Genomic DNA, 112,000 nt, shown 5'->3' with positions numbered 1-112,000 from the left:
GCCCGGTCGCGCGCGGCCCAGCGCAGCGAATCCGCGGCCTCTGTGATCTTGGCCGGGCCCACGCTGCCCGGCAAGATCCGAAAGACACGCCCTGGGGCTGGAGGTCCGTTTGAAACGCACCGGTCAGCTCGCCGCGAGGCGGAAGCTCACCTTCCCGAAGCTGATCTGGTCACCGTCCCGGACCACGGCCGAGCCGGTCACCCGGCGCCCGTTGACCGTGGTCCCGTTGGTGGACCCGAGGTCCTTCAGCACCCACACGCCGTCCCGCATGCGCAGCTCCGCATGCGCGCGGGAGACGGTCTCGTGGCTGAGCCGCAGCCCGTTGCCGGGGTCGCGGCCGATCCGCAGGGCCGCCGCGCTCGGGTGCGGGAGCAGCAGCTTCGGGAGTCTCTCGGCGGTCCAGGCCCGCCGGACGCCCACGGTCACGGCGGAGGCCCGGCCGACCCAGGCGAAGAGCCTGCGGATCCAGGGGGCCTCGGTGCCGGCCCGGCCTTCGAGGTCGGCGGTGAGGACGGCGAGATCCTCGGGGCGGCGGGCGACCAGGGCCAGTTGCATCCGGCGGATAAACGTGTCCTGGGAGAGCTTGCCGACCGCCACGCCCTCCCTGAGCCGGCCGAGCGCATCGTCCCGCTCGGCGTCGGAAAGCCGCGGGGCGGGGAAGGCGGGGAACTCGAAACTCGACGTCACAGGGTGATTGTCGGCCCGTCGGGGCCGGAGTGTCCAGAACTCCCGCCCTCCGCCCGGAATGATGGGCAGGATACGCATGCTGGCACACCGCCGGAGACGAGGGGACCGTCCGTGCAGTTCGAGGTCTGGGCACCGCTGACAGGTCATGTCGCCATGCGACTCGACGACGCGACATACGACATGGCTCGCGATCCCGGCCGGGACGGCTGGTGGGTCGTGGCCGTCCCCGCTGAAGACGGGGCGCGGTACGGGTTCCTGCTGGACGGCGCCGAGGCGGACGCCGTCGTACGGCCCGACCCGCGCGGGCGGCGGCTGCCCGACGGGCCCGACGGACTGTCGGCCGTGGTCGATTTCGACGCACTGACACCTCAGGGGCCGTCACCGCGCGTTCCGCTTCAGGACGCGGTCCTGTACGAGCTGCACATCGGCACCTTCACCGCCGAGGGCACCTTCGACGCCGCGGCCGCCCGCCTCGGGCATCTCGTCGCGCTGGGTGTCACCCACGTGGAGCTGATGCCCGTCTGCTCCTTCCCCGGCCGTCACGGCTGGGGGTACGACGGGGTCGCCCCGTGGGCGGTGCACGAGCCGTACGGCGGCCCGGCCGGCCTCGCCCGGTTCGTGGAGGCGGCCCACGCCGCCGGCCTGGGCGTCGTCCTGGACGTGGTCCACAACCACCTCGGTCCCTCCGGCAACCACCTGCCCGCCTTCGGCCCGTACTTCACCGACACCCACCACACCCCCTGGGGTTCGGCGGTGAACCTGGACGCGCCGGGCTCCGACGAAGTGCGCGCGTACTTCCTCGGCAGCGCGCTGGCCTGGCTGCGCGACTACCGGATCGACGGGCTGCGCCTGGACGCCGTACACGCGCTGGCCGACGACCGGGCGCTGACCTTCCTGGAGGAGCTGGCGGCGGCCGTGGACGAGCTGGCGGCCGAGACCGGCCGGCCGCTGTTCCTGATCGCCGAGTCCGACCGGTGCGACCCGCGCACCACCACCCCGCGCGCCGACAACGGCCTGGGCCTGCACGCCCAGTGGAACGACGACTTCCACCACGCCCTGCACTGCGCGCTGACCGGCGAGTCCCAGGGGTACTACGGTGATTTCGCCGCGGCTCCGATCGCCGCCCTCGCCAAGACGATGACCCGGGTCTTCTTCCACGACGGGACGTGGTCCTCCTTCCGCGGCCGCAGCCACGGCCGGCCGGTGGACCACCGGCGCACCCCGGCCCACCGCTTCCTCGGCTACACCCAGACCCACGACCAGATCGGCAACCGAGCGCTGGGCGACCGGCTCGCCGCCTCCCTCTCCCCGGGGCTGCTGGCGTGCGCGGCGACCGTGGCGCTGACCGGGCCGTTCGTCCCGATGCTGTTCATGGGCGAGGAGTGGGGCGCGAGGACGCCGTGGCAGTACTTCACCGACCACGGCGATCCGCAGCTCGCCGAGGCGGTCCGCACCGGCCGGCGCCGGGAGTTCGCCGCGCACGGCTGGAAGGCCGAGGAGATCCCGGACCCGCAGGACCCGGCCACCCGGGACCGGTCCTGCCTGGACTGGGACGAGCCCGGGCAGGACGCGCACGCGCGGCTGCTGGCCTGGTACCGCACGCTGGTCTCGCTGCGCCGCACCCAGCCGGACCTGCGCGACCCGGACCTGGCGTCGGTCCGGGTCGCCCACGACGAGGAGCGGCGCTGGCTCACCTTCCGCCGCGGTGACGTACGGGTGATCGTGAACCTCTCCCCCGATCCGGCGACGATCGCGCTGGGCTCCAACGGTGTACGGGTGCTGGCCGCCTGGGAGCCCCTCGAACCCCCGCACCCGGACGGGCGGATCCACGTACCGGCCGAGTCGGCGGTGATCCTCGGCCCGTAGGGCGAGGGTCGCTCGTCACTCGACGACGGCGAGCTCGCGCGGGGCGTTGTTGAGGCGGCGCACGCCGTCTTCGGTGACGGTCACGATGTCCTCGATGCGGACGCCGAACCGGCCGGGCAGGTAGACGCCCGGCTCCACCGAGAAGCACATGCCGGGCACGAGGGGCTGTTCCTCGCCCTCCACCATGTACGGGGGCTCGTGGGTGGTGACGCCGATGCCGTGGCCGGTGCGGTGGATGAAGCGGTCCCCGTAGCCGAACCCGGTGATCACCGCCCGGGCGGCCCGGTCGACCTCCTGGCAGGCGATGCCGGGCCGCACCGCGGCGGTGGCCGCCTGCTGGGCCTCGCGGACGATGTCGTGGACGCGCTGTTCCTCGGCGCTGGGCTCGCCGACGTGCACGGTGCGGGAGATGTCGGAGCCGTAGCCGTAGCGCAGGCCGCCGAAGTCGAGCACCACCATGTCGCCGTGCCGGATCACCCGGTCGCCGGCCTCGTGGTGCGGGTTCGCGCCGTTGGGGCCGGAGCCGACGACGGTGAAGTCGACCTGGGAATGGCCGTGTACACGGAGCAGGGCGGCGAGGTCGGCCGCCACGTCGGTCTCCCGGCGGCCGGCGAAGGGGACGTGGAGGATCTGCGCGTAGGCGGCGTCGGCGGCCGCTCCGGCCGCCGCGAGGCGTTCCAGTTCCCGTTCGTCCTTGACCGCGCGCAGCATGGGCAGGGCGTCGGTGAGCGGCACGTACGAGGTCGTCGGCAACTGCCGCTGGAAATTGAGGAGGTGCAGGGCCCAGGTGTTGTCGCTCACCCCGAACCGCCCGCCGGCGTCCAGCAGCGGGGCGGCGGCCGTGTACGGGTTCTTCCCGTCGGCCCAATCCCGCAGGGTGAGCGCCGGCGCCCCCGGGGCCTTGGCGGCGTCGGGAGCCTCCAGGGTGGGGACGACGAGCACCGGTTCCTGCCCGGCGGCGAGCACGAGGACGGTCAGCCGCTCGGTCTCGGCGGTGGGCCGGTAGCCGGTGAGGTGGGCGAGGTCGGGGCCGGGGGCGATCAGCAGCCCCGCCAGTCCCGCGTCGGCGGCGCTCTGCGCGGCGGCCTCCATGCGCGCGGCGTAGTCGGCGGCGGTGAAGGGCGCGGGCTCGGAGACGGAGCCGGAAGCGGGTCCGCAAGCGGGTCCGGTGTGCAGGAGGTCAAAGTCGGAGGTCATGACGGGATCCTCCCGTGAGCCGTGCCGCGAGGGCAACGGCCGCGCCGACCGGGGCGCCGGGCGGGAGCAGTTCGTACGGTGCAGCAGGCGCGGCGCGGACAGCGGTACGGCGACCCCCGCCCCGGCTGCCTCGGCGACGCCGCGCGGGAGCAGCACAAGGCCGTGCCCGGCTGCGGCCGGGGCGCAGAGGGCGCGCAGGTCGGTGCCGTCGTAGCGCACGGCCGTGCGGGCGGCGGTGAGCGGCAGGCCCACTTCGGGGGCGTCGAGCCAGCGGGCGTCGGCGAGGTCCTCCAGCCGGAGCGCGTCCCGGCCGGCGAAGGGATGCCCGGCGGGCAGCAGTACGGCCAGCTCCTCCTCCCCCACGGCCGTCACGGTGAGCGGTGCCAGGTCGGGCAGGCGCAGCGGATCGCTGGGCGCGGCCAGTCCGTCGACGAGGCCGAGGTCGCAGTCCCCGGTGGCGACGGCCGCGGGCACCTCGGCCGGGGGCAGCACCCGCAGGGTGACGCCGGTGGCGGGCAGGGCCGCCAGCAGCCGGGGCCCGACGGCCAGCGGGGACGCGGCGAGCGTGACCCGCCCGGGCGGGGCGGCGGCCAGCCGCAGCACGTCGGCCCGGGCCGCGTCCAGCCGCAGCAGCAGCGGCCCGGCGTGTTCCAGCAGCCGTACTCCGGCCGGGGTCGGGGCCACGGGCCGCCGGGTGAGCAGGCCGGTCCGGAGATCGCCTTCGAGCGCGGCGATGTGCTGCGAGACGGCGGACTCCTGGACGCCTACTGGATTCCCACCGCCGCCGCCTCGGCCGAGGCGGCCTCCGGGGCGCTGGCCCGCTTCGATGCCGTCTGGGTGCCGCCCGGAAGCCCGTACGCCAGTGAGGCGGGCGCCCTGGAAGCGATCCGCGTGGCCCGGGAGGAGGGGATTGCGTTCCTCGGCACCTGCGGCGGCTTCCAGCACGCCCTGCTGGAGTACGGCCGCAACGTCTGCGGGCTCGCGGGCGCCGCACACGCCGAGAACGACCCGGCGGCCGAGGACCCGATGATCACGCCGCTCACCTGCCCGCTCGTCGGGCACGAGGGCCTCGTACGGGCCGAGCCGGGATCGCTCGCCGAGTCCGCGCTCGGCGCGGAGCGGACGATGGAGCGCTACCACTGCGACTACGGGCCCTCCCCGCGCCACCTGCCGGCGCTGGCCGCGCACGGGCTGCGGCTGTCGGGGCACGACGACGACGGTCAGGTGCGGATCGCGGAGCTGCCCGGGCACCCCTTCTTCCTCGCCACGCTGTTCCAGCCGGAACTCCACGGGGACGGGACGAGGCCGCACCCCGTGGTGCGGGCCCTGGCCGCCGCCGCGGTCGCGCACGCCACGGCCGCCGCGGCCCGGGCCACGGCCGCGGTCGCCCCGGCGCGATAACGCGTCGCTGGACCACCCCGCTGATCGGCTATGCTGTGCGTGCACGTCGAACGGTGGTCCGCCGCCCTTCGTGGTGGGTGTAGCTCAGTTGGTAGAGCACCTGGTTGTGGTCCAGGTGGCCGCGGGTTCAAGTCCCGTCACTCACCCTTTCGGTCCCGTGGGGTACGAGGTCTTCCTCGTACCCCACGGGCTTTTCCGCGTTCCCGGTGCCGGGGCGCGTTCCCGGTTCCGGGGGAGGATCCGCGTCAGACCGTCCGGATCGCCGGGTCCGAAACGCCCGGGGCGCCCGTCTCGACGTGGCCCGCGAAGCGGCGCAGGAAGGTCCGGTCGGCGTCGGAGACCACCTGGACGTCGTACCAGCGGGAGCTGGCGCGGAGGTCGACCGTGTGGGAGACCGTCCCGCCGGCCAGGACCTTGAAGGTCTGGGCCGCGCCGCCGTAGGCGTTGGTCACCGTGAGGGTGACCGCTGTCGCGCCGGAGTTGCTCAGGGTCAGCGCCAGGTTGCCGGTGGCGGGGACGTGGCGGGCCCTGACCTCGGGGCCGGCCTTCTTCGCCGGGCCCTTCCAGGTGCGCAGGAAGCCGTTGGGCCCCCAGGCCGTGAGGTTGATCTGGTTGCCGGTGGAGCCGCTGGTGCTCCAGGTGTCCGACAGGGTCTTGCCCGCCTCCACGGTGTACGGCCAGGGGCCGTCCGTACGGTTGCCCGAGGTGGTGTGGAAGTGGGCGCCGAGGGCCGGTCCGGCGGCGAACGTGAGGGTGAACTGGCCGGTGGAGGGCGTCGCCTTGCCGTCCACGTACGGGTGGTAGCCCAGGGCCCGCGTCGGCTTGGAGCCCGCCTCCTGCTTCGGGAGGGTGCCGGTGGCCGGCACGGTGGGAACGTAGTCCGGGTGGCGGTTCTTGTCCGGTGGGACGTACCCGGCGGTGGAGGGCAGCACGGCGGGGGCGGCGTCCGCCCGGCTGAAGTCGAAGGCCGAGGTCAGGTCGCCGCACACCGCGCGGCGCCACGGGGAGATGTTGAGCTCGCGCACGCCGAACCGCTTCTCCATGAAACGGATCAGGGAGGTGTGGTCGAAGGTCTCGGAGCAGACGTAGCCGCCCTTGCTCCACGGGGAGACGACGATCATCGGGACGCGCGGGCCGAGCCCGTAGGGGCCGGCCGCGTAGCCGCCGCCTCCCTGGTACAGGTCGCCGGAGACGGGCGCCGTGGACAGGCCCCAGGCTGAGGAGGCCGGCGGGTACGGGGGCACCACGTGGTCGAAGAAGCCGTCGTTCTCGTCGTAGGTGATGAACAGGGCCGTCTTCGCCCACACGGCCGGGTTCGCGGTCAGGGAGTCGAGGACCTGCGAGATGTACCAGGCGCCGAAGTTGGACGGCCAGTTCGAGTGCTCGCTGAACGCCTCGGGGGCGGTGATCCAGGACACCTGCGGGAGGGTGCCGTTCACGACGTCCGCGCGCAGGCGGTCGAAGTAGCCGTCACCGGCCTTGGCGTTGGTGCCCGTACGGGCCTTCTCGTAGAGGGCGCTGCCGGGCTGGGCGTTGCGGTAGGTGTTGAAGTACAGCAGCGAGTTGTCACCGTAGTTGCCGCGGAAGGCGTCGTTGATCCAGCCCCAGTGGCCGGCCGCGTTCAGGCCGTCGCCTATGTCCTGGTAGATCTTCCAGGAGACCCCGGCCGCCTCCAGGCGCTCGGGGTACGTCTTCCAGCCGTAGCCGAGCTCCTGGTTGCCGAGGACCGGGCCGCCGCCCACACCGTCGTTGCCCGTATAACCCGACCACATGTAGTAGCGGTTGGGGTCGGTGGCGCCGATGAAGGAGCAGTGGTAGGCGTCGCAGATTGTGAAGGCGTCGGCGAGCGCGTAGTGGAAGGGGATGTCCTCGCGCTTCAGGTAGGTCATGGTCTTGGCCGTCTTGGCCGGGACCCACTTGTCGTACTTGCCCTTGTTGTACGCCTGCTGGCCGCCGGCCCAGTCGTGGTTGAGCCCCTCCAGGAACTGCATGCCCAAGTCCTCGACGTCCGGGTTGAAGGGGAGGATGTCCTTCGTCCCGTTGGACTGGTGGAAGACCGACTTGCCGTTGTCCTGGAGGACCGGCCTCGGATCACCGAAGCCCCGGACGCCCTTCATCGCGCCGAAGTAGTGGTCGAAGGAACGGTTCTCCTGCATGAGGACGACGATGTGCTCGATGTCCTGGATGGTTCCCGTGCTGCCCTGCGCCGTGATGGCGGCCGCCCGCGCGATGCTCTCGTTCAGCATCGCGACGGCGGCGGTGCCGCCGGCGATCTGCAGGAACCTGCGGCGATTGAGTTCAGTCATGGAGTGACGACCTCTGGGGGGTGAGGGAGGAGTCGAGGGGCGCCCCAAGGACAGCGGTCCCGGGGTACCGGACGGAGAGCGGTTCGTGACGACGCGCCGTACAACCGGAGAACGAAGAGCGCGCCGCCGGCGGCCGGGTCGGCCCGGAGCCTGCCGGGCCTGCCGTGGGTCATGACTGCGGGCCTGTCCCACGGCATACCGGCCGGGGCTTGAAGCGCGCTCTGCGGCCGCTCCTGCGGCCGCCGGAGAAACGGTACGGGCAACCCCTCACCGCGCAACAGACCGCGGAACTAAGCTCGTTGCCGGGCGGGGCGGCGCGAGAGGGTCGGGCGGCCGTCGTTGACGTACGCGGCGCGCTTGCCCGCGGCGACCCAGGCCAACGCCAGCGTCGTCGACACGACCCGCGGCCGGAACCGCTCGGCGAACCCGTGGTGGGCCAGCAGGTCCACGGCCCGGAAACCGGGCGCGCTCGGGAAGGGCGGGTCCAGGTTGACATCCACCAGCCGGGTGGCCGAGGTGGGTCGCAGCCGCGCATCGGCCCCGCCCTGCCGGACCCGGGCGCTCACACCGTCGGTGAAGAAGACCTCGCCGCTGAACGGGTCGGCCACGGCTGCCGCCCCGTCGCGCAGCGCCACGTTGACGGCCACCAGCATGGCGCCGACGGCGTAGTTCAGCGTGCCGCACAGCGGGTCCACCAGCCACTGGCGCACGGCCCCGGCGGCACCCTGCTGCCCGCCCTCCTCACCGAGCACCGCATCATGGGGTCGAGCGGCACGGATGACGCCGAGGATCGCCTTCTCGGCTTCGACATCGGCGGCGGTGGCGAAGTCCCCGGCGCCCTTGTCGGTGCGGGCGAGCCGCCGGCCGTACACGGCGTGCACGACGTCCGCGCCGGCGCGTGCCGCGGCCATCGCGACGCCGGCATCGTCCAGTCCCGCAGACGAGTTGATCACGTCGTGCAGAATATCGGCGCCCGAAGCACAGGAGCACAGCAGCACATGAGTACAGGTGCACAGGACAGCGCCCCGGCCGTCACCGTCGGCGCGGGACACGACCTCCTACTCACCACCCCGGGCGACGATCTGAGCATCCGTACTCAGGCCCGGCAGCCCGCGCCTTGCCATGGTGTGGACATGTTCATTCAGCCGTGTGATCCGCTGCCGCGCGCCGGGATAACCGCCGTCGGCAGCCTGTTGCCCGAGGAGGTGCTGTCCTCGGACCGCCTCCAGCGGGAGGTGGCGCTCCGCAGTGGACTGACGCTGCCCCCGCGGTTGCTGACGCAGGCCACCGGCATCGTCTCCCGTCGCGTCGCGGGGGACGGCGTATACGCCTCCACCCTCGCCGTGGGCGCCGGACGGCGGGCGCTGGCGGCCGCCGGGCTCAGCCCGCTCGACGTAGACCTGCTGCTCTTCGCCTCCGCCTCCCGCGACATGGCCGAGCCGGCCACGGCCCACATCGTGCAGGCGGAGCTCGGCTCGCGGGCCCACGCCCTCGACGTCACCAACGCCTGCAACAGCTTCATCAACGGAATCGACCTCGCCCGGTCCATGATCCTCGCCGGGCGGGCGCGCCGGGCCCTGGTGGTCACCGGCGAGACCCCGAGCCGGGCCGTGCGGACCTCCCCGGCCGACTTCGCGGAGCTCCGCGACGGCTTCGCCGGCTACACCTTCGGCGACGCGGGGGCCGCCGTCGTCGTGGAGGCGGTGGAGCGGGGCGGGATCCTCGACGTGGACACCGAGACCCACTCCGAGCACTGGGAGGTCGGAGGCATTCCGGGTGGCGGCTCACGACACCCGCGCGGGGACGCGTACACCTACTTCCGCGGCGACGGGCACGAACTGCGCGGCGTCTTCGAGAAGATGGGCACCGCGGTCATCGACCGGACGCTGCACCGGACCGGGATGGACTGGGACGGCTTCGCCAAGGTGCTCGTGCACCAGGTGACGGTGCCGTACCTGGAGCGGTTCGCGGAGCTGACCGGGGTGCCGGCCGAGAAGCTGGTGGTGACCGTGCCCGAGCTCGGCAACATCGCGAGCGCCAGCATCGGCGTGCAGCTGGACCGGATCTTCGGCGGGCTGGAGCCGGGGGAACGCGTGCTGTTCGTGGGCCTCGGCGGCGGCATCAGCATCATGACGATGGTCTGGGAGAAGGCGTGAGCCGGCCGATGTGGGTGATCGTGCCCGCCCACCGGGAAGAGGCCCGCCTCGCCGGCACGCTGCGGGCCCTCGCCGCCCAGCGGGACCGGGACTTCACGCTGCTGGTCGTCGACAACGCGTCAGGGGACGCCACCGGGGACATCGCCCGTGAGTTCGCCGCCGCCGCGCCCTTCCCGGTGGAGGTGATCGAGGAGCCGGAGAAGGGCGTCGGTTCCGCCGTGGACACCGGCTTCCGGTACGCGATCGACCGGGGCGCCGCCCTGCTCGCCCGCACCGACGCCGACTGCCTGCCCCGGCCCGGCTGGACGGGCGCCGCGCGGGCCGCCCTCACCAAGAACCCCGGCCTGGTGTGCGGGCGGATCACCGCCCGCCGCGACGAGCACGGGCCCCTCGGCCGGGCCGTTTTCGCCGTCCTCGTGGCCCTCGCCGCGCTCTTCGGCCGCCTGCGGCCCCGGCACGCCCGCCGCAACGGCTACCGGGCCGCCTACCGCATGCACGCGGGGAACAACATGGCCATCACCGCCGAGCTGTACCTCGCCGTCGGCGGCATGCCCCGGCGCCCCTCCCCGACCGACCGGCTCTTCCTCAACGCCGTACGCCGCCACACCGACCGCATCACGCACTGCCGGGACATGGTCGTGGAGAACTCGACGCGACGGCTGCGGGCGTACGGGATCACGGGCACCGCCCGCTGGTACCTCGACCAGGGCAGCGGTGCGCGGGGGGCTGATCCGCGCTGATGCTCGACCGACTCGACCACGCGCTGCGCGGCCGCCCCGAGCTGCCCGCCGTCCTCACCTCGACCCGTACGGGCGCCACCCGGGTCCGCGCCACCCGCGGCGAACTCGCCGAACTTTCCGACGCCTTCGCCGCCGCGCTGCACGCGCGCGGGCTGCGTGCCGGTGACACGGTCGGTGTCGCCGTACGGCCGGGGCCGCGGGCGCTCGCCGTCCTGCTCGCGCTGTGGCGGCTCGGGCTGTGCGGAGCGGTGCTCGACCCCGGCGCGGGTCCCGACGTGCTGCGCGCCCGGCTCGCCCTGGCCCGCCCCTCGCTCGTGCTCGCCGACGCGGCCGCGCAGGCGGTGGCGGGCTGGGCCCGGCCGCTGGCGCGCCGGGCGGGGCTCGCGCTGCCGGACCTGGCGGGGCTGGGGCCGGTGGCGACCGTCGGGCCCCGGCTGCCGGGCTGCGCGCCCTCCCTGGACCGGGCCGCGCCGCGGCAGGGCGTCCCCGTGCACGGGGACGCGGACGGCGACGCGGTGATCGTCTTCACCTCCGGGACCACCTCCCGGCCGCGTGCCGTGGTCCACACCCGGGCCGGCCTGGCCGCCGGGATGACCACGGTCGCCTCCCTCTTCGACCCGCGGCCCGGTCAGCCGGTCGTGGGCGGCACCTTCTTCGTCCTCGTCCCGTCGCTCACGGGCGGCGCCCCGGTGGCCCTCCCGGCCCGCGACCCGCGGGTCCTGGCCCGCCAGTTGCACCGGCTGCGCCCCCAGGGCACCTATCTGACCCCGCCCCAGCTGCGGGACGCCCTGGGCGCGGGAGCCCGCTTCCACGGGCGGGTGTGGACGGGCTCGGCGCCCGCCGGCGCCGGGCTGCTGGAACGCGTGCGCGCCGCGGGCGCCGAGGAGGCGTGGGGGGTGTACGCGCTGACCGAGCTGTTCCCCGCCGCCGCGGTGGAGGCCCGGGAGAAGGCCGCCTTCGAAGGCACCGGGGACCTGGTCGGGGCCCCGCTGCCGGGCGTCCTCGCCAAGCCCGACGCCGACGGGGAGCTGCTGCTCGCCGGAGCCGCGGCCCGCGACCGCTACCTCGGCGAGGAGCCGGACCCGTGGGTGCGTACGGGAGACCGGGCGCGGCTGGACGGAGCCGGCCGGATCGTCCTCGAAGGCCGGTGCAAGGACATGGTGCTGCGGCGGGCGGAGAACATCTACCCAGGTCTGTACGAGCCGTCGCTGCAGGTTCCGGGCGTGGAACTGGCCCTGCTCGTCGGGGTTCCGGCGGGCGACGGGGACGAACGGCTCGTGGCCGTCGTACAGCCGCGGCGCGGCGCCGCCGAACCGGTCCTGCGCGCCGCCCTGTCGGGGCCGATCGGGCGGATGGGCACGGCGCGGCCCGACGCGGTGCTGTTCGCGCGGATCCCGCTGTCCGGCCGGTCCCGCAAACCGGACCGGGCGGCGGCAGCAGCCCTGGCGGCGCGACGCCTCGGCGTACGGGTATGACGCGCCCTGGCCGCCGCGCCGCGGCCCGCCCCCTCTGCCCGACCACCGCGCGGGCCCTTCGAAGGACCCCGCCACCGGGCCGGCGCCGCCGGTCCGCCGATCGCACGGAGGTGCACGCGTGACGCGTTCGGATCCCGCCCGGCGACGGGCCCGCCGCCGGGACCGCCTGGTGTACCTGTACGGTCATCCCCTGCTGTTCGGGCTGCTAGCCGCCACGCGGGGCCGACCCGTCCGCAGACTCGGCCGCAGCCTGCTCGTCCATGACGCGGACGCCTACCGGGAGGCGCTGACCCGGCTGCCGCTGGACCGGACGGCGGCCGGTACCACGGGCGCCGCGGCGCGCACCGCGCTGTCCGGTGGCACGCATACGCCGGGCGGCGGGGTGCTGTTCGACCAGGACGGCGGCGGCCACCGGGCCGACCGGCGCGGCCTGGCGGACCGGCTCGGCGCGGCGGGGGTGGAGCAACTGCGGGCGGTGTGGCAGCCGTTGCTTGTACGCCGGCTCGCGCCGCTCGCCCGGGGCGCCGAGGTGGACCTCGTGGAGCTCGCGCGGGAGCTGGCCGGGTCGGTGGTGTGCGCGCTGCTGGACTGCGCCGCCGATCCCGCGGCCGTCGCGGAGGCCGCCGCCGAGGCCGCGGCCGCCTCCGTCCGCAGCCATCTGCCCGGCCCGCGCCGCCCGCGCGCCGAGGCCGCCGCCGCCCGGGCCGCCGACCGGCTCCGGCTGCTGCTGGGCAGCCCCGGCCAGGCCGGCGACGCCCTGGCCGCCATGGTGGCGGTGGCCGCCGTCAACACCACCGTGGCCGCGCTGCCCCGGGCCGTGGCGTGGTGCGCCGACGCCGGCCTGTGGGACCAGGCCGCCGACCCGGAGCTGCGCCCGGTGCTGGCCGACGAACTGCTGCGGGTGACCGCGGCCTCGCCGCTGCTGCCGCGGGTGGCCGCCGCGGACGGTGCCATCGGCGGCTGCCCGGTGCGCGGCGGCGACCGGCTGCTGCTGGTGGCGCGCCACGCGGCCGAGGCGCACCGGCGTGACCCGGACGCCCGCCAACCGGCCGGCCCTGCCACCGCCCACCTGGTCTTCGGCGCCGGCCCGCACGTCTGTCCGGGGGCGCGGCTGGCCCGCGTACAGCTCACCGACGTGCTGGGGGCGCTGGCCCCGCACCGACCGGTGGTGGCGCGGGCGCGCGTGGACCGCGGGGCCGCCCTGCCGGGCTGGCGCCGCCTGACCGTGCGGGCCGGCGCGTGAGGGCCCGTACGGACCGGCCGCGGATCGTCGTCACCGGGGCGAGCGGCTTCTGCGGCGGGCACGTGGCCCGGGCGGCCGCCGCCGGCGGGGCGGACGTGGTGTCCGTGGGCCGCAGGCCCGGCCCGACCGGGGAGCACCGCTCCTGGGACGCGGCCGCCGGCGCGCCGGACCTGTCCGGGGCCGACCTCGTGGTGCACTGCGCGGCGGCGGTCGGCGATCCGCCGCCCGGCTCGGCGGCCGAGGCCCGGATGCGGGCCGTGAACGTGGACGGCGCCGCCCGGCTGCTGGACGCCGCGGGCGGCCGGCCCGTGGTGTGGATCAGCAGCGCCAGCGTCTACGATCCGCGCCGGGGCCGCGGGCTGATCGGCGAGGACCATCCGCGCACCGGCCAGCTGAACGCCTACGGCCGTACCAAGGCGGCGGGCGAGGCCCTCGCCCTGGCCGCAGGCGCGGTGGTGCTGCGGCCGCGGGCCGTCTACGGCCCCGGCGACACCCAGTTGCTGCCCCGGCTGCTCTCCCGGGTGCGGGCCGGGACCCTGGCGCTCCCGGGACCGGACGTGCGGCTGAGCCTGACGGCGGTGGAGAACCTCGCCGACGCGGCTCTGTCGGCGGCCGGCTGGGCCCCGGGCGCCTACAACGTGGCCGACGCGGAGCCGTACGCCCGGGACGCCGCCGTACGGGAGGTCCTGCGGGCCCACGGTGTCACGGCCCGCATCCGCCACCTGCCCCTGCCGGTGGCCCGTACGGCCGCCCGGGCGGCCGAGGCCCTCGCCCGCCTCACCGGCGCGGAACCGGCCCTCAGCCGCTACGCGGTCGACCAGCTGGCCCACTCGGTGGTGCTGGACCTGAGCCGGGCGCGGGCCCAGGGCTGGTCCCCGCGCCGGACCCTGGCCGACTACACGGCCTCGGTGGCCGCCACGGACCGGGGTACCTGACCGCGCGCGGACTGGGCGGGCTTGGCGGGCTTGGCGGGCTTGGCGGGCTTGGCGGGCGGTCAGCGTCCTCGGGCGCGGTACAGATCGCGGATCAGGGCGATCTCGGCTCCGTGGTGCAGGACTTCCTGGTTGACCCACCACACGATGTCGATGAACGGCTCCTCGGCGTCGCTGCCGTGGGGATAGGTGCAGTATCCGACGGTGTCGAGCGCGGCGTCGTCGACGCTCAGCAGCGCCTTGCGCCAGGCCGTGGCGGCGGCGTCGAAGGCGGCGACCGCCCCTGCCGCGTCCCCGCTGACGGGGTGGTCGGCCCGGGTGAGCCGGTGGCCGCCGGCCGTGTGATCGGCGCGGAGGGACAGCATCTCGCTCAGGTGGCTCAGGCGCCAGGCGATGGTGGTGAAGGGCGGCGGCCAGGGGTGCGGGTAGGAGGCGGCGTCGCGTCCCCAGTGCCCGGCGCCCGCCAGGAGGGTCGCGCGCGGACCCGGCCCGTCCGCACGCCGCCGCACCGACCAGCAGTCGGCCACCGGCTCCCAGAAGTACTCCTCGTCGCCCATGGGGCCGACCGCCGTTTGCGAACCGTCACCGCTGTCCATCACCGGCCCGGACATACGGCCGGTCAGACGCTCACGGGCGAAGTCGAACTGCTGCAACAACGGAGTCAGGCGAGGCGGTGTCACTGACGCTCCCATGGTGTGCGGAAGGGGACTTGGCGAAGGACGGACCCGACGGGCGGTGCCCGGGGCACCGCCCGCGACGCGCCCGCCAGCCTCGCACCGCCCGCGACGCGCCCGCCAGCCTCGCACGGCGCGCGGCGCCGGGCCCCGCATTTTCCGCCGGCCGGTCCCGCCGCCGCGACGACCGCGGCGGCGCCGGTGGCGGGGATCAGCCGTACGCGGGGCTGGCCGGGGCCTGCGTCCTGGTGATGAGCAGGTCGAGCAGGGCCAGCAGGGAGCCGCGGACGTCCTCGCGCGAGCGGGCGTCGAGCATGAGGACGGGCGTGCCCGGGTCCCGCAGGTGCAGCGCCGCTCCGATCTCCTGCGCCGTGTACAGCTGTTCGCCGTTGAAGCAGTTCGCGCCGACCACGAAGGGCAGGCCGCGGCTCTCGAAGAAGTCGACGGCCGGGAAACTCCGGTCGAGTCGTCGCGTGTCGACCAGCACGATCGCCCCCAGCGCCCCGTTCAGCAGGTCGTCCCACATGAACCAGAAGCGCTCCTGGCCGGGCGTGCCGAACAGGTAGAGGACGACTCCGGCGTCGGTGAGGGTGACCCGGCCGAAGTCCATCGCGACGGTGGTGAGCGTCTTGGACTCGATGCCGTCGAGGTCGTCGACGCCGACACCCGCGGCCGTCAGCCGCTCCTCCGTACGCAGGGGCTCGATCTCGGAGATCGTCTCCACCAGGGTCGTCTTGCCGACTCCGAACCCCCCGGCGATGAGGATCTTGACGGGGGCCGCTTCCTGCGGGGCAGGAGTGTCATATCCGGGCAAGGTTGTCCCTGATTCTCATGAGCAGGTGGACATTGGTGGTCTCGGCCCCTTCCAGGGGCGGCCGGTGGTGGATCAGCCCGCGGTCGGCGAGTTCGCCGAGCAGGAGCGTCATCGGGGTGAGGCGGATGTGCATCCGCGCCGCTATCTCGGCGACCGCCCGGCCGCCCGGCTCCCCGCTCATGGCGAGGATGGCCTGCCACTCGCTGGGCAGGCCGCCCCGGGCGTCCTCGGCGACCGCCGCCGTGATGGTCGTGTCCATGGTAAGGACGGTGTGGGGTGCGGCCGTACGCCCGTCGGTGAGGGCGTACAGCCGCGTCCGGCGGCGGCGTACCGGCTGTGCCTCGTCGTCCGGCATTACGAGTTCGGCGGCTGGGCGCGCTCAGGGGTGCTCAGCCACTCACCGAGCGCCTGGGCGGTCCGCACGGCCTCGCCGCCGAGCTCACCGAGGCGCGCCTTGCGGGACGTCACCACGATGAGCGTGCTCCCCTCTCCGCAGCCGACGATGCAGAGGTAGCGGTCGTCCATCTCGACCAGCTGGCGGATGACCCGGCCGCCGTCGACCTCCCGCGATATCGCCTTCATCGTGGCGGCGATGCCGGAAGCCGCGGCGGCCATGCGTTCCGCCTGGGGCTGGTCGAGGAGGTAGGCACTGAGCTTGATGCCGTCGTTGGACAGCAGCACCGCGCCCTGGATGCCGGCGATCCTGCTCAGGTTGTTGTCCAGGACGCTGTAGATCACGCTGGACGTCGCGGAGTTGGACGTAGTAGTCATGGCTGATCCTGTCGGAGCTCTTCTTCCACTGTCTGGGTCCCCTGCTCGTAGTCCGCCCAGGCGTCGGCCACCTCTTCGGGAGTCGACTGGTCCTGGCCGACGGCTGTTTCCGGTACGCGTGGCGCGCGGAGCTGCTCAGCGATGTGGGTCTGCGGGACGCGCTCGGGCAGCGCCGGGCGCCCGCCGCCCGCCGGGGGCGCGGGCCGGGCCGCCGGGGCGGTGGCCACCGGGGGCGCGGGCGTCCGTTCGTGCAGCCGGTCGGGGACGCGCTCGAGCGTCCGGCGGCTCGGCAGCCCGGCACCCGTATGCAGCACCAGCTCGGGCTTGCGCTCCTGCGAGTCGCGCTCTTCGGGCCGGTTCTCCGCGGGCCTGTGCTCTTCGCGTCTGTGCTCTGCGGGCCCGTGCTCTTCGGGCCGGTTCTCCGCGGGCCCGTGCTCTTCGGCGAGGCGCGGCGCGGGAAGGCCCGGCGCGGGGACGGGCGTCGCCGACGGGCGCGGCGCCTCCCCCTCGGGCCGTACCAGCAGTTCCCCGGGCAGGATCACCACGGCCGATGTCCCCCCGTAGACGGAGCGGCGCAGGGTGACGGTGGCCTGGAGCTGGTCGGCGAGGTGGCCGACCACGAAGAGGCCCAGCCGGTGCGCGTTCTGCGCGAGGACGGAGAACGGCGGGGCGGAGTGCAGTCGCCCGTTCATCTCCTCGTAGCTCGCGGGGGTCACCCGCGGTCCGCGGTCCTCGATCTCGACCGACAGCCCGTCCGCCACCATCTCGGCGCGAATGACCACCTTCGACCTCGGCGGGGAGAACCGGGTGGCGTTGTCCAGCAGTTCGGCCAGCAGGTGGCTGATCTGGCTGACGACGCGCGGTTCCACGCTCGCCTCGTCCAGGGCCTGCCGCTCGATGCGCCGGAAGTCCTCGACCTCCGCGGCGGCTTCGCGCAGCAGGTCGGCGACGCGCATGGGTTCGGTGTGCGGGTCGGGGACCTCACCGCCCGACAGGATGAGCAGGTTCTCGATCTGCCGCCGCATGCCCACCGTCAGCTGGTCGGACCGCATCAACTGGGCGAGCAGCGCCTCGTCATGGCCGAAGGTGTCCTGGAGGTCTTCGGTGAGGCTCAGCTGCCGGCTGACGAGGTTCCCGGTGCGCGAGGCGATGCCCGCGGCGAACATGCCGAAGCCGTGGCGCTCGTCCGCGAGCTGGCGGTGTCCGTCCACGGACACGGCGACGACCCGCGCGAACGCGTCGCTGATGCGTCCGATCTCGTCCTGGTCGCCGCTCACCACCGGCAGCAGCCCGGCGTCGAGGGGCTGTCCGCGCTGGAGCCGGGTTACGACGGCGGGCAGCGTGTCCTCGGCCACGCTCACCGTGCGTTCGTGCAGCGCGCGCAGACGGCGCAGCACCGAGCGGGTGGTGAGCACGACGACGACCACGACGGTCAGCAGCGCGCCGCCGCTTCCCGCGATCAGCCAGGCGACCTCGGTCTCCAGATCCTCGGCCTTGGCGTCGCCGCGTTCGAGCACGCCCCGGGACCGCTCGGCATTGAGCGTGGTGAGCCGCGCCGCGAACTTCTCGTACGCTGCCCGCCAACCGCCGACCTCGGCGGGCAGCTTGACGCCGGAGTCGATGTCCTTGTGGTCGGAGACGATCGCGTTCTCGATGCGGGTCTTCGTCTGCCACTCGGGCGAGGCGGCGATCCGCTCGTAGGACTCCCGTTCGTCCGCGGGCAGGTAGGGCACGATCCATGCGTCGTACAGGTACCGGTGGGCGCCGACGGCGCTGATGAACTCGTCGAATCCCGAGGGGCTCAGTTCCCTGGACGGCCCGGCCAGCGCGAGGACCGTGTCCTCGCGCGCCACCATCTCGGAGGCCGACAGCATGGCGACGACCGGCCGGCTCTCCTGGGTGAGCTCGGCGTCCTCGGCGTGGCTGAACGCCTCCTGGTAGACGCGGATCACCTGGTCGATCACGCCGCTGTAGTAGCCGGTCGTGCTCTCGGCGCCCGCGCTGCGGGCGTCCGCGCGTTCGCGCTGGGCGGCCAGGTCGCCGAGGCGGCGGTTGACCTCCGCGAGGTGGGGGTCCACCTGCTCGGCTCCGGCCGGACCGGTGGCCAGCCGGCGGAACTCGGCCACGGCCCGGTCGGTGGCCGCACGCCGGTCGTGCAGGTCGTCGTCGGACACCGAAGCGCCCGACCAGCGTGCGGCGGTCGCCGCCCGCTCGGCCTGCATGCCGGTCATGAGCCCGTGCAGCGGTGGGCCGAGCCGCTCGCCGGCGGCCACGTCCGCCCGCAGGTGCCGCGACTGCGCCAGCAACCGCTCCGCGGTCAGTACGACTTGGGCGCCCATCGCCACGGTGGGGACCACCGCCAGCCAGATGAGCAGCGTACGCAGGCGCACGGTTCGCCGTCGACGGGGTGTCGACTGCCCTGGTGCACCTGCTGGTTCTATGGGAGACATCGATCCTCGGGAGCGGGAGGAAGGCGGGGACGGGCAGCCAACGGCCGGGACGGGTACGGCCCTGGGGACGGGCCGGGGGACAACCGCTCCGGCTTCGGCGGGATGTGAGGGTGCCGATCATAACCAGCCACACCGCAGAAGCGGATAACTGTATTCCGCCTGCCGCACGTGGTATCGGCGGCACAGTCTCGCAGGCCGGTGACCGGATCGGAACCCAACGGCTACATCCCCGACACCGGTCCGCGACACCCGCCCCGTGCGGACGCTCGCGCGCGGACGCTCCCGCCCGCGCGCCCCGTCCGGCCTGGGGCCACTCCCGGCCCCGCGCCGCCCTCGCCCGTCCGCGCCTCGCCTACCCGCCTTCGGCGGGGGTCAGGCGCAGGGAGATCGAGTTGATGCAGTAGCGCTGGTCCGTGGGGGTCGGGTAGCCCTCGCCCTCGAAGACGTGACCCAGGTGCGAGCCGCACTTCGCGCACCGCACCTCGGTACGGACCATGCCGTGCGAGGTGTCCGCGATCAGCTCCACGGCCTCGCTGTCCTTCGGGTCGAAGAAGGAGGGCCAGCCGCAGTGCGACTCGAACTTCTCCGACGAGCGGAACAGCTCCGCCCCGCAGCCGCGGCAGGAGTAGACGCCCTCCGTCTTGGTGTCGGTGTACTCACCCCGGAAGGCCGGCTCGGTCCCCGCGAGGCGCAGCACCTGGTACTCGGACGGCGTCAGCTCCGCCTGCCACTGCTCGTCCGTCTTCTCGACCTCGTACGGCATCGCTTCCCGCTCCCTCTCAGTTGGCCAGGCGGGCGAGGATGGCCGGACCGAGGTCCGTGACGTCGCCCGCACCCATGGTGAGAACGAGATCACCGGGCTTGGCCATTCCCGCGATGACCTCCGCGACGGCTTCCTGGTCGTGCTCGGCGGCGACGTCGGCGCCCGCGGCGCGGGCCGCCGCGATGATCATCTCACTGGTGACGCCCGGGATCGGGTCCTCACGGGCCGGGTAGACGTCCAGGACCACGGAGGCGTCGGCGAGGGCCAGCGACTGGCCCATCTCCTTGCCCAGCTCCTGCGTACGGGAGAAGAGGTGCGGCTGGAAGACGACCAGGATGCGGGAGTCCCCGGCGGCCCCGCGGATGGCCTCCAGGTCGGCGGTCATCTCCGTGGGGTGGTGCGCGTAGGAGTCGATGACCTGGACGCCGGCGGCCTCGCCCTTGAGCTGCAGGCGGCGCTTGACGCCGGTGTACTTGCCGAGCGCGGAGGCCAGGTTGTGCGCCGGGATACCGAGCGCGACACCGGCGGCGAGGGCCGCGACGGCGTTGTGCGCGTAGTGGCGGCCGGGGACGGAGACGGTGAAGGTGAGCATCCGGCCGCCGATGAGGACGGTGACCTCGCTGGTCAGGCCACGCGGGGTGATCTTGGTGATCCGTACGTCGGCCCCGTCCTCCTCGCCGTACGTGACGACCGTGAGGCCGTCCCTGCCCGCGACCCGGGCGGCGATCTCGGCGGCCCCCGCCTGGCTGTGGGCGACGACGAGGGTACCGCCGGGCACGATCTTGGAGACGAAGGTCTCGAAGGACTCGTAGATCTCCTCCATCGACGCGTAGTTCGCGTGGTGGTCGAGCTCCGCGTTCAGGATGATCGCGACCTGCGGGCTGTACTTGTGGAAGCTGCGGTCGCTCTCGTCCGCCTCGGCGACGAAGATGTCGCCCTCGCCGTGGTGGGCGTTGGAGCCGGGGGCGTCCAGGTCGCCGCCGATGGCGTAGGAGGGGTCCAGGCCCAGGGCCGACAGGGAGACCGCCAGCATCGAGGTGGTGGTGGTCTTGCCGTGCGTACCGGCGACGGCGATGGGCCGCAGGCCCTCCATCAGGCCGGCGAGGGCGTCGGAGCGGTGCACGACGGGGATCCCCAGCTCGGCGGCGCGGGCCAGCTCCGGGTTGTCGGCGCGAATGGCGCTGGAGACCACCACGCAGGTGGCGTCGGCGGCGAGGTGGCCGGCCGCGTGCCCGATGTGGACCGTGGCGCCGTGGGCGCGCAGCGCCTGGGCGGTCTCGGAGTCACGGGCGTCGCTGCCGGCCACCCGCGCGCCGCGCTGGGCGAGGATCTTCGCGATGCCGGACATGCCGGCGCCGCCGATGCCGATGAAGTGGGGCCGTTCCATGGCGGTCGGCAGGCCGGGCTTCATTCAGGTCGCTCCAGAGTCGATGCTGTGGGGTGAGCTTGCGCTCGGACCGCCCCAGCCTATTCGTTGTGGGCGAAGAGCTTGAGCACCGGAACGCCGACCTTGTGCCGCGCCCGCGAGGCCCAGTCGCGGTGGAAGAACTCCTCCACGAAGTGCGGGGCGGTCAGGACGATCACCTCGTCGGCGCCGGTCTCGTCCACGACGGCCTTGAGATGGTCGAGTGGGTGCTTCTCCACGATGTGCCCGACCGCCTTGGCGCCCCTCTTGCGCAGAGCCTCCAACGAGTGCGCCAGGGCCTGCTCGGCGGGGCCGCGGGCGGCGGGTCCCTCCGGTTCGTCGGCCTCGCGAATGGCCTCGGGAAGCTCTCCGAGCGCTACGTCGTCGATGGCGCGCAGCAGTCGGTCCTGGTCGCCCCTGGGCTGCATGAGGACGATGAAGGAGACCTGGTCGTCTCCGTGCAGGGTGGTGACGAAGTCCACGTCCACCGTGGTCAGCGGCTGCTCGATCATCAATACGCTCGTGAACACGGACGCCCTCTCCTTCATGGGCCGAGGCCGGCTGCCCGACCCCTGCGGAAACCATCCTGCCCCGCTGTCGCACGGGGCTAGCGCAGGTATATGTGCCCAGCGGAAGCTAAGCGGAACGAGAAATTCCGCCCGTTGTCAGATCCGACGGTAACTGGTGAAGAGGAACCCGGCCTCCTCCAGTACGCAAGCGGGCGCCAGCCGTTGCGGAACGGCGACCGAGGGGCCGCCGGAGATCCGCTGGGCATCGCCCGCCGTCAGCATGGGCGAGATCGTCAGGCAGAGCTCGTCCAGCACGTCGGCGGCCACGAACTGGCCCAGCAGCCGGGGGCCGCCCTCGGTGAGCTGGCGGCGCAGCCCCCGCCCGGCCAGCTCGCGTACGACGCGGGCCGGGTCCACGGCCGCTCCCTCGCCCGCCACCACGACCGTGGCCCCGGCCCCGGCGGCCTCGGCCACCCGGTCGGCCGGCGCGGCGGCCCCGGTGACCACCAGGGTGGGCACCAGGGGCGAGGTGAACAGGGGCAGCGAGAAGTCCAGGTCGAGGCCGGCGGTGACCACCGCGATGGCGGGGGCGGGGCCCTGCCCGGCGGCCGCGCGGCGGGCCGCGAAGTCCTCCCGGGCCCGGGCCGGGCGGTAGCCCTCCTGGCGAACCGTTTCCGCGCCCACGACCACCACATCGGCCAGCGCCCGCAGCGTGCCGAAGATCCGCATGTCCGTCGCGCCCGAGATGGGCTGCGAGCGCCCGTCGTGCTGGGCGGCGCCGTCCAGGGTGGAGACCATGTTCGCCCGCAGCCAGTGGGCGCCGCCGGGGAGCGGAGGGTACGCGTACGCCTCCGCGAGCTCGTCCAGCGACCACTCGCGGTCGTCCTGGTCCTGGTGCGGGGCTGGTGTCTGATCGGTCACAGGGAACAGGCGTCGCATCGGTGCAGTGTGCCACGCCGCGTAAAGTTAAGAGCTGTGTCGACATCCCTCTCCACCTCCGGTCCCGCCGCTGGCTCCGCCCCTGACCGGCACTGGCCGGCCGACGCGGGCCCGCAGGCGCTGTGCGCCCGTGAGCCGCGGGTGCCCGCCGAACGGCTGGTGGCGGAGATGGTGCCGCCGCCGCGTTTCGACTCGGTGCGCTTCGACACGTACGAGCCGGACCCGGCCCAGCCCAGCCAGGCCGAGGCCGTCACCGTGCTGAGCCGGTTCGCCGCCGGGCTCGGCGGCGCGCACGCGAGCGGCGCGGGCAAGCGGCGCTGGTTCGCCAAGAAGCCGGCGGCCCCCACGGGCCCCCGCGGGGTCTACCTCGACGGCGGCTACGGCGTCGGCAAGACCCACCTGCTCGCCTCCCTGTGGCACGCCGCCCCGGCCGAGCCCGCGCTCAAGGCCTTCGGCACCTTCGTGGAGCTGACCAACCTGGTCGGCGCGCTCGGCTTCCAGCAGACCGTACGGACCCTGGGCGGGCACCGGCTGCTGTGCATCGACGAATTCGAGCTCGACGACCCGGGCGACACCGTCCTGGTCTCCAGCCTGCTCAGCCGCCTCGTGGAGCAGGGCGTGGCGCTGGCCGCCACCTCCAACACCCTGCCCGGCAAGCTCGGCGAGGGCCGCTTCGCCGCCGCCGACTTCCTGCGGGAGATCCAGGGCCTGTCGGCGCACTTCCGGCCGCTGCGGATCGACGGGCAGGACTACCGGCACCGGGGCCTGCCGGAGGCGCCGGCGCCGTTCTCCGACGAGCAGGTCACCAAGGCCGCGTACGCGACCCCGGGCGCGAGCCTGGACGACTTCCCGGGCCTGCTGGACCACCTGGCCCGGGTGCACCCGAGCCGCTACGGCGCCCTGACCGACGGGATATCGGCGGTCTGCCTGACCGATGTGGGCCCGGTGCCGGACCAGTCGACGGCGCTCCGGCTCGTGGTGCTGGCCGACCGGCTGTACGACCGCGAGATCCCGGTCCTGGCTTCGGGGGGCTCCTTCGACCGGCTCTTCAGTGACGACATGCTCAACGGCGGGTATCGGAAGAAGTACTTCCGCGCCATATCGCGGCTCACCGCGCTGACACGCGACGCGAAGCCCCTGGTCTCGCAGTAGGTTTGGCAGCGCCGGGCCCCTTGCAGGCGCCCGGCCGTGTCCACTTCTGCGAAGGGATCCACCATGGCCGCCACACGCAACGCACACGCCGTCTGGGAAGGCGATCTGCTCCAGGGCAAGGGGGTCGTCACCCTCGACTCCTCCGGCCTCGGCAGCTACCCGGTCTCCTGGCCCGCGCGGACCGACGAGGTGGCGAACGGGCGGACCAGCCCGGAGGAGCTCATCGCCGCCGCGCACTCCAGCTGCTTCAACATGGCGCTGTCGAACGTCCTGGCGAAGGCGGGCAGCCCGCCGGCCAAGCTGACCACTTCCGCCGCCGCCACCTTCGTGCCCGGCCAGGGCATCACCGGCATCCACCTCACCGTCGAGGGCGACGTACCGGGCATGGACGACGACGGCTTCACCGCCGCGGCCGAGGACGCCAAGAAGAACTGCCCGGTCAGCCAGGCCCTGACGGGTACGACGATCACGCTGAGCGCCAAACTCGTCTGACGGTTCCCTCGTCCGGTCCGGCGGGGCTGCGGCCCGGGACGGCGCCGGGCCGGCGGGGGTGCGCGGTTCCGCCGCCGCTGCCGGGCCCCAGCGTCGCCCCTCTGAGCCACCGCCCCGCGCGCGACCGGCCGCCCGCCCCCGGCAGAGCGGCCGACCGGACCGCGCCGGGGCCCCGGTGGTGTGACGGCGGGGCGGGCGCGCCCGCGCCGATACGGCCGGGTCGGACGCCCGTGGTACGACGAGCCGGTCATACTCCAGTCGCGCCCCCGGGAGCCGCCGATGTCCCTCACCCGACGCAGCCTGCTCGCCGCCGGAGGGATCGCCTTCAGCGGGGCGCTGGGCGCGCTCTTCACCGGTCCGGCCAGCGCCGTTCGCGTGGCGACGACCCGGGGGTACGGTCCGCTCGTCCCCGATCCGCGCGGACTGCTCGACCTGCCGGCCGGGTTCTCGTACCGGGTCCTCTCGCGCGCCGGTGACCCCCTGCGCTCCGGGGAGGGAATCGTTCCGGCGAACTGCGACGGCATGGCCGCCTTCGACGCCGGGGGCGGTGGCCGCGTACGGCTCGTCCGCAACCACGAGAACCGCGCCGCCGCGGCCCTGCGCGTCCCCGCCGTCACGGGACTGACGTACGACCCCCAGGCCCTCGGCGGCTGCACGGTCCTCGATCTCGATCCGGCCGGCCGCCTCACCGGCGAGCGCGTCGCCCTCGCGGGCACCGCCGTCAACTGCGCCGGCGGCCCGACTCCCTGGGGCACCTGGCTGAGCTGCGAGGAGACCGAGGACCGGGCGGGCAGCCACGGCTACACGCTGGACCACGGCTATGTCTTCGAGGTGCACCCCGCCGATCCGCACCGCTGCGGCGCGGTCCCGCTCACCGCGATGGGGCGCTTCGCCCACGAGGCCGTCGCCGTGGACCCGTACCAGGGGGTCGTCTACGAGACCGAGGACGCCTTCGACGCGCCCTTCGGGCTCTTCTACCGGTTCCTGCCCGCCCGGCCGCTGGCCGGACCCGGCTCACTGCGGGCCGGAGGCGCCCTGGAGGCCCTGCGCGTACGGGGCGTGGCGGACCTCGCGGTGGTGGACGCGCACGGGGCGGAGTTCCCGGTGGAGTGGGTGCCCGTACCGGATCCCTCGGCGGCCCGGACCCCCATCCGCCTCCAGGACTTCGGTCCCGGCGGGATCACCCACGCGCAGAAGCTGGAGGGCTGCTACTGGGGCGGCCCGCGCGTCCACTTCGTCTCCAGCTACGCGCGCAGCCGCGAGGGCGCGGCCGGCGACCACTACGGGCAGGTGTGGTCCTACGATCCGCGCCGGGCGCGGCTGCGGCTGGATGTGGTCTTCGGCCCGGCCACGGACATCCGGCTGCCGGGCGAGTCCCCCGACAACATCTGCCTGGCCCCGGACGGCGGGCTGATGGTCTGCGAGGACGGCGGCGGCGCGCAGTACGTCCTCGGGGTGACCGTGGGCGGCGAGGTCTACCCGCTGGCGCGCAACGCCCAGGACACCGGACGGCCGGGGACGCCGCAGTGGGGGGAGTTCGCGGGCGTCACCTTCTCGCCTGACGGCCGGACGATGTACGTCAACGCCTATGCCCCCGGGACGACGTTCGCGGTGACCGGGCCGTGGCACTGAGCTTCGGACAGCTCCGACAGCTCGGACACCGGCCGGGGGTGCGTGCGGTCCGCCGGAGTGCCGTAGCCGCCCACTGGTCAGATAGTCATATATTTTCCCTACGTGACCACTTCTGTGCGCAACGTGACGGCCGCGGCCGTCCTCAGTGCCGCCCTCACGGCCGCCCTCGCAGGATGCGGAGGCGGCTCCGGCAGCTCGAACACCGGCCGCGAAGCCCGCCTGAGCACCCCTGCGGCCTCCTCCTCCGCCGCCCCGCAGCCCGGCGCGCCCGCCAAGGCCCCGACCCTGGCACCCGGACCCAACGGCCTGACGGCGGTCTTCGCGCGGGCGCGGCAGCAGAACGACAAGACCGTCGCGCTGACCTTCGACGCCGATATGACCTCCGATCAGGGTGCGCGCGCCGCGAGCGGCGAACGTTTCGACAACCCCGAGTTGATCGCGACTCTGCGCGCCCTCCGGGTGCCCTCGACGATCTTCATGACGGGCCGCTGGGCCGAGGAGTATCCGGACCAGGCGAAGTCCATCGGCACCGACCCGAATTTCGAGATCGCGAACCACTCCTACAGCCACCACGCCTTCACCTCACCCTGCTACGGGCTTCCCGCGCTCGACCCCGCCGGGGCCCGGGCCGATGTGGACCGGGCCTTCGAGGCCTTCCGCAAGGCGGGCGCCGTCAACACGGTCCCGTACTTCCGCTTCCCCGGCGGCTGCTACGACGACCAGGCGCTGCGGGCCCTGTCCACGGCCGAGGTCACGGCCGTCCAGTGGGACGTCGTCAGCGGGGACGCCTTCGCGACGGACGCGGACGCGGTGGCCGAGCAGGTGCTCGCCGGGGTGAAGCCCGGCTCGGTGGTGGTCATGCACTGCACGCGCAGCGCCGCCCCGGTCACCGAGGCGGCCATCCGCAAGATCGTGCCGGAACTCCGCGAGCGCGGCTACCGGTTCGTGAAGGTCTCCGACCTGATGGGCACGTAAGAGCCGGCCGCCCGGGTCCTGTCCGGGCGGTCTTCGTGGATCGGGCCGCGTCGTCTGGTGCTGTGCATCGCAAGGCGGAGGTGCGCAGCTCGTACGTGGCCGTACCCGCGCGCTCCGACAACCCGGGGGCCCCTCCCAGCGGTAGCTGGGGGAGATCGCCCGGACAGGCCTAGCCGGAGCAGGCCGTGCGCTCGGCGTCCTGCCATTCGCACACGGGGCAGAGCACCACGCCCGGGGTCGCGACCCCGTACTCGGTCGGCTTGCCGCACTCCACGCAGTCGGCGTACGGAGGCCCCTGCGCGGGCCGGGCCGGAGCCGCCGGGGCGGGGCAGTACGAGGTGGTTTCGTCCAGCGGGTCCATACGTACGAGCGTACTCACCCCCGCTAAGCCCTGACCAGGCCCGCCGCCCCCGCCCACCCCGCCGGAAACCCTCCGGCGCGAAGGCGGCCCAGGGCCACGTGGTGGAGGGTCAGGTCGCCACCGCCGTCTCGGTGACCTGGCATCCTTGGCAGGATGAGCAGCCAGCACACCCACCAGGCCCGCGACGCCGCCGAGGCGCCGGGCGATGCCGTCGCCCCCGACGGAGCCCCCGAGTTCGTCCTGCCGCTGGTGGTGCGGATCGAGAAGGCCGAGCCGCCCGCCCGTACGGACGCGCTGGAGACGGCCGCCCGCGCGGTGCTGGTCCTGCTGACGGACGAGCGGGCGCGGGGCGAGGGCGAGTGGGCTGAGGCCGTGCGGGGGTGGCAGGACGCCCGGATCCGGAAGGTGGTCCGGCGGGCGCGCGGGGCGGAGTGGCGCAAGGCGGGGACGCTGCCCGGCGTCACCGTGCACGGCGACGGCTGCGAGGTACGGGTCTTCCCGCCGGTGCCCCTCGACGGCTGGCCCAGGGAACTCGCCAAGCTCCAGGTCTCGGGCACCGAACTGGACGATCCCGCGCCGGTCGCGCCGCCCGAGCCGGGCATCCCCGTCCTGTGGCTCAGCCCCGACCTCGACATGTCGGCCGGCAAGGCGATGGCCCAGGCCGGGCACGGGGCGCAGCTGGCATGGTGGGAACTGACCGGCGCCGAGCGGGCCGCATGGCAGGATTCCGGTTTCCGCCTGGCCGTACGGACGGCGGCGCGCGAGCGGTGGGCGGAGCTGAGCGGGAGCGGGCTGCCGGTCGTGCGGGACGCGGGCTTCACGGAGATCGCGCCGAATTCCGCGACCGTGATCGCGGATCACCCCGCGCTGCGTGCCCGCCTCGGGCGGCCCCTCCCGGAACCTCAAATGTTGCTCTGAAGGTCCCTTCCGGCGGTTGGCCCGACTCCGCCGGGGCCATGACATCGGCACACGGTCCGATGAGAGGGGGCGGGGGGACATGAAGCCCATGGCACGCCTGGGGGTGGGCATCGGCTGGCGGCCGGAGATCGCGGAGGCCGTCGAGCGGCTGCCCGGCCTGGACTGGGTCGAGGTCGTGGCCGAGAACATCTGCCCCGGCCACCTGCCCGAGGCGCTGGTGCGCCTGCGCGAGCGCGGTACGCGCGTCGTGCCGCACGGCGTCTCGCTGGGCCTCGGTGGCGCCGACCGCCCGGCTCCGGCGAAGCTGGCGGAGCTCGGCGAGCGGGCGGTGGCGCTGGGGGCGCCGCTCGTCACTGAGCACATCGCCTTCGTCCGGACCTCCTCGCCCGCCCTGGAGGCCGGGCACCTGCTGCCCGTACCGCGCACGCGCGACGCGCTGGACGTGCTGTGCGAGAACGTCCGGATCGCGCAGGACGCGCTGCCCGTACCGCTGGCGCTGGAGAACATCGCCGCGCTGATCTGCTGGCCCGGCGAGGAACTGACGGAAGCCCAGTTCCTGACCGAGCTGGTCGAGCGGACCGGCGTACGGCTCCTCATCGATGTGGCCAACCTGCACACCAACCGGGTCAACCGGGGCGAGGACCCGATGGCCGTGCTGGACGCGATCCCGCTGGAGGCGCTGGCGTACGTCCACGTGGCGGGCGGCGTCGAGCGTGGCGGCGTCTGGCACGACACCCACGCGCACCCGGTCCCGCCGGTGGTGCTCGACCTGCTGGCCGAGCTCCGCTCCCGGGTGGACCCGCCGGGTGTACTGCTGGAGCGGGACGACGACTTCCCGGCGGAGCCGGAGCTCGCGGGCGAGCTGGCGGCGATCCGGGCGGTGGTGACGGACGGCGCGGCGGCCGTCCACGGCGCCGCCGGCCGGACGTGGACGCCGGCTTCCGGAGCCCCCGCCCCGCACGCCACCGGCCCGGGGGCTCCCGCCCCGCACGCCACCGGCCCGGGAGCCCCGACCCCGCAGGCCGCCCCGGCCCGGGCCACCGAGGCCGCCCGGACCCGGGTCGGGCTCGGGCAGGCCGCGCTGTTGTCGGCGCTGGTGGCCGGTACGCCCGTGCCCGAGGGTTTCGACCGGCAGCGGATCCGGGTGCAGGCCCGGGCGCTGGCCGCCAAGCGGGCCGGGGTGGTGGCACGGCTGGCGCCCGAACTGCCCGCGATCCTGGGCGGCGACGGCCCGTACCGGGAGGCGTTCCTCGCGTACGCCCGCCGCCGCGCCCTGACGGCCGGATACCGCCGCGACGCCCTCGACTTCGCCGAGCACCTGCTGATCCAGGACCTGCCGGCCGACCCGGCCGCCCGGCGCCGGCTCACCCGGTGGTGGCGGGACCGCGCCGGAGCCCGCCCGCCCGGCCGGATCGTGCGCTGGACCCGGGCGCTCGTGGGGAGGGCGGTGTGAACCTCCTCGCTGTGGGCCTGTGGGGAGCCGTCCTCACCTCCAGCGTGCTGCTGGTCCGGGGCCTGCGCCGGGCCCGGCCCGCACCGGCCGGACCGGCGCCGGCCCTCCAGGACCTGTCCGAGGCCGCCTTCCTGGCGGGCGGCCCCGGCGCCGTCGTGGACGCCGCGCTCGTCTCGCTGCTCTGGGACGGCCGGCTCTTGGTCGGCGGTCCGGGCATCGTCCACGTCCGCCCCGGGGCGCGGGCCGCGGACCCGGCCGAGCACGCGGTGCTGCGGGCGCACGCGGGCGCCCCCTCGGGCTGGCTGTACCAGGTGCGGTACGCCGCGATGCTCGATCCGGCCGTCCAGGGGACCGGAGACGCACTGGCCGCCCGGGGGCTGCTCTCGCCGCCCGGTTGGGGGCGGACCTGGCGGCGATGGGCGATCGTCCAGGCCGTGGTCTGCGCCGTCCTGGTCCCGCTGTCGCTGCCGCTCACCTTCATCGAGTTCCTCCTGGAGCCCGGCTCCCGGGTGCCGTTCGTCGTGACGGTGCTGCCCGCTCTGCTGGCCGGGGCCCTCGTGGGCGGCCTCTGCGCCGCTCGGGCCGCGACCCGGCTCACCCCGGCGGGGACGCGGGCCCTGTGCGCGATCCGCGCCGCGTACATCAACGACCCGGCCCCGCACGTGCAGACCGCGCTGCTCGGGTTGCGCGGTCTGCGGGACCCCTACCTGCGCGAGCAGCTGGTACCGGCCGTGCGCGGCACCCGGCTGGCGGCGGCGCGGCCGCGGTCGTCCGCGTCCTCGGCCGGGGTCGCGCCGGCCGTCTGGTGCGCCGGGAGCGACGCCGGCAGCGGCTCGGGCTGCGGTTCGTCGGGCAGCAGTTGCTCCGGCGGGTCCTCCGGCGGCGGCTGCGGGAGCAGCGGATCGAGTGGTTCGAGTTGCGGCAGTTCGTCGTCCGGGTCCAGCTGTTCCAGTAGCTCCTGACGGGCTGCCCCCTCCTGACGGTCCCTCACCGTCCCGCGGCAACCGGGGGACCGCGCCCGACACCTCGTCGGCTACGCCCCGCGCGGCGTCGGCCCGCTCCGCGCCGCTGTCCTGCCAGGACCCCGCCGCCCGGGCGAAGGCCCCCCACACAGCTCCCGGTCCGGCCCTCGGCCGCGTACAAGCGGCAGCGTGCCGCCGCGGTGGCCCGTACCCCGGCGGGCGGGACCGTCGGAACGGGCGAGCTCCAGGCGGCCTTCCTGCAGAGCGCGTACTACGACGACGTCTGGCCGGACCGGGCGGCGGCACTGAACGCCTTCCTGCGCGGCGGCCCGGGGCCCCTGATCGAGCAGGCCGCTCCCGATCCGGCGGCGGCGCCCGGCGCCGAGAACGCGACGGCGCTCTACACGGCGGTGCTGTGCAACGACGCCCCCTGGCCCGGCGACTGGGAGACCTGGGACCGCGACCACACCGAACTGGCCCGCACGGCGCCCTTCGAGACCTGGGCCAACGCCTTCCTGAACCTGCCGTGCGCCTACTGGCCGGTGCGCGAGCGCCCGCGGGCAGTGGCAGTCGGCTCACAGCCCCTGCGGCTTCCCCCGACGCTCGTCGTCGCGGCGGAGCGGGACGGGGCCACCCCGTACCGGGGCGCGCTGGAGCTCCAGCGCCGGCTGGGCGGCGGGGCCGCGCTCATCACGGAGAAGGGGGCCGGCAGCCACGGAGTGGTCGGCGGACGCAATGACTGCGTGGACCGTCACGTGGAGCGGTATCTGCTGACGGGTGACACCCCGGGGCTGCACGTCACCTGTGCGCCGCATCCGGAGCCCGCACCGGTGTCGCTGGACGACCGGGCAGCGCGTGCCCACAGGGCACTGCTGCCGCCAGTCGTCTGAACTTCCGGGCGGGATCTCCGGCTGCGTCGTTTCGGGGGCACTGCCTCCCGATCCACCGGAGGAAGCCACCTGACGGTAGCGCCTCCGGTTCCTTCCCCCCAAGGGAGGTATCAGGCGAGTCCGGCCACCAGGTCGGCGACGGACTTGCGGCGCCCGGTGTAGAAGGGCACCTCTTCACGGACGTGCATACGGGCTTCGGAGGCACGCAGGTGACGCATGAGGTCGACGATGCGGTACAGCTCGTCGGCCTCGAAGGCCAGCATCCACTCGTAGTCGCCCAGCGAGAAGGAGGCGACGGTGTTGGCACGCACGTCCGGGAAGCCGCGTGCCATCTTGCCGTGGTCGGCGAGCATGCGGCGGCGGTCCTCGTCGGGCAGCAGGTACCAGTCGTAACTGCGCACGAAGGGGTAGACGCTGACGTAGTCGCGGGCGACCTCATCGGCCAGGAAGGCCGGGATGTGCGACTTGTTGAACTCGGCCGGGCGGTGCAGGGCCATGTTCGACCAGACCGGCTCCAGGGCGCGGCCGAGCTTGGTACGGCGGAACAGGTTGTAGGCGCTCTGCAGCTCGTCGGCCGTCTCGGCGTGCCACCAGATCATGACGTCCGCGTCGGCGCGCAGGCCGGAGACGTCATAGGTGCCGCGGACGGTGATGTCCTTGGCGGCCAGCTGGTCGAACAGCTCCTGGACCTCGTCGGCGTAGCCGGCGCGGTCCTCGGGCAGGACGTCCTTCAGCTTGAAGACGGACCACAGGGTGTAGCGGATGACCTCGTTGAGGTCCTTCGCCTTCTTCCCCGCGTTGGGAATCTTCTCTGGTGCAGTCATGTGTCCATTGTCCCGTGTGCTGATCAGTGGTCTGTGCCAGGGGTGCGGAACGCGGCGGCGACCGCGTCCGCGGCCGTGCCGGCGCTGGCGACGCACGCCGCAATGCCCACGCCTTCGTACAGGGCGCCGCAGACCGCGAGGCCGGGCAGGGCCGCGACGGCGGCGCGGATCCGGGCGACGCGGTCCAGGTGGCCCACCGGGTACTGGGGCAGCCCGCCGTCCCAGCGGGTGACGGTGGAGGCCACCGGCCGGGCGGCGAGGCCCACGGCTTCCCCGAGATCGGTGAGGGAGACGTCGACGAGTTCGCCGTCCGTCCGCTTCAGATCGGCCTCCTCGCCGTGGCGGCCGACGGAGGTCCGCAGCAGGAAGAGTTCCGGGTCCGCCCCCGCCCAGGCCCACTTGTTGCTGGAGAAGGTGGAGGCCTTGACGGTCCGCCCGTCGACGGCCGGTACGAGGAATCCGCTGGGGCCGCCCTCGGTGACCGAGGCGGGCAGGTCGGCGCGGCGGAAGGCCATGGTGACGAGGGCCATCGAGGCGTATTCGACCCCGCGCAGCTCCGCGGCGGCAGCGGGCGCGAGCCCGTCCAGCAGCCGGGCGGCGGGACCGGCCGGGACGGCCAGGATCACGCCGTCGGCCTCGACGGCCTCGTCGCCCGCGAGGACCCGCCAGCCTTCGGCCGTACGCACGACCTCGCGCGCGGGGGTACCGGTGAGGATCCGCGCCCCGGCCGACCGGCAGGCCTCGGCCACGGCGAGCGGGAGCCGCCCGATACCGCCCTCGATGCCGGCGAAGACGGGAGCGGAGGCCTGCGGCTGCCGCGCCGCGCGGAGCTGCAGTTCCCCTACGCCTTCGCCCAGCGAGCGGTGCGTACGGGCGGCCTCGAAGAGCTGGGGCACGGCCGCCCGCATCGAGATGCGGTAGGCGTTGCCCGCGTAGACCCCGCCGAGCAGGGGTTCCACCAGCCGGTCGACGACCTCGTGGCCCAGCCGGGCCGCGACGTACTCGCCGACGGCGACGTCCTCGCCGACCTCGGCCGGCGGCAGGTCGCGCTCCGCCTGGATCCGGGCCAGGCCCTCCGGGGAGAGCACGCCGGAGGCGGCGAGCGGTCCCAGGTCGCCGGGGACCCCCATGACGTGCCCGCGCGGCATCGGCCGGAGCGCGCCGCGGGTCCACAGGTGGGCGGTGGCGGCGGCCGGCGGCTGCAGCGCTTCGCCGAGGCCCACGGCCCGGGCGAGGTCCAGGGCTTCGGGGCGGCGGGCGAGCACGGACTCGGCGCCGAGGTCCACGGGGACTCCGGCGAGCTCACCGGCATACAGCTTTCCGCCGAGCCGGGGCCCGGCCTCCAGCAGCGTGACGCGGACGCCCCGGGTGAGCAGCCGGTGGGCCGCCGCGAGGCCCGCGATGCCGCCGCCGATGACGACGACATGGCCGGGGGGGCCGGTGTGTCCCGGCCGGTCCGTACGCGTGTCCGCTTCGTGCATGGACACATCGTCTCAGACCGATCACCGGGCCGGACCGGGACCTCGGCGGGATCGGCCGGGACCGCGGAAGGCATGTCCGCGCCGGAACCGGCCTTCGCTACGGCGGTCGAACCCGGCGCCGGTGCCGCGGCGCGCCGGATCACCCGCGGGCGGGGCCCGCGGACCGGGAGGACTGACAGAACACCTGCTCGCCCTTCGGTCTTTCGATCACCGGCCCGTAGCGTGTTCCCCGAGCGACGGTGACGGCGACGGTGGCGAAGGACGGTGCGGGCGATGGCGACGGAACGACTGGTGGTGGTCGGCGGTGACGCGGCGGGGATGTCCGCCGCCTCGCAGGCCCGGCGGCTCAAGGGCCCGGCGGAGCTGGAGATCACCGCCTTCGAGCGGGGGCACTTCACCTCCTACTCCGCGTGCGGAATCCCGTACTGGGTCGGCGGCCTGGTCGCCGAGCGGGACGACCTGATCGCCCGCACCCCCGAGGAACACCGGGCCCGCGGCATCGACCTGCGCACCCGTACGGAGGTGGTGGAGCTGGACCTACCGGGCTGCCGGGTCCGCGCCCGCGATCTGGACAGCGGAGCCGAATCCTGGACGGGCTACGACAAGCTCGTCCTGGCGACGGGCGCCCGCCCCGTCCGCCCCCGGCTGCCCGGCATCGGCGCGCACGGGGTGCACGGCATCCAGACCCTGGACGACGGCCAGCGCCTGATGACCACCCTGGAGCGTACGGAGGGCCGCCGCGCGGTCGTCGTCGGCGCCGGGTACATCGGGGTGGAAATGGCGGAGGCCCTGGTCGGGCGGGGGTTCGAGGTCACCGTCCTGCACCGGGGCGAGCAGCCCATGGCCACGCTGGACCCGGACATGGGCGGCCTGGTGCACAGCGCCATGAACGGCATGGGCATCCGTACGGTCGCCCGCGCCGACGTCGCGAAGATCCTGACGGACGAGGAGGGCCGGGCCCGGGCGGTGGCCACCACGGCGGGCGACGAGTACCCGGCGGACGTGGTCGTGCTGGGCCTCGGCGTGGAACCCCGCACGGCGCTCGCGCGCGCCGCGGGCCTGCCGCTCGGGGAGTCGGGCGGCCTGCTCACCGACCTGTCGATGCGCGTGCGGGGCCACGAGAACATCTGGTCGGGCGGCGACTGCGTGGAGGTCCTGGACCTGGTCGCGGGCCGCAACCGGCACATCGCGCTGGGCACCCACGCCAATAAGCACGGCCAGGTGATCGGCACCGGCGTGGGCGGCGGCTACGCGACCTTCCCGGGCGTCGTCGGTACGGCGGTGAGCAAGGTGTGCGACCTGGAGATCGCCCGTACGGGCCTGCGCGAGCGGGACGCGCTGGAGGCGGGCCTGCGCTTCGTGACGGCCACCATCCGCTCCACGAACACGGCGGGCTACTACCCGGGGGCGCGGGAGATGACGGTGAAGATGCTGGCGGAACGCCGCACGGGCCGCCTCCTCGGCGTCCAGATCGTGGGCGGCGAGGGCTCGGCGAAGCGCGTGGACATCGCGGCGGTGGCCCTCACCGCGGGCATGACCGTGGACCAGATGGTCTCGCTGGACCTCGGCTACGCCCCGCCGTTCTCACCCGTGTGGGACCCGATCCTGGTGGCGGCCCGCAAGGCGGTCTCCGCGGTCCGCTCGGCGGGGGTCTGAGACCCCCGCCGGCCGGACGAGTCTGCCGCGCCGGAACGGGCCCACCGCGCCGGAACGGTCCCTGGCGGCCTATCGGGCCGTGCGCGTGTGGACGTAGTCCACCAGGCGGGTCAGGGCGTCCGGGTCCGTGGTCGGCAGGACGCCGTGGCCGAGGTTGAAGACGTGGCCCTCCAGGCCGGCCGCGGCGGCGAGCACCTCATCCGTCTTGGCCTCGACCGCCTCCGTGGTGGAGAAGAGCACGGCCGGGTCCAGGTTGCCCTGGAGCGCCTTGCCCGGTCCGACGCGGCGCACGGCCTCGTCCAGCGGGATCCGCCAGTCGACGCCCATGACGTCCGCGCCGGCCTCGCCCATCAGGCCGAGGAGCTCGCCCGTGCCGACACCGAAGTGGATGCGCGGGACTCCGTACGACGCGACGGACTCGAAGACCTTCGCCGAGGCGGGCATCACCGAGCGGCGGTAGTCGGCGGGGGCCAGCGCGCCGACCCAGGAGTCGAAGAGCTGGACGGCGGAGACGCCCGCCTCGATCTGGACCTTCAGGAACGCCGAGGTGATCTCCGCGAGGCGGTCCAGCAGGTCCGCCCAGAGCTGCGGGTCGCCGTACATGAGCGCCTTGGTGTGCTCGTGGTTGCGGGACGGCCCGCCCTCCACGAGGTAGCTCGCGAGAGTGAAGGGCGCGCCCGCGAAACCGATCAACGGCGTGGAGCCCAGTTCACCCGTGAGCATGCCGATCGCCTCGGTGACGTAGGAGACGTCCTCCGGGGTGAGGTCGCGCAGCTGTGCGAGGTCCTCGCGGCGCCGGATCGGCTGGGCGACGACGGGGCCGATGCCCGGCTTGATGTCCAGGTCGATGCCGATGGCCTTCAGCGGCACCACGATGTCGGAGAAGAAGATCGCCGCGTCCACCTTGTGGCGGCGCACGGGCTGCAGCGTGATCTCGGTGACCAGGTCCGGCCGCATGCAGGACTCCAGCATCTGGGTCCCCTCGCGCAGCTTGCGGTACTCGGGCAGTGAGCGCCCGGCCTGCCGCATGAACCACACCGGGGTGTGCGGTACGGGCTCGCGGCGGCACGCCTTCAGGAAGGCGGAGTCGTACGTCTGGCTCGGCTGGCCCGCGGAGGGGGTCTCCCCGGCTCGGGCGAAGCCTCGGGCGGGGGGAAGGTCGTTGGCGCTCACGACCCAAATCTTCGCACGTATGAAGAAGTGCCCGGCCCGGTGCGGGTGTCCCTGCGCCGTACGGGCGCCCGTTCCGCCTAGTCTTCCCCGCATGGCTGCGGCTCAGGGACGATTTTCAGATGGCGCTGACGGTGCGGACAGCGCGAAGGAGAGCTCCGTCCCGCTCCCGTTCCGGCGGGCGGTCGACGGCTTGAAGAAGGCGCGGCTGCGGCAGGGGATCGAGATCGACCCCACGAAGCCGCCCCAGAGACTGGCGCCGTACGCCTACGCGCTGGAGGCGGCGGTCGTCGACGGGGAGGACGATCTGGCCGACGGCCGGCTCATCCTGCTCCACGATCCGGCCGGGCACGACGCCTGGCAGGGAACCTTCCGGCTGGTGACGCTCGTACGGGCGGAACTGGAGCCGGAGATGGCGGTGGACCCGCTCCTGCCCGAGGTGTGCTGGTCCTGGCTGACGGGGGCGCTGGACGCGCGCGGGCTGACGTACGGGGAGGCGAGCGGGACCGTGACCATGGCGAGCTCGCACTACTTCGGCGGGCTCGCGGAGCGGCGGCCGGCGACGCAGATCGAGATCAGGGCCTCGTGGACGCCCCGCGAGGGGACGGGCGGCGTGCCGGACACCTCGGCGCACCTGGCGGCCTGGTGCGAGCTGCTGTGCCAGATCGCCGGGCTGCCGCCGGTGGGGCCGACGGATTCGGGCACGGGTGTGGTCTCACTGCCCCAGCGGCGCGGTCCGCACCAGCCGTAGGACACGGCGTCCCGGGCGGATACGGCCCCGCCGGCGAGGCGGCGACCGGGCCCGCCGGGCGGCCGGGAGGCGGCGGCCGGGGAGGCGAAGCGGTCGCCGAGCCCCTAAACGGGGTGTCAGAACGGGGCGTCCATTGCGGCCTTCTGATCACCCTTTGATCGATCGTGCGTCCGAATTGCCCGAATTGTTACTCACCAAATCGTGATCATTCCCTAAAGCCGGGCGGGTGACGTGCCGAAGGAGTCAGTGACCATCCGCACGGTTCGCACCGGCTTCCTTCCCCGAGCCGGCCGTCCCGCCACTCCCTCCCAGGAGGCCTAGGTGTCCGTTCTCCTTGAGCAGCCCGCAAGCCTGGTCGCCTACCGCCCGAACAAGCCGACGGCCATGGTCGTCGTGGCCGATCCGCGCGTACGCTCCACCGTGACCCGCCATCTGTGGGCGCTCGGAGTACGTGACGTGATCGAGGCTTCGTCCATCGCGGAGGCCCGCCCCCGCGTCGGCAGCCCGCGCGACATCTGCGTGGCCGACGTCCACCTGCCCGACGGTTCCGGTCTCACCCTGCTCTCCGAGACCCGCGCCGCCGGCTGGCCCAACGGCCTGGCCCTGTCCGCCGCCGACGACATCGGCGCCGTGCGCAACGCCCTCGCGGGCGGCGTGAAGGGCTACGTCGTCACCGGCACGCGGACCAACATCGGGCTCCCCACCCGGCCCGGCGCCGCCCCCATCGGCGCCGCCGCCGCCCGCATGCACCGCCGCCCCCCGGGTTCCCCGAGCCACCCGGGCGGCTACCGAGAGCTCTCCGGCCGCGAGGTGGAGGTCCTGCGCCTCGTCGCGGAGGGCCAGTCCAACAAGGCCATCGGCGTCTCGATGGGCCTGTCCGCCCTGACCGTCAAGTCGCACCTCGCCAGGATCGCCCGCAAGCTGGGCACCGGCGACCGGGCCGGGATGGTCGCCGTCGCACTGCGGACCGGGATCATCCACTGACCCCGCCCGGCGGCTCGCGGGCGCACCGCCCAGGCCGCCTCCCCCCGGCCGCACGGGGGGCGGCCCCCTCGGGGTGCCCCCCGGGGAACCCGGGCCACGACCCCCGCCTCCGCCCCAACCCCCGCCTCCACCCCGCGCCCGTCGACGGAACGTTCCGGCGACGGGCGCGTCGCATCCACGGATACCCTTGACCGGTGACCGACGCCCAAGAGACCGCAGCAGACCTGCGCACCACCACCGGGGGCGGCCCCCCGGACGACGAATCTCCGTCCGATGGGCTGCCGATCCCGCTGCTGGAACCCCGTGAGGGAATCCCCCCGGTGGTCGCCGACGCGACCGCCCTCGCCCGTGTGGTCGCGGCCTTCGCCGCGGGCACCGGCCCCGTCGCCGTCGACGCCGAACGTGCCTCCGGATACCGCTACGGCCAGCGCGCCTACCTCGTGCAGCTGCGCCGCGAGGGTGCGGGGTCCGCACTGATCGACCCGGTGGGCTGCCCCGACCTGTCCACGCTCGGCGAGGCGCTCTCCGGCACCGAGTGGATCCTGCACGCCGCCACGCAGGACCTGCCGTGCCTGCGGGACATAGGCATGATGCCCACCTCCCTGTTCGACACCGAGCTGGCCGGCCGCCTCGCCGGCTTCCCGCGGGTCGGGCTCGGCGCGATGGTCGAGAGCGTGCTCGGCTACGCGCTGGAGAAGGGCCACTCCGCCGTCGACTGGTCCACACGCCCGCTTCCGGAGCCGTGGCTGCGTTACGCCGCGCTGGACGTGGAGCTGCTGGTGGACCTGCGGGACGCGCTGGAGAAGGAGCTGGACCGGCAGGGCAAGCTGGAATGGGCGCACCAGGAGTTCGACGCCATCGCCGCCGCGCCGCCGGCCCCGCCGCGCAAGGACCCGTGGCGCCGTACGTCCGGGATGCACAAGGTGCGCCGCCGCCGCCAGATGGCGGTCGTACGCGAACTGTGGGAGTCGCGGGACCGGATCGCGCAGCGACGTGACGTTTCCCCCGGCAAGGTGCTCGGCGACGCCGCGATCGTGGAGGCCGCGCTCGCCCTCCCGGCGAACGCGCAGGCCCTCGCCGCCCTGCCCGGTTACGGACAGCGCATGGGACGGCGCCAGCTGGAGCAGTGGATGGCGGCCGTGGACCGCGCGAAGGCCCTGCCCGAGCACGAGCTGCCGCAGCCGGGGGCGACCCCGGCCGGCCCGCCGCCGCCGCGCTCCTGGGCGGACAAGGACCCGGTGGCCGCGGCCCGGCTGTCGGCGGCGCGCGCCGCCGTCTCGGCCCTGGCGGAGGCGCTGAACCTGCCCCAGGAGAACCTGATCACACCGGACACGGTCCGGCGGCTGTGCTGGGAGCCGCCGCAGCGGCTCGAAGCCGATGCGGTCGCCGAGGTCCTCGCGGCCTACGGAGCCCGCCCCTGGCAGATCGAACAGGTGACCCCGGTGCTGGTCACGGCGCTCGCCGCGACCGCCTGAGCCCACCGCGACCGCGCGAGCGCGACCGGCGGAGCCCGGCTCCGACCGCGTGACCGCGGCTGCCCGGGCCCCGACCGCACCCGCCCGCGCGTCCTCGCGGACCCGAAGCCCCCGGCCACCCGCCGGGGGCTTCCGCGATCACGGCGCCGCATGCCGACGCCGTATGCCGTAGGCGCGGCCGGTGCGGCCTCGCGCATCCCGGAGGAGGGCCGTCGTACCGTCGTACGGAAGTCCGGCGCCCCGACGCCCGGACGCCCGGCCCAGGCCACGGTCTCGCGAGGCCCCACGGCCACGCTCCCCGCCCGGCCGCCGCAGCCACGGCAGTGTGACCTTCGCCGCTCCTCGGGGAGGGGGTGTGCACATTGGTTACTCGCAAGTAGCATGGGCCGGGTGAGCGCGCGCTCAGCACCACACGCCGAGCGCACCGCCGCGCAGCAGTGCACACCCGCACCTGGAGGAGAGCCAACGTGCCTCGTACCGTCAGGGACGTCGTCTTCGTCGACGGCGTCCGCACCCCGTTCGGCAAGGCGGGCCCGAAGGGCATTTACCACGAGACCCGCGCCGACGATCTCGTCGTCAAGGCGATCCGGGAGCTGCTGCGCCGCAACCCGGACCTGGACCCCAAGAAGATCGACGAGGTCGCCATCGCCGCGACCACGCAGATCGGCGACCAGGGCCTGACGCTGGGCCGTACGGCCGGCATCCTCGCGGGCCTCCCGCAGTCCGTCCCGGGCTACTCCATCGACCGCATGTGCGCCGGCGCGCTGACCGCCGTGACCGCCGTCGCGGGCGGTGTGGCCTTCGGTGCGTACGACGTCGCCCTCGCCGGCGGTGTCGAGCACATGGGCCGCCACCCCATGGGCGAGGGAGTCGACCCGAACCCGCGCTTCGTCTCGGAGAAGCTGGTCGACGAGTCCGCCCTCTTCATGGGCATGACCGCCGAGAACCTGCACGACCGCTACCCGGCGATCACCAAGCTCCGCGCCGACGAGTACGCCGTGCGCTCGCAGGAGAAGGCCGCCAAGGCGTACGCCGACGGCAAGATCCAGCAGGACCTGGTGCCGGTCTCGGTGCGCAACACCAACCCGGAGGTCGGCGAGACGGGCTGGGGCCTGGTCACCACCGACGAGCCGATGCGCCCGGGCACCACGCTGGAGAACCTGGCCGGCCTGAAGACCCCCTTCCGTACCCACGGCCGGGTCACCGCGGGCAACGCCGCCGGTCTCAACGACGGTGCCACGGCCGCGATCATCGCCTCCGAGGACTTCGCCCGCGAGAACAACCTCCCGGTCAAGATGCGCCTGGTCTCGTACTCCTTCGCGGGTGTCGAGCCGGAGGTCATGGGCTACGGCCCGATCCCCGCCACCGAGAAGGCCCTCGCCCAGGCGGGCCTGTCGATCTCCGACATCGGCCTGTTCGAGATCAACGAGGCCTTCGCCGTGCAGGTGCTCGCCTTCCTGGAGCACTACGGCATCGCCGACGACGACGCCCGCGTGAACCAGTACGGCGGCGCCATCGCCTTCGGCCACCCGCTCGCCTCCTCCGGCGTCCGCCTGATGACGCAGCTGGCCCGCCAGTTCGAGGAGCAGCCGCACGTCCGCTACGGCCTGACCACCATGTGCGTCGGCTTCGGCATGGGCGCGACGGTCATCTGGGAGAACCCGCACTTCGATGGAGGCACCAAGTGAGCACCACCACTGAGCTCCTGAAGGGCGCGGCCGAGCTGTTCCCGGACGAGGTCGTCACCTCGGCGCACGTGCGCCACCTGGACCTGCCCTTCGGCGCCGGGCGCTTCGCGCTCGTCACGCTGGACAACGGCTTCGACCACACCAAGCCGACCACCTTCGGCCCGCAGTCCCTCGCCAACCTGAACGCGGCCATCGACCAGGTCGAGCAGGAGGCCCTCGCCGGCTCCATCGTCGGCGCGGGCATCACCGGCAAGCCCTTCATCTTCGCGGTCGGCGCCGACCTCAAGGGTGTCGAGCTGCTGAAGAAGCACGACGAGGCGCTCGCCATCGGCAAGGGCGGCCACGAGGTCTTCAAGCGCCTCGCGGCGCTGGCCGTCCCGACCTTCGCCTACTACAACGGCGCGGCGATGGGCGGCGGTGTCGAGGTCGGCCTGCACTGCACCTACCGCACCGTCTCCAAGGCCCTCCCGGCCTTCTCCCTGCCGGAGGTCTTCCTCGGCCTGGTCCCCGGCTGGGGCGGTTGCACCATCCTGCCGAACCTGATCGGCGCGGACCGCGCGGTCTCGGTCATCATCGAGAACTCGCTGAACCAGAATCGCCAGCTGGGGGGCAAGCAGGTCTTCGAGCTCGGCATCGCCGACGCGCTGTTCGAGGGCGCCGACTTCCTGGAGCAGTCGCTCATCTGGACCGCGAAGGTCCTCAACGGCGAGACCGAGGTCGTACGGGCCGACGTGGACCGCGGCGAGGGCTGGGACGCGGCGGTCGCCCGCGGCCGCGCCATCGCGGACTCCAAGGTGCACGGCGCGGCCCCGGCCGCCTACCGGGCCCTCGACATCATCGAGGCGTCCAAGGACGGCGACCTGCAGAAGGGCTTCGACGCCGAGGACGCGGCGCTCGCCGACCTCATCATGGGCGGCGAACTGCGCTCCGGCATCTACGCCTTCAACCTGGTCCAGAAGCGCGCCAAGCGCCCGGCCGGCGCCCCGGACAAGTCCCTGGCCCGCCCGGTCACCAAGGTCGGCGTCGTCGGCGCGGGCCTGATGGCCTCGCAGCTGGCGCTGCTCTTCCTGCGCCGCCTGGAGGTGCCGGTGGTCCTCACCGACATCGACCAGGAGCGCGTGGACAAGGGTGTGGGCTACGTCCACGCCGAGATCCAGAAGCTGCTCGGCAAGGGCCGCATCAACCAGGACAAGGCCAACCGCCTGACGGCCCTGGTGTCCGGTGTGCTGGACAAGGCCGAGGGCTTCGCGGACGCGGACTTCATCATCGAGGCCGTGTTCGAGGAGATGTCGGTCAAGCAGAAGGTGTTCGCGGAGGTCGAGGCGGTCGCCCCGGCGCACGCGGTCCTCGCCACCAACACCTCCTCGCTGTCGGTCTCCGAGATGGCCTCCAAGCTCCAGCACCCGGAGCGCGTGGTCGGCTTCCACTTCTTCAACCCGGTCGCGATCCTGCCGCTGCTGGAGATCGTCCGCGGTGAGCAGACCGACGACGCCTCGCTGGCCACGGCCTTCGGTGTCGCCAAGAAGCTGAAGAAGACCGCGGTCCTCACCAAGGACGCCCCGGCGTTCGTGGTGAACCGCATCCTGACCCGCTTCATGGGTGAGATCCAGAACGTCATCGACGAGGGCACCCCGGTGGCCACCGCCGAGAAGGCCATCGAGCCGCTCGGCCTGCCGATGTCCCCGCTGGTGCTCCTGGAGCTCGTCGGTCCGGCCATCGGCCTGCACGTCTCCGAGACCCTGAACCGCGCCTTCCCGGAGCGGTTCACCGTCTCCCCGAACCTGAAGCGGGTCGTCGAGGCCGGCAAGCGCGGCTTCTACGTCTACTCCGCCGAAAACGGGTTCAAGCCGGAGCTGGACCCCGAGGTCGCCGCCCTTCTGGTGCAGGGCGACAGCGTCCTGACGGAGGAGCAGGTGCGCGACCGCGTCCTGGACGCGGTGGCGCAGGAGATCGGCCTGATGCTGGAGGAGGGTGTCGTGGCCGAGGCCCAGGACATCGACCTCTGCCTCATCACCGGCGCCGGCTGGCCCTTCCACCTGGGCGGCATCACGCCGTACCTGGACCGTGAGGGTGTCTCGGAGCGCGTGAACGGCAAGAAGTTCCTGGCCCCCGGCGTGGCGAGCGTTCCGGCGTAACGCGCCCCGCGGACAGGCTTCCGGAGCCGAGGCCCGCCCCTTCCGGGGGGCGGGCCTCGGCTATTCGAATACCTGTCTAAGATTCACCCTCATGACGGACAAGCACGCGCGGCCCGGGCGCCGCGGCCGCCGCATTCTGCGGATCACCCTGCTCCTGGTCGCCGTGCTGATCCTGGGCGCCGCCGGGGCGGGCTGGTGGGCGTACAGCCACCTCAACGGCAATATCGACAGCGTCGACCTGGACCAGGCCATCGGCGACAACCGGCCGCAGAAGGTCGTCGCGGGGGCGCAGAACGTCCTCGTCCTCGGATCCGATTCGCGGGCCGGGGCCAACGGCGACCTCGACCACGGCGATGTGAGCGGCGCCCGCTCGGACACCGCGATGCTGGTGCACATACCCGAGGGCCGGGCCAGGGCGACCGCGGTGAGCATCCCCCGCGACACCCTGATCACCCGGCCCGAGTGCAAGGGCGAGGACGGCAAGACCGTGCCGTCCGCGAAGCGGGCCATGTTCAACGGCGTTTACACGCTGGGCGGACCGGCCTGTGTGGTCAAGACCGTGGAGGAGATGTCCGGCATCCGCGTCGACCACTTCGTGGAGGTGGACTTCGCCGGTTTCAAGGGGCTGGTGGACGCGCTCGGCGGGGTGACCGTCACGCTCGACAAGCCGATGAGCGGAGCGAAGGGCGGCCTCAAGCTGGACGCGGGCACGCACCGGCTGGACGGCGCCGACTCGCTCAAGTTCGTACGGACGCGCTACGGCTACGGAGACGGCAGCGACCTCGGCCGGATCGGCCTGCAGCAGCAGTTCATGATGGCGATGCTGTCCGAGATCAAGAAGCAGGACGCCTTCGGCAACCCGGCCCGGCTGTACCAGCTCGCCGACGCCGGCACCAAGTCGCTGACCACCGACTCCGACCTCGCCTCGCTGACCGCGCTGTCCGACTTCGCGCGCAGCATGCGGGGCGTGGACCCGGCGACCATGGAAACGGTCATGCTGCCGGTCGCCTACGACAAGATCGACCGCAACCGGGTGGTCGCCGCCGAGCCGCAGGCGACCCAGCTGTGGGAGGCCCTGCGCAAGGACCAGCCGATCCCCGCCTCGGCGAAGGAGTCCCCCGCCAAGGGCGGCCGCTGACGACCGCCCGGACGGGACACCCCCTAGCGGTCCTCGCGCACTGCCTGCTCCACCGTGCTGCCCCGGCCCAGCAGGCTGTGCCCGCGGCCGTAGACGAAGTAGACGACCAGGCCGGCCGCCATCCAGATCCCGAAGCGCACCCAGGTCTCGGCCGGCAGGTTGAGCATCAGCCAGACCGAGGCGGCGATCGAGAGGATCGGTACGAGCGGCACGAGCGGGGTGCGGAAGGACCGGTGCAGGTCGGGGCGGCTGCGGCGCAGGATCATCACGCCGAGGGCCACGACCACGAAGGCGAACAGGGTGCCGATGTTCACCAGCGTGGCGAGCTCGTTGATGCTGGTGAAGCCGGCGACGACCGCGATGACCACGCCGAGCAGGATCGTCGGCCGGTAGGGCGTACGGAACTTGGGGTGCGTCCGCGAGAAGAAGCGGGGCAGCAGGCCGTCGCGGCTCATCGCGAAGAACACCCGGGTCTGGCCCAGCAGCAGGATCATGCACACCGTGGTCAGGCCGACGGCGGCGCCGAAGCTGATGATGCCGCCGTAGATCGGATGCCCGGCGGATTTGAAGGCGTCGGCCAGCGGGGCGCTCACCGACAGCTGGGAGTAGTGCTGCATGCCGGTGACCACGAGCGAGACCGCCACGTACAGCACCGTACAGATCATCAGGGAGCCCAGGATGCCGCGCGGCATGTCCCGCTGCGGCACTTTGGTCTCCTCGGCGGCCGTGGCGACGACGTCGAAGCCGATAAAGGCGAAGAAGACGACGGAGGCCGCGGTGAAGATGCCCATGATGCCGAAGTCGGTCGGCGCGTATCCGAAGATCAGCTGGATCAGTGGCGCGTCGAGCCCGGAGCCGCTCGGCTGGGGCCGCGCGTCGGGGATGAAGGGCTGGTAGTTGCTGGCCTTGACGAAGAACAGGCCGGCGATGATCACGATGAGCACCACCGTGACCTTGATGGCGACGACGATCGCGGTGATCCGGGCGGACAGCTTCACGCCGATGACGAGGATCACCGTGAGGATCAGCACCAGGATGAAGGCGAGCAGGTCGAAGGTGCCGCCCGGGATGTCCGGGCCCTGGAGGGCGACCGGCAGTTGCATGCCGGCGTTCTCCATGAGCGAGCGGACGTACCCCGACCAGCCGACGGCGACGACCGCGGTGCCGAGTGCGAACTCCAGTACCAGGTCCCAGCCGATGATCCAGGCGGGGAACTCGCCGATCGAGGCGTAGGAGAAGGTGTACGCGGAACCGGCTACGGGGACGGTCGAGGCGAATTCGGCGTAGCAGAGGGCGGCCAGTGCGCACACCACACCCGCGGCCACGAAGGCCAGGGCGGTGGCGGGTCCGGCGGTCTCCTTGGCGACCTTGCCCGTGAGGACGAAGATGCCGGTGCCGATGATCACGCCGACGCCGAAGACGGTGAGGTCCCAGGCGGAGAGGGACTTCTTGAGGGCGTGTTCCGGCTCTTCGGTGTCGCGGATGGACTGTTCCACCGACTTGGTGCGGAAGGGACTGTTCAGATCCTTGCTCACCGACGCACCTCCGAGCACCTGACGCACACGAAACGGGCCGGGAGGCCACCCCTCAGGGATAACCTCCCGGCCCGTCGTGTGCAACCGCGCGTCAGTCGACGACGGCGGCCGGCTCGTTCTCGTAGCGCCCGTCGAGCTTGGCCACCAGGCCGGTGACCTGCCGGGCGATGGCGGGCGCGGTCAGGCCGATCTCCGCCATGACCTCCTTGCGGGTGGCGTGGTCCAGGAAGCGCTGCGGAATGCCGAAATCGCGCAGCGGTACGTCGACGCCCGCGTCGCGCAGCGCCTGGGAGACGGCGGATCCGACACCACCGGCGCGGCTGTTGTCCTCCACGGTGACGACCACCCGGTGGGTGTCCGCCAGCGGGGCCAGGGCCTCGTCCACGGGCTTGACCCAGCGGGGGTCGACCACGGTCGCGGAGATGCCCTGCCGGTCGAGCAGGTCGGCGATCTCCAGGCACATCGGGGCGAGGGCGCCGACCGAGACGATCAGTACGTCCGGACGGGTGACCTCGGGTGCCGGGCTGCGCAGCACGTCCATGCCGCCGATGCGGCCCACGGCCGGGACGGCCGGGCCGACGACGCCCTTGGAGAAGCGGACGACGGTCGGCGCGTCCTTGACCAGCACCGCCTCGTTCAGCTGGGCGCGCAGTTGCTCGGCGTCGCGCGGGGCGGCGAGGCGCAGGCCGGGGACGACCTGAAGGATGGACATGTCCCACATGCCGTTGTGGGAGGCGCCGTCGGTGCCGGTGATGCCGGCGCGGTCCAGGACGAAGGTGACCCCGCACTTGTGCAGGGCCACGTCCATCAGGACCTGGTCGAAGGCGCGGTTGAGGAAGGTGGCGTAGACGGCGAAGACCGGATGGGCGCCGCCGGTCGCCAGGCCCGCCGCCGACGTGGCGCCGTGCTGCTCTGCGATGCCGACGTCGAAGATGCGGTCCGGGAAGGCGTCCGCGAACTTCTTGAGGCCGACCGGCTGGAGCATGGCCGCGGTGATGGCGACGATGTCCTCGCGCTCCTTGCCGAGCTTGACCATCTCGTCGGCGAAGACGGAGGTCCAGCTGGCGGCGTCGGTGCTGACGGGCAGGCCGGTGTCGGGGTGGATCACGCCCACCGCGTGGAAGCGGTCCGCCTCGTGTTCCAGGGCCGGGGTGTAACCGCGGCCCTTCTGGGTGAGGCAATGCACGATAACCGGGCCGCTGAAGCGCTTCGCGCGCTGCAAGGCGGACTCCAGGGCCTCCATGTCGTGGCCGTCGATGGGTCCGATGTACTTCAGGCCGAGGTCCTCGAACATGCCCTGCGGGGCGATGAAGTCCTTGAGGCCCTTCTTCGCGCCGTGCAGGGTTCCGTAGAGCGGCCTCCCGACGACGGGGGTCCGCTCCAGGAGGTCCTTGCCGCGGGCCAGGAAGCGTTCGTAGCCGTCCGTGGTGCGCAGGGTGGCCAGGTGGTTGGCGAGGCCGCCGATGGTGGGGCCGTACGAGCGCTCGTTGTCGTTGACGACGATCACCAGGGGGCGGTCCTTGGCGGCGGCGATGTTGTTCAGCGCCTCCCAGGCCATACCGCCGGTCAGCGCGCCGTCACCGATGACGGCCGCGACGTGGTGGTCCTCGCGGCCGAGCACCTCGTTGGCCTTGGCGATGCCGTCAGCCCAGCCGAGCACGGTGGAGGCGTGCGAGTTCTCGATCACGTCGTGCTCGGATTCGGCGCGCGAGGGATAGCCGGAGAGGCCGCCCTTGGAGCGCAGGCTCCCGAAGTCCTGACGGCCCGTGAGCAGCTTGTGGACGTAGGCCTGGTGGCCGGTGTCGAAGAGGACCTTGTCCTTGGGCGAGTCGAAGACCCTGTGCAGGGCGATCGTCAGTTCGACCACACCGAGGTTGGGGCCGAGGTGCCCGCCGGTCTTGGAGACGGCGTCGACGAGGAAGGACCTGATCTCGGCGGCGAGCTGAGTGAGCTCCTCCTGGCTGAGCCGGTCCAGATCGCGCGGTCCCTTGATGCGGGTCAGCAGCACCCGTGCCTCCTTGCAGTTGCTCGCTGGTCTGTCGAGTCTAATGTTCCGCTGCCGCGCGCCGTCATCGGGCCGCCCCGAGCGGGGTCACAGCTTTGTCATACATGTACGCACCGTTGGCCGCCCACACCTCACATACGGGCGTATACCAGCACAGGCATGCGTACCCGGACACGCACAGGTGCCCGGCGCCACACGAGGTGGCCCCGGGCACTGTGACCGGTCTTACCGTGAAGGGCGCTCCGGGCGCGCGGGTCAGGCGCGTCCGGCCGTCTTCTGGGTCTTGCGCGTGACCGAGTCGATCACCACGGTCGCCAGCAGCACCGCACCGGTGATCATGTACTGGATCGGCGTCTCGATGCCCTCCAGGGCCAGACCGTACTGGATGGAGGTGATGACCATGACGCCGAGGAGGGCGTTCCAGGTCCGGCCCCGGCCGCCGAAGAGGCTGGTGCCGCCGATGACGGCCGCCGCGATCACGTTCATCAGCAGGTCGCCGGCGCCGGCGCTCTGGTTGGCCGCCGCGATCTTGGAGGCCCAGAAGAGGCCGCCGATGGCGGCGAAGGTGCCGGCGAGGGCGAAGACCGTGATGCGGACCGCGTTGACGTTGATGCCCGCGCGGCGGGAGGCCTCGACGCTGCCACCCAGTGCGAAAACGTTTCGCCCGAAGGTCGTGCGGCGCAGCAGGAAGTCCGTGCCGACCAGGGCCACCACGAAGAGCACCACCGCGAGCGGCAGTCCCTTGTACTGGTTGAACACCATGGCGGGCCCGAACGTGAACACCGCGAGCAGGCCGGTGCGCAGCAGGATCTCGGCGAGCGGCCGGGAGGGGACCCCGGCGGCCTCGCGGCGGCGGGCGTCGAGGAAGGCGGCGAGGAAGTATCCGGCCACGGCGAGCGCGGCCAGCCCGTAGGCCGCGGCCACGTCCGCGAAGTAGTACGTGGTGAGCTGGCCGACCACGCCCTCGGAGTCGAGGTTGATCGTGCCGTTGCTGCCGAGGATCTGCAGCATGGCGCCGGACCAGAACAGCAGGCCCGACAGGGTGACGGCGAAGGCGGGGGCGCCGATCCGGGCGAAGAAGAAGCCGTGGACCGCGCCGATCAGGGCGCCGCCGGCGATGGCCGCGAGGATCGCCAGCCACTCGTTGACTCCGTGCGTGACGGCGAGGACGGCGACGATCGCGCCCGAGACGCCGCTGACCGAGCCGACCGAGAGGTCGATCTCGCCGAGCAGCAGCACGAAGATGATGCCCACGGCCATCATGCCGGTGGCGACCATCGTGATCGCGATGTTGGTGAGGTTCTCCGGGGAGAGGAAGTTCGAGTTCAGCCCCTGGAAAATGCTCCAGATGATGACCAGGCCGAGGACGACCGGGATGGAGCCCAGGTCGCCGGCCTTGAGCTTGCGGCCGAACTCGTTCAGGTACCCCGCGAAGCCCTGCTCGCGGACGAGCAGCCGCGGGTCCACCGCGGGAATGGCGTCGGGCGCGGCGGCCGGATTGACCGGGCCGGCCGCATCGCCGCGCTGTTCGGCCGCCTTGCCCGCGGGGTCGGCGGCTTGGTTCTCGGTGCTCACTTGCGAGCCTCCCCGGTACGCGCCGCCCGGCGGGTCACGGCGTTGTCCGTGGCTCCCGTGATGGCGGAGATGATCTCTTCCTGCGAGGTGTCGGCGACGTTGAAGACGCCGTTGTTGCGGCCGAGCCGCAGGACCGCCACCTTGTCGGCGACGGCCTTCACATCGGCCATGTTGTGGCTGATGAGGATCACGGCGTGGCCGCGCTCGCGCAGCCGCTCCACCAGGTCGAGGACCTGAGCGGTCTGCTCGACGCCGAGGGCGGCGGTGGGCTCGTCGAGGATGACGAGCTGGGGCTCGCCCAGCATGGAGCGGGCGATCGCCACCGTCTGGCGCTGACCGCCGGAGAGCGAGGCGATGGGGATCCGGACGCTGGGAATCCGGATGGACAGGGTGGTGAGGAGCTCGCGGGCGCGGCGCTCCATCTCCACCTCGTCGAGGACACCGCGGCGCTTGAGCTCGCGGCCGAGGAAGAGGTTGCCTACGACATCGATGTTGTCGCACAGCGCGAGGTCCTGGTAGACCGTCGCGATGCCCAGGTTCTGGGCGTCGTGGGGCTTGGTGATCGAGACGGGGCGGCCCTCCCACTCGATGACTCCGTCATCGATGGGGTGCACGCCGGCGATCGTCTTGACCAGCGTGGACTTACCGGCGCCGTTGTCGCCGACGAGGGCGACCACCTCGCCGGAGTGGATCTCGAACTCAATGTCGGTCAGGGCCTGAACGGCGCCGAACCGCTTCGAGACCCCTCGCAACGCCAGCACGGGCGCAGCGGACACATGAACCATCTCCTTCGCCGCCTGACCGGCGGGGATGTCGTGCAGTAAGTGCAGGAGCGGGGTGAATGGGGCGGGGGTTGGTGCGGACTGGGGTGGTGCGGGAGAAAAGCAGGTGGTGCGGAGTGGCGAATCGTTTCTGTGCGGCGCCCCGCGGAGGGCGGGGCATGAGGGGCAGGGCGCCGCACAGGCGTGGGGACCGCCTCGGAGGGGACCGGGTTGCGGACCGTTCCCCACAGAGGCCTTACTTCAGGCCGAGGGCGGTGCAGGCGGCCGCGTACTTCTCGGTGCAGATCTCGTCGGCCGTGTAGACGCCGTCCTTGATGACGGTGTCCTTGATGTTGTTCTTGGTGAGCGACACGACCGGGATCAGCACGGCCGGCACGCCCTTGGCGGTGGGGCTGTCGACCGTGGAGGTGGTGACGCCGTCCAGCTTCTCGCCCTTGGCGAGGGCCACGGCCATCTTCGCGGCGGCCTCGGCCTCGGGGGCGTACGGCTTGTAGACGCTCATGAACTGCTCGCCCGCCACGATGCGCTGCACACCGGCGAGTTCGGCGTCCTGACCGGTCACCGGGGGCAGGGGGGACATGCCGGCCGCCTTGAGGGCGGTGATGATGCCGCCGGCCATGCCGTCGTTGGCGGAGTAGACGCCGATGACGTTCTCCTTGCCCAGCGCCGAGAGCGCGCCGGCCATGTTGGTGTTGGCGTTCTCCGGCTTCCACTCCGTGGTGTCGTACTCCTTGCCGATGTTCACCTTGCCATCGAGGACGGAGTGCGCACCCTGCTTGAAGAGCTTGGCGTTCGGGTCGGTGACCGATCCGTTCATCATGACGATCTGGCCGTCCTTGGCCTTGTCGCCCAGCGCCTCCAGCAGCGCCTTGCCCTGCACCTTGCCGACCTCTTCGTTGTCGAAGGAGGTGTAGGCGTCGATCGGGCCCTCGGCCAGGCGGTCGTAGGCGACGACCGGAATGCCGGCGTCCTTGGCCTTCTTCACCGAGCCGGCGATGGCCTTGGCGTCCACCGCGTCGACGATGAGGGCGTCCACCTTGTTGGTGATCATCGTGTCGACCTGCGAGTTCTGCGTGGTCGCGTCCTGCTTGGCGTTGGCGTAGACCACCTCGCCCTTGCCGCCGGTGAGCTCGGCGATCTTCTTCTCGATCAGCGGCTTGTCGAACTTCTCGTAGCGCGCGGTCTGGTTCTCCGGCAGGAGGAGCCCGATCTTGACCGCGTCGCCCTTCGCGGCGCCGGGCTCGTTCGTCTTGTCTCCGGCCTCCTTCGCACTGCCGCAGGCGGCAAGCGAAACGGCCATGGCGCCGGAGGCGACGGCTACGGCGGCTCTACGCATACGAGTGTTCATTACTTGAACCTCCCTGACGAGGCCGCAACGTTGCGGCCGAGGTGGATGTGAGTCAACCCCGGCCACAAGTTTGCCGTCAAGGAGTGAATCCTTAACGAGATGACAACGGTGCCATCCGTTATCTACCTGAAGACATGACGGCTGGGGCACGCAGTCCGTCTCCCTGTTCCGACAAGAGGGTCGAATCGCCCATCTCGCTGAGTACGAGGGCCAGCGCGCCGAGCACTTCCGCCCGCCCGCCCAGGGAGCCGGTGAGTACGGACAACTGCCGGGCGGCGCTCGGGATCGCGTACCTCCCCACGGATTCACGGATGGGGGCCAGCACGAGTTCACCCGCCTCCGCCAGCGAGCCGCCCAGCACCACCCGGCTGGGGTTGAGGAGGTTGCAGAGGCTGGCCACGCCGCTGCCGATGTGCCGGCCCACGTCGGTGATCACCCGACGGCAGCCCGGGTCCCCCGCGCGGGCCAGTTCGACCACCCGCTCCATCGTCAGCTCCGGGCCGTGCGTCCCCTGGAGCAGGGGCAGGACGTACCGGGCGGCGGCGAAGGTCTCCAGGCAGCCCCGGTTGCCGCAGCGGCAGACCGGGCCGGACTCGTCGAGCGTGATGTGCCCGATCTCGCCGGCGGTGCCGCCGGGCCCGCGGTAGATCTGGCCGTTGATGACCAGCCCGGAACCGACGCCGCTGGCCACCTTGATGTAGGCCAGGTCCTTCACTCCGCGGCCGCTGCCCCACACGAGCTCACCGAGCGCCCCGAGGTTCGCGTCGTTGTCGACGTACACCGGCACGCCCAGCCGCTGCGAGAGCTCCATGCGGGGGTTGATGCCGGACCAGCCAGGGAGGATCGCGGTCGAACCGAGGGTCCCCGACTCCACGTCGATCGGGCCGGGGACGCCGAGGCCGACCCCGATGACCTTCTCCGGGCCGACTCCCACGGTCGCGATCAGCTGGCCGACCAGGGCCTCTGCCCGGTTGAAGCCGTCCATCCAGGAGGCGTCGACATCCAGCGGTTCCGCTTCCTCGGCCAGCACCTGGTGCGCGAGGTTTCCGACCGCCACCCTCAGGTGCGTGTGGCCGAAGTCGACGCCGATCACGATGCCCGCGTCACCGCTGAGGGAGACGCTGCGGGCCCGCCGGCCGCCGGCCGAGGTGTCCGTGACCTCGACGGTCCCGCCGTCCTTCAGTTCGCGGACGATGTTGGAGACCGTGGCCGCCGACAGTCCGGTGGCCCGGGCGATCTCCGCCTGGGTCAGCGAACCCGCGAGCCGCACCGCCCGCACGACCCGTTCGAGATTCGCGCGATGCAGCGAGGACTGCGATCCGGGAGTCTGCACGACCCATCCACTCCTGCCCATAAGCGACGGGCATCCGTCGCCCCCCGGCCGGGCCGTCGCGGCTGTCCGCTCCGAGACCCCGGCGTCTCTCCAACTTGTGAAGCTTAAGTCGAGCCTTTGGGCCTCCACACGTCAAGAGGCTGACGCAGCACGAATCGGCCACTACCGGTCACAAGAGGGAGGGAACGGACCCAGGAGATCGCGCTTCGGCCGCCGGGACGCCCGTACCGAGCGGCCGGTCCGGCCGGATCGCGCCTTCGCTACTTGAGGGTGGCGGAGGTCAGGCCGGCCTGGATCTGGCGCTGGAAGGACAGGTACACGACCAGCATCGGGATCATCGCGATGGTCACACCGGCGAAGAGCACGGGCAGGTCGGTCTCATAGCCCATCTGGTACTGGAGCTGGATGAGCCCCTGGGTGAGCATGTACCGCTCGGGGTCGGAACCGGTCTGCGGCTGCATCAGCACGGAGGGCAGGATGTACTGGTTCCACTGGCCCAGGACGTTGAACATCCCGACGCTGATCAAGCCGGGCTTGGCCATCGGCAGCATGACCTGGAAGAAGATCCGGGTGTCGGAGGCCCCGTCGATCACCGCCGCCTCGTGCACCGCCGTCGGCAGGGTGCGGAAGAAGGAGTGCATGAAGAAGACGGTGAAGGGCATCGAGTAGGCGACGTACACCATGATCAGGCCCTGGTAGGTGTTGAGCATGTCAAGGCGCTTGACCATGAAGAACAGCGGGACCAGCGCCAGGAAGACGGGGAACATCGCCCCGCTGACGAAGAAGTAGTAGACGAGCCGGTTGCCGGTGAAGGGGTAGCGGGCCAGGACGTACGCCGCCATGGAGCCGAGCAGCATGGTCAGCGGGACCGAGAAGGCCATCACGATCAGCGTGTTGGTGAAGTAGTCGCCGATGCCCTTGTCCCAGGCCCGGGCGAAGGCGTCGAAGTGCCAGTTCGAGGGCCAGCTGAGGGCCGAGCCGCCGATCTGCGAGTCGGTCTTGAAGGAGCCCAGCACCAGCCAGGTCAGGGGCAGGACGATCATGATCGCCCAGACGACCAGGAAGCCGTGGGAGAAGACGTTCAGCACCATGCCGTCGGAGCGGTGCTTCCCCCGCTGCCCCGGCCGGCCGGAGCGCCCCGCGCGCTCCGCGGCGGCCTCGCCCGGAGCCTTGATCACTGTGGTCATCGTGGTCTCCCGCTCAGAACTCGATGCGCTCGCGGCGGGTGGCTCGCAGCGTGATGACGGAGAGGATCATGGTCAGGACGAGCATGACCACGCCCATGGCGCAGGCGTAGCCGCTCTTGCCGAAGTACAGGAAGTTGCGCATCAGCACCGTGGCCATGACCTCGCTGTGGTGGTCGGGCCCGCCGCCGAACTGCCCCGAGGTCATGGTCGACACCAGGACGAACATGTCCATCGCGGCGATGCCCAGATAGACCGCGGAGGTCTGCACGGAGTCCCACAGCAGGGGCAGGGTGACCTTGAAGAAGGTCTGGGCGCGCCCCGCGCCGTCCAGGAGGGCGGCCTCGTAGATGTCACGGGGTACGGACTGCATGGCGGCGGAGAAGAGGACCAGGTAGAAGCCGACCCCGTGCCAGACCACCACCAGCAGCAGGCACCACAGCACGAGGTTGGGCTCGTTGAGCCATTCGACGGGTCGGGCGGGGTCGACGAGGCCGGCTTCGATGAGGAAGCCGTTGAGCAGGCCGCCCTCGTCGCTGCGGTACACGGCGCCGAAGAGGACCGCGAGGATGGCGAGCGAGAGGACCTGCGGGAAGAAGTAGACGACCTTGTAGAAGGCCGATCCCCCCACGCCCCGCACCCCGCCGGCGCGGCTGCGGCCGCCCGCGTTCACCATGAAGGCGAAGAAGAGCGCGAGCAGGATGGTGATCACCGGGACGAACACCAGGAGCAGCAGGTTGTGCCACAGCGCGCCCAGGAAGACCTCGTCCTCCAGCAGGGCCGAGTAGTTCTCCAGGCCGACGAAGCCGAACGTGGGTGACTGGCCCGACCAGTTGGTGAAGGAGTAGCCGAACGTCTGTACGTACGGCCAGATGACGAAGGTCAGATACAGCGCGAGGGGCAGGAAGAGGAAGCCGGCGATGAAGCCGCCCCGTCCCGTGCTCCGGCCTGCTTGGCTCATGGTGTCCGTCCCTGCTGGTTCCGGGTGACCGGTGGACGCGGTGTCAGCTGCGGCGGTTGTTCTTGGCGCTCGGATCCTTGGCCGCCTTGTCCACGGCGGCCTGGGCCCGCTTGATCCATTCCTTGGGCTGGATGCGCTGGGCCATCAGCTCATTGGACGCGTCCTGGATCTGGGTGTCCATCTCGCTGTACCAGTCGGGGTAGCGGTAGCTGAAGGTGTTCTCCCCGGCCGCCTTGAGGGCGGCCACCGCCGACTGCGTGCCCGGCCGCAGTTTCACACCGGGGTCGACTCCCTCCTTGACGACGGTGAGCGAGTTGGCCTGCTGGGCGAAGATCGTGGACCATTCGCGTGACAGCATCGACCGCATGAACTCCAGGCCGCCGGGCTTGTTGAGCGCCTTCTCCGGCACGATGAAGGGCTCGTTGGCTCCGGCCCGGATGGCCTCGAAGGGCAGCTTGCTCTCCGGCAGCACCGGCACCGGCAGGAACCGCATGTCGAAGTCTTCGGGGGTCTGCTTGAGCTGCTCGTTCTCTAGCCAGGAGCCGGAGGGGATGAAGGCCGCCTTGTACTGGTTCCAGGCGGTCTGCGACTCCGTGTGCGTGAGCCCGTTGGTGCCCGGCAGCAGCAGGCCCTTCTCGACCACCTCGTAGACCGCCTCGACGGCGGCGAGGGCGTCCGGGCTGCCCTGGAAGGCGTTGGGCTCCAGATGGTCGATCGCCTTCATGGCCTCCAGACCGCCCTTCTTGGCGATCAGATCCATGATGACGACGTTGATGTAGTAGGGGAACTTCCCCTGGTGGGCGAGACCGCCGAGGCCGGCCTCCTTGGCCTGGGCGCAGACCGCGAGGAACTCGTCCCAGGTCTTGGGCGCCGTCCAGCCCTTCTCCTTGAAGAGCTTGCCCGAGTACCAGAAGCCGAAGACCGTGTACACGTAGTTCAGCGCGACGAACTTGCCGCCCTGCATGCCCTGTTCGACGGTGCCGGGGATGAGCATGTCCCGGACCTTCTTCGCCGGGTCGTCCAGCGAGGGGGCGTCGAGCACCGGGGTGAGGTCGGCGAGCTGGCCGCCCTTGAAGAGGACGTCGAGTTTGATCTGCTGGGCGCCGGAGTCGTCGACGATGTCCGGCGGGTTCCCGCCGTTGAAGCGGACCTGGAGCTTGGCGGTGATCTCCTGGGTCCCGAGGTGGGAGCTGGTGGTGCCCCACTTCTTGTCGAAGGCGGCTTCCCAGGCCTTCGCGTAGTCGTCGCCGAACCCGCCCTTGAAGACGACGACGTCGAGCTTGCCGCCCTTGGCTACGCCGAACGGGTTCTCGGGGCTCGTCGCGGCCTTGGAGGGGCCGTTGGCGGCTTCCCCGCCGCCGGAGGCGCAGGCGGACAGGAGGCCCAGCGTCGGCACGGTGATCAGGCCGAGGGCCGCGGAGCGCTTGATCAGGTCCCGGCGGCCGAGGCCCTCACCATTGCTGTTCTCGTCGTGGGCGGAGGTGGATCCCATGCTCAAGTCCTCGCCTTCGTCAGATGGGTGAAGGAGGAAGGAAAAACACGGCAGTCGCCCCGTAACCGTGCGGACAACACCGCGGTCCCTGCCACCCCCGGTCCGGGGCCGCTCGTTCGCGGGGGTCCGGACGGGCACAGGTATAGTCCACTCCCGCTCGGATGAGCAAGATCGCGCACAAGGATGGCCCCCGGCTTTTCCGAGTTGAGACCTCTCCGTCACCTGGCCCCGCCCGCCACGGGCGCCCCCGGGGCATACCCCGGAACACCCCGAAAAAGCGGAAGGGCCGTACCCCCTTAACGGAGGTACGGCCCTATGGTGCCGATAAGCGGCGCGTCACCGCGCCTGGCGCGCCCTTAGGGCGTGTCTTTCAGATCTTGTCGCCCGGCAAGATCCGAAAGGCATGCCCTTAACCGCGGATGAGGTTGCGCAGGACGTACTGCGACGTGCTCCCGCTGCACGGTAGTTCTGCAGGATCTCGAGGACGATGGCATTCTGAGCAGTGATCCTCGCATCAGATCGCCAAAATGCGCATAGTTTCCGGGCGTGGAGAGCAAATCTGGCTGAGTTTTCCTACCGCCAACGCAGCACCTCAACACGCGCGGCACGGAGAGTCAACGTGCTCCGTTGGCGGTTGCCCCGTGTTCCGCCCGCTGTTACGGCGGCGGGTCCGGGTCCTCGCGTGACCGGGCCCCTGTCGCCCCTTCACTGCCGATCCCCGACCTCTCGCCAGTAGATGCTTCGGCGCGATCTCCTCAGCCTCTGCAAGGCTGAAGGCATGGCCGACTCCGACAGCCTGATCTGCTTCACGCTCGGCATGCTGCGCTTCCTCGGCGACGACGTCGCCAGCGCCTTGTCGGAGCGCGGCTGGGCGGTGGGCGACCCGGACGTCGTGCCGCTCGAGTGGTTCTGGCCGCCCACCGCCCCGGTCGGCTACGGCGGTCTTCCCGAGTGGGCGAGCGAGACCATGCGGAAGCGGCCGCACCTCTTCGGACCGCGTCACACGCCGTGGACGGCCCCGACCCGGCTCACGAAGACCGGGATGACATGGACGCTCGAGTACGGCAAGGCCATCGCGAAGTCGCCGGAGGCCCCGCGCGCATACGCGGACGAGGCCGAGTTGCGAGCGGACCTCGAACGCATCGAGTGCTGGCCGATGCCCGTCGACGAAGCCAAGCGCCTCCGTGCGGAATGGATCGTCGCTGTCACCACCGCGATCGCCCACGACAACCACTACCTCGCGGTCTTCCCCACCGAGCCGCCTGTACGTGGTCACCGCCAGCCGAGCGGTCATCGCCCACGACCGTCGGGCACCGGACGGAGCCGGGCAGACCATCCGGGACTCCGGGCACGTCATTGCCTCGAGCGAGCCGTCCTCATCTCGCTCTCCGACAAGGCACCCTGCCGCACCAAGGTCCGCCGACCTCCGTCGGCGCGGCCCCAGGCGGAAGCCGAAAAGCTTCGCGGCCGACCTGAAACAGACGTCGCGAACCGGGCCGTCATCGACCTGTCTCACTATGCCGCCGTCGCCGACCGGCTGCGGGAGGCCCCCACCGCGTCGACCTCGACCTGCCCACCCTGAGGTTTCTCGACAACGCCTCCAACGTCCTGCTGGTCGGCCCTCCGGGGATGTGTCCTTAAGTGAGTTGGTGGTGGCGTACGGGCGTGGCCAAGGTGTCTGACCCCTTCTGAGATGGGTGCGGCTCCTTCTGGGGGAGCCACTACCGCCGCCGCGGAGAACCGCTCCCTCACCGTCTACGAGCCTGGGCACACCACCAGCCGACCCTACCAATCACCGATCCTCAAGATCTCCGAGAAGGCCCTCCGGGCGAGGCGACCGGCAAGGGCCGCAAGCGGTGGACCATGCGCTGGCAGGCACCCCTGAACGCCTTCCAGATCGCCTTCGAAGGCCGGCCCACCCCGGCTGCCATCTGACCCCTACTGGATCAGCCGTCTACTGGACACACCTGGCAGGGTTCCGCACGGACGGATTCTGCCCGCTACACTCCCACCGCTCGACGTTTCCCCAGGTCAAGCCACGAACTACTGCTGGAGTACTAGTCCCAGCCGGTGGTGTCCTTGGACGTGGTCGGGGCGGGGGCCAGCTCGACGGTGACGGATCCGCTTTTGCTGTTCGTGCTGGTGCTGGCGACGGAGGTGGCCGGGGCGCTCTCGTGGGTGGTCAGCGCGGCGATCCCGAAGGTCGGGAGGGCGACGAGCGCGAGTGTGGTGGCGAACTTCGCGGCGAGGCGCACGTTCTTTTCAGACATGACGAACTCCTTCTCGGGAAGACCGGGATGTGTCAGCTTCGGCGCCCTGCGTGTCGCTCGGGTCTGCTCCCTGCTGACATCGACAAGTTTTGCGTGCTCGAAAGTCGCTGACCAGGCTTAGGGGTTGACCTCATCCGGCCTTCGCCTGTTCCGTCCTTCGTCCCCCTGTTCCTGGAGCATCCGGTCGAACATGGCTGGTACCAGTGCCGCCGAGTAGCTTGTGACGTAGGCATGTTGGAGTGCGGGTTCGCCGCCGAGCGTTCGGAGCGCCACCGTGTACGCGACGGTCTCCGCCGTGGACAGGGCCGCCGCACTGATGAAGAACCCGGCCGTCAGCTCGCACCCCTCGCCCGAGTGGATGCTGATGTGACCGACCTTGTCCTCGGGGGCCGCGTGGGAGAGGAACGCGGCCTTGAGGGATCCCAGGTCGTCAGGGGTGTTGGGGAGCCGAATACGGACATGGACCAAGTGCATAACCCCAGCCTTTCGAAATCGCAGAAGGTGCAATAGTGGTCCATACTGGACTGTTTATGCCAACGCCGATTCCGGCCACCTTCCCCATAAGCATCCAGGGGCCTGCGCGTTCCCTTGGTCACTTACCGGCGGCACGTGCTTTGATTCGTCCGGATCATCAGTTGGGGGAGGGCGAATATGCTGGAAGCGCTGGGGCTGGACGGTGTCTGCGAGAACGTGTACCGCGCCGTGCTCGCGCACCCACAGGCCGAGTTCGACATGCTCCGAGAGAGACTCAGCCTACCTGAGGCCGACCTGCGTCACGCCTTGGACAGATTGAGCGAACTGGCCTTGGTGCGACCCACGTTCGATCAGCCGCACTGCTTCCGGGCCGTGGACCCGGAGGTCGGCATCCAGGCCGTCATCGCCCGCCAGCAGGAGCGTCTGGCGGCCGAGCAGCAGCGGATTGATCAGATTCGCCTCGCTGCCGCACGGTTGGCCGCGGATTTCACTGTCGCCCGACCCCACAGGCAAATCGATGGCATCGAACGCCTCGACGGGATCGAGGAGATCAGAGAGCGGATCGCGCTCCTGGTCCATGGTGTCCGCACCGAGGTTATGACGCTCGCGCCCGGGGGGGCACAGAGCGAGGCCAGCATGGAGGCGGCGAAGCCCCAGGACCAGGCGCTCCTGGGGCGCGGGGTCCGGATGCGGACCCTCTACCTCGACAGTGTCCGCAACAGCTCGGCGACTGTGGCCTATGCCGGCTGGCTCACAGAACTGAACGGTGAAGTCCGGACGACCCCCTCCCTGCCTATCCGGCTGATGCTCCTCGACCGCCGAATCGCTATCGTTCCGACCGACAAGGAGGACAGCCGCGCCGGTGCGCTCGTGCTCAGCGGGAGCGGCACCGTCACTGCCCTGTGCGCGCTTTTCGACACCATCTGGGACAGCGCCGTCCCCCTGGGCGGCGCCTCCTCTCGCGATCGGGAGGACGAGCGTGGCCTCTCCCCCCAGGAGGCGGAGGCGCTCCGCCTCCTGGGTCAGGGCCTGACCGACGACGCGGTCGCCAAGCGTCTCGGTGTCTCATCCCGCACGGCCCGCCGTATCGCCGCGGACCTGATGGAGAAGCTCGGGGCGCGCAGCCGCTTTCAGGCGGGCTCGCGGGCCGTGGCCAAAGGCTGGCTGACCGGCGAGGAGTGAGAACCCGCCCCGCCCGGCCGCGCCCGTCCTCAGGGTGTCTCCTTGTTCGTGTCCTTGATCGCGAGCGCGGCCGTGAGGCCTGTGGGGGCCACGACGTCGTTGAGGCGCCAGTCCGGTACCTCGGTGCCCTCCCCCACGTAGTCATGCGCGGCACCCATGGCGAGCCCGGTGCCGAGGCCCTTGAGATAGGCCCCCTTCCGTGCCCAGATACGGGCGAAGACGGCCGCCCTCCGCTCGGACGGGGCGAGTTCCAGGAGAGCCTGCTCCCGGGGGTGCAGGGTGGTGGCGAGTTCATCGGCGACCTCCACCGCCGGGTGGACCTCCAGGTCCACGCCCACCGCGGTACGGGCCAGGGCGATCAGGCAGTACCCGGCACGCCGGGACAGCGAGAACTGCAGCGAGCTGCCCGTGACGACCGGCCTGCCGTGGCCGGCACCGCACACCGGGCAGTCGGCCTGCGAGAGCTGTACGTCCTCGGGCGCGCGGCCCAGATGGGCCCCGAGGATGCGGCGCAGGGCGATGTGTGAGGCCAGGTAGTGGGCACGGTCCAGGAGCGAGCGGAAGGCCGTGGCCTTGGCCCGCTCCTTCACGTCGAGCAGGGCCATCGGGTCCGGCTCGGCGGCCCCGGCCGCCAGGTTCACCAGCCACAGCCGCGGGCCCGCGGAGGGCTGGACGAGTTCGGCCAGGTGGTCGGAGCGGTAGAGCCGCGGCGTTACCAGCGCCGCGGGAGTGGGTGCGGTGGGGGTCTCGTGGGGCAGCAGCGTCGTGGACATGGTGCTCCTTCGACGAGGACGGAAGGGGTACGAGTGCGGGGGTGCGGGCCGCTCGGGGCGGGGGCCCGCACCATCAGGCGGCGGCCAACATGACCAGGGCGTCCTGGGTGCGGGAGGCGGGCGCGAGCAGTTCGTCGAACCGCGCGCGGGAGATGTTGCCGCCGGCCAGGACCACCACGACGTCCCGGGTGTGCTCGGCGCGGAGCGCCGCCGCGGCCGAGCTGGGCTCGGCCACGACTCCGTGGCCGCGCAGCAGGGCCATGGTCCGGACGATTTCGTCGTCCTCCACGACCGTGAGCCGGTCGGTGCCGCGGCCACGATCGGGAGGGCGACCCGGCCCGGCGCCTGGCCGCTCAGCCTATCGGCGACGGAGGCGGACGGCGGGACGGTCACCGGTCGTCCGGTCGCCACGGAGAGCGCGTACCGAGGAGCCGAGACCGGCTCGACACCGGCCACCGCCGGAATGCCGGACGGAACTCCGGGCGCCGGCCAGGCGTGCTTCACGAGGCACATGCCGGCCAGCAACCCGCCGCCGACGGGCACATACACCACCTCGATCCCCGGCGCCGCGGCGATCTCCAGGCCGGTGGTGCCCTGACCCGCGATGACGTCCGCATGGTCGGACGAGGGGATCAGCGTCGCGCCCTGCTCGGTGGCGAGGGCCTCCGCCAGGCGGTTGCGCTCGGCGACCCCGCCCTCCACGAAACGTACCCGGGCGCCGGGTTCGAAAGACGGCGGCCATCTCCTGGCAGGTCAACGGGCCCTGACCGAGACGGACCCGATCCGCGAGCGCGGCAGGACGCGCTGATAGTCCGCCGACAGTACCGTTCGGGCCAGCCCCTCGCGCCTACCAGGACCTGCGACTTCGCCTTCGCCGCCACGGGCGGTGACACCTGCGCCTCGGCTTCCGTCCCAGCACCGCCCGGTCGCTCGACGACCACCGCGTCGGCTGGACTTCCGCCCGGCCCGGACAGCACCGCGGCAACACGCTCGCGGGCGATCGTCCACTCCTACTCGGCCGTCGCGAGCCCGGCCTGGATCCGGTCGGCTCCTCATGCGGCCCGTCCACACGACGGCGGGCAGCAAGCTCGTACTGTTCCAACAGTCCGACAGCCGACGGCATCCGCGACCTCCACGGGAACGACGAAACGACGATCCATCACTCCCACACCGACGCCCCCCTACCCCTGACCGGTGAAAACGCAACCGTCAGACCCGGAAAGACAACAGCTTCCAAGACCAGGTCGGCGGCCTGATCCGCGAGAGCGGGTCAGGCCCCTGAGTGGTTTCCGGGGCGTCGTCACAGCGGGCGCTGGAAGAGTCCGGTGTTCAGGAGCGAGACACCGAAGAGCGGGGAATCGGGCGACTGCCTTCTCATGGCACGCAGCTCGATCTCCGTGAAGGCGGTGAAGAGGCCGCGCAGGTCATCGAGGGTGTAGGCCAGTCCGCCGTCCAGGCTCCGCGTGCGGTAGAACTCCTCGTCGGGCAGTTTCGAACCCGTCGCTCCCGAGGCGAAGCACGCGAGCGCGAAGTGGCCGCCGGGGGCGAGCGCCCGTTCCAGCAGAGCCAGGTAGCTGACACGGCGGTGCGGCGGCAGGTGGTGCAGGCAGCCGGAGTCGTAGATCAGGTCGTAGCGGCCGGGCGGCAGATCGACGGTGAAGATGTCACCGCAGTGGAAGCGGACGTCCACGCCCGCTTCGCGGGCCCTCTCCTGGCCCCAGGCCACCGCGGTACGGGAAAGGTCGACCGCGTCCACCTCGTAGCCCTGTGCGGCGAGGAAGACGGCGTTACGCCCGGGCCCGCAGCCCAGGTCCAGGACCCGGCCGGGTGTGATGAGGCCGCGTTCCAGGTACGAGGCCAGGTTCTCGTCCGGCTTGTCGACGAAGAACGGGATGTCCCGGGAACGGTTGGCGTAGAACTCGTCCCACCAATCGCAGGATCCGTCCGTCCAGCGGTCCGTCTCCGCGGTGAACAGTCGATCCAACATGTGCAGGACGTCGTCCACCGTGCGGATATCACGGGTCACTGCAATTTCCTCCTCATCGGTCACGCCCTGCGATCGGCATGACGCATTGGTGTCCCCGTCATTGCGGCCTGCGGGCGCCTCCCGACGAACCGGTCGGGAGGCGCCCGCAGGCCCCGTGCGTCTGTCAGCTCATCCGGATGACGAGCATGCCGTCATGCCCTCGGTGGCCCACCGTCTGGAAGACCACTCCATCGACGCGATCAGAGCTGCTGACCAGCTCGAGTACCCGCTGGGTGGCGCGGACGGCGCCGTTCGACGTCTCCAGGTTCCGGACTTCGCCGGACCTCACGACGTTGTCGAAGACGATGACGCTGCCGGAGCGGCCCAGTCGCAGGCAGCTCTCGAAGTAGGTCACGTTGTTGTGCTGGTCGGCGTCGATGAAGAAGAAGTCGAAGGGCTCGGCCTTCTCCTCCGCGAGCTGTGCCAGCTGTTCGGCGGCATTGCCCACTCGGACCTTGACACGGTCGTCGAGGCCGGCCGCCTTGAGGTTGTCCGCGGCGACCATGGCGTGCACCGGATTGTTCTCGATGGTCACCATGCGGCCGCCCGGAGGCAGCGTCTTGGCCAGCCACAGCGAGCTGTAGCCGCCGAGGCTTCCCACCTCGAGGATCCGCCGGGCACCGGCTATCCGTGCCAGCAGGCTGATCTGCTTGCCCTGAAGTGCGGAAACGTTGATGGCGGGCAGGTCCGCCTGCTCGCTGACGTCCAGCGCACGTGCGAGGTCGGGATCGGGCGCACACAGCACGCCACTGAGAAAGGCTTCGGTCTCGGACCAGGTGTCAACAGCCATGACAGACGGTTCTCCTAAGCAGCGAGGGAAGTCGGGCCGGGGGCCGAGGCGTCCATCTGGTGCGCCCAGAAGTGCCGTGCGTACATGCGCCGCCAGACGCCCATCATGTGCGTGAGGGCCGCGATCTCCGGCGGGGTGAGATCCGGGTGCCAGAAGTCGAAAAGCAGCACCGTCCGGCGCTCCTCGCCCTCGTTCCAAACCTCGTGGTCATAGGAGTCGTCGAAGACGAACGCCTTGCCCTCCTGCCAGGCGCGCGTCTCCGAGGCGACCCGGATACGGGAACCCTCGGTCGCCACCAGGGAGAGGTGGCAGCGCAGGTGGGCATTGCTGAAGCCGGAGTGCGGGCGGATATGCGTACCTCCCATGATGGTCGAGAAGTACGTCATGCCGCTGTCGGTGGCGCCGTGAATGGCCGAGAGCGTCTTCAGCGTGTGCGGGAACGCGGAGACATTCTTGGCGTAAGGTCGGCCGATGCACGACAGGTACAGCGCACGCCACTTGCCGTCCTCGGCCAGCCCCGTGGGATGCGATACCGCGCTGTCGAGGTTGGCGCCCAGGGCCTGCAGCTCCTCAAGGATCGCGGGAGCGGCGGCCTCCAGCTCGTCGAGCCAGGGGAAGTCATCGCGGCTCCACCACGGTCGGGCCGTGAGACCGGGGAAGTAGATCTCCGGCGTCTGCAGACCGCCTACCTCGCCGATCCGCCCCTCGGCGGTGATCTCCAGTCCCTCTCTGATGCGCTCGACCTGCGTGGGGTCGACCTTCCCCTGTGCGAGCCACCGGTCGAACTCCCGGGGGCCTTCGGTGATCCACAGTTCTTCCATGTTCCTGTTTCCAATCCAGCGAGAGAAGCCAGCACGCCGATAACTGAGTGCTCAAGGGGCCTAGTCGGAGCCGAGCAAGGACGTCAGCCTGTCCATGGACCGCCGTTCGGGCTCGGGAGCGGCGCCGGCGACGAAGCCGGTCATCGTCTGCCGCAAGGTCGTCCCCGCTGTCCGGTCCACCCGATTGATGCAGTGGATGGTGCCTTCTTGGACGAGGACCAGTCGGTTCGGCTTCGGCACGACGGCCGTCAGAGCGTGCGAAGCCAGGCTCGCCTTCGCTTCGACGGCCTCCATCGCGGACATGCCGGTCGTGTCGACGTCGACGGCCTCGGGATCAGCGTCCAGGATGACCAGTTCGCCGGCCCAGGACGCCTTCCATTCCTCGTGAAGGAAGAAGACGAACTCCCCCAGCCGGCCGGTCGCCACATCGTTGTGCCAGCCCAGTCGGCTTCCCGCGGGGTACTGCCAGAAGCTGAAGCCGACCGCCGACCAGTCCTCCCCGGGCGCGCCGAACATGTCCCGATGCGCTCGGAGTTCCCTGAGGATCATCTGGAAAGCGGCGGGCTGCGCGTCCTGCTCCCGCGACTCGGCCGTCGGCGCCCCGGTGTCCTGTCGGAGCACGGCTCCACGAGAGCGGAAGGCATGCCCGTCCGTCTCCGGATAGATGACGCTGGCGACTTCTTCGAATCGTCTGCGCTTCATCAGCGAACGGATCTCCGCGAGCTCGTTCGGCGGCAGGAAGTCATCGATGACCCGGTACCGTGCGCCGCTGGCAACGATATTCATGAATACTCAACCTTTCTTTCTGTCCGACTCAGCGCCCGGCACGCCGACAGTCCGCGAGTGCACGTGCCAGGCCAAGGACCGTGCGCGATTCGGGAGTCACGACCACCGCGTCAGGAAGGAGGACGTCGAAGCGCTCTTCGAGCACCGTGAGCACCTCCAGCCAGGTCAGGGAGTCGAGTCCGAGCTCCGCGGGCGATTTCAGCAGCGTGTCCTGGTCCGCCGCGTGCAGGCACCGCAGCCGGGCCAGTACGACATCGTCGACCTCGGCGTTCCCGGCCGCGGAGACGATCGCGTCTATCACCGCCGTCAACCCGTCACGGGAATCCGACGCCAGCTGTTCTGTCATTTCGCCCTGATCCATTCCGTGAGCGCAGTACGATCCAGCTTTCCGATATCGGTCCGCGGGAATTCGGCGAAGATCCTCAACCGTGGTGCGACACCGGGCGGAACGCTCGCGTACAGCGCGTTCTCCACGGTCTCTCGCGAGGGCGGCCGTCCGGACACCACCGCGTAGACGTCTTCGAACTCCGCGTCGCCGGCTCGGGAGAGGACCAGGAACTCGACCTCCTCCACACCCTCCACCTCACCGACGGCGGCCCGGATCGAGGAGACGTCCACGAACTTGCCGTTGGCGCGTACGGCTCCGGGCTCGCGCTCGACGAACCACACCTGACCTGAGGCGTCACGCTCGACGATGTCCCCGGTCCGCCACAGGAGCGAGTCGCGTACGGGCTCGTGTGCGTAACCCCAGACAGGAGTCGCCGTACGCACGAGCAGTTCGCCGCGGGATCCCGGATCCGGACTGACGATCCCGACAGAGGGGATCGGCTGCCCGAGCCCGGCGGATCCGATGAACATCCCTCCGGTCTCGCTCGACCCGTACCCCCGCATGATCGGGACTCCGAAGCGGGCCACGCAGGCGGCCTCCAGCTCGTCCGAGACCGTGCCGGCACCGACGAGGATCGCCCGCGGCCGGGAGTCACCCTTGCGCCGGGTCTTGGTGAGCAGCCGCAACAGGGCCGGGGTGATGGCCAGCTTGGTGCTCTTGCCCTGGTCCAGGTCGTGGGCCACACCCGAGGCCGTCGTGAACGGACGGGCGTCGACCAGGCACCCGGACAGGAGCGCGGCGAGCGCCACCCCCGAACCGAAGGAATGCGCCACCGGTACAGGGATCCTCACCGCGTCCTCGACACCCAGCCTCATGCCTCCGCGGTAGCCGACGTGCTCCGCGCGAATGCTCTCGACACTGCGCCTCGCGAGTTTGGGCTCGGCGGTGGATCCGGATGTCTCGTGCAACAGACCGAGACCGGCGGGGACCGGCATGCTCGCGGTGACGCGCCGTGCCACCGTGATCTCCTCGGCGAACCCGGGAGTGACGGTGAAGGACGCGCCGTGCGCCGCGAACGTCTCCGGTTCGCGGGGCGTCACCCACGCGGCGGCGCCGATGTTCCAGCACGCGACCACGGCTGCCAGGAGCGTCTCCGACGCGAGGCCGGAGAACACGAGCAGGTCTCCGTCCGTGACACCTGCCTTCCTGTACTGCTCGGCGTACCGCGTGATGCGGCTCGCGGTGGCCTCCGGGAGCGCCTCGCCGATCCGTCCTCCGGACGAGAGGACGCCTTCGGCCAGTCCGCGCCGGGCCTCAGACACCGGAATCAGGGGTCGGTGTCGCGGAATGGATCAGCCGATCCATCCCGATGATGGGAAGAGCCGTCAGGAGTGCGCCCGCCACACCGATCCACATGCAGGGCACGACGCCGATGTGGGAGCCGAGCCAGCCGGCCAGGATCGCCGCCACGGGCATGGTTCCCCACACCACGAAACGGATCGAAGCGGTCATCCGGGCCAGCATGTTCTTGGGACAGACCCGCTGCCGCACACTCACCTGCGCGATGTTGAAGGTCACCGCACCCCAGGTCATTCCGAACTGGCCGAGGACAAGCAGGACGACCGGGATCACGAAGGCGGACTCGTCCAGGGATCCGGCCACGGGGAAGGCCACCATGGAGACACCCGCCAGCACGAGGCCGACCGCCATGACCTTGCCTGCGTTGAATCGGGCACGGACCTTCGGGAGGGTGAGTGAGGCCAGCAGGCCACCGAGCGTGCCGACGCCGAGGACGACCCCCATGACCGTGGAGCCCAGCCCCAGCGTCCTCAGGATGAGCAGGGGCGTCAGCGTCATGGTGATGGTGGCGAAGAAGTTCGACACCCCCACCGAGACGCACAGCCGCCGCAGTACCGGGTTGCCCACGACGAACCGGACGCCGGCCAGGATGTCCCGCGCCAGCCGGGCATCCTCTCCCGTCTTCTCACGGCGGGACGGCTCGGAGTCCTTGACCGTCGCCAGGAAACCGGCACACACCACATAGGCCACCGCGTCGATGGCGATCACCACGGGCGCGCTCACCGCTTTGAGGAGGAGTCCCGCCGCGGCCGGCCCGCCGGCCGCGGAGATCTGGGCCGATGACTCCAGCCTCGCGTTCGCCCGTTCGATGTCCTTGTCGGAGACAATGAACGGCACATACGACTGGTACGCGACGTCGAAGAAGACCGAGGCGACACCGACGATCACCGCGACCGCGTACAGCCACACGAGCGAGAGCTGGTCAAAAGCCCATAGCACGGGGACGCCGGCCAGCACGACGGCTCGTACAACGGCCGCTCTGATCATTGTGGTCCGCTTCGACCATCGATCGACCCACGCACCCGCCGGCAGGCCGATCAGCAGATAGCACACGGTGAGCGCGGCGGTCAGGTATCCGACCTCCGCCGCCCCGGCGTGGAGGGTCTCGATCGCGACCACGGGCAAGGCCACCATCCCGAAGCGCTGGCCGACCTGCGACACGGTCTGCGCGGTCCAGAAGCGCATGAACCGGCTGGTGCTCACTTCCGACACGGCAGCGTCGGACACGGAGACCCTCATCAGGGCGTCACCCCAGTCATCAGGGGCTGCTCGATGAACCTCGATCCGCTCAGCTCAAGCCCGGAGGACCGGACGAGCCCCCGCACGTGATCGAGAGTGACGACGAAACGGTTCTTCCCGTAGATCAGATAGCGCTTCTGGTCGCTGGCGCTGGAGAAGTTGACGGTCATCACGTTGGCACCGGCGTCCAGGCCGCGTGACTGGCCCCCACTGCCCGCCCGCTCCAGCGCGCTGACCGACGGGATCAGCAACTGCGGATAGCGCAGTCGGAGAACGGCGATGACGTTGAGCGCCAACTCGTTGTCGCCGATCGGCGAGATGCTCATCGGCGTGTTCGGGGCCGGGATGAAGGGACTCACGCTGCACATGTCCACACCGAGCTCACCCGCCAGCTCGATGTCGTCGATGATGCTGTCCAGCGACTGCCCTGGCAGGCTGGAGATCAGCCCTGTGCCGACCTTGAAGCCCACCTCCTGGAGATCCCGCATACACCGTAGGCGCGTCTCCAGGGTTTCGTGCCGAAGGCTGAGGTGGAGTTCGGGATCGCTCGTCTCGTGCTTGAGGATGTAGCTCGTCGCGCCCACGGCCCGCAGTCGCTCGTACTGGGCCCGCTTGAGGTTGCCGACGTTCAGCAGGATCTCGACCCGGTCGTCGTACAGCCGCCGAATCTGCGGTATCACCTCCTCCAGGAGGGGCATCAGCGCCGGGGTCTCGCCGCCCTGGAGCAGGATGACGTCGATCCCGTTGTCCCGGATCAGCTTGGCCAGCTCGACGATCTTGTCCGCGGACAGGAAGTAGGTGTCGTTCTCGCGTACGTTGTCACGACGCATCGGGCAGTATTCGCAGTTCACCCGGCAGACATTGGTCAGCTCGATGACACCTCGCAGCACGACGGTCGCACCGAAGTGCTCGTTCCGTGCCTTCCGGCTCTCTGCGAACAGCTGCTCCTGCTCAGGACCGCGTGTCAACAGCAGACGGCGCATTTCATCACGACTCAGCAAGACGTACCTTCTTCCTCACGAATCTCGGGCAATGTCATGTCGACGACCATCTGCGCCATGCGACCGGGGTCGGCATCCGCTTCTCCGTACGTGGATATCGCATCGACCAGGGACGGACGGAAATCTATTTCTCGGGACTTGCCGTTGACCGTCACCAGCACTCGGCCGTGATCCACCAGCCGGTCACCGAGGAAGAGACGCAGCCGCGAGCAACCGGACGCACGGATGACCAGGTGAGTACGGGCCACCGCACGGGCGTCCACGGTCGCCGTGCTCCCAGGGAGGAGATCGTCCATCTCCACCCAGTGGGCCCGGCTGTGCGCCCTCTCGCGGGCACGGTGCCGGACATGTCTGGGCCACGGCATTCTCTTCGCGGCGCCGAAGCACCGAACGACCTCATCGAATTGCGGATTTCCCGGCTCGATCCCCATCGTGCTCAGCTTGTGTTCTCCATCCGGCACTTCGACGAACGAAATACCGTGATGGCCTTGGCCCCGCAGATGCGTCACGGCATCACGGGCAAGGATGAGGGGGATCTGCTGATCCCGGACTCCGTGCACCACCGTCAGCGGCACGCTCAAGGCATTGGGCAGCAGCTCACGCATCGTGTTGTCGGGCCCGAACATCTCCCAGATCGAGGGTGCGCCGTTGATGGACGTTGCCATGGCGAGGCCGTCCCAGCGACGTGACGCCATGCCCCACGTCGCGATGCCCCCCATCGAGGCCCCCACCAGAGCGCAGCGGTTCACGTCGACGGCCAGGTGTTCACGGGCCCAGCGCAGTGCTCGCACCGGGAAATCGCCCGGCTCCGTCGTCCACCGAGCCCCCTGGAATCGGCTACCGAAGATTCCGGCCACGTCGAAGTTGTTGCTCGTCCCGAACGGTTGAAGCGCGGTCGGGCACAGCAGGACCGCTCCGCAGGCGTCGGCGAGCACCCGGAGGTGATCCTGGAGCACCGCCGCGGAGCTCCCGACGCCGTGCAGGCCCACCATCAGGCCCAGGGGACGCCCGTCCCGACGCGACGGCACGTACAGCTCGGCCTCGGTCGGCCGCCCCCAGGCGTCCAGCAGCTTCACGGTCTCCGACCGGGCGGCTTCACCCGCGCCGGCCGTAGAGAACAGCAGTCGCTCAAGGCGTCGCGGGTCGAGTCCTTGTCGCCGGAACAGCTCTGCCGCCGCCTCAGGACTCTCGTCCAAGCAGACGCGCCGCGCCGCGTGCGCTCCGATCACGGCGTCCTCAGCTCCGTCGCGGCCGGGTGAACCGACGTACCCAAGGGTTCCGCGCCTGCGAAGGACACCAGGCCCAGAGCGACCGGGGAACGGCTCAGCCGCCGCGCCCCCAGGCCGACCATGGCCAACGCGGCCGGGATGTCCGCTGCCTCGACCACCACCTCGGCGGAGGTCGCGCCGGCCGACACCGCGGTGTCCTCGACGGCGGCCAGGAACCCGTCCAGGTCACCCATCGAACGGCACGGGTTGCCGCTCAGGACGAGTCGTGAGCGGTCCAGCACCCAGGCGAGCCGGGTGCCGGCCGAGGGACTGCGCGGAACACCGAGCAGTTCCCGGACCATAGGAGCCGCTTCGTCTTCGCCCGGAACGACGAGCGTGCCGGACGTGCGCGGGGGCGTCCCAGTCGGACGCTCCGCGTCGGAGCCGTACGGCAGCTGGACGAGGTAGCGGTGCAGGAGCGAGCCGACAGGACGCAGCCGCAGCCTGGTGGCCAGACGCGCCTCAGGCTTGTTCGGCTCCACCCAAGCGACGACACCCTCATATCCGGCCTCCCGAGCCCAGTCCCGGATGGCGAACGCCACACCGAGCGCGGCCCCCGACCCTCGGAACTCGTCGTCGACGAAGACGCCCTTCAGCAGCAGGTGCCGGTGCCATCGCATGGCTCGGTGCGCCGCCGCCAGCGTTCCGTCCGGGGTGAACAGGCCCATCCAGCAGTAGTCCGCATCGGCCGCCAGTTCTCGGCGGATGACGTCGGCGTCGACACCCTCGAACGGGCAAAGCCGCAGAGCTACGTCGACCTCTCCGTCATGAAGGCGGCGTGCCGTCAGTCCCGGTCCCGTACGCGGGCTCGCGAGGGGCGCGGTATCAATTTCCGCAACCACTGCCACCGCCTCCTCCTACCCGGGCCAGGGCAAGGTACGTGATTCCCGCGGGCGCGATCGTGGGCATTGCTTCTGTTCTCGCCATCTTGCGCGCAGCCGCACGGCCGGCCATCAGGTTCATCATGAGTTGGGGGGTGACGAATCTGGAGTCCAGATCCTGGATGATCCAGGTGAACACGTCGAGATCGAAGGGATAGAAGACGGGGTAGAGCAATTGATCGTCGTCCGCCCCGAGTTGCCTCGCTAGGGCGGTCTCAGGCAACACCCGATAGCCGACGTGCATCACGAGTTCGTCATCGCGGAGATTCTCGTTGATGAAACGGGCACTGTTTCGGACCGACTCCCTGCTCTCGCCCGGGCCGCCGAATACGACGTTCACCTTCACCGGAAGGTCGTTCTTACGGCTGCGCTCCAGGAATCGAGACACGTGCCGGCTTGAGAAGGACTTGCCCAGGTTGCGCATCATGACGTCGTCGAGGCTATCGGGTGACACCACAACGGCTTCCACTCCGCTGTCCTGGAGAATTTCGCCGAATTCGTCATCAAAGGGCTTCGGCGTGAAATACGCCGACCAGGTCAAGCCATCCAGGGAGAGATCCTTGACAAGCTGGACGACTTCCTTCGCGAACCGCAGTTCACTGTTGAAGATACCGTCCGTGAAGAAGATTCGCCTGAATCCGGCACGGTGAATACTACGGATCTCGTCCGCCAGGACTTCCAGCGGCTTGAGGTCTCCTGCGTTGTCTCCTTCGATGTACGCGTACGGGCAGTACCCGCAGGTCTGGTAGCAGGTCTTCCGCCGGGTCTCCACGCCAATCATCGCCTGGTGCGCGTTCGTGTACGCCGCCATGAGCGAGGCCGAGTGGCGCAGGGTGTCGGTGAGGAATCCGCAGTGCCGCCTTCCCTGGAGGACGCCCCCTCTCCCCTTGAAGGACCGCGGGTTCGTCGCGATGTCGAGCATGACTTGCTCACCTGGGCCGATGACTCCCACGTCAAGCACGAGCCTGCCGACGAGCGTGTCGCCGAACAGGCTGAACCCCGGCCCGCCCCCGACCAGCACCGGGTCGAGCCCACGCCGGTCGAGCTCGGCCCGCACGCGCTTCACGAAGGAGACGTACTCGTCGACATGAGTGCTGCAGGTGATGTCGATGGGGTCGATATTCCGGATGGTGAACCCGATGACATCCCATTCATGACCGAGCCAATCGAGGTCGGCCAGACCGGCCGGCTCTGCAACGAAATCCATGAGCCGCGTCACGTGGCCCGCACGGTCCAGGGCGTCCTGGACACACCGGACACCGATGGGGAATATAGGCTGATTCCCGTCCATGGGAAGGCTGGCCAGGTTGACCAGCAGCACGCGTGACATACAAAACCTCTTCACCCAGAGAGAAGACCGGGGGCGCAAGGGCGGCGGAGATGTTGGCTCTTGCGCCCCGGCCAGATGGGCGAGTAGCGGCTCAGTTCTTACGAAGAATCACATAGCCGCAGCGCGCCGGAATTTCTGATTCAGCCGCAGGACGGCGTGGACATCGTGATGAGGAAGTCCGAGTCGACCAGGTCGAAGAGAAGCTCACACGCCCGGTCGAAACGCTCGGCGTCGACGAGCATGAGCGACTCCATGGACTCCTTCTCGATGACGATGCCAGCGTCGGCAAGCGTCTTGCGGGGCTTGTCCTTCAGAGCCGCGCCGAACGACTCGTCGGAACCGAGGCGCGCCACGAGGGCCTCCAGGGTCTGCGCCGCCTTCTCGGCTTCGGCGACCTGCTGGGCAGTGAACGAGGTTACGGCGGTCTGCGTCATTCCATTGCTCCTTATCGACGTGCTTTAACAGCCGGATATCAGCCAAGACGTCCCCGTGCTCAACAACTGTGGCCGTCTCTTCGATGCTTCGATCCTTGCCGACGTAGAAGGGCCGGACCAGAGGTCTGGCCTGGCCCATTCCGCTTCTGGCCGGTTTATGCCTGGGCCGGAAGCCAGAGGTCGACGCGCTGGCCGGTTCCGGGCCTCGTGGGCACGGGCCTCGTGAGCAAAGGGGCATGCCGAGATCGCCAGTCGGCTGCAGGTCCTCGACGACGTCCGTGCGTGGATGGCTTCGCTGATCGACGACCCCGCCTCGAGGTCTCGCAGGCCCTCACTTTGACTCTGAAGCTTCTATAGATCGTCAAGCTGTGGGAGACAGCCGGGGTGCTCCGCTGAATGCGCCCGTGAGGTGGTGGTAGACCTCGCGCGCGACGAATCGCTTGAGGCATCTGAAGATGTCCTTCGTCTTGAGTCCTTCGAGGGTGCGTCGTGCGAGTCGCGGGTGCGCGGGTCGTGGCGCATGCGGACCAGCACGATTGTGTGCAGCGCACGGTTGGCCTGGCGGTCTCCGCCACGGTTGAGTCGGTGGCGGTCGGTGCGCCCGGAAGAGGCTGGCACGGGCGCGGCGGCGCACAGGTGGGCGAAGGAGACCTCTGAAGCGAGCCGGTCGGGGTTATCCCCGGCGGTGACCAGCAACTGACCGGCGGTTTCAGTCCCGACGCCCCGCAGCGCGAGTAAGCGGGGTGCGGTGCGGGCGATCAGGACGCGCAGGTCGCCGTCCGCGTCTGCTATCTCCTCGCTCAAGTGCCGGTACCGCTTGGCCAGGCGCTTGAGGGCGATTTTGATGGCTGTGGCCGGGTCGGCAAGATCGGCGCCGGGACGGCTGGCGGCCAGCCGTCGGACCAGTTCGGTGGTGGTCAGCGAGCGCAGTGCTTCCCGTACCGCAGCGGGGGCGGTGATGATCAGTGATTTGATCTGGTTGATGGTCTGGGTACGGGCCTTGACGGCGCTGGCGCGTACCACGCGCAGTCCGCGGATTGCCTCGACCGCGCCATCGCGGTTCTTCGGGGTGCCGGTGGCGCGGCCTGCGAGGACCGCGGCGGCGTAGGCCTCGATGGAGCCCACCCTGCCGCTCGGCGAGCCCGGCGATCGGGTCGGTCCACCTCGATGACGGCGATCTGGTTGGCTCGGAGGTAGCGGCTGAGTTCGGCACCGAGGTGTCGATGCTCACTGCCGCTGGACGTTCCGCAAAAGCCAGCTTCGCTGAGAACGCGAGGAGAGGCGTTCGCAGCCATCCTGGCAAACCGGCAGCTCAGGGCAAGACCAACGGACAACTGCAGTGCGACGGGACACGAGAGGCCGCCCCATCAGCGGGAAACGATCTTCGGCTGACTGGGAAGCGATCTTCAACCGTTTCTGTCCCGCCTGGTCGGAGACACTCGTGAACACCCCACAGAAGAACCCCGCACCTGGTACCAGGTGCGGGGTTCTTCGTCGTCGTAGGATGCGCAGCTCCGCTCCGGGAACAGATCGCCTGCGATCATGGTCACAGGCGGCGTCTTCCGCACCGTCGAGCGCGAGTGCCCCGCCCCCCGCGTGCGAGATGCAGGGGTAGGGCGCTCGTTCACATCAGGTCAAGAACCGACAAGTTGGCGCAGCACGTACTGCATGATGCCGCCGTTGCGGTAGTAGTCCGCCTCGCCCGGCGTGTCGATGCGCACGACCGCGTCGAACTCCACACCCGTGTCGGTGCTCACCTTGACGGTGCGCGGGGTGGTGCCGTTGTTCAGCTCCTCCACACCGGTGAAGGCGAAGGTCTCCTCGCCGGTGAGGCCGAGCGAGGCCGCCGTGGCGCCCTCGGGGAACTGCAGGGGCAGCACGCCCATGCCGATCAGGTTGGAGCGGTGGATGCGCTCGTAGGACTCGGCGATGACGGCCTTGACGCCGAGCAGCGCGGTGCCCTTGGCAGCCCAGTCGCGGGAGGAGCCGGAGCCGTACTCCTTGCCCGCCAGGATGACCAGCGGGATGCCGGCGGCCTGGTAGTTCTGGGAGGCGTCGTAGATGAAGGAGACCGGCGCACCCTCGACGGTGAAGTCGCGGGTGAAGCCGCCCTCGGTGCCCGGCGCGATCTGGTTGCGCAGGCGGATGTTGGCGAACGTACCGCGGATCATGACCTCGTGGTTGCCGCGGCGGGAACCGTACGAGTTGAAGTCGCGGCGCTCGACGCCGTGCTCGGTGAGGTACTTGCCGGCCGGGGTGTCGGCCTTGATCGCACCGGCCGGGGAGATGTGGTCGGTGGTGACCGAGTCGCCCAGCTTCGCCAGCACGCGGGCGCCGGCGATGTCGGAGACCGGGGTGGTCTCCATGGTCATGCCCTCGAAGTAAGGGGGCTTGCGCACGTAGGTCGACTGCGGGTCCCACTCGAAGGTGTTGCCGGTCGGGATCGACAGCGCCTGCCACTGGGCGTCGCCCGCGAAGACGTCCTGGTAGGACTTGTTGAACATGTCCTCGCCGATGGCGTTCGCCACGACGTCGTTCACCTCGGCCTCGGAGGGCCACAGGTCCTTGAGGTGGACCGGGTTGCCCTCGGTGTCGATGCCGAGCGCGTCCTTGGTGATGTCCACCTTCATGGAGCCCGCGATGGCGTACGCGACGACCAGCGGCGGGGAGGCCAGGTAGTTCATCTTGACGTCGGGGTTGATCCGGCCCTCGAAGTTGCGGTTGCCGGAGAGCACCGAGGTGACCGCGAGGTCGTGCTCGTTGATCGCCTTCGAGATCTCCTCGTCCAGCGGACCGGAGTTGCCGATGCAGGTGGTGCAGCCGTACCCGACGAGGTTGAAGCCCATCTTGTCGAGGTACGGGGTCAGGCCGGCCTTGTCGAAGTAGTCGGTGACGACCTTCGAACCCGGGGCCAGGGTGGTCTTGACCCACGGCTTGCGCGACAGGCCCTTCTCGACCGCCTTCTTGGCCACGAGCGCCGCCGCGACCATGACGTAGGGGTTCGAGGTGTTGGTGCAGGAGGTGATCGCGGCGACGGTGACGGCGCCGTGGTCGATCTCGAAGGACGAACCGTCCGCGAGGGTCACCAGGGTCGGCTTCGACGGGGCGCCGTTCGGGTGGTTCGCCGGGGCGTCGGAGGCCGGGAAGGACTCGATGCCCGCCTCGTCCACGTCGTCGACGTAGTTGCGCACGTCCAGGGCGAACTGCTCGGCGGCGTTCGCGAGGACGATGCGGTCCTGCGGGCGCTTGGGGCCGGCGATGGAGGGGACGACCGTGGAGAGGTCGAGCTCCAGCTTCTCGGAGAAGTCCGGCTCGGCGGCCGGGTCCAGCCACAGGCCCTGCTCCTTGGCGTACGCCTCGACGAGCGCGACCTGCTGCGCGTCGCGGCCGGTCAGGCGCAGGTACTTCAGGGTCTCGTCGTCGATCGGGAAGATCGCGGCGGTGGAACCGAACTCCGGAGACATGTTGCCGATGGTGGCGCGGTTCGCGAGGGAGGTGGCGGCGACGCCCTCACCGTAGAACTCCACGAACTTGCCGACGACACCGTGCTTGCGCAGCATCTCGGTGATGGTCAGCACCAGGTCGGTGGCGGTGGTGCCGGTCGGCAGCTCGCCGGTCAGCTTGAAGCCCACGACGCGCGGGATCAGCATGGAGACCGGCTGGCCGAGCATCGCGGCCTCGGCCTCGATGCCGCCGACGCCCCAGCCCAGCACGCCCAGGCCGTTGACCATGGTGGTGTGCGAGTCGGTGCCGACGAGGGTGTCGGGGTACGCCTGGCCGTTTCGGACCATGACCGTGCGGGCCAGGTGCTCGATGTTGACCTGGTGGACGATGCCGGTGCCCGGGGGGACGACCTTGAACTCGTCGAAGGCGGTCTGGCCCCAGCGCAGGAACTGGTAGCGCTCCTTGTTGCGGCCGTACTCCAGCTCCACGTTCTGGGCGAACGCGTCGTTGGTGCCGAACTTGTCGGCGATGACCGAGTGGTCGATGACCAGCTCGGCCGGAGCCAGCGGGTTGATCTTGGACGGGTCGCCGCCGAGGGCCTTCACGGCCTCGCGCATGGTGGCGAGGTCCACGACACAGGGGACGCCGGTGAAGTCCTGCATGATCACGCGGGCCGGCGTGAACTGGATCTCCTCGCTGGGCTGGGCCTGGGAGTCCCAGTTGCCGAGCGACCGGATGTGGTCGGCGGTGATGTTCGCGCCGTCCTCGGTACGGAGCAGGTTCTCCAGCAGCACCTTCAGGCTGTAGGGAAGGCGGGCGGAGCCCTCAACCTTGTCCAGCCGGAAGATCTCGTACGACTCGTCGCCCACCTGCAGCGTGCTGCGGGCGTCGAAGCTGTTCGCCGACACGACAGTCTCCTTCATGCATGAATTCGCGCGTATGACCGCATCCTGCCGCCACGCCCCTTGGCCAATCCGCTAAGGTAGGGCTAAGTTAGGTAAGCCTTACCGGCGGGGGCGGCTGCGGTACGCCTTCGGCAGATATCTCGATGTCGAGATAACTCTAGTACATGTCCGCGCCGACGACGAGGCGCGCACCGGTGTGACCGCTGTCATCCGATCGAGGCGTTTGCTCAGCGCACCCGGCCGTTCTGGCTTCTTGGCAGCGAACCTACTCCTATGAGGTGACGCGCTGGGGGGCGCTGGCCGACGGCCGGCCGGCCCAGCGGCTGCCGTCATTGGGTCGGGTGGCCCCTGCGGTGGTCGAGGCGATGCGCTCGGCGCGGCCTTCGGAGAGCGGGCCGTGGAAGCTCAGAGTGCCGAGACGCCGGGGAAGACCGGAAGCTGTCATGGGCAGACGTTAGATCCGCCGGGGTGCTCTGCCGAGCGATTCAGCCGCAACTCGTCCGCCCCGGGCAGGGCGCCAAACGCGCTGGCGGGCTGTCCCGCTCGACGGTGCCGAGTGGCCCGGCCAGCTCTCGCGGCGGCTCCGGCCCGCGCAAGGCGGATCGGCCGGTCAATGCGGCGGGCCGCACTCGGCTACGCCCGCCTGCGGGCACGCCGACTCGCTGCCCACCCGCGTAATCGTTCGACAGGACTGGTGGACGCACGCCCTCGCCGCTGCGAGATCAGCGACAGAGCCGGCGAACGTGCGGTCCACCGACTGCTCCGACCTCACCGACCTCACCCACGGCAGCGCACGAGAGGGTCCTGTTTGTGCTGTCCGGGTGCTCTTGATCCCTGCCGGAAGCGGGTCTGAGCGCCGCCGGGCCCGGCTGCGTAGCCTGCGTGATCAGGAGAGGGAAAGGACTTCCGCATGACGCCGCAGCACCCGAGGACCGAGCTCGACGCCCGCTACAGTTCCGCGCTGAACCCGCGCCCGGGCGCGGAAGGTGTCACCGCCACCGACTGGGCCGAGGCCGAGCGCCGACTGCGGGCCGCCGAGCTGTTCTGGATCACCACGGTCCGGCCGGACGGCCGGCTGCACGTCACGCCGCTGATCGCCGCCTGGCACGACGGGGCGCTGTACTTCAGCACCGGGCCGGGCGAGCAGAAGGCGAAGAACCTGGCCGGCAATGCCCACTGCGCACTCACCACAGGGAACAACTCGCTCTCCGGGGGCCTCGACATCGTGATCGAGGGCACGGCGGAGCGGGTGTCGGATCCGGCGCGGCAGGACGAGGTCATCGCCGCCTTCGAGGAGCAATACGGGGACCACATCACCTCGCCGGAGGGAATCTTCTACGGCTTCGGCGACAGCATCCGCCAGGGCAACGACCTGCTGTTCGCGGTGGCACCGGGCACGGCGTACGGCTTCGGCCACGACGGCCAGGTGTTCAGCCACACCCGCTACACCTTCTAGCGGGCTGGGAATCTCCCCCGCCGCCCCGGGCGTCGGCGACGGGACGGAAGGAGAAGGCGCCGAATCCATCTGAGGTCCGCAGCGGGCTACACAAAGAGGACGGATGCACACAAACGACGGATGCGCACATCAGGACGAACTCCACCGGTCCGCGCCGCAAGCCGAACCTCAAACGCCCCAACCACCCCGGACCAGGAGCAGTTCGCCCGCCCGGACCACCGCCTCGGCGCGCGGCAGGCGCCCGTAGGTCCCACCATGGGAGCTGACGGTACGTAACACCCGTCTGCCACACCCAGCGCGAGCGGCATCTCATATCTGAGATACCGTGCACCTATGGCAGACGACTACCTCGTACGCATCGGCAAGCTCATCCGTGACGCCCGGCAACACCGGGGCTGGACACAGAGTCAGCTCGCCGACGCGCTCGGCACCAGCCAAAGCGCCGTGAACCGGATCGAGCGCGGCAACCAGAACATCAGCCTTGAGATGATCGCCCGGATCGGCGAGGCTCTCGACAGCGAGATCGTCTCTCTCGGCTACGCCGGCCCGATGCACCTGAGGGTCGTCGGCGGCCGCCGGCTGTCCGGCGCCATCGACGTCAAGACGAGCAAGAACGCGTGCGTCGCCCTGCTGTGCGCCTCCCTCCTCAACAAGGGCCGTACGGTCCTTCGGCGGGTGGCCCGCATCGAGGAGGTCTACCGCCTGCTGGAGGTCCTCAACTCCATCGGTGTCCGTACCCGCTGGATCAACGACGGCGTGGACCTGGAGCTGATCCCGCCGGCCCGCCTCGACATGGAGGCCATGGACGCCGACGCGGCCCGCCGGACCCGGAGCATCATCATGTTCCTGGGCCCCCTGCTGCACCGGATGGACCACTTCCGGCTCCCGTACGCCGGCGGCTGCGACCTCGGCACCCGTACCATCGAGCCGCACATGATCGCCCTGCGCCGCTTCGGCCTGGACATCACCGCGACCGAGGGCATCTACCACGCGCAGGTCGCGGCCGGGGTCTCCCCCGACCGTCCGATCGTGCTGACCGAGCGCGGGGACACGGTCACCGAGAACGCGCTGCTGGCCGCGGCCCGGCACAACGGCGTCACGGTCATCCGTAACGCCTCCTCCAACTACATGGTCCAGGACCTGTGCTTCTTCCTGGAGGCGCTGGGCGTCAAGGTCGAGGGCGTCGGCACCACCACGCTCACCGTCCACGGTGTCCCGAACATCGACGTGGACGTGGACTACTCCCCCTCCGAGGACCCGGTCGAGGCGATGAGCCTGCTCGCCGCCGCGGTCGTCACGGAGTCGGAGCTGACGATCCGCCGGGTGCCGATCGAGTTCATGGAGATCGAGCTCGCGGTCCTGGAGGAGATGGGCCTCGATCACGACCGCTCGGCGGAGTACACGGCGGACAACGGCCGCACCCGCCTGGTGGACCTGACGGTCAGGCCCTCCAAGCTCGAAGCGCCGATCGACAAGATCCACCCGATGCCGTTCCCCGGGCTGAACATCGACAACGTCCCCTTCTTCGCGGCCATCGCGGCCGTCGCCCAGGGCCAGACGCTGATCCACGACTGGGTGTACGACAACCGGGCCATCTACCTGACCGACCTCAACCGCCTCGGCGGCCGCCTCCAACTCCTGGACCCCCACCGCGTCCTGGTCGAGGGCCCCACCCGCTGGCGCGCGGCGGAGATGATGTGCCCGCCGGCCCTGCGCCCGGCGGTGGTGGTCCTCCTCGCGATGATGGCCGCGGAAGGCACCTCGGTACTGCGCAACGTCTACGTCATCAACCGCGGCTACGAGGAACTGGCCGAACGCCTCAACTCGGTGGGCGCCCAGATCGAAATCTTCCGGGACATCTAGAAGCAACGCCGTTCGGTCGGGGCCGAACTGGGTGACGTCGAGGCCACCATCAGCATGATGATGCTGATGGTGGCCTTTTATGTGACGCGGCGCGCCAGATGCTCAACCGCTCCCGCCGCACAGCAGCAGCCCGCCCAGCCGGCGCCTCATGAGCGGCGCGGCCGGCATCGCAAGCCTTGACCCCGTATACGGACCCCGCTGGGTCGGCCCCAGGCACGAGGCACGGCTGCGAGGGTCCTGCGCCCCGGCGTGCGAGGGGAGCGCGCGCGGAGCAGAATGGGCGTGTCCGCCTTCGAGGTGAAGAAAGCCGTGGTCCTGATGTCCGGAGGAGACGCGCTGCTCAGCGGGAAGCGGCGACTGGTGCGGGCGGTGGCCGCGGTGACACTGGGCGCCTGCACGCTGTTGCCGGTCAACGGTATGGCGCTGGCCGCGGTGCAACCCCACGCCCCTACGACGGTCGCGCTCCCGGCCCCCGCCTCCCCGGCTCAGACTCCGTACGACCGGATCGCCCTGACGACGCTCAATGACATCGTGAAGGGCGACTTCCCCGCTGCCACCGCCCGCTTCGATGCGACGACACGTGAGCTGCTGCCCCCAGACGCACTGGCGAGGGCGTGGCAGGCGTACCAGGACGAGTTCGGGCGCTACCAGTCGCACGGGGCTCCCCAGGGCGTCGCCTTCCGCGAGTTCACCGTGGTCAACGTGCCGCTGCGCATGGAACACCGGCCCGGGGAGTTCCGTGTGGCCTTCCGCGAGGACGGAAGCATCGCCGGTCTGTGGTTTCTTGGGGCAGGTGTGCCGATCTCGTAGTCCCCCCACGTCCAGGGCTCAAGAACAGCCCTTCGGCACCTCACCGGGAGGGTCCCCTCTTCCGGCGCGCCCGCCGAGCCCGGCCACCCCACCCACCACCCCGGACGCCCCACCCAGCTCGCGATCGCGCCCTTCGGAGCCGGTGATCGTCGGGATTCGGCCTGATGTGCCGGGTTTCTCGCCACCGGGTGGTGGGGCCCGGCAGAATTGACACATCGGGACGGGACGAGGGGGCGGCCATGGCAGTCGATACGGATACGGGCACCAGCGCGGAGATCCCCGATCTCGCGGGGGTGCCGCTGCTCGGGTCGCTCTTCGACCTCAAGTCCGACTCGCTCGGGACCTATCTGCGGGCCCAGCACCAGCACGGCGACGTCGTACGGATCACCGCCGGCCCGCCCGGTCTGCGCGCCGCGCTGTACTGCGTCTTCTCCGCGGAAGGCGCCCAGCAGGTCCTGGCCTCGGAATCGGCCAACTTCCGCAAGGACAACCCCTTCTACCAGGAGATCCGGGACTCCTTCGGCAACGGCCTGCTGACCAGCCAGGACGAGGACTACCTGCGCCAGCGCCGGCTGGTCCAGCCGCTGTTCACCCGGCGCCGGGTCGACGGTTACGCCGGAGCCGTCGCCGATGAGACCGAATCGACCCTCGGCGCCTGGCGGGAGGCGCCGGGCGGCGTCGTCGACGTGGCCGACGAGATGATGCGGCTCGCTCTGCGCGCGGTCGCCCGGATCCTCTTCGGCACCGATGTGGACGCCACCGTCGATGTCGTGGACCGGTGTTTTCCGGTCATCACGGAGTACGTGCTGCGCCGCGGCTACTCCCCCGCCAACGTCCCGCGCGGCTGGCCCACCCCGGCGAACAAGCGGGCCGCCGCCGCGATGGACGAGCTGTACGGCGTCTGCGACAGGATCATCGCCGGGCGACGCCGCGACGCCGCCGCCCCCGACGGTGGCGGCGAGGATCTGCTCACGCTGCTGGCCGCCGCCAAGAGCGCGGACGACGGGGAGTTCGACCTCTCCGAGCTGCGCGACCAGGTGCTGATCTTCCTGCTCGCCGGCCACGAGACGACCGCCACCTCGCTGTCCTTCGCCCTGCACCTGCTGGCCCGTCACCCCGAGCAGCAGAGCCGGGCCCGCGAGGAGATCTCCCGCGTCCTGGGCGACCGTACGCCCGGCGCCGCCGACCTGGACCGGCTCCCGTACCTCACCCAGGTCCTGAAGGAGGCCATGCGGCTCTACCCGGCGGCCCCGGTGATCGGCCGCAAGGCCGTCGCCGCCACCGAGGTCGGCGGACACACCATCCCCGCAGGCGCTGACGTGATACTGGCGCCGTGGGTGACACACCGCCATCCGCGCTACTGGCCGGATCCCGACCGTTTCGACCCCGAACGCTTCACCCCGGAGGCGGAAGCGGAACGCCCCCGCTACGCCTGGTTCCCCTTCGGTGGCGGACCGCGCGCCTGCATCGGGCAGCACTTCTCGATGCTGGAATCGGTGATCGCGCTGACCATGATGGTGCGGTCGTACGAGTTCGAGCCCGTGGACACCGACATTCCGGTCAGCGCCGGCATCACCCTGCGCACGAACGGTCCGGCGCGCTGCCGGATCCGCCCCGTCGGCGGCGGATAGCGGCGGAGCGGTTCCGGGCGGCTACTCCTTGACGGAGCGGTTCCGGGCGGCTTACTCCCTGACGGAGCGGTTCCGGGCGGCTACTCCCTGACGGCCGTCGGCCTGTGGTTGCCCTGGAGCCGTTCGACGTCCGCCGAGCGGACCTGGATGGCGAGCAGCGCGATCAGCGCCGCGACCAGGGTGAACACGGCGGCCACGATGAAGGCCGCGGAGACGCCGGCGGTGAGGACCTGGTCCCCCCAGGGCTCGGGGAGCCGCCCGGTGCGCTCCAGGAACGTCCTCTGCTCCGGGGTGGCCGCGCGGAGGAAGGACGGCATGAGGTCCTTCGCCTCGTTGCGGCTGGCCGTCCCGAAGACGGTGACCAAGATCGAGAGCCCCAGCGAACCGCCCACCTGCTGTGTCGTGTTGAGCACCCCGGACGCCGCGCCCGACTCGCGGTCGGGGACGTTCGACAGCGCCATCAGGGTCAGTGACACGAACTGCATGCCCATGCCGAGGCCGAAGATGAGCATGGGGCCGAGGACGCTGCCCAGGTAGGTGGAATGGACGTCGGTCCGTGTCAGCCAGGCCAGGCCGGACGCCGTGCAGAGGGCGCCCATCACCATGAAGGGCTTGGGGCCGTACTTCGGCAGCAGTTGTGAGGTCACGCCCGCGCCGACGGCGATGATCGCGCTGACGGGGAGGAAGGCCAGGCCCGCTCGGATGGGGCTGAATTCGAGCACGTTCTGCACGAACAGCGTCAGGAAGAAGAACATGCCGAACATCGCGCAGGCCAGGAAGAGCATGATGCCGTACGTCCCGGCCCGGTTGCGGTCGGCGAACATGTGGAGCGGAGTGATCGGCTGCCGCGAGCGCCGTTCGATCAGGACGAAGGACGTCAGCAGCAGCGCCGCCACGCCGAACGAGGCGAGGGTGAGGCTGTCGCGCCAGCCGTCCTGGGCGGCGCGGATGAAGCCGTAGACGAGCGCGACCATGCCCAGGGTGGAGGTCAGCGCGCCCGAGAAGTCGAAGTGGCCGGGGTGGCGCTCGGATTCCCGGATCACCTTGGCCGCCGCGACCGCGATCAGCAGCGCGATCGGGACGTTGACGAAGAGCACCCAGCGCCAGTTCAGCCACTCGACGAGGACTCCGCCGGCCAGCAGGCCGATCGCGCCGCCGCCCGCCGAGACCGCCGCGAAGACGCCGAACGCCCGGTTGCGCGCGGGCCCTTCGCGGAACGTCGTGGTGATCAAGGCCAGCGCGGTGGGGGACGCGATGGCGCCGCCGACGCCCTGGAGGGCGCGGGCGGCCATCAACTGGCCCGCGTTCTGTGCGAATCCGCCGAGCAGCGAGGCCAGGCCGAAGAGCAGGACGCCGAAGATGAAGACCCGCCGTCGGCCGAGGATGTCGCCGGCGCGGCCGCCGAGGAGCAGCAGGCCACCGAAGGTGAGGGTGTAGGCGTTGATGACCCAGGAGAGGTCCTCGGTGGAGAAGTCCAGGGCGTTCTGGATGCTCGGCAGGGCGATGTTCACGATGGTGATGTCGAGGACGACCATGAGCTGACAGCAGGCGATGACGGACAGGGCGAGCCCGTTGCCGCTCCCCCTGACCTTGCCGTTGCCTCTCCCGTTCGCACCGGCGTTCCCGTTCCCGTTCCCGCTGCCGCTGCCCCGGACCTTGCCGTTGCCGTTCCCGCCGCCGTTGCCGTTCGCACCGCCGATGCCCTCGCCCCGGGCCTTGCCGCCGGTCCCGTCTCCGCCTGGCCGCGTGTTCCGATCCACCTTTCGACGCTAAGCCCGGCCCCCGGGGGTCACCACTCGAATGGTCTAGCGCATGTGACATATCACATGTCAGGATTCGATCATGGATGACTTCCTCAGCCTCTCCGCCGCCACGGCCCGCTTCACCCACGGCGCCCCGCACGCCTTCGCCTTCGGCGACGAGGGCCGGCTGCTCTGGTTCCTCCGCTCCACCGGCCCCACCGACGCCTTCGCCGGCCTCTGGGTCATGGACACCGCCACCGGCGCCGAGACCCTGCTCGCCGATCCGCGTGAACTGTGCCCGGAACCGGGCGCCCTCCCGGCCTCCGAGCGACGCCTGCGCGAGCGCATCCGGCTCGTCGCCTCCGGAATCGGCTCCTACGCCCTCTCCGGCGATGGCCGCCACGCCGTCTTCCCGCTCTACGGGCGGCTCTACGAGGTCGAGGTCGAAGCCGAAGCCGAGGCCGACGCCGAGGCCGAGGTCTCCTGCGGCGGATCAGCACCGCGGGCGGGCCGGCCCCGGGAGATCCCGGCCGCCGGGCCCGCCCTGGACCCCCGCCCCAACGCCGACGGCTCCCGCACCGCCTACGTCACCGCCGACGCCCTGTACGTCACCCCGGGCGGCCGGATCACCCCCGCCGACGGAGCCCGCTGGGGCGTCGCCGAGTTCGCCGCCGCCGAGGAACTGGGCCGCGCCCGGGGCCACTGGTGGTCCCCGGACGGAGTCACCCTGCTGGCCGCCCGCGTCGACGAATCCGCCCTTCAGCGGCGCTGGTTCGCCGACCCCGCCCACCCCGAGGTCCCGGCCGAGGACTTCGCGTACCCGCAGGCCGGCGGCCCCAACGCCGAGGTCCAGCTGTGGGTGTTCGGCCCGGACGCGGGCCCCGTACGGCTCGACTGGGACGCCGAGACCTATCCGTACGTCTCCGACGCGGGCTGGGCCCCCGGTGACACGGCGGCCGGGGAGATCCTGCTGACCGTCCAGGACCGGCTCCAGCAACGCGTCCTGCTGCTCAGCGCCGACCCGGCCACCGGCCGTACCCGGGAACTGTCCCGCACCACGCACCCCCAATGGGTCGACCCGCTTGTCCCGGGCACCCCGGCCCGCCTCCCGGACGGGCGGATGCTGACCGCCGCCGACACCCCCGGCGGGGCCGCCCGCGCCCTCGCGGTGGACGGCGAACTGATCACCGGGGACGGGGTCCAGGTCCGCCGCGTGGCCGGCGTCCACGAGGGCCGGCTGCTGATCGAGGCCGGGCTGCGCGACCCCGCCGAACAGCAGGTGCTGCTGCTCGACCCCAGCACCGGGGAGCTGACCGCACTCGCCGACGGGCCCGGGGTGCACACCGTCAGCGCCTCCGCCGGGACCCTGCTCCTCACCTCGGCCGACGCCGACGGGATCCGGCGCACCGTACGCACCGCCGACGGCCGCGAGTTCAGCCCCGCCGACCTCTCCGAGCCGCTGCCCTACCGGGTCACCCCGGCCCTGGCGCGGGTCACCGAGCACGGGGTCCCCACCGCGCTGGTGCTGCCCCGCGGCCACACGCCGGGCCGGCGGCTGCCCGTACTGCTCGACGGTTACGGCGGTCCCTGCTACCAGGACGTCAGCGCGGAGCCCCGCCGCTGGCAGGCCCGGCAGTGGTGGGCCGACCAGGGTTTCGCCGTGGTGACCATCGACAACCGCGGCACCCCGTACGTCTCGCCCGCCTTCACGCACGCCATGTACCGCGGCTTCTCGGACGTCACCCTGGAGGACCAGGTCGCCGCGCTCCGGGCGCTCGGCGAGCGCCACCCCGACCTCGACCTCGGCCGCGTCGGGATCCGCGGCTGGTCCTACGGGGGCTACCTCGCGGCGATGGCGGTGCTGCGGCGCCCCGACGTCTTCCACGCGGCGGCCGCCGGGGCGGGGCCGACGGACTTCCGGCACTACGACACGGCGTACACCGAGCGCTACCTCGGCCTGCCCCAGGAGAACCCGGAGGTGTACGAGCGCGATTCCCTGATCGCCGACGCCCCGGGGCTGACCCGGCCCCTGCTGCTCGTGCACGGCCTCGCCGACGACAACGTCCACCCCTCGCACACCCTGCGCCTCTCCCGGGCGCTGACGGACGCGGGCCGCCCGCACCAGCTGCTGGCGCTGCCCGGTGTCACCCACATGGCCCCGGGCGGGACCCGCGAGAAGGTGATGGCCATGGAACTGGAGTTCTTCCGCAGGGAACTGGCCTGACCAAATTGGCCTGACCCCGTCCCAGCAGACGAGGGGCCCTCGGACGCCGTTGTCCGAGAGCCCCTCGCGGGAAAGGGAGGCGCATCTCAGCCGCGCGCGGGGCCGCCCAGGCGGCTCGGCGGGCGCCCTACGGGCTCGTCCCGGCCCTGCGCCCACAGCGAGCGGACATGGCCGAGATGGCGGAGCATGCACGCCTGCGCCGCCTCCGCGTCCCCGCTGAGCATCACGTCGAGCAGCTCGATGTGCTCCTCGGCCGACGACACGAGCTTGCCGGCCTCGTCCAGGCCGGTCAACCCGTACAGCCGGGACCGCTTGCGCAGGTCGCCGACCGTCTCGACCAGCCGGTCGTTGCCGGCCAGGCCGAGCAGTGCGAGGTGGAAGCGGCGGTCCGCCTCCAGGTACGCGATGAGATTGTGCTCGCGGGCGCTGGTGACGATCTCCTGCGCGATGGGGCGCAGGGCCTCCAGCTGCTCCGCCGTGGCGATCTTCGTGATCCGGCCGATGGTCGGCACCTCGATCATCGTGCGCAGCTCGGTGTACTGGTCCAGGTCGCGCTCACTGACCTCGGTGATCCGGAACCCCTTGTTGCGGACCGGCTCGACCAGTCCCTCGCGGGCGAGGTCGAGCATCGCCTCGCGGACGGGCGTGGCCGAGACGCCGAGCTCGGCCGCGAGACCGGGGGCCGAATACACGCTGCCGGGGCGCAGTTCGCCGGCTATCAGAGCTGCCCGCAGGGCGTGGCCGACCTGGTCGCGGAGCCGTTCCTGGGCCTTGATGAGACTGTGTTGCTTCAGGTCACCCATTGCGTTTCCTCCGACACCCGTCACGCCACGACGCTAGAGGAGCAGCGTACAATGTCACGTTGCGCTGCTCACTTCAGCGGTCAGGTCGTGCTACTCGCTCCAGCGGTCACGTCGTGCTGCTCGCTCCGGCGGCCCGGAACAGTGCGACCGCCACGGCGAGATCCTCCCAGGCCATGCCCACACTCTTGAAGAGCTGTGGACGACGCCCCTCTCCACCGGCCGGCATCCGCCCCGCCACCAGGTCGGAGAGGGTGCCGGTGATATGACCGGGCCCGATCACCCCCTCCTCCCGCGGCACCAGCAGGTCCCCCGCCTCGCGCAGCGCCGCCGCCCGCGACTCCACGTACACGGCCGCCCGGTGCACGAGAGCGGTGTCGGTCTCCCGCGCGTCCGGCTCGTGGGATCCGACGGCGACCACCGTGGCGCCGCGGCCGACGAGCCGTCCGTCGAAGAGGGGTTCGCGGGCCGTGGTGCAGCAGATGACCAGGTCGGCGCCGGCCACGTCCTCGGGGGTGCCCGTACGGGCGGACAGCCGCAGGGTGCGGGCATGGGCGGCGAGCCGCTCCGCGCCCTTCGGGTCGCGCCCGACGACCACCACCTGCGCCAACTCCCGTACCCAGGAGGCCGCTTCCAGATGACCGTACGCCTGCGGCCCCGAGCCGAAGAGCACCATCCGCAGCGGACGCCCCGCCCCGGTGAGGTGGCGCAGCGCGAGGGCGGAGACCGCCGGGGTGCGCAGGGTGGTCAGGGCGGCGCCGTCGAGCAGGGCCAGCGGGCTGAGGGTGGGACCGTCCAGCAGCAGGTACGACCCGGTGATCCGGGGCAGGCCGCGGGCCGGGTTGGCGGGCGCGACCCCTGCGATCTTCACCCCGGCGTACGAGCCGAAGGCGGCCGGCATCAGCAGCAACTCGCCGCCCGGCACCCCGTACGCCGTGCGCTGCGGGCAGCTTTCGGGATCCAGCCCGGCGCGCAGCGCGGCGTCGAGCGCGTCGGCCGCGGCGGCGGGGGTGAGGAGAGCGGCCATGGTGGCCGCGTCGAACTGGGGGATCCGCGTTCCCGTCACGGCGCGCTCCCTTGCGCGGGGGTCACAGGAGGAACCCTCCGGGGAAGGGGTCGGCCGGGTCGAGGAAGTACTGGGCGGTGCCGGTGATCCAGGCCCGCCCGGTGACGGTGGGGACGACGGCCGGCAGCCCGCCGACGGTGGTCCGCGCGATGAGCCGGCCGGTGAACTCGGTGCCGATGAAGGACTCGTTGGCGAAGTCCGCGCCGATGTCCAGGAGGCCGCGGGCGTGCAGCTGGGCCATGCGGGCGCTGGTCCCCGTACCGCAGGGCGAGCGGTCGAACCAGCCGGGGTGGATGGCCATGGCGTGGCGCGAGCGGCGGGCGTCGGAGCCGGGGGCGGCGAGGTAGACGTGCTTGACCCCGGCGATGGAGGGCTCCTCCGGGTGGACGGGCCGGTCGCCGCCGGCGTTGACGGCGTCCATGACGGCGAGACCGGCGGCGAGGAGGTCGTCCTTGCGGGCCCGGTCGAAGGGGAGGCCGAGGGCGTCGAGTTCCACGAAGGCGTAGAAGTTGCCGCCGTAGGCGAGGTCGTAGGTGACCGTGCCGAGGCCGGGGACGTCGGCCTTGAGGTCGAGGCCGGCGCAGAAGGAGGGGACGTTGGTGAGGGTGACGGCGGTGGCCGCGCCGTCCTCGACCCGGACGTCGACGCAGACCAGCCCGGCCGGGGTGTCCAGCCGGACGGTGGTGACCGGCTCGACGACGGACACCATGCCGGTCTCGACCAGGACCGTGGCGACCCCGATGGTGCCGTGCCCGCACATCGGCAGCAGGCCCGACACCTCGATGTAGAGGACGCCGAAGTCCGCGTCGGGCCGGGTGGGCGGTTGCAGGATGGCGCCGCTCATCGCCGAGTGGCCGCGCGGCTCGTACATCAGCAGGGTCCGGACGTGGTCGGAGTGCTCGATGAAGTGCAGCCGCTTCTCGGCCATGGTGGCGCCGGGGACCACCCCGACTCCCCCGGTGATCACCCGGGTGGGCATGCCCTCGGTGTGCGAGTCCACGGCGTGGTAGATGTGGCGCGTGCGCATGGGTCCCCCAGCGGGTCAGTTGAGGCCCTCGGCGAGGGCCTTCTCGGTGGCGGACCGGACGGCGGCCTCGGTCTCCCCGGTCAGCGGGAAGCGCGGCGGGCGGGTGGCGCCGCCGGGGCGGCCGGCCACGTCCATGGAGAGTTTGATGGCCTGGACGAACTCCGTCTTGGAGTCCCAGCGCAGCAGCGGGTGCAGGGACTTGTACAGCGGCAGGGCGGTGGCGAGGTCCCCGGCGCGGGCCGCCCGGTAGAGCGTGGCGCAGGACCGGGGCAGTGCGTTGGGGTAGCCGGCGATCCAGCCGACCGCGCCGGCGGTGGCCAGTTCGAGGAGGACGTCGTCGGCGCCGATGAGCAGGTCGAGGCCGGGGGCGAGTTCGGCCATCTCGTAGGCGCGGCGCACGTCGCCGCTGAATTCCTTGACCGCGACGATGGCGGCGTCGGCGTGCAGGCGCGCGAGCAGGGCGGGGGTGAGGTCGACCTTGGTGTCGACGGGGTTGTTGTACGCGACGACGGGCAGGCCGGCGCGGGCCACTTCGGCGTAGTGGGCGCGTACGGCCGTCTCGTCGGCGCGGTAGGCGTTGGGGGGCAGGAGCAGGACGGAGCCGGCGCCGGCTTCGGCGGCCTGGTCGGCCCAGCGGCGGGCCTCGGCGCTGCCGTAGGCGGCGACGCCGGGCATGACGCGGTCGCCGTCGCCGGCGGCCTCGACGGCGGTACGGACGACGCGGGCCCGCTCCTCGTCGGTGAGGGTCTGGTACTCGCCGAGGGAGCCGTTGGGGACCACCCCGTCGCAGCCGTTCTCGATGAGCCAGGCGACGTGTTCGGCGTAGGCGTCGTAGTCGACGCTGAGGTCCTCGCGCAGGGGCAGTGCGGTGGCGACCATGATGCCGTGCCAGGGGCGGGTGCGGGGCGCGGGGTCGGGCGCGTGGGTCATGAGGGCTCCCTAATGTGGTGTGTGACATTTTACAGAGGGGTGCGACGACCACAAGGGGCCGGCCACCACCCGATCAGCCTTCGCCGGGCGGCAGTTCGGCGAGGTGCCGCAGCGGGACCGGGCAGGAAAGCGGCCGGCGGTCGGGTGACGGCTCCTGCCCCGCGAGCGCGGCGACGGCCGGGCCGCACATCCGGCCCTGGCACCAGCCCATCCCGGCCCGGGTCTGGAGTTTGACGGTGCGGGCGTCCCGCGCGCCGAGCTCCCGCGCGGCCTCGCGGACCCGGCCGGCCTCGACCTCCTCACAGCGGCAGACGAGGGTGTCGTCCCGCAGCCAGCCGGTCCAGCCGGAGCCCGGTCGGTGCGCTGCGGCCATCGCCGCGGCGAAGGCGCGCAACCGCGCACGGCGGCGGGCGAGCCCGGCGGGGACGGGCCGGCCGGCCAGCGCGTGAGCGGCGATCTCCCCTTCGACGAGGGCCAGTCCGGCGCCGCCGATGCCGCCGGTCTCCCCGGCGGACCAGATCCCGGGGACGGAGGTGCGCTGCCCGGCGTCCAGCTCCAGGGCGATCGTGCCGTCGGGACCGCGGCGGGTGGCGCAACCGAGGCCGGTCGCCAGCTCCAGCTGGGGTACGAGCCCGTGCCCGACGGCGAGCGCGTCACAGGGGATCCGGCGGGCCGTGCCCGGCAACGGCCGCCAGTGGCGGTCGAGGCGGGCTACGGTGACGGCCTCGACCCGGTCGGTTCCGTGGGCCTCGGTGACGGCGTGCCGGGTGAGCAGCCGGACGTGGTGGCGCAGCAGGGCGCCCCCGTACCGGGCGGCCTCGGTGAGTTTGCCGGGGTTGCGCAGCAGGGCGGGGAGCCGGCCGGCGTACGCGGTGTACGCGGCCCCCTCCACCACGGCGGGCACGGTGGCTCCGGCGGCGGCGAGGGAACCGGCCACGGCCAGCAGCAGCGGGCCGCTCCCGGCGACGACCACCCGCCTGCCCGGCAGCACGAGCCCGCTCTTGAGCATGGCCTGCGCCCCGCCCGCCCCGACCACGCCGGGCAGGGTCCAGCCGGGGAAGGGCAGTTGCCGCTCGTAGGCGCCGGTGGCGAGCAGCACGGCCCGGGCCGCGACGCTCACGGCGCGCTCCTGGTGTCCGTGACCGGCGACGGCGTGCAGGATCCACCGGGCCGCCGCGCCGTGCGGGACCACCGTCCAGACGTGGTGGCCCGGCAGGTAGGTGATCCGGCCCGCCGACGCGTGGGCGCGCAGGGCGGCTTCGCGGGAGGCGAAGGCGGCCCAGTCGTGGTGCAGTGCCTCGGGCCGGGCGGCGCCGAGGCCGGGCGCGGGGTGGCGGTAGTACTGTCCGCCGGGGCGTTCGCCCGCGTCGAGCACGGTGACCCGCAGGCCGAGCCCGGCCGCGGTGACGGCTGCGGCGAGACCGGCGGGGCCGGCGCCGACGACGGCGAGGTCGGTGGGGCCGGTGGGGCCGGGGCGACTGCCGGGCCCGGACGCCGGGGCGGAGTCAGACGGCGGGGCGGGGTCAGGCGCCGGGGCGGAGTCAGACGGCGGGGCAGATTCGGGCGCCGGGGCGGGGTCAGACTGCGAGGCCACCATGGCCGGTTCCCTCCTGGGTGGTGACGGCGTCGCCCGGTTGGGCCGGGAGCAGGCAGGCGCGCTGGTTGGGGCGGCCGTTGACGGTGACGAGGCAGTCGTAGCAGCTGCCGATCCCGCAGAAGGCCCCGCGCGGGGAGCCGCCTTCGCGGGTGGTCCGCCAGGCGAGGATCCCGGCGCTCCACAGGACGGCGGCGATGCTCTGGCCCGTCTGCGCGGGCAGTTCCCTGCCGTCGAACGCGATCGGGAAGGCGGCTGCCGGGGCGCCGCCGACCAGAGAGCGGGGCGTGGTCAACGAGTCTCCTCGGGGGTGTCGGCGGGGCGGGCACGGGGCCCGCCATCCGGATGTCTACCGCGCTCTGCACCCGGCCCTTCACAGGGCCCGTCCCCGCGCTCCTCGTGTGCGGCGGCGGGCTCCGCAGAAAAGCGGTCCGGCCGCAGCGGCTTGAGGTCCAGCGCCGGGTCGGCTCCGGTGAGGACGGCGGCGATGAGCAGGCCCGTGGCCGGGGCCAGGCCGATGCCCGCGCCCTCGTGGCCGCAGGCGTGCAGCAGTCCGGGCCGGCGGGGGTCCGGGCCGATCGCGGGGAGGTGGTCGGGCAGGTAGGGGCGAAAGCCGTGGTAGGTGCGCAGCACCCGGACGTCGGCGAGGACGGGGAAGAGGGCGGCCGCCTGGGCGGCGAGGCGGCGCAGGGCCTGCGTGGAGAGGCTCCGGTCGAAGCCGACCCGTTCGCGGGTGGCCCCGATGAGGACCGGGCCCGAGGGGGTGCCCTCGACCACCGCCGAGGACTGCAGCGCCGCCGAGCCGCTGGCGACGTCCGCGATGTAGTCGGCGGCGTAGACCTTGTGCCGCACCAGCCGGGGCAGCGGCTCGGTCACCAGGACGAAGCCGCGGCGCGGGAGGACGGGCAGGGTGACCCCGGCGAGGTCCGCGATGCGGCCGCCCCAGGTGCCGGCCGCGTTCACCACCGCCGGGGCGAGGAGTTCGCGCTGCCGGGTGCGGACGCCCCGTACCGTCTCGCCGGAGCGTACGAAGCCCGTGACCTCCTCGCCGAGGTACACCCGGGCGCCCGACGCGGCCAGCAGCCGGGCCGCCGCCTGCGCCGGCTGGACCTGGGCGTCCTGCGGGTAGTGGAAGCCTCCCGCCAGGCCGGGCGCCAGATGGGGTTCCAGCTCGCGCAGGCCGCCGCCGCCCACCTCGACGGCGTCGACCCCGGCGGTGCGCTGGCCTTCGGCGAAGCGCCGCAGCGCCTCGATCGCGGCCTCGTCCGGGGCGACGACGAGCCCGCCCTTGGCCTCGTACTCGATCTCCTGCGGCAGCACGGCGGACAGTTCGCGCCACAGCCGCGCCGACAGCAGGGCGAGGTCGAGCTCCGGACCCGCCTCTTTGTCGGAGACGAGCAGGTTGCCTTCTCCGGCGCCGGTCGTGCCGCCCGCGACGGGTCCGCGGTCGACCACGGCCACGGAGAGTCCGGCGCGGGCCGCGTAGTACGCGCACGCCGCTCCGACGACACCGGCGCCGATGATGACGGCGTCCAGGGAGTGTCTCTTGAGCACGGCAGTAAGATGTCACATTCTTCAGGGGCTGCCCAGACCGGTCCCGTCCTCCCGGAGGGGGCCGGGACCGGACGGGGCGGGGACGGGACCGGACGAGCGCAGCCGACGGGACCGGGGTACGGGACCGGCCGGGGACGGATCAGCTGCGCAGGGGGCCCTCGCAGCTGTAACCGGAGGTGGCGGACGCCTTGTTGGCCCAGATCTCCAGCGGCCCGAAGGAGCAGTTCATGTCGGCGAGGTTGTTGGAGGCAGCCCCCGCCCGGTCGAGGATGAAGTAGTCGACCGTCTCCGACATGTCCTTGAAGTTCTGGTCGTCGCTGCGCCAGTTCTTCAGGTTCGCGGTGATCCTGCCGGTACAGGTGAAGCGCCGCTTGCCGGGGTCGCCGTTCTCCACGCAGTCGGGGGTGTTGTAGGTGGCCGCCGCGAAGGAGGACTTCACCGACGCGAGCGCCGTGTCCCGCAGCCGGTCGTTGGGCGTGTAGGTGGTGTTCGGTACGAAGAGCTCGTCCACCTTGGCGATCTGCGCGTCCAGGAAGCGGTCGTAAGCGCGCTGGAGGTAGGTGTCCGCGCCCATCCGGTGGCGCCAGGCGTCGTACGCCGCCACGTCGCCGGCCCGCAGGTGGCTGTACATCTCGCGCAGCGCCGAGGGCTTCTCGGTCCACAGGAACTCGAAGAAGGTGCCCGCGTAGCTGTAGAAGCGGAAGCCGTCCCCCTCGTAGGTGGCGTTCAGCACCTGCTCCACGCTCATGCGCGGGCCGCCGCCGGCCGTGTCGTTGATGATGCTCCTGACCAGGGACTTGCGGACGGCGATGCCGTTGTCGCGGGTGGCGCCGTCGAAGAACTCGGCCGTGCCCTCGTCCATCGCCGTCGTACGGTCGCCCTCGTACCAGGGGCCTTCGCCGAAGAAGCCGGGCACGGCGTAGCGGCCGTTGAGGTAGTGCGTGTACTCGTGGCGGAAGAGCTCCTCAAGGGTGAGGGAGGAGTCCTGGGGCACGCGGCGCTGGTAGGTGTAGAAGGTGGCGCCCCGCTCGATGTAGATGCCGCCGTTGTTCGTGTCGTAACCGGTCAGGATCGGGTGGTAGTTCTCGTAGTCGGCGCGGGAGCCGTAGAGCACGATGTTGAGCGTGGAGTTGGGGTCGCCTGCGAGCGGCTGGTCGGTGCCGAGCACGCGGTGGAACTGCGCTTTGACCTGCTTGCTCGCGTAGTAGAGCTGGTCGACCGTGGCCCGGTCGAGGCCCGTGCGGACCTTGATGGCGCCGTTGTCGTAGGTGTAGGTGTGGGGGAAGATCTGCTTCTCGATGTCCTCCTTGCACACCCCGTACGGCTTGCAGGCCTCGTAGTAGTTGAGCCACGAGACGAGCTTGGCCCACTGCTGGCTGCCGGTGCCGAAGGCGGACTTGACGGGCTCCAGCAGGGCGCCGAGGTCCGCGACGACCGGGTCGCGCAGGCCCGCCACCTGACCGAAGCGGCCGTACTCGCCGAGCGCGTCGCGCGCCACCCAGGAGTTGGCGGTGCCCTTGAGGTGGGTGTAGCCGGCGAAGGCCTTGAAGGCGGACCGGTAGGAGGCGTCGGCGGCCACCGCCGCGTGGAAGGCGGCGTCCTGGTTGCCCGGGTAGACGCCCAGGTAGTTCACGGAGAGGGCGGCCAGGGCGGCGCCCGCCCAGGCCGGGTCGAGGTGGGTCGCCGGTTGGGCCGGGTCCATGGTGGCCAGGACCTTCTTGATGAGCCCCAGTTGGTGCTGGCGCAGACCCGGGGCGCTGGCGGCGTAGAGGGCCTCGCGCAGGGTGTTGGCATTGCTGCGGGTGACGTCGAAGGTGCGGGCCGCGGCGGCGAAGGCGTCGACGGCCTGGCGCATGGCGTTGACGGTCGGGGCGTCGGTGACGTCGATCTCCGAGCGCGAATGGTCGTGGTAGGCGACCGCGTGCAGATAGGTGAACATCTCCTCCAGGTGGGAGGAGTTGCGGCCGTCGTGGGTGGCGGCCAGGCCGGTTATCCGGCGCGAGACGGCCTGCACGTGGGCGTCGGACATGACGGGGGTCAGGCGTGCGTCCCAGGTCCAGATGAGGCCGCGCAGGCAGCCGTCGGCGAGTACGGCCTCGTCGGCGAGGAAGTCGGCGAACTGCTCCGGGGTGAGGTTCGTGATCCCGTCGAGGGTGCAGGGGACGCCGCCCGCGACACTGCGCGCGGTGGGCGCGGCCTGGGCCGCCCGGCGGCTCTTCTCGCTGCTCTCGGCCGGGGCCGCGGCGGGCGTGGCCGGTCCGGAGACCTCCCCCGAGGATGCCTTCCCGCCGGGCGCCGGGGCGGGGGCCGGGGTGTTGTCCCTGGGGGCGGCGAGGCGGTCGACCGCGTCGAACGGATTCGGGCCCGGGGCCCCGGACCTGAAGGTGCCGGCCGTGGGACCGGCCGCCGCGGCGGCGAGCGGGCCCGCGTCCGCGGCCTGCGTGACGGCCTGTCCAGCGGTGGCGAGGAGGGTGACGGCGACGGCGGCGGAGAGGAGGGACGTACGCACAGCTCTGTGCTGGGACACCAAGGACTCCTGATCATGAAGGGAGGTGGGGGAGATGGTGCGTGCGGCGATCACGTGAACTGCCCTGCGCGTGAACGGTGTTGCGCATGACCGCTGATGAACTGCTCTGCGTCACGCGGCGTCTGTCGGGCATCAATGCGCCCCGGTGTGAGCTGTAACATAGTAATGTGAAATTGCACTGACAAGACCTGTGCACCCATCAGTTCGTCCCTCCTTCAGGGAGTTCTCGTGACCGACACCCCCTCCCGGCTGCACACCGGCAGCCATGATTTGCCGGTGTCCCCGGAGTTGTCCCGTTTCATGGCGGAGAACTGGGCGGCCTCGCCCCTGCCCGACTCCACCCGCACGCCGGCCTACGCGATGACCCCCGCCCGCCGCGCCCGGCTCTCGGCGCGCTTCCCGGGCGAGCGGCTGATCATCCCCGCGGGGGAGCTCAAGGTCCGCTCCAACGACTGCGACCACCGCTTCCGCCCGCACAGCGCGTACGTCTGGCTGACGGGCCTGACCGGCGAGGACCAGGTGGGTCACGTACTCGTCATGGAGCCCTCGGGCCCGCACGCCCACGAGGCGGTGCTGTACCTGCGCCCGCGCTCTCCCCGCGCGGACGGCAACGAGGAGTTCTACCGGGACCGCCGCCACGGGGAGTTCTGGGTGGGCCGCAGGCCGGACCTGGCGGAGGCGGAGCGCCTCACCGGCCTCCGCTGCGCGCACCTGGACCGGCTGGGCACGCCCACCGGCCGCGACGCCGCGTCCGACGCCGAACTGGCCGCCTCCCTGTCGGAGTTGCGCCTCGTGAAGGACGTCTGGGAGGTCGGACAGCTCCAGCTGGCGGTGGACCACACGACGGCGGGCTTCGAGGACGTCGTACGGTCACTCCCGCGGGCCCTGGCGCACCCGCGCGGCGAGCGGTGGATCGAGGGGGTCTTCGGGACGCGCGCACGGGCGGAGGGCAACGGCACCGGATACGAGACGATCGCCGCGTCCGGCGCCCACGCGTGCGTCCTGCACTGGATCCGCGACGACGGCCGGCTGAACGGCGACGAACTCCTGCTCCTGGACGCCGGCGTGGAGACGGACACCCTCTACACGGCGGACATCACCCGCACCCTCCCGCTGTCCGGCCGCTTCTCCCCCGTCCAGCGCCAGGTCTACGAACTGGTCCTCGCCGCGCAGGAGGCCGGCATCGCGGCGCTGCGCCCGGGCGCGAGCTTCCTGGACTTCCACCGGGCCGCCATGCGGGTGATCGCCGAGGGTCTGGCCGAATGGGGCGTCCTCAAGCACGCGGAGGGCGACCTGCACCGGCGCTACACCCTGTGCAGCAGCGGGCACATGCTCGGGCTGGACCTCCACGACTGCGCGAAGGCCCGGGCGGAGACGTATCTCGACGGGGTCCTGGAGGAGGGCCAGGTCCTGACGGTCGAACCGGGCCTGTACCTCCAGCCGGACGACGAGACCTTGCCGGCGGAACTGCGGGGGATCGGCGTCCGCATCGAGGACGACCTGGTCATCACGGCGAACGGCGCCCGCCTGATGTCGAGCGCACTCCCCCGCACGGTGCCGGCCATCGAGTCCTGGATGTCCCGGCTCCTGGACTCCACCGACGCTTGACCCGTCGGCCAGCCCCCAGCCCCGCCGGCGCTTGAGGCGAACCCCCAACCCCGCCGGCGTTTGAGGCGCGGGGTCTGGGGCGGAGCCCCAGTTCGGGAAGGGGCGGGGCGGGCAGCTCCGCGCAGCGGCCTGCCCGCCACCCCTACGCCAGCACCGCGACCCCGTCCAGTTCGACCAGCGCCCGGTCGTCCCACAGGCGGACCACCCCGATGACGGCCATCGCCGGATAGTCCCGCCCCGCCAACCGCCGCCACACCCGCCCCAGTTCCGCGGCATGCGTCCGGTACGACGCCACGTCCACCGCGTACACGGTGACCCGGGCCAGGTCCCCGGGAGCACCGCCCGCCGCCGCAAGGGCCGCCAGCAGGTTGGTCAGTGCCTGCTCGAACTGCTCCGGAAGGCTCTCCCCCACCACCTTCCCGGCGGCGTCCAGCGCGGTCTGGCCGGCCAGGAACACCAGTCTGGAGCCGGTGGCGGTGACCGCGTGCGAGAAGCCGGTCGCCGGTGACAGCTCCGCCGGGTTGATCCGGTCGAGGCTCATCGCGCGGCCACCTCCCGGTACAGCTCCTTCGCGATGATCGTGCGCTGCACCTCGCTCGCCCCCTCGTAGATCCTGGGTGCCCGCACCTCCCGGTAGAGGTGTTCCAGCAGGTGACCCCGCTGGAGGGCGACGGCGCCGTGCAGTTGGACCGCGTGGTCCACCACGTACTGGGCCGTCTCGGTGGCGAGGAGCTTCGCCATGGCCGCCCGCCGGGGGACGTCCGGGGAGCCCCGGTCGTAGGCCCCGGCGGCCGCGTACACCAGCAGCCGCGCGGCCTCGGTGCGGGTGGCCATCTCCGCCACCCGGTGGGCCACGGCCTGGAGGTCGCCCAGCACGCCGCCGAAGGCGGTCCGGCCCGCCGTGTGGGCCACGGTCGCGTCCAGCGCGGCCCGGGCCATGCCCACCGCGAAGGCGCCGACGCTCGGCCGGAAGAGGTTCAGGGTGTCCATCGCGACGCTGAAGCCGCGTCCGGGCTCGCCCAACAGGTCCTGGGGGCCTACGGGGACGCCGTCGAAGGCGAGTGCGCCGATGGGGTGCGGGGAGAGCATGTCCAGTGGCTCGCCCGTCAGTCCGGGGCGGTCCGCGGGGACCAGGAAGGCCGATACCCCTTTGGCGCCCGGCCCCTCACCCGTCCGGGCGAAGACGGTGTAGAAATCGGCCTTCGGGGCGTTGGAGATCCAGCGCTTCTCCCCACTGAGCCGCCAGCCGCCACCGGAATCCCGGTCGGGGTCCGGGTCGGCCGCCAGTGCCAGCGCCGCCGCGTCCGAGCCCGCTCCCGGCTCGCTCAGCGCGAAGGCGGCCACGGCCCGCCCCGCGCGCACCCGCGGCAGCCAGCGTTCCCGCTGCGCCGCGCTCCCCGCCCTCAGCACCGGGTACGCCCCCAGCCCTTGCAGGGCCAGCGCCGTCTCGGCCTCCGTGCATCCGTAGGCGAGGGATTCGCGCAGCAGGCACAGTTCCAGCGCGCCCGAGGTGAACACCCGCTCCAGCAGGCCCAGCTCCCCCAGTTCGGCCAGGAGCGGCCGGTTGACCCGGCCCGGCTCCCCCTTCTCGGCGAGCGGCCTCAGCCGCTGCTCCGACAGTGCGCGCAACTGCCCGCACCATTCCTCCTGGTCCGCCCCGAGCGCGAATCCGGTCATCCGATGTCCCCGCATCTATCGCGTCCTGTTGACTGCCGTCACCGTCACGATACGCTCGTACGGGGGCACCTCCCAGTGGCACCGGGAGTGAGCGCCCGGCCGGATCCACCCGCCCCCAGCTTCCGCTGGGAGCACCCCCGCCGGACTGCCGCCAGGGGGCGACGCCTTGGACCTCAAGCCTTCCGCTCATGTCGACACCTTCGCCCGCGACCATCTGCCGCCCGCCGAGGCCTGGCCGGAGCTCCTCTTCGAGTTGCCCGGACTGGCCTATCCGGACCGCCTGAACTGCGGGGCCGAGCTGCTCGACGCCACCATCGCCCGCTTCGGACCCGACCGCCCCGCCTTCCGCGGCGGCGGGGAGGTGTGGACGTACGGCGAGCTGCGCGACCGCGTAGACCGCCTCGCTTATGTGCTCACCGCCGATCTCGGCGTCGTCCCCGGCAACCGGGTGCTCCTGCGCGGCCCCACCGGCCCCTGGCTCGCGGCCTGCTGGCTCGCGGTCATGAAGGCGGGCGCGGTTGCCGTCACCGTACTGGCCCAGCAGCGGGCGCAGGAGCTGGCCACGGTCTGCTCGATGGCCCGGGTGGGGCACGCCCTGTGCCATGTGAGCGTGCTGGACGACCTCGTGAAGGCCGAGGTGCCGGGGCTGCGGATCACCGCGTACGGGGGTGAGGCCCCGGACGATCTGCTGCGGCTCGCCGAGACCCGGCCCGCGGCCGCCTACACCGCCGTCGCGACCTCGGCCGACGATGTCGCGCTCATCGCCTTCACCTCCGGGACCACCGGGCGACCCAAAGGCTGCATGCACTTCCACCGCGACCTCCTGGCCGTCGCCGACACCTTCTCGCGCCACGTCCTGCGGCCCCGCCCCGACGACGTCTTCGCGGGCAGCCCGCCGCTCGGTTTCACCTTCGGGCTGGGCGGGCTGGTCGTCTTCCCGCTGCGGGCGGGGGCGTGCGCGCTGCTGCTGGAGGAGGCGGGACCGCGCCGGCTGCTGCCCGCCCTCGCCGAGCACCGGGTGACCGTCCTGTTCACCGCGCCCACCGCCTACCGGGTGATGCTGGACGACCTGGGGCCGTACGACGTGGGCGCCTACGACCTCTCCGCGCTGCGCCGCTGCGTCTCGGCGGGCGAGAACCTGCCGGCCGCGACCTGGCGGGCCTGGTACGAGCGCACCGGTCTGCGGATCATCAACGGCATCGGGGCCACCGAGCTGCTGCACATCTTCATCTCCGCCGCCGACGAGGACATCCGGCCCGGTACGACCGGCCGGGTGGTCCCCGGCTGGCAGGCCCGCGTGGTGGACCGGTCGGGCCGGCCGGTGGCCGACGACCAGCCGGGGCTGCTGGCCGTGCGCGGCCCGGTGGGATGCCGCTATCTGGCCGATCCGCGGCAGGCGGAGTACGTACGGGGCGGCTGGAACCTGACCGGTGACACCTACGTACGCGACCGCGAGGGCTACTTCCGCTACGTCGCCCGCGCCGACGACATGATCGTCTCGGCGGGGTACAACATCGCCGGTCCGGAGGTCGAGGAGGCCCTGCTGCGCCATCCGGACGTGGCGGAGGCGGCGGTGGTGGGCCGCCCGGACGAGCGGCGCGGGCAGATCGTGGTGGCGTACACCGTCGCCCGTCCGGGGGTGACGCTGACGGAGGAAGGCCTGCGGGCCTTCATGCGGGCCGAGCTGGCCCCGCACAAGTGCCCCCGCGCCTTCGTCTTCCTGCCCTCGCTGCCCCGCACCGCGACGGGCAAACTGCAACGCTTCCGGCTGCGCGATGGAGGTCCTGTCCGGCCGGTGAGGCCGGATCAGTGAGCGGGGCACCAGGGCACGCGAGCCCGGCCGGACCGGCCGGACAGGTCCTACAGTGAACCCGTGGTCGAGCAGCACACTCCGCGATCCCTGATCGTCACCTTCTACGGCGCCTACGGACGGGCCTTCGAGGGTCCCGTCCCGGTGTCCGCGCTGATCCGCCTGCTGGGCGCGGCCGGTGTGGACGCCCCCGCCGTCCGCTCTTCGGTGTCCCGGCTGAAGCAGCGCGGCTTCCTGCTGCCCGCGCGGGCCGCGGGCGGCGCGGCGGCGTACGAGCTCTCCGAGGAGGCACGGCAGCTGCTGGAGGACGGCGACCGGCGGATCTACGGGGCCCGCGCCCCCGCCGGCGCGTGGCTGGTGGCGGTGTTCTCCGTCCCGGAACAGGAGCGGCACAAGCGGCACCTGCTGCGCTCCCGCCTGGCCCGGCTCGGTTTCGGCGCGGTCGCGCCGGGGGTGTGGATCGCCCCGGCCCGGCTGTACGAGGAGACCGCGCACACGCTGGAGCGCCTGCACCTGACCGCGTACGTGGAGCTGTTCCGCGGCGCCCACCTCGGTTTCGCCCCGACCGCCGAGGCGCTGGCCCGCTGGTGGGACCTGGCGGCGCTGGCCAAGCAGCACGAGGAATTCCTCGACCTGCACGAACCCGTCCTGCGCGCCCTCCAGTCAGGCCCGGCGCCGACGCCGCAGGAGGCCTATCGCGGCTACCTCCTCGCCCTGGACACCTGGCGCCGCCTCCCGTACGCCGACCCGGGCCTGCCGCGCGAGCTGCTCCCGGCGGACTGGCCGGGCGACCGGGCGGCGGCGGTCTTCGCGGAACTCCACGCCCGGCTGCGGGATGTGGGCGCCCGGTTCGCCGGGCTGTGAGCCGCCGGCCGGCACTGCGCGGGCGGCGGGGCAGGCGGCGCCCCGACCGCGTAAACCGGATGCGCGGGGGCGCCGGCCGACGCGAGGATGGGCCATGACCTGGACCTTCACATCCGACCTGGCGGCGTATCTGGCCGCGGCGGGCCCGGCGGTGGCCGCGCGGCCCGTCTCCAACACCGTCCTGCTGACCACGGCCGACACGCTGGAGCGGCGCGGTCCGCACGCCTACGGCCGCGCCGACCCCTTCTTCGGCTGGTGGACGGGGACCGACGGCGCCGTCGCCGGGGGCCTGCTGTGCACCCCTCCCCATCCGCTGCTCCTCGGGGCGCTGCCCGTGGAGGCGGTGCGGGCACTGGCCGACGCGCTCGCCACCGAACCGCTGCTGGCCGGGATCAGCGGCTTCAACGCCCGCCGGTCCGACGCGGACGCGCTGGCCGCCGCGTGGCCCCGGCCGTCCCGGCTGACCGAGGAGAACCGCCTGTACCGGCTCGCCCGCCTCGTCGCCCCGGACCCCGTCCCGGCCGGGCGGGTCCGGCACGCCACCGAGCGCGATCTGCCCCTGCTGCTGACGTGGATCGAGGCCTTCAACCGGGAGTGCGGCCAGCCCGGCGCCGCCTCCCCGGCCGCCCTGCGCGACCGGCTCTCCTACGGCGGGCTGCTGCTGTGGGAGCACGCCGGGAGCCCCGTCTCGCTGGCCTCCTTCTCGCGCCCGATCGGCGCGACCGCCCGGGTCGGCCCGGTCTACACCCCGCCGGGGCAGCGCGGCTGCGGCTACGCCGCCGGGGTCACGCACGCGGCGAGCGCGGCGGCGTACGCGGCCGGGGCCTCGGAGGTCGTCCTCTTCACCGACCTGGCGAATCCCACCAGCAACGGGATCTACCTGCGCCTGGGCTACGCCCCGGTCGAGGACCGCGCCGAGGTGATCGCCGCCTGACCGGCCGCTGCCGGTGCCCCGGCGGGTGTCAGCCGCGGCCCGTCGGCGGTTTGCGGCTGCCGGCGCGGTAGGGGGCGGGCCAGGGCGCGGCCGGGCCTTCGTAGGACTGGTCGGCCGCCGCGTGCAGGGTCCAGTGCGGGTCGTACAGATGAGGCCGGCCGATGGCGCACAGGTCCGCGCGGCCGGCCAGGAGCAGGGAGTTCACGTCGTCCCAGGAGGAGATGGCGCCGACCGCGATGACGGGTACGCCCACCGCGCCGCGGATCCGGTCGGCGTAGGGGGTCTGGTACGAGCGTCCGTACTCCGGGGTCTCCTCCGCGACCACCTGCCCGGTCGACACGTCGATGGCGTCCGCGCCGTGGGAGGCGAAGGCGGCGGCGATCTCCACCGACTCCTGGGGCGTGGTGCCGCCCGGCGCCCAGTCGGTGGCCGACAGGCGGACGGTCATCGGCCGGTCCTCGGGCCAGACGGCGCGCACGGCGTCGAAGACCTCCAGCGGGAAGCGCAGGCGGTTCTCCAGCGGGCCGCCGTAGGCGTCCGTACGGTGGTTGGTCAGGGGGGAGAGGAACCCGGACAGCAGATAGCCGTGGGCGCAGTGCAGTTCCAGCAGGTCGAAGCCGCAGTCGGCGGCGCGGGCGGCGGCGGCCGCGAACTCGGACCGGACGGCGTCGAGGTCCGCCGGGGTCAGGGCGCGCGGGACGGCCGAGACGCCCGGCCGGTACGGCAGCTCCGAGGCGGCCACCACCGGCCAGTTCCCCTCATGCAGCGGCTCGTCCATCCCCTCCCACATCACGCGCGTGGAACCTTTGCGCCCCGAGTGCCCGAGCTGGACGCCGAGCGCGGTGCCGGGCGCGGAGGTGTGCACGAAGTCGACGATCCGGGTCCAGGCCGTCGCCTGCTCCGGCGTGTACAGGCCGGTGCAGCCGGGGGTGATCCGGCCCTCGGCGCTGACGCAGACCATCTCGGTCATCACCAGCCCGGCGCCGCCCAGGGCCCGGGAGCCCAGGTGTACGAGGTGGAAGTCGCCGGGCACGCCGTCCTCGGCCGAGTACATGTCCATCGGCGAGACGACCACCCGGTTGCGCAAGGTCAGCCCCCGCAGGGTGAACGGCGTGAACATCGGCGGGGTCCTCATGCGTGACGGGCCCTCGTCGGGGCAGCCGAAGTCCCGTTCCACCGCCTGTGTGAACCGCTCGTCGCGCAGCCTCAGGTTGTCGTGCGTGACCCGCCGGCTGCGCGTGAGCAGGTTGAAGGCGAACTGGCGGGAGGGCTGGCCGACGTATCCGGCGATCTCCTCGAACCAGCGCATGCTGGCGGCGGCCGCCCGCTGGGTGCTCGCCACCGCCGGGCGCCGCCGCGCCTCGTACGCCGCGAGCGCGGCCGGTACGCCGGCCTCCGTGCGCAGGGCTTCGGCGAGCGCGAGCGCGTCCTCCACCGCCAGTTTGGTACCGGATCCGATGGAGAAGTGCGCGGTGTGCGCCGCGTCTCCGAGCAGGGTCACGTTCCCGTGCGACCACCGTTCGTTCACGACCGTGCAAAAGCGTGTCCACACCGATCGGTTGCCCCGCAGCGGCCGGCCGCGCAGGGCCTCGCTGAAGATCTTGGCGCAGCGGGCCGCCGACTCCGTCTCGTCGCACAGGTCGAAGCCCGCCGCCCGCCACACCTCCTCCCGCATCTCCACGATGACCGTGGAGGCGTCCGGGGAGTACGGGTAGGCGTGCAGCTGCATCACCCCGTGCCCGGTCTCCGCGATCTCGAAGCGGAAGGCGTCGAAGGGGAAGTCGGCGGCCAGCCAGATGTACCGGCACCGCCCCCCGGTCACGGTCGGCCGGAAGTGCTCGGCCCCGCCCTGCCGGATGGCGCTGTGCACGCCGTCCGCCGCGATGACGAGGTCGTGGGAGGTGGCGAGTGTCCGCACGTCGGGGGCTTGGGCGCGCAGGCGCAGCCCGACGCCGAGCCCGGCGCAGCGTTCGTGCAGGATCTCCAGCATCCTGCGCCGCCCGATGGCCGCGAAGCCGTGGCCGCCCGAGGTCAGCAGGCGTCCCCGGTGCACGATGTCCACGTCGTCCCAGCGCACGAACTCCGCGCTCAGCGCGGCGTAGACGACGGCGTCCGCCTGCTGGATGCCGCCGAGGGTCTCGTCGGAGAGCACCACCCCGAAGCCGAAGGTGTCCTCGGGCGCGCCCCGCTCCCAGAGCTCCACGGTGTGGCCCTGGCGGGCCAGCAGCGCGGCGGCGTACAGCCCTCCCGGCCCGCCGCCGACGACGGCGACCCGCAGTGCGCCGGTGATCCGCAGTGCGCCGGTGACCGTCCCGGCGACCGTCATGGCGTTACCTGCCCTTCCACCGCGGCGGCCGTTTGCCGGTGAAGGCCGCGTGGAACTCCGCGTAGTCCTGGCCGTTCATCAACAGGGCCTGGGTGGCCGCGTCGAGTTCCACCGCGGCGGCCAGCGGCATGTCGAGTTCGGCGGTGAGCAGCGCCTTGGTCTGCGCGTAGGCGAGGGCGGGCCCGGCGGCCAGGTGCGCCGCGAGCTCGGCTGCCCGTACGTGGGCCTTGCCCTCCTCGGTGACCTCGCTGAGCAGGCCGATGCGCTCGGCCTCGGGCGCCCGTACGGGCTCTCCCAGCATCAGCAGCCGGGTGGCGTGGCCGAGGCCCACGACGCGCGGCAGCAGGTAGGCGGCGCCCATGTCCCCGCCGGAGAGGCCCACACGGGTGAAGAGGAAGGCGAAGCGGGCGCTGGGGTCGGCGATGCGGAAGTCGGCGGCGAGGGCGAGGACGGCTCCGGCTCCGGCGGCCATGCCGTGGACGGCCGCGATCACCGGGAAGGGGCATTCGCGGATGGCCCGCACCACCTGGCCGGTCATCCGGTTGAAGTCGAGGAGCTGGGCGGTGTCCATGGCGAGGGTGGCGCCGATGATCTCGTCCACGTCTCCGCCGGAGCAGAAGCCGCGCCCCTCGCCGCCGAGCACGAGGGCGCGTACGGACCGCTCCCGGGACAGTTCGGCCAGCAGATCGCGCAGGTCGGCGTAGGCGCCGAAGGTGAGCGCGTTCAGCTTCTCGGGGCGGTCGAAGGTGACGGTGGCCACGCCGTCCTGCCGGGTCACCCGCAGGTGGTGCCACCGTTCGGTCGCTGATGTGGAACCGGTGAAGGGGCTCACCCGTCCGACGGTATCACCGGACGGTGACTTCCGTCAGAGAAACGCGACACGCTCCCCGCATGCCCGCGCCACCGGAAGCCACCGCGGACCGCGCCCGGGTCGGCGTATGACTATGCGGGCGTCCGCTGACCGCGCTTCCGCGCGGGCCACGGCTTACGCGTGGCCCTGCCACGGCTTGGCGAGCGTGGCGACCAGGACGGCCTTGATGGTGTGCAGCCGGTTCTCGGCCTCGTCGAAGACCACGGAGTGCGCCGACTCGAACACCTCGTCCGTCACCTCCAGGGATTCCAGCCCGTGCCGCTCGTGGATCTCCCGGCCCACCTTGGTGCCGAGGTCGTGGAAGGCGGGCAGGCAGTGCAGGAACTTCACGTCCGGCTTGCCGGTCGCCCGCAGCACGTTCATCGTCACGGCGTACGGGGCCAGGGCCTCGATCCGCTCGTCCCAGACCTCCTTGGGCTCCCCCATGGAGACCCACACGTCGGTGGCGATGAAGTCGGCTTGGGCCACACCCTCGGCGACGTCCTCGGTCAGGGTGATCCGGGCTCCGCTGGTGAGCGCGAGTTCGCGCGCTCGGGCTACCACGGCCTCGGCCGGCCAGTAGGCCTCGGGCGCGACGATCCGTACGTCCATGCCCAGCAGGGCGCCCGTCACCAGGTAGGAGTTGCCCATGTTGAAGCGGGCGTCGCCGAGGTAGGCGAAGGAGATCCGGTCCAGCGGCTTGGTGCTGTGCTCGGTCATGGTGAGGACGTCGGCCAGCATCTGGGTCGGGTGCCAGTCGTCGGTGAGCCCGTTGAAGACGGGCACGCCGGAGTGGGCGGCCAGTTCCTCGACGGCGGCCTGGCTGTCACCCCGGTACTCGATCCCGTCGAACATCCGGCCCAGCACGCGGGCGGTGTCCTTGACCGACTCCTTGTGGCCCATCTGCGAGCCGGAGGGGTCGAGGTAGGTGGTGCGCGCGCCCTGGTCGGCGGCGGCGACCTCGAAGGCGCAACGGGTGCGGGTGGAGGTCTTCTCGAAGATCAGCGCGATGTTCTTGCCCTGGAGGAGCTGCCGTTCGGTCCCGGCCTTCTTGGTGGCCTTGAGCTCGGCGGCCAGCTCGATCAGGCCGCGGAACTCGGCGGCGGTGAAATCGAGTTCCTTGAGGAAACTGCGGCCGACGAGGTTGGTGGCCATGGGATCGCTCCAGCGTCACGGTGACAGGGGATGTTGGAAGTATATACGATCTCCTGCATTCATATACAGAAAGGGAGGGTCTCAGCCGGCGTCCCGCTCGACGGGACAGCTCATGCACCGCGGCCCGCCGCGGCCCCGCCCCAGTTCACTGCCCGGGATCTCGATGACCTCGATACCCTCCTTGCGCAGGTGGGTGTTGGTCGTCACGTTCCGCTCGTACGCCACCACCACCCCCGGCTCGACGGCCAGGACGTTGCATCCGTCGTCCCACTGTTCGCGCTGCGCCGAGTGGACGTCCTGGGTCGCCGTCAGGACCCGGATGGAGTCCAGTCCGAGCGCGGCGGCTATGGCCCGGTGCATGTGGTCCGGGGCGTGGTCCGTCACCTTCAGTTCGTCCGGGCCGAGGCCAGGCTCGATCGTGTAGGAGCGGAGCATGCCGAGCCCCGCGTACTGGGTGAAGGTGTCCGCGTCGACCATGGTCATCACCGTGTCCAGGTGCATGAAGGCCCGCCGTTTCGGCATGTCCAGAGCCACGATGCTGGTCGCCGATCCGGCGGCGAACAGGCCCCGCGCCAGCATCTCCACGGCCTGCGGCGTGGTCCGCTCGCTCATCCCGATCAGCACGGCGCCGTTGCCGATGACCAGGACGTCCCCGCCCTCGATCGTCGAGGGGTAGTCCGCCTGTCCCTGCGACCAGTAGTGGAAGGCGCCGGAGGAGGTGAAGAGCGGGTGGTGCTTGTAGATCGCCTCGAAGTGGACGGTCTCGCGCTGCCGGGCCGGCCAGCGCATCGCGTTGATGGCCACCCCGTCGTAGATCCAGGCGGAGGTGTCACGGGTGAAGAGGTGGTTGGGCAAGGGCCCGAGCAGGAAATCGTCCAGCTCCAGGACGTGGAAACGCACCGACACCGGCTCCGCGTGCCGCTCCAGGAACTCCCGTTTGGTCATCCCGCCGACCAGCGCCTCGGCCAGCTCGGCCGAGGTCAGCCCGTCGAACACCGACCGCAGGTGGTCGGTGGCGAGCGGCCCGTACTCGTTCTCGTCGAACACCCGGTCCAGTACGAGGTGCCTGGCCTCCGGGATGGCGAGGGCCTCGGCGAGCAGGTCGCCGAAGAGGTGCACCGCGACGCCCCGGTCGCGCAGCACGTCCGCGAAGCCGTCGTGCTCCTGGCGGGCCCGGCGCACCCACAGCACGTCGTCGAAGAGCAGCGCGTCCCTGTTGCTCGGCGTGAGCCGCTTCAGCTCCAGGTCGGGCCGGTGGAGGATGACGCGGCGCAGCCGCCCGGTCTCGGAATCGACATGGAATCCCATGCCGTACACGTTCGCAGACCGGGTGGCTTTTTGAAGCGGCGTCGGCCCAGCGGGCTCAGCGCAGGCCGAGAAGCGCCGACGGGGCGCCGGTGAGCTCGGGGGCGAGCAGGCCCAGCTCGGGGGCGACGACGTCCGGCAGCCCGAAGTTCCCGCCGTCCGGCATCGTCAGCGGGGCGCCGAGGATCAGACCCGGGGTCCGGCCGCGCAGGGTGGTGGCCGGGGCGTCCACGGAGCCCGCGCCGTCCGTCTCGGGCGCGCCCAGCAGGTTCGGCACCGGTGAGGTGACGAGGGTCTTGCCGAGGTCGGCGGCGAGCGGGACGGTCGGCAGCAGTGGAGTGGGGAGCAGGTCTCCCCTGTGGTGGCGGGGCGCGTCGGGCGCGCCGACGAGCGGTACCGGCACGCCGGTGGCCACCCGGGGGGCGGGCACCCCCAGCGTGGTCTCCACCGCTTCCAGCGGGACACCGACCGGTACCGAGTCGGCCACGGCCGGGGTGGCCGCGCCGGCCGCTGCCAGACAGGTCATGAGGGCCGCAATGCTTCCGCGCGCGGTCATCTTCATAGGTGACGTTCCGTCCTTCCTGGGTCGCGGACATTCCGCTGCCCTGGATGAACGATCCCGCCGGTGGCTTTCCCGGAGTTCTCCGGGAAAGTTCCCCCATACGACCTAATTCGCGGCCCTCCTGGGGCCGCCGCTTTACGGCGCGTGCCCCTACCGGTGCGGCCGGGGCCGGCGGGTCCGGCGGATCCGGCGGTCAGGCGGTCAGGCCGGGGGCCGGGCGGCCGCGAGGGCCGCGATCCGGTCGGGGCCGATGCGGCAGCAGCCGCCGATGAGGCGGGCGCCGGCGCGCTGCCACGCGGTGGTGGGCCACGGTACGGGCGTTTCGGGCGCGTGCCAGGTCCGGCTGGCGGCGTCCCAGCGGGAGCCGTCGTTGGGGTAGGCCAGCAGCGGCTTACGGGTGACGGTGGCCGCCGCTCGGAGGGCGGGCAGCACCTCCGCCGGGTCGCAGCAGTTGACGCCGAGCGCGACGATCCCCGGGGCTTCGGCCGCGAGGCGGAAGGCCTCGCGGAGGGGCCCGCCGGAGCGGGTGCGTCCCCCGGCGACGGTGTAGCTCAGCCAGGCGGCGGCGCCCGTCTCCGCGAGGACGGTGAGCAGGGCCTCGGTCTCGTCGGGGTCGGGGACGGTCTCCAGGGCCAGCACGTCGGGGCCGGCGGCCAGCAGTGCCTCGATGCGGGGGCGGTGGAAGGCCGCGAGCTCCCGCACGGTCAGGCCGTACCGGCCGCGGTACTCCGAGCCGTCCGCGAGCACCGCGCCGTACGGGCCCACCGAGGCGGCCACCCACACCTCGTGGTCGGCGGCCTCGGCCGCGCGGGCGGCGAGGGCGACGCTGCGGTGCAGCAGGGCGGTGGTCGCGGCGCGGTCGTAGCCGTGGGCGGCGAAGGCCTCGTAACCGACCTGGTAGCCGGCGGTGATCAGGACCTCGGCGCCCGCCCGCGCGTACGCCGTGTGGGCGGCCTCGATCTGGGCGGGCTCCTCGGCGAGCACGCGGGCCGACCAGAGGGCGCCGGACAGGTCGCTGCCCTGGGCGGCGAGCTGGTTGCTCAGCCCGCCGTCCAGGAGCACGGTCCTGCCGCTCAGGGCTTCGGCGAGCGGGCCCGCGGCGCGTGGCACCGGGCCTCCCTCAGCCGATCTGCGAGAGGACCTGGGAGGAGATCAGCTCCAGGTGGTCGAGGTCGTCGAGGTCGAGGAGCTGGAGGTAAGCGCGGGAGGAGCCGACGGCGGCGTAGGCGCCGAGCTTCTCCACGACCTCGTCCGGGGAGCCTGCCAGTCCGTTGGCCTTGAGCTCGTCCACCTCGCGGCCGATGGCGGCGGCCCGGCGGGCGACCTCGGCATCGTCCTTGCCGACGCAGACCACGAGGGCGTTGGAGTAGACGAGATCGGCGGGCTTTCGCCCGGCCGCCTCGGCGGCCTCCCGGACGCGGCCGAACTGGCGCTCGCTGTCCGCGACGGATGCGAAGGGCATGTTGAACTCGTCCGCGTACCGTGCGGCGAGCCGCGGCGTGCGCTTCGCGCCGTGGCCGCCGATCAGGACGGGCAGCTTGGCCTGCGCGGGCTTGGGCAGCGCGGGGGACTTCTCGATCCGGTAGTGGCTGCCCGCGTAGTCGAAGGTGTCACCGGTCGGGGTGGCCCACAGGCCGGTGACGATGGCCAGCTGCTCCTCCAGCCGGGACATCCGGTCGGCCGGGAAGGGGATT

93 protein-coding genes, 1 tRNA gene and 5 pseudogenes (1 of these 99 cut by a window edge) are annotated in these 112,000 nt (G+C 71.8%); 34 read left to right on the top strand and 65 right to left on the bottom strand.

Annotated elements, in window-relative coordinates:
• Positions 1–123 precede the first annotated feature (123 nt).
• Complete coding sequence (locus ACWDX7_RS15440; RefSeq protein ID WP_451489731.1) at positions 124–687, bottom strand: FHA domain-containing protein; 564 nt, start codon at positions 685–687, stop codon at positions 124–126.
• Between the two features lie 111 nt (positions 688–798).
• On the opposite strand from ACWDX7_RS15440, the gene treZ reads away from it, so the two are divergent.
• A complete protein-coding gene (gene treZ / locus ACWDX7_RS15435) occupies positions 799–2,553 on the top strand; it encodes a malto-oligosyltrehalose trehalohydrolase (protein WP_451489732.1) in 1,755 nt (584 codons plus the stop codon).
• A gap of 15 nt (positions 2,554–2,568) precedes the next feature.
• Here treZ and ACWDX7_RS15430 read toward each other — a convergent pair whose 3' ends face one another.
• Together ACWDX7_RS15430 and ACWDX7_RS15425 are read right to left on the bottom strand one after the other, a co-directional pair.
• On the bottom strand, positions 2,569–3,645 hold the full coding sequence (locus tag ACWDX7_RS15430) for a M24 family metallopeptidase (protein ID WP_451489866.1): 1,077 nt from the start codon (positions 3,643–3,645) through the stop codon (positions 2,569–2,571).
• A 165-nt stretch (positions 3,646–3,810) separates the two neighbouring features.
• Positions 3,811–4,485, bottom strand: a pseudogene (locus ACWDX7_RS15425) (LysR substrate-binding domain-containing protein); the annotation flags it as partial.
• Between ACWDX7_RS15425 and ACWDX7_RS15420 the strand changes: the two are divergent.
• Both ACWDX7_RS15420 and ACWDX7_RS15415 read left to right on the top strand, forming a co-directional pair.
• A complete protein-coding gene (locus tag ACWDX7_RS15420) occupies positions 4,396–5,151 on the top strand; it encodes a CTP synthase C-terminal region-related (seleno)protein (RefSeq protein ID WP_451489733.1) in 756 nt (251 codons plus the stop codon). The pseudogene ACWDX7_RS15425 and the gene ACWDX7_RS15420 overlap by 90 nt on opposite strands.
• 73 nt (positions 5,152–5,224) lie before the next feature.
• Positions 5,225–5,297, top strand: a tRNA-His gene (locus ACWDX7_RS15415).
• Positions 5,298–5,396: 99 nt separating this feature from the next.
• On the opposite strand, the gene ACWDX7_RS15410 is transcribed toward ACWDX7_RS15415, so the two are convergent.
• Positions 5,397–7,457: a phosphocholine-specific phospholipase C gene (locus ACWDX7_RS15410; RefSeq protein WP_451489734.1), complete on the bottom strand. Its 2,061-nt coding sequence runs from the start codon at positions 7,455–7,457 to the stop codon at positions 5,397–5,399.
• Positions 7,458–7,789: 332 nt separating this feature from the next.
• A pseudogene (locus ACWDX7_RS15405) lies at positions 7,790–8,410 on the bottom strand (inositol monophosphatase family protein); the annotation flags it as partial.
• Between the two features lie 45 nt (positions 8,411–8,455).
• On the opposite strand from ACWDX7_RS15405, the gene ACWDX7_RS15400 reads away from it, so the two are divergent.
• From ACWDX7_RS15400 to ACWDX7_RS15380, 5 genes are all read left to right on the top strand, one after another.
• Positions 8,456–9,613 (top strand): 3-oxoacyl-ACP synthase III family protein, encoded by a 1,158-nt coding sequence (locus tag ACWDX7_RS15400; RefSeq protein ID WP_451489735.1) that lies wholly within the window; start codon positions 8,456–8,458, stop codon positions 9,611–9,613.
• Entirely contained in the window at positions 9,610–10,353 is a 744-nt protein-coding gene (locus ACWDX7_RS15395) for a glycosyltransferase (protein WP_451489736.1), read from the top strand. The genes ACWDX7_RS15400 and ACWDX7_RS15395 overlap by 4 nt, the downstream gene beginning before the upstream one ends.
• Positions 10,353–11,828: a class I adenylate-forming enzyme family protein gene (locus tag ACWDX7_RS15390; RefSeq protein WP_451489737.1), complete on the top strand. Its 1,476-nt coding sequence runs from the start codon at positions 10,353–10,355 to the stop codon at positions 11,826–11,828. The genes ACWDX7_RS15395 and ACWDX7_RS15390 overlap by 1 nt, the downstream gene beginning before the upstream one ends.
• 118 nt (positions 11,829–11,946) lie before the next feature.
• Entirely contained in the window at positions 11,947–13,071 is a 1,125-nt protein-coding gene (locus ACWDX7_RS15385; protein ID WP_451489738.1) for a cytochrome P450, read from the top strand.
• On the top strand, positions 13,068–14,006 hold the full coding sequence (locus ACWDX7_RS15380; protein WP_451489739.1) for an NAD-dependent epimerase/dehydratase family protein: 939 nt from the start codon (positions 13,068–13,070) through the stop codon (positions 14,004–14,006). Before ACWDX7_RS15385 ends, ACWDX7_RS15380 begins: the two co-directional genes overlap by 4 nt.
• Before the next feature lie 59 nt (positions 14,007–14,065).
• On the opposite strand, the gene ACWDX7_RS15375 is transcribed toward ACWDX7_RS15380, so the two are convergent.
• The 9 genes from ACWDX7_RS15375 to ACWDX7_RS15335 form a co-directional block, all read right to left on the bottom strand.
• Complete coding sequence (locus tag ACWDX7_RS15375; protein ID WP_451750705.1) at positions 14,066–14,695, bottom strand: DinB family protein; 630 nt, start codon at positions 14,693–14,695, stop codon at positions 14,066–14,068.
• A gap of 193 nt (positions 14,696–14,888) precedes the next feature.
• A complete protein-coding gene (locus ACWDX7_RS15370; RefSeq protein WP_451489741.1) occupies positions 14,889–15,491 on the bottom strand; it encodes a GTP-binding protein in 603 nt (200 codons plus the stop codon).
• The gene (locus ACWDX7_RS15365; protein WP_451489742.1) at positions 15,478–15,846 is read right to left on the bottom strand and encodes a DUF742 domain-containing protein; all 369 of its coding nucleotides are present in this window, start codon (positions 15,844–15,846) and stop codon (positions 15,478–15,480) included. Before ACWDX7_RS15365 ends, ACWDX7_RS15370 begins: the two co-directional genes overlap by 14 nt.
• Positions 15,846–16,262 carry a roadblock/LC7 domain-containing protein gene (locus tag ACWDX7_RS15360; RefSeq protein WP_451489743.1) on the bottom strand — a complete coding sequence of 139 codons (417 nt, stop codon included), beginning with the start codon at positions 16,260–16,262 and terminating at the stop codon, positions 15,846–15,848. The genes ACWDX7_RS15365 and ACWDX7_RS15360 overlap by 1 nt, the downstream gene beginning before the upstream one ends.
• Positions 16,259–18,652 carry a sensor histidine kinase gene (locus tag ACWDX7_RS15355; RefSeq protein ID WP_451489744.1) on the bottom strand — a complete coding sequence of 798 codons (2,394 nt, stop codon included), beginning with the start codon at positions 18,650–18,652 and terminating at the stop codon, positions 16,259–16,261. The genes ACWDX7_RS15360 and ACWDX7_RS15355 overlap by 4 nt, the downstream gene beginning before the upstream one ends.
• A gap of 412 nt (positions 18,653–19,064) precedes the next feature.
• The gene (gene msrB / locus ACWDX7_RS15350) at positions 19,065–19,475 is read right to left on the bottom strand and encodes a peptide-methionine (R)-S-oxide reductase MsrB (protein ID WP_451489745.1); all 411 of its coding nucleotides are present in this window, start codon (positions 19,473–19,475) and stop codon (positions 19,065–19,067) included.
• 16 nt (positions 19,476–19,491) lie between these two features.
• Entirely contained in the window at positions 19,492–20,886 is a 1,395-nt protein-coding gene (gene murC / locus ACWDX7_RS15345) for a UDP-N-acetylmuramate--L-alanine ligase (protein WP_451489746.1), read from the bottom strand.
• Positions 20,887–20,942: 56 nt separating this feature from the next.
• Positions 20,943–21,410 carry an indole-3-glycerol phosphate synthase gene (locus ACWDX7_RS15340; protein ID WP_451489747.1) on the bottom strand — a complete coding sequence of 156 codons (468 nt, stop codon included), beginning with the start codon at positions 21,408–21,410 and terminating at the stop codon, positions 20,943–20,945.
• Positions 21,411–21,545: 135 nt separating this feature from the next.
• On the bottom strand, positions 21,546–22,328 hold the full coding sequence (locus ACWDX7_RS15335; RefSeq protein ID WP_451489748.1) for a pyrimidine reductase family protein: 783 nt from the start codon (positions 22,326–22,328) through the stop codon (positions 21,546–21,548).
• 36 nt (positions 22,329–22,364) lie between these two features.
• Between ACWDX7_RS15335 and zapE the strand changes: the two genes are divergently transcribed.
• The 4 genes from zapE (at position 22,365) to ACWDX7_RS15315 (ending at position 26,579) form a co-directional block, all read left to right on the top strand.
• Positions 22,365–23,480 carry a cell division protein ZapE gene (gene zapE / locus ACWDX7_RS15330; RefSeq protein ID WP_451489749.1) on the top strand — a complete coding sequence of 372 codons (1,116 nt, stop codon included), beginning with the start codon at positions 22,365–22,367 and terminating at the stop codon, positions 23,478–23,480.
• Between the two features lie 63 nt (positions 23,481–23,543).
• Entirely contained in the window at positions 23,544–23,972 is a 429-nt protein-coding gene (locus tag ACWDX7_RS15325; RefSeq protein WP_451489750.1) for an OsmC family protein, read from the top strand.
• 279 nt (positions 23,973–24,251) lie between these two features.
• A complete protein-coding gene (locus ACWDX7_RS15320; protein ID WP_451489751.1) occupies positions 24,252–25,604 on the top strand; it encodes an alkaline phosphatase PhoX in 1,353 nt (450 codons plus the stop codon).
• Between the two features lie 102 nt (positions 25,605–25,706).
• The gene (locus tag ACWDX7_RS15315; RefSeq protein ID WP_451489752.1) at positions 25,707–26,579 is read left to right on the top strand and encodes a polysaccharide deacetylase family protein; all 873 of its coding nucleotides are present in this window, start codon (positions 25,707–25,709) and stop codon (positions 26,577–26,579) included.
• Positions 26,580–26,748: 169 nt separating this feature from the next.
• Here ACWDX7_RS15315 and ACWDX7_RS15310 read toward each other — a convergent pair whose 3' ends face one another.
• The gene (locus ACWDX7_RS15310; RefSeq protein WP_451489753.1) at positions 26,749–26,940 is read right to left on the bottom strand and encodes a hypothetical protein; all 192 of its coding nucleotides are present in this window, start codon (positions 26,938–26,940) and stop codon (positions 26,749–26,751) included.
• A gap of 153 nt (positions 26,941–27,093) precedes the next feature.
• On the opposite strand from ACWDX7_RS15310, the gene ACWDX7_RS15305 reads away from it, so the two are divergent.
• The 4 genes and pseudogenes from ACWDX7_RS15305 to ACWDX7_RS15290 form a co-directional block, all read left to right on the top strand.
• Positions 27,094–27,858: an aminoacyl-tRNA hydrolase gene (locus ACWDX7_RS15305; protein WP_451489754.1), complete on the top strand. Its 765-nt coding sequence runs from the start codon at positions 27,094–27,096 to the stop codon at positions 27,856–27,858.
• Positions 27,859–27,937: 79 nt separating this feature from the next.
• A complete protein-coding gene (locus ACWDX7_RS15300; RefSeq protein WP_451489755.1) occupies positions 27,938–29,311 on the top strand; it encodes a DUF692 domain-containing protein in 1,374 nt (457 codons plus the stop codon).
• The gene (locus ACWDX7_RS15295) at positions 29,308–30,273 is read left to right on the top strand and encodes a TIGR04222 domain-containing membrane protein (protein WP_451489756.1); all 966 of its coding nucleotides are present in this window, start codon (positions 29,308–29,310) and stop codon (positions 30,271–30,273) included. The genes ACWDX7_RS15300 and ACWDX7_RS15295 overlap by 4 nt, the downstream gene beginning before the upstream one ends.
• A 194-nt stretch (positions 30,274–30,467) precedes the next feature.
• Positions 30,468–31,163: pseudogene (locus ACWDX7_RS15290) on the top strand (alpha/beta hydrolase); the annotation flags it as partial.
• Positions 31,164–31,273: 110 nt separating this feature from the next.
• Here ACWDX7_RS15290 and hemQ read toward each other — a convergent pair.
• Positions 31,274–31,987 carry a hydrogen peroxide-dependent heme synthase gene (gene hemQ, locus ACWDX7_RS15285; protein WP_451489757.1) on the bottom strand — a complete coding sequence of 238 codons (714 nt, stop codon included), beginning with the start codon at positions 31,985–31,987 and terminating at the stop codon, positions 31,274–31,276.
• A gap of 23 nt (positions 31,988–32,010) precedes the next feature.
• A complete protein-coding gene (gene hemG, locus ACWDX7_RS15280; RefSeq protein WP_451489758.1) occupies positions 32,011–33,468 on the bottom strand; it encodes a protoporphyrinogen oxidase in 1,458 nt (485 codons plus the stop codon).
• A 273-nt stretch (positions 33,469–33,741) separates the two neighbouring features.
• On the opposite strand from hemG, the gene ACWDX7_RS15275 reads away from it, so the two are divergent.
• Entirely contained in the window at positions 33,742–35,124 is a 1,383-nt protein-coding gene (locus ACWDX7_RS15275; protein ID WP_451489759.1) for an FAD-dependent oxidoreductase, read from the top strand.
• Positions 35,125–35,193: 69 nt separating this feature from the next.
• On the opposite strand, the gene hemE is transcribed toward ACWDX7_RS15275, so the two are convergent.
• Positions 35,194–36,201 (bottom strand): uroporphyrinogen decarboxylase, encoded by a 1,008-nt coding sequence (hemE, locus tag ACWDX7_RS15270; RefSeq protein ID WP_451489867.1) that lies wholly within the window; start codon positions 36,199–36,201, stop codon positions 35,194–35,196.
• A 187-nt stretch (positions 36,202–36,388) separates the two neighbouring features.
• On the opposite strand from hemE, the gene ACWDX7_RS15265 reads away from it, so the two are divergent.
• The 6 genes from ACWDX7_RS15265 to ACWDX7_RS15240 all read left to right on the top strand — a co-directional run bounded on the left by ACWDX7_RS15265 (position 36,389) and on the right by ACWDX7_RS15240 (position 44,465).
• A complete protein-coding gene (locus ACWDX7_RS15265) occupies positions 36,389–37,045 on the top strand; it encodes a DUF3000 domain-containing protein (protein ID WP_451489760.1) in 657 nt (218 codons plus the stop codon).
• Between the two features lie 321 nt (positions 37,046–37,366).
• Positions 37,367–38,029: a helix-turn-helix transcriptional regulator gene (locus tag ACWDX7_RS15260; protein ID WP_355409765.1), complete on the top strand. Its 663-nt coding sequence runs from the start codon at positions 37,367–37,369 to the stop codon at positions 38,027–38,029.
• Positions 38,030–38,223: 194 nt separating this feature from the next.
• Positions 38,224–39,504 (top strand): HRDC domain-containing protein, encoded by a 1,281-nt coding sequence (locus ACWDX7_RS15255; RefSeq protein WP_451489761.1) that lies wholly within the window; start codon positions 38,224–38,226, stop codon positions 39,502–39,504.
• 467 nt (positions 39,505–39,971) lie between these two features.
• The gene (locus tag ACWDX7_RS15250; RefSeq protein WP_451489762.1) at positions 39,972–41,192 is read left to right on the top strand and encodes a thiolase family protein; all 1,221 of its coding nucleotides are present in this window, start codon (positions 39,972–39,974) and stop codon (positions 41,190–41,192) included.
• The gene (locus ACWDX7_RS15245; protein WP_451489763.1) at positions 41,189–43,327 is read left to right on the top strand and encodes a 3-hydroxyacyl-CoA dehydrogenase NAD-binding domain-containing protein; all 2,139 of its coding nucleotides are present in this window, start codon (positions 41,189–41,191) and stop codon (positions 43,325–43,327) included. The genes ACWDX7_RS15250 and ACWDX7_RS15245 overlap by 4 nt, the downstream gene beginning before the upstream one ends.
• 91 nt (positions 43,328–43,418) lie before the next feature.
• Positions 43,419–44,465 (top strand): LCP family protein, encoded by a 1,047-nt coding sequence (locus tag ACWDX7_RS15240; RefSeq protein WP_451489764.1) that lies wholly within the window; start codon positions 43,419–43,421, stop codon positions 44,463–44,465.
• 23 nt (positions 44,466–44,488) lie between these two features.
• On the opposite strand, the gene ACWDX7_RS15235 is transcribed toward ACWDX7_RS15240, so the two are convergent.
• From ACWDX7_RS15235 to ngcE, 9 genes are all read right to left on the bottom strand, one after another.
• Positions 44,489–46,000 (bottom strand): amino acid permease, encoded by a 1,512-nt coding sequence (locus ACWDX7_RS15235; protein WP_451489765.1) that lies wholly within the window; start codon positions 45,998–46,000, stop codon positions 44,489–44,491.
• A 91-nt stretch (positions 46,001–46,091) separates the two neighbouring features.
• Positions 46,092–48,008: a 1-deoxy-D-xylulose-5-phosphate synthase gene (gene dxs / locus ACWDX7_RS15230; RefSeq protein WP_451489766.1), complete on the bottom strand. Its 1,917-nt coding sequence runs from the start codon at positions 48,006–48,008 to the stop codon at positions 46,092–46,094.
• 252 nt (positions 48,009–48,260) lie between these two features.
• The gene (locus tag ACWDX7_RS15225; protein WP_451489868.1) at positions 48,261–49,481 is read right to left on the bottom strand and encodes a sugar ABC transporter permease; all 1,221 of its coding nucleotides are present in this window, start codon (positions 49,479–49,481) and stop codon (positions 48,261–48,263) included.
• A 95-nt stretch (positions 49,482–49,576) separates the two neighbouring features.
• Positions 49,577–50,365 (bottom strand): ATP-binding cassette domain-containing protein, encoded by a 789-nt coding sequence (locus ACWDX7_RS15220; RefSeq protein WP_451489767.1) that lies wholly within the window; start codon positions 50,363–50,365, stop codon positions 49,577–49,579.
• A 232-nt stretch (positions 50,366–50,597) separates the two neighbouring features.
• Positions 50,598–51,710 carry a sugar ABC transporter substrate-binding protein gene (locus ACWDX7_RS15215; protein WP_451489768.1) on the bottom strand — a complete coding sequence of 371 codons (1,113 nt, stop codon included), beginning with the start codon at positions 51,708–51,710 and terminating at the stop codon, positions 50,598–50,600.
• A gap of 118 nt (positions 51,711–51,828) precedes the next feature.
• Positions 51,829–53,043: an ROK family transcriptional regulator gene (locus ACWDX7_RS15210; protein ID WP_451489769.1), complete on the bottom strand. Its 1,215-nt coding sequence runs from the start codon at positions 53,041–53,043 to the stop codon at positions 51,829–51,831.
• A 260-nt stretch (positions 53,044–53,303) separates the two neighbouring features.
• Complete coding sequence (locus tag ACWDX7_RS15205; RefSeq protein WP_451489770.1) at positions 53,304–54,230, bottom strand: carbohydrate ABC transporter permease; 927 nt, start codon at positions 54,228–54,230, stop codon at positions 53,304–53,306.
• Between the two features lie 13 nt (positions 54,231–54,243).
• Positions 54,244–55,188 carry a carbohydrate ABC transporter permease gene (locus ACWDX7_RS15200; protein WP_451489771.1) on the bottom strand — a complete coding sequence of 315 codons (945 nt, stop codon included), beginning with the start codon at positions 55,186–55,188 and terminating at the stop codon, positions 54,244–54,246.
• A 43-nt stretch (positions 55,189–55,231) separates the two neighbouring features.
• On the bottom strand, positions 55,232–56,680 hold the full coding sequence (ngcE, locus tag ACWDX7_RS15195; protein WP_451489772.1) for an N-acetylglucosamine/diacetylchitobiose ABC transporter substrate-binding protein: 1,449 nt from the start codon (positions 56,678–56,680) through the stop codon (positions 55,232–55,234).
• A 778-nt stretch (positions 56,681–57,458) separates the two neighbouring features.
• On the opposite strand from ngcE, the gene ACWDX7_RS15190 reads away from it, so the two are divergent.
• Positions 57,459–58,262, top strand: coding sequence for a hypothetical protein (locus ACWDX7_RS15190; protein ID WP_451489773.1), 804 nt, complete (start codon positions 57,459–57,461; stop codon positions 58,260–58,262).
• Positions 58,263–58,737: 475 nt separating this feature from the next.
• On the opposite strand, the gene ACWDX7_RS15185 is transcribed toward ACWDX7_RS15190, so the two are convergent.
• Together ACWDX7_RS15185 and ACWDX7_RS15180 are read right to left on the bottom strand one after the other, a co-directional pair.
• Positions 58,738–58,950, bottom strand: coding sequence for a hypothetical protein (locus ACWDX7_RS15185; protein WP_451489774.1), 213 nt, complete (start codon positions 58,948–58,950; stop codon positions 58,738–58,740).
• Between the two features lie 117 nt (positions 58,951–59,067).
• On the bottom strand, positions 59,068–59,424 hold the full coding sequence (locus ACWDX7_RS15180) for a hypothetical protein (RefSeq protein ID WP_451489775.1): 357 nt from the start codon (positions 59,422–59,424) through the stop codon (positions 59,068–59,070).
• Positions 59,425–59,601: 177 nt separating this feature from the next.
• Between ACWDX7_RS15180 and ACWDX7_RS15175 the strand changes: the two genes are divergently transcribed.
• Positions 59,602–60,606 (top strand): LuxR C-terminal-related transcriptional regulator, encoded by a 1,005-nt coding sequence (locus ACWDX7_RS15175; protein WP_451489776.1) that lies wholly within the window; start codon positions 59,602–59,604, stop codon positions 60,604–60,606.
• Between the two features lie 29 nt (positions 60,607–60,635).
• Here the strand turns inward: ACWDX7_RS15175 and ACWDX7_RS15170 are convergent, their stop codons facing one another.
• From ACWDX7_RS15170 to ACWDX7_RS15085, 18 genes and pseudogenes are all read right to left on the bottom strand, one after another.
• Entirely contained in the window at positions 60,636–61,379 is a 744-nt protein-coding gene (locus tag ACWDX7_RS15170) for a 4'-phosphopantetheinyl transferase family protein (RefSeq protein WP_451489869.1), read from the bottom strand.
• A 73-nt stretch (positions 61,380–61,452) separates the two neighbouring features.
• Positions 61,453–61,668 carry a hypothetical protein gene (locus tag ACWDX7_RS15165; protein ID WP_451489874.1) on the bottom strand — a complete coding sequence of 72 codons (216 nt, stop codon included), beginning with the start codon at positions 61,666–61,668 and terminating at the stop codon, positions 61,453–61,455.
• 83 nt (positions 61,669–61,751) lie between these two features.
• Positions 61,752–62,081 (bottom strand): annotated as a pseudogene (locus ACWDX7_RS15160) (pyridoxal-phosphate dependent enzyme); the annotation flags it as partial.
• 598 nt (positions 62,082–62,679) lie between these two features.
• A complete protein-coding gene (locus tag ACWDX7_RS15155) occupies positions 62,680–63,405 on the bottom strand; it encodes a class I SAM-dependent methyltransferase (protein WP_451489777.1) in 726 nt (241 codons plus the stop codon).
• A 124-nt stretch (positions 63,406–63,529) separates the two neighbouring features.
• A complete protein-coding gene (locus ACWDX7_RS15150; RefSeq protein ID WP_451489778.1) occupies positions 63,530–64,195 on the bottom strand; it encodes an O-methyltransferase in 666 nt (221 codons plus the stop codon).
• A 14-nt stretch (positions 64,196–64,209) separates the two neighbouring features.
• Complete coding sequence (locus ACWDX7_RS15145; RefSeq protein ID WP_451489779.1) at positions 64,210–65,016, bottom strand: aspartyl/asparaginyl beta-hydroxylase domain-containing protein; 807 nt, start codon at positions 65,014–65,016, stop codon at positions 64,210–64,212.
• A gap of 60 nt (positions 65,017–65,076) precedes the next feature.
• The gene (locus tag ACWDX7_RS15140; protein ID WP_451489780.1) at positions 65,077–65,802 is read right to left on the bottom strand and encodes a 2OG-Fe(II) oxygenase; all 726 of its coding nucleotides are present in this window, start codon (positions 65,800–65,802) and stop codon (positions 65,077–65,079) included.
• A gap of 28 nt (positions 65,803–65,830) precedes the next feature.
• Positions 65,831–66,148 (bottom strand): acyl carrier protein, encoded by a 318-nt coding sequence (locus ACWDX7_RS15135; protein ID WP_451489781.1) that lies wholly within the window; start codon positions 66,146–66,148, stop codon positions 65,831–65,833.
• On the bottom strand, positions 66,145–67,452 hold the full coding sequence (locus ACWDX7_RS15130) for an AMP-binding protein (RefSeq protein ID WP_451489782.1): 1,308 nt from the start codon (positions 67,450–67,452) through the stop codon (positions 66,145–66,147). The genes ACWDX7_RS15135 and ACWDX7_RS15130 overlap by 4 nt, the downstream gene beginning before the upstream one ends.
• The gene (locus tag ACWDX7_RS15125) at positions 67,445–68,692 is read right to left on the bottom strand and encodes an MFS transporter (RefSeq protein WP_451489783.1); all 1,248 of its coding nucleotides are present in this window, start codon (positions 68,690–68,692) and stop codon (positions 67,445–67,447) included. The genes ACWDX7_RS15130 and ACWDX7_RS15125 overlap by 8 nt, the downstream gene beginning before the upstream one ends.
• Positions 68,693–68,727: 35 nt before the next feature.
• A complete protein-coding gene (locus ACWDX7_RS15120) occupies positions 68,728–69,729 on the bottom strand; it encodes a biotin synthase BioB (protein WP_451489784.1) in 1,002 nt (333 codons plus the stop codon).
• Positions 69,723–70,958 (bottom strand): hypothetical protein, encoded by a 1,236-nt coding sequence (locus tag ACWDX7_RS15115; RefSeq protein WP_451489785.1) that lies wholly within the window; start codon positions 70,956–70,958, stop codon positions 69,723–69,725. Before ACWDX7_RS15115 ends, ACWDX7_RS15120 begins: the two co-directional genes overlap by 7 nt.
• Positions 70,955–71,845: a GNAT family N-acetyltransferase gene (locus tag ACWDX7_RS15110; protein WP_451489786.1), complete on the bottom strand. Its 891-nt coding sequence runs from the start codon at positions 71,843–71,845 to the stop codon at positions 70,955–70,957. The genes ACWDX7_RS15115 and ACWDX7_RS15110 overlap by 4 nt, the downstream gene beginning before the upstream one ends.
• Positions 71,823–73,199: a B12-binding domain-containing radical SAM protein gene (locus ACWDX7_RS15105; RefSeq protein ID WP_451489787.1), complete on the bottom strand. Its 1,377-nt coding sequence runs from the start codon at positions 73,197–73,199 to the stop codon at positions 71,823–71,825. Before ACWDX7_RS15105 ends, ACWDX7_RS15110 begins: the two co-directional genes overlap by 23 nt.
• Before the next feature lie 149 nt (positions 73,200–73,348).
• Complete coding sequence (locus ACWDX7_RS15100; protein WP_451489788.1) at positions 73,349–73,642, bottom strand: hypothetical protein; 294 nt, start codon at positions 73,640–73,642, stop codon at positions 73,349–73,351.
• A gap of 361 nt (positions 73,643–74,003) precedes the next feature.
• Positions 74,004–74,856, bottom strand: a pseudogene (locus ACWDX7_RS15095) (transposase); the annotation flags it as partial.
• A 420-nt stretch (positions 74,857–75,276) separates the two neighbouring features.
• Complete coding sequence (gene acnA / locus ACWDX7_RS15090) at positions 75,277–77,994, bottom strand: aconitate hydratase AcnA (RefSeq protein WP_451489789.1); 2,718 nt, start codon at positions 77,992–77,994, stop codon at positions 75,277–75,279.
• A 268-nt stretch (positions 77,995–78,262) separates the two neighbouring features.
• Positions 78,263–78,436: a hypothetical protein gene (locus ACWDX7_RS15085; RefSeq protein WP_451489790.1), complete on the bottom strand. Its 174-nt coding sequence runs from the start codon at positions 78,434–78,436 to the stop codon at positions 78,263–78,265.
• A gap of 465 nt (positions 78,437–78,901) precedes the next feature.
• Here ACWDX7_RS15085 and ACWDX7_RS15080 point away from each other — a divergent pair, with 465 nt between their 5' ends.
• The 4 genes from ACWDX7_RS15080 to ACWDX7_RS15065 all read left to right on the top strand — a co-directional run bounded on the left by ACWDX7_RS15080 (position 78,902) and on the right by ACWDX7_RS15065 (position 83,751).
• Positions 78,902–79,447: a pyridoxamine 5'-phosphate oxidase family protein gene (locus tag ACWDX7_RS15080; RefSeq protein ID WP_451489791.1), complete on the top strand. Its 546-nt coding sequence runs from the start codon at positions 78,902–78,904 to the stop codon at positions 79,445–79,447.
• Positions 79,448–79,780: 333 nt separating this feature from the next.
• Positions 79,781–81,310 (top strand): helix-turn-helix domain-containing protein, encoded by a 1,530-nt coding sequence (locus ACWDX7_RS15075; RefSeq protein ID WP_451489792.1) that lies wholly within the window; start codon positions 79,781–79,783, stop codon positions 81,308–81,310.
• Positions 81,311–81,592: 282 nt separating this feature from the next.
• Positions 81,593–82,120, top strand: a complete 528-nt coding sequence (locus ACWDX7_RS15070) for a DUF3887 domain-containing protein (RefSeq protein WP_451489793.1) — start codon at positions 81,593–81,595, stop codon at positions 82,118–82,120.
• Positions 82,121–82,359: 239 nt separating this feature from the next.
• Positions 82,360–83,751 (top strand): cytochrome P450, encoded by a 1,392-nt coding sequence (locus tag ACWDX7_RS15065; protein WP_451489794.1) that lies wholly within the window; start codon positions 82,360–82,362, stop codon positions 83,749–83,751.
• 80 nt (positions 83,752–83,831) lie between these two features.
• On the opposite strand, the gene ACWDX7_RS15060 is transcribed toward ACWDX7_RS15065, so the two are convergent.
• The gene (locus tag ACWDX7_RS15060; protein ID WP_451489870.1) at positions 83,832–85,286 is read right to left on the bottom strand and encodes an MFS transporter; all 1,455 of its coding nucleotides are present in this window, start codon (positions 85,284–85,286) and stop codon (positions 83,832–83,834) included.
• A gap of 307 nt (positions 85,287–85,593) precedes the next feature.
• On the opposite strand from ACWDX7_RS15060, the gene ACWDX7_RS15055 reads away from it, so the two are divergent.
• Positions 85,594–87,717 (top strand): prolyl oligopeptidase family serine peptidase, encoded by a 2,124-nt coding sequence (locus tag ACWDX7_RS15055; protein WP_451489795.1) that lies wholly within the window; start codon positions 85,594–85,596, stop codon positions 87,715–87,717.
• Positions 87,718–87,803: 86 nt separating this feature from the next.
• Here the strand turns inward: ACWDX7_RS15055 and ACWDX7_RS15050 are convergent, their stop codons facing one another.
• The 8 genes from ACWDX7_RS15050 to ACWDX7_RS15015 form a co-directional block, all read right to left on the bottom strand.
• A complete protein-coding gene (locus ACWDX7_RS15050; RefSeq protein ID WP_451489796.1) occupies positions 87,804–88,520 on the bottom strand; it encodes a GntR family transcriptional regulator in 717 nt (238 codons plus the stop codon).
• A 106-nt stretch (positions 88,521–88,626) separates the two neighbouring features.
• Positions 88,627–89,583, bottom strand: coding sequence for an ornithine cyclodeaminase family protein (locus tag ACWDX7_RS15045; RefSeq protein WP_451489797.1), 957 nt, complete (start codon positions 89,581–89,583; stop codon positions 88,627–88,629).
• Positions 89,584–89,605: 22 nt separating this feature from the next.
• Positions 89,606–90,610 (bottom strand): proline racemase family protein, encoded by a 1,005-nt coding sequence (locus ACWDX7_RS15040; protein WP_451489798.1) that lies wholly within the window; start codon positions 90,608–90,610, stop codon positions 89,606–89,608.
• 15 nt (positions 90,611–90,625) lie between these two features.
• A complete protein-coding gene (locus ACWDX7_RS15035) occupies positions 90,626–91,540 on the bottom strand; it encodes a dihydrodipicolinate synthase family protein (protein ID WP_451489799.1) in 915 nt (304 codons plus the stop codon).
• A gap of 73 nt (positions 91,541–91,613) precedes the next feature.
• Positions 91,614–93,137 carry an FAD/NAD(P)-dependent oxidoreductase gene (locus tag ACWDX7_RS15030; protein ID WP_451489800.1) on the bottom strand — a complete coding sequence of 508 codons (1,524 nt, stop codon included), beginning with the start codon at positions 93,135–93,137 and terminating at the stop codon, positions 91,614–91,616.
• On the bottom strand, positions 93,118–93,429 hold the full coding sequence (locus tag ACWDX7_RS15025) for a (2Fe-2S)-binding protein (protein ID WP_451489801.1): 312 nt from the start codon (positions 93,427–93,429) through the stop codon (positions 93,118–93,120). Before ACWDX7_RS15025 ends, ACWDX7_RS15030 begins: the two co-directional genes overlap by 20 nt.
• Positions 93,426–94,688 carry an NAD(P)/FAD-dependent oxidoreductase gene (locus ACWDX7_RS15020; protein WP_451489802.1) on the bottom strand — a complete coding sequence of 421 codons (1,263 nt, stop codon included), beginning with the start codon at positions 94,686–94,688 and terminating at the stop codon, positions 93,426–93,428. The genes ACWDX7_RS15025 and ACWDX7_RS15020 overlap by 4 nt, the downstream gene beginning before the upstream one ends.
• Positions 94,689–94,827: 139 nt before the next feature.
• The gene (locus ACWDX7_RS15015) at positions 94,828–97,215 is read right to left on the bottom strand and encodes a collagenase (protein WP_451489803.1); all 2,388 of its coding nucleotides are present in this window, start codon (positions 97,213–97,215) and stop codon (positions 94,828–94,830) included.
• A gap of 228 nt (positions 97,216–97,443) precedes the next feature.
• Here ACWDX7_RS15015 and ACWDX7_RS15010 point away from each other — a divergent pair, with 228 nt between their 5' ends.
• Positions 97,444–98,823: an aminopeptidase P family protein gene (locus tag ACWDX7_RS15010; RefSeq protein ID WP_451489804.1), complete on the top strand. Its 1,380-nt coding sequence runs from the start codon at positions 97,444–97,446 to the stop codon at positions 98,821–98,823.
• Positions 98,824–98,965: 142 nt separating this feature from the next.
• Here the strand turns inward: ACWDX7_RS15010 and ACWDX7_RS15005 are convergent, their stop codons facing one another.
• Together ACWDX7_RS15005 and ACWDX7_RS15000 are read right to left on the bottom strand one after the other, a co-directional pair.
• Positions 98,966–99,364, bottom strand: coding sequence for a RidA family protein (locus ACWDX7_RS15005; protein WP_451489805.1), 399 nt, complete (start codon positions 99,362–99,364; stop codon positions 98,966–98,968).
• Complete coding sequence (locus ACWDX7_RS15000) at positions 99,361–100,500, bottom strand: acyl-CoA dehydrogenase family protein (RefSeq protein WP_451489806.1); 1,140 nt, start codon at positions 100,498–100,500, stop codon at positions 99,361–99,363. The genes ACWDX7_RS15005 and ACWDX7_RS15000 overlap by 4 nt, the downstream gene beginning before the upstream one ends.
• Before the next feature lie 166 nt (positions 100,501–100,666).
• Between ACWDX7_RS15000 and ACWDX7_RS14995 the strand changes: the two genes are divergently transcribed.
• From ACWDX7_RS14995 to ACWDX7_RS14985, 3 genes are all read left to right on the top strand, one after another.
• A complete protein-coding gene (locus ACWDX7_RS14995) occupies positions 100,667–102,313 on the top strand; it encodes an AMP-binding protein (RefSeq protein ID WP_451489807.1) in 1,647 nt (548 codons plus the stop codon).
• 60 nt (positions 102,314–102,373) lie between these two features.
• Positions 102,374–103,174, top strand: a complete 801-nt coding sequence (locus ACWDX7_RS14990; RefSeq protein WP_451489808.1) for a PaaX family transcriptional regulator — start codon at positions 102,374–102,376, stop codon at positions 103,172–103,174.
• Positions 103,175–103,268: 94 nt separating this feature from the next.
• Positions 103,269–104,108 (top strand): GNAT family N-acetyltransferase, encoded by an 840-nt coding sequence (locus tag ACWDX7_RS14985; protein WP_451489809.1) that lies wholly within the window; start codon positions 103,269–103,271, stop codon positions 104,106–104,108.
• A gap of 28 nt (positions 104,109–104,136) precedes the next feature.
• On the opposite strand, the gene ACWDX7_RS14980 is transcribed toward ACWDX7_RS14985, so the two are convergent.
• The 7 genes from ACWDX7_RS14980 to ACWDX7_RS14950 all read right to left on the bottom strand — a co-directional run.
• Complete coding sequence (locus ACWDX7_RS14980) at positions 104,137–106,434, bottom strand: bifunctional salicylyl-CoA 5-hydroxylase/oxidoreductase (RefSeq protein ID WP_451489810.1); 2,298 nt, start codon at positions 106,432–106,434, stop codon at positions 104,137–104,139.
• A gap of 4 nt (positions 106,435–106,438) precedes the next feature.
• Positions 106,439–107,266 carry an enoyl-CoA hydratase family protein gene (locus tag ACWDX7_RS14975; RefSeq protein ID WP_451489811.1) on the bottom strand — a complete coding sequence of 276 codons (828 nt, stop codon included), beginning with the start codon at positions 107,264–107,266 and terminating at the stop codon, positions 106,439–106,441.
• Between the two features lie 153 nt (positions 107,267–107,419).
• Positions 107,420–108,439: an ornithine carbamoyltransferase gene (gene argF / locus ACWDX7_RS14970; RefSeq protein ID WP_451489812.1), complete on the bottom strand. Its 1,020-nt coding sequence runs from the start codon at positions 108,437–108,439 to the stop codon at positions 107,420–107,422.
• A gap of 81 nt (positions 108,440–108,520) precedes the next feature.
• Entirely contained in the window at positions 108,521–109,747 is a 1,227-nt protein-coding gene (locus ACWDX7_RS14965; protein WP_451489813.1) for an arginine deiminase, read from the bottom strand.
• Positions 109,748–109,802: 55 nt separating this feature from the next.
• Complete coding sequence (locus tag ACWDX7_RS14960; protein WP_451489814.1) at positions 109,803–110,270, bottom strand: hypothetical protein; 468 nt, start codon at positions 110,268–110,270, stop codon at positions 109,803–109,805.
• 237 nt (positions 110,271–110,507) lie between these two features.
• Positions 110,508–111,416: a homocysteine S-methyltransferase gene (gene mmuM / locus ACWDX7_RS14955; RefSeq protein WP_451489815.1), complete on the bottom strand. Its 909-nt coding sequence runs from the start codon at positions 111,414–111,416 to the stop codon at positions 110,508–110,510.
• Between the two features lie 10 nt (positions 111,417–111,426).
• A protein-coding gene (locus tag ACWDX7_RS14950; RefSeq protein ID WP_451489816.1) for an LLM class F420-dependent oxidoreductase crosses the window boundary here: on the bottom strand, positions 111,427–112,000 show its 3' portion. Its footprint extends 350 nt past the window's final position; the window shows 574 of its 924 coding nt (coding positions 351–924); its start codon lies beyond the right edge, outside the window — the gene reads right to left on this strand; the stop codon is at positions 111,427–111,429.

The organism is Streptomyces sp. NPDC003034 (genome assembly GCF_053591375.1).
Note: the sequence above shows the minus strand (reverse complement) of the source record. Positions and strands in the feature narration are given on the sequence as shown.

Excerpts from the sequence above, each read along its gene's own strand:
- ACWDX7_RS15430 (WP_451489866.1), bottom strand. The coding sequence starts at position 3,645 with ATGGAGGCCGCCGCGCAGAGCGCCGCCGACGCGGGACTGGCGGGGCTG.
- ACWDX7_RS15410 (WP_451489734.1), bottom strand. The coding sequence starts at position 7,457 with ATGACTGAACTCAATCGCCGCAGGTTCCTGCAGATCGCCGGCGGCACC.
- ACWDX7_RS15400 (WP_451489735.1), top strand. The coding sequence starts at position 8,456 with ATGAGTACAGGTGCACAGGACAGCGCCCCGGCCGTCACCGTCGGCGCG.
- ACWDX7_RS15390 (WP_451489737.1), top strand. The coding sequence starts at position 10,353 with ATGCTCGACCGACTCGACCACGCGCTGCGCGGCCGCCCCGAGCTGCCC.
- ACWDX7_RS15375 (WP_451750705.1), bottom strand. The coding sequence starts at position 14,695 with ATGGGAGCGTCAGTGACACCGCCTCGCCTGACTCCGTTGTTGCAGCAG.
- ACWDX7_RS15365 (WP_451489742.1), bottom strand. The coding sequence starts at position 15,846 with ATGCCGGACGACGAGGCACAGCCGGTACGCCGCCGCCGGACGCGGCTG.
- ACWDX7_RS15360 (WP_451489743.1), bottom strand. The coding sequence starts at position 16,262 with ATGACTACTACGTCCAACTCCGCGACGTCCAGCGTGATCTACAGCGTC.
- msrB (WP_451489745.1), bottom strand. The coding sequence starts at position 19,475 with ATGCCGTACGAGGTCGAGAAGACGGACGAGCAGTGGCAGGCGGAGCTG.
- murC (WP_451489746.1), bottom strand. The coding sequence starts at position 20,886 with ATGAAGCCCGGCCTGCCGACCGCCATGGAACGGCCCCACTTCATCGGC.
- ACWDX7_RS15335 (WP_451489748.1), bottom strand. The coding sequence starts at position 22,328 with ATGCGACGCCTGTTCCCTGTGACCGATCAGACACCAGCCCCGCACCAG.
- ACWDX7_RS15325 (WP_451489750.1), top strand. The coding sequence starts at position 23,544 with ATGGCCGCCACACGCAACGCACACGCCGTCTGGGAAGGCGATCTGCTC.
- ACWDX7_RS15320 (WP_451489751.1), top strand. The coding sequence starts at position 24,252 with ATGTCCCTCACCCGACGCAGCCTGCTCGCCGCCGGAGGGATCGCCTTC.
- ACWDX7_RS15310 (WP_451489753.1), bottom strand. The coding sequence starts at position 26,940 with ATGGACCCGCTGGACGAAACCACCTCGTACTGCCCCGCCCCGGCGGCT.
- ACWDX7_RS15305 (WP_451489754.1), top strand. The coding sequence starts at position 27,094 with ATGAGCAGCCAGCACACCCACCAGGCCCGCGACGCCGCCGAGGCGCCG.
- ACWDX7_RS15300 (WP_451489755.1), top strand. The coding sequence starts at position 27,938 with ATGAAGCCCATGGCACGCCTGGGGGTGGGCATCGGCTGGCGGCCGGAG.
- hemQ (WP_451489757.1), bottom strand. The coding sequence starts at position 31,987 with ATGACTGCACCAGAGAAGATTCCCAACGCGGGGAAGAAGGCGAAGGAC.
- hemG (WP_451489758.1), bottom strand. The coding sequence starts at position 33,468 with ATGCACGAAGCGGACACGCGTACGGACCGGCCGGGACACACCGGCCCC.
- ACWDX7_RS15275 (WP_451489759.1), top strand. The coding sequence starts at position 33,742 with ATGGCGACGGAACGACTGGTGGTGGTCGGCGGTGACGCGGCGGGGATG.
- ACWDX7_RS15265 (WP_451489760.1), top strand. The coding sequence starts at position 36,389 with ATGGCTGCGGCTCAGGGACGATTTTCAGATGGCGCTGACGGTGCGGAC.
- ACWDX7_RS15240 (WP_451489764.1), top strand. The coding sequence starts at position 43,419 with ATGACGGACAAGCACGCGCGGCCCGGGCGCCGCGGCCGCCGCATTCTG.
- ACWDX7_RS15220 (WP_451489767.1), bottom strand. The coding sequence starts at position 50,365 with ATGGTTCATGTGTCCGCTGCGCCCGTGCTGGCGTTGCGAGGGGTCTCG.
- ACWDX7_RS15215 (WP_451489768.1), bottom strand. The coding sequence starts at position 51,710 with ATGAACACTCGTATGCGTAGAGCCGCCGTAGCCGTCGCCTCCGGCGCC.
- ACWDX7_RS15205 (WP_451489770.1), bottom strand. The coding sequence starts at position 54,230 with ATGACCACAGTGATCAAGGCTCCGGGCGAGGCCGCCGCGGAGCGCGCG.
- ACWDX7_RS15200 (WP_451489771.1), bottom strand. The coding sequence starts at position 55,188 with ATGAGCCAAGCAGGCCGGAGCACGGGACGGGGCGGCTTCATCGCCGGC.
- ngcE (WP_451489772.1), bottom strand. The coding sequence starts at position 56,680 with ATGGGATCCACCTCCGCCCACGACGAGAACAGCAATGGTGAGGGCCTC.
- ACWDX7_RS15190 (WP_451489773.1), top strand. The coding sequence starts at position 57,459 with ATGGCCGACTCCGACAGCCTGATCTGCTTCACGCTCGGCATGCTGCGC.
- ACWDX7_RS15185 (WP_451489774.1), bottom strand. The coding sequence starts at position 58,950 with ATGTCTGAAAAGAACGTGCGCCTCGCCGCGAAGTTCGCCACCACACTC.
- ACWDX7_RS15180 (WP_451489775.1), bottom strand. The coding sequence starts at position 59,424 with ATGCACTTGGTCCATGTCCGTATTCGGCTCCCCAACACCCCTGACGAC.
- ACWDX7_RS15175 (WP_451489776.1), top strand. The coding sequence starts at position 59,602 with ATGCTGGAAGCGCTGGGGCTGGACGGTGTCTGCGAGAACGTGTACCGC.
- ACWDX7_RS15170 (WP_451489869.1), bottom strand. The coding sequence starts at position 61,379 with ATGTCCACGACGCTGCTGCCCCACGAGACCCCCACCGCACCCACTCCC.
- ACWDX7_RS15150 (WP_451489778.1), bottom strand. The coding sequence starts at position 64,195 with ATGGCTGTTGACACCTGGTCCGAGACCGAAGCCTTTCTCAGTGGCGTG.
- ACWDX7_RS15145 (WP_451489779.1), bottom strand. The coding sequence starts at position 65,016 with ATGGAAGAACTGTGGATCACCGAAGGCCCCCGGGAGTTCGACCGGTGG.
- ACWDX7_RS15140 (WP_451489780.1), bottom strand. The coding sequence starts at position 65,802 with ATGAATATCGTTGCCAGCGGCGCACGGTACCGGGTCATCGATGACTTC.
- ACWDX7_RS15135 (WP_451489781.1), bottom strand. The coding sequence starts at position 66,148 with ATGACAGAACAGCTGGCGTCGGATTCCCGTGACGGGTTGACGGCGGTG.
- ACWDX7_RS15100 (WP_451489788.1), bottom strand. The coding sequence starts at position 73,642 with ATGACGCAGACCGCCGTAACCTCGTTCACTGCCCAGCAGGTCGCCGAA.
- ACWDX7_RS15085 (WP_451489790.1), bottom strand. The coding sequence starts at position 78,436 with ATGACAGCTTCCGGTCTTCCCCGGCGTCTCGGCACTCTGAGCTTCCAC.
- ACWDX7_RS15080 (WP_451489791.1), top strand. The coding sequence starts at position 78,902 with ATGACGCCGCAGCACCCGAGGACCGAGCTCGACGCCCGCTACAGTTCC.
- ACWDX7_RS15075 (WP_451489792.1), top strand. The coding sequence starts at position 79,781 with ATGGCAGACGACTACCTCGTACGCATCGGCAAGCTCATCCGTGACGCC.
- ACWDX7_RS15065 (WP_451489794.1), top strand. The coding sequence starts at position 82,360 with ATGGCAGTCGATACGGATACGGGCACCAGCGCGGAGATCCCCGATCTC.
- ACWDX7_RS15060 (WP_451489870.1), bottom strand. The coding sequence starts at position 85,286 with ATGGTCGTCCTCGACATCACCATCGTGAACATCGCCCTGCCGAGCATC.
- ACWDX7_RS15055 (WP_451489795.1), top strand. The coding sequence starts at position 85,594 with ATGGATGACTTCCTCAGCCTCTCCGCCGCCACGGCCCGCTTCACCCAC.
- ACWDX7_RS15050 (WP_451489796.1), bottom strand. The coding sequence starts at position 88,520 with ATGGGTGACCTGAAGCAACACAGTCTCATCAAGGCCCAGGAACGGCTC.
- ACWDX7_RS15040 (WP_451489798.1), bottom strand. The coding sequence starts at position 90,610 with ATGCGCACGCGCCACATCTACCACGCCGTGGACTCGCACACCGAGGGC.
- ACWDX7_RS15035 (WP_451489799.1), bottom strand. The coding sequence starts at position 91,540 with ATGACCCACGCGCCCGACCCCGCGCCCCGCACCCGCCCCTGGCACGGC.
- ACWDX7_RS15030 (WP_451489800.1), bottom strand. The coding sequence starts at position 93,137 with ATGGTGGCCTCGCAGTCTGACCCCGCCCCGGCGCCCGAATCTGCCCCG.
- ACWDX7_RS15005 (WP_451489805.1), bottom strand. The coding sequence starts at position 99,364 with ATGAGCCTCGACCGGATCAACCCGGCGGAGCTGTCACCGGCGACCGGC.
- ACWDX7_RS15000 (WP_451489806.1), bottom strand. The coding sequence starts at position 100,500 with ATGACCGGATTCGCGCTCGGGGCGGACCAGGAGGAATGGTGCGGGCAG.
- ACWDX7_RS14985 (WP_451489809.1), top strand. The coding sequence starts at position 103,269 with ATGACCTGGACCTTCACATCCGACCTGGCGGCGTATCTGGCCGCGGCG.
- ACWDX7_RS14980 (WP_451489810.1), bottom strand. The coding sequence starts at position 106,434 with ATGACGGTCGCCGGGACGGTCACCGGCGCACTGCGGATCACCGGCGCA.
- argF (WP_451489812.1), bottom strand. The coding sequence starts at position 108,439 with ATGGCCACCAACCTCGTCGGCCGCAGTTTCCTCAAGGAACTCGATTTC.
- ACWDX7_RS14965 (WP_451489813.1), bottom strand. The coding sequence starts at position 109,747 with ATGGGATTCCATGTCGATTCCGAGACCGGGCGGCTGCGCCGCGTCATC.
- ACWDX7_RS14960 (WP_451489814.1), bottom strand. The coding sequence starts at position 110,270 with ATGACCTGTCTGGCAGCGGCCGGCGCGGCCACCCCGGCCGTGGCCGAC.